Below are 87,187 nucleotides of genomic sequence, written 5' to 3' on the forward strand. Positions count from 1 at the left end.
GGCACTGGCGGAACGCTACGATTGCCGGCTCCACACCCATCTGGTCGAGACAAGAGCGGAAGCCGAATTCTGCCGCAGCAAATTCGCCTGCACACCCGTTGAATACCTAGATCGCTGCAACTGGCTGAACCCACGCACCTGGCTCGCCCACGGCATCCATTTCGACGATGCCGAGATCACCGAACTCGGCCGGCACGGCGTCGGCATCTGCCATTGCCCAACCTCCAACATGGTGCTTGCATCGGGCATGTGCCGCACGTGTGAGCTGGAAGCCGCAGGCGTGCCGGTCGGTCTCGGCGTTGACGGCTCCGCCTCCAACGACAATTCCAACCTGATGGAAAGCGTGCGCCATGCGCTGATGCTGAATCGGCTGACCTATGGCGCCGAAGCCGTCACTCATCTGGACGCGCTGCGCTGGGGAACCGCCGGCTCCGCGAGGCTGCTCGGCCGCGACGATATCGGTACGATCGCGCCAGGCCATCAGGCGGACCTTTCCTTCTACAAGCTTGATGAATTGCGTTTCTCCGGCGCCGGCGATCCGCTCGCCGCCCTGGTGCTCTGCGGCGCCACGACGGCCGATCGCGTCATGATCGCGGGCGAATGGCGCGTCACCGACGGCATGCCTGCGGCCGTCGATATCGAGGCGCTGATCGCCGATCACAACCGCGTCGCCCGCAATTTTCTTCTGTCGGTTTGAGGAGGCCCCATGGCGATCGATTTTGTGATCCGCAATGCCCGACTGCCGGGCATGATCGAACCGACGGACATCACCTTCGAGGCGGGCCGCATCGCGGCGATCGCGCCTCATTTCGTCTGCGACGCACCGCACTATGATGCGGGGGGGAAACTCGCCTGCGGCGGTCTCATCGAAACCCACATCCACCTCGATAAGGCTGGCATCATCAGCCGCTGCAATCTCTGCACCGGGACGCTCGCGGAGGCTGTCAGCGAAACCTCCCGGGCCAAGGCCGCCTTTAGCGAGGAAGACGTCTATGCCCGTGCTGCTGCAGTGGTCGAAAAGGCAGTCCTCAACGGCACGAACCGGCTGCGCACCTTTGTCGAAATCGACCCCCGCGCCGGCTTCCGTTCATTCGAGGCGATCAAGCATCTAAAGGCCGACCATACCAGCCTTATCGACATCGAAATCTGCGCCTTTGCCCAGGAGGGCCTAACAAACGATCCTGGAACGGAGGCGATGCTGGAACAGGCGCTGAGGACAGGTGCCGATCTGGTGGGGGGCTGCCCCTACACCGATCCGGAGCCCGCCGAACACATCCGCCGCATCTTCGACCTCGCCATGCGCCACGACGTCGCCGTCGATTTCCACCTCGATTTCGACCTCGACCCCTCAGGATCTAATCTTCCGACTGTCATCGCCGAGACTGTCGCGCGCCGCTACCAGGGACGCGTCTCGGTCGGCCATGTCACCAAGCTCTCGGCACTGCCACCGGAAGAGCTGGAGACGATCGGCCGCCGTCTTGCCGAGGCCGGTATCGCATTAACCGTCCTGCCGTCCACGGATCTCTTCCTGACCGGCCGTAATTCGACCCATCTCATCCCGCGCGGCGTGACGCCCGCCCACCGCCTGGCAGCGCTCGGCGTCGTTACAACCATCTCCACCAACAATGTCCTGAACCCATTCACGCCCTTCGGCGACGTCAGCTTGATGCGTATGGCCAATCTCTACGCCAACATCGCCCAGATCGGCACCGCCGATGGCCTCGACGGCGTCTTCGCTATGACCACGACGCAGGCTGCCACCCTCCTAGGAACCGAGGGCTACGGCGTTGCAATCGGCAACGCCGCAGATGTCGTCCTCTTCGACGCCTCGTCGGCTGCCGATGCCGTTGCGATCATAGCGCCCGCGGTCACGGGCTGGAAAAATGGCCGCCAGAGCTTCTTGCGGCCGCGCCCTCAGCTTTTCGTGCGCGAAGGTTAATTTGGTCAAGTCAACATCAACGCTGTGCCTGCCGCCCGCCAGCGGACGATCTCCAACTTTGCAGAAACAGGACACTTTATGCCAAGTGCAACATGGGCGTGTATAGGGGCAGGGAATCAGCCGTGCGTCACCCGCTGATCGTTGTCGAATAGCAGGGCAGGGAATATCCCTTCCACCGCACATCCAGGCGACTATCCGCATAAGCGTAGGTGTCGACATAGCGACCGGCCAAACCGCGCGTCACCTCGGTCTCCTCCAGCATGATCTCTTGCGTTCAAACGAAAACGTCAGGTGTTCGATAGCCGAGGCATTTGCGTGGCGTACGCGGCCGAGTTTGCCGAGAAGACGTTCAGCCAGCTTGAAGGATTCGGCAGCTATGGATTCCCGGAATCCCATGCGCGATCGCCGAGCAGCAGGAACCTGAGGTCGTCCTCCGTCAAATGACGGAAGGGCACAACGTGTCCAGGACTACAGTCATGTCGGGTTGACGCTACGCGAACACCCCGTCGCCTTCCTTCGGAAGACCCTGACGGAGCGCCGGATCGTCAATTGCGCGCAAGCTATGAACGCACGGGATGGTCGCTGGTTGATGACCGCTGGCCTCGTCCTCGTCCGGCAGAGACCCGGCAGCGCCAACACCGAGGGACATTTTCGTTCCGGACCTTGATATTGATCAGCTCAAGGTGAAGAGCCGGATCTTCCATTGAAGGAATGTACCACTTGCGGCCTACCGCTCCACCGAGCACGGCTTTTAAATGGCAACTTTGCGCCCCCCCAATTCAGCCGTTCAGACACTATGTTCAGTGTCCCAAAAGCTGCCATCGAGCTGAGCGCCATAAAACTCAAAGACGGCAGCAACGCCAACCATGCTGGCATGTCGATGGCGACAGGTGTCACCCGGCACTGCCGGGTGACAGATCGTCCGGCCGACGTTGGGTGAAGGCCGCGGTCCGGTCGATGTCGTCAAGACCTGATGAACGAGAGCAGGTCGGGGTTGAGGACATCTGCATGTGTGGTCAGCATGCCATGGGGGTAGCCCGGATAGGTCTTCAGCGACCCGTTCTTGAGCAGGTCGACCGCACGCGGCACAGAACTTGCGAACGGGACGACTTGATCGGCCTCGCCATGCATCACCAGCACCGGCACGATGATCTTCTTGAGGTCTTCGGTATAATCTTCCAGCCAAGAGTCGACAGTCGCGTAGTGAGCGAGGGCACCGCCGGCCATGCCTTGGCGCCACCAGTTCGCAATGATTGCCTCCGAAGGCTCGGCCCCGTCGAGGTTGTAACCGTAGAACGGGTTCTCAGGGACGAACCGGAAGAACTGCGACCGGTTGCCCAGCACGCCCGCGCGGATCGCTTCGAACCACTCCGGCGGCTGACCGGACGGGTTGTTCTCGCTCCGGTACATGTTCGGCGTCAGGGAAGCGACTAGTACCGCCTTCGCGACCCGCTCCGGGTGGCGGGCGACATAGCGAGCTACCTCACCGCCACCTGTCGAGTGCCCGATATGGATCGCGTCGCGCAGGTTGAGGTGTTCAGTCAGGGCCGCGAGGTCGGCAACCCAGTGGTCCATGTCGTTGCCGGTACTGGGCTGGTCGGACCGGCCGTGGCCGCGCCGGTCGTGGGCGATCACCCGATACCCGTGCTGAAGGAAGAACGTCATCTGGGCATCCCAGTCGTCCGCTGTCAGCGGCCAACCGTGGCTGAAAACGATCGGCTGGCCTGAGCCCCAGTCCTTGTAGAAGATGTTTACGCCGTCCGTGGTAGTGATTGTAGGCATTGAGTCGCTCCATCTGCCTCGTTAAACATTCATTTGAAGATCATAATCAATCAATTAGAGCCATTCTTCCACGCGCTACTACAATAGGCTTTTAGACATTTAGCGTTTCCTCTCCGATTGGACAGAGCTGGTTGCGAAATACTCCGATGAAGCGCGTTCGATTAGATCTCGAAATCGCGACGTTAATTAAAACCCCCTTTTATCAAGGACAAATACCTTGTACGTTCGAGCTATGCCTTAAAGGTATAGCGAGGGCCCGATGGAACTGAGGCATTTGCGCTATTTTGTTGCTGTTGCGGAGGAGGGAAGCTTACTGACCGCAGCAGAGCGGCGGCTTCACACCTCCCAGCCCTCACTCAGCAGGCAAATTCGCGATCTGGAAACCGAAGTCGGTGTAAAACTGTTGGAACGGCAGTCGCGCGGCGTGACGCTCACCGCCGCCGGTAAAGTGTTTCTTGATCACGCGCGGCTGGCGTTATTGCAAGTCGAGGCGGCTGCGGAAGGGGCCCGGCGGGCAGAACGGCCGGAAAAGCAGTCGTTCGTTATCGGTTTTCTCGCAGGGCAAGAGGTCGTGTGGCTACCCCATGCATTGCGCATCATTCGCGAGGAAGCGCCGGAGGTTGAAATCATATTGTCCAGTCAGTCTTCCCCGGACCTTGCTCTGGCACTGATGCGAGGCAAGCTGGACGTCGCTTTCCTTCGCCCCGAGACGCAAAGTGTTGGTGTGTCCTTCAAGTTTTTAGCCAAGGAGCCACTGATCGCCGTGCTGCCGGCGGACCATCGCTTGACGTCGCGCAAAAAGATCCGGCCGCAGGACCTTGCCCGCGAAACTTACGTCAGTTCGGCTAGAATTTCTCCCGTATTGCAATCCGTGATCCAAGATTACGCGTCGAACGTTGGGATCACACTCAAGGCAGAGTACGAAGGCGAAGGCCTACCATCAGCAATGTCGCTCGTCGTGTCTACAGGTGGAATAACGCTTATTCCGCTTTATGCGCAAAATATGCTGACGCCAAATGTCGTTGCTAGAGCACTTGAGGGTGTGCCTCCGACAATTGATCTCACCTTAGGATACAACGATTCAAATTCCTCACCTTTGCTCCGCCGATTTTTGTCTCGCTCTGATGAATTAGTCGCCAACGTACAAAATCAGAGCATCATCCGCTATGCTGAGGTTCCATAGTAGAGATCAAGCTCATGCGATTTCTGCTTGTTGGCGTGCTCCCGAATTTTGTTCAGCATTCTCGAATTTCGGGTATGGACCCACCACGAAGGTCGGGACGGCGCCGAGGATGCTCTGGCGAGGTTACGAGCGGTGTCGCCGTTGGTCTTCGTCGCGCGGGCTCTCAGAAATTTTTCGCAGAAAACTACGAAGCTTCGACAGAAACATCTCGGGCGGTTCAGCATAGTCGGCCTGACGCGCAACCACGTCCCTGCGGTTCAGTTCCTGCCCTCTGCGAGCCAACACTTCTAGGCTCTTGACCAGATCCGGGCGCGCCGCAATAGCGTCCCCTACGCCCTTTCTGTCGAGGCTGTAAGCGGTCACGGGCGTCAATGCAGTAGCCGTTGCTGCGTAGGGTGTACCTGTGATCATGCCGATTGCCCCAAGGCTGCCACCAGGACCCAGTCGGAAGATTACTTCGGTCGAACCGGGCAGACCATCGGTGATCTCGACGGTGCCCGATGCCACGATGAAGAGCACTTTCGGATCGTCACCGCGCTTCATAAGCTGGTCCCCAGCGGCGAACCACACTTCGACCAGTTGGTCCGCTAAGAGACTTCGATCAGCATCGGCGAGGACTCCGAACCAGTCTGACTCCTCGAGGAGGGTTACTGCGGTTGGAACTTGCAAGCGCCCTTGGATCGGGACGCCCGGAACGGCGAGCGCAATGCCTGCGTGGCGAAGATGGGATTGGATGTGGCCTAGCAGTTCGGTGCGGGCCTCGACGAACACTTCGATGCTGGGAATGGTAAAGCTGATGTCGTAGGCAACGCCGTCGCCCTGAAGCTCGCTGCGGGCGACGCTTGGAGGCGGCGTCGCCGATAGCAACACGCAGGTTTTGACTGCCGCGTTCAGGACCGCCATGCAACGATCGGGCCGTTCGTTTGCTGCGACCTTCACTGTGATCGACACGCGGCGAACTTTCGTCGGCAAACTGTGGTTTACCAGACGGGCCTTCGCCATCACGCTATTAGGGACGATCGCTACGTCCCCGTTCAGCGTGGCAATATGTGTGGAACGCCAGTTTACCTGCACGACGCGGCCTTCGATCCCGCCTTCCACCCAGACCAGATCGCCTGGACTATACGGGCGCTCTATCCCAACGGCGACCCCGGAGAATACGTCCGACAAGCTGCTCTGAAGTGCCAGGCCCAAGACGATCGCGATGACGCCGGAGGTGGCAAGAAGGCCACCTACCGGCACGGCAAAGACGAAATTGATAACGGCGAAGAGCGTCAGCAGATGGATGACACCAGCCATCAGATCGGAAACGATCCGAGTTTCTCGCGGCTTAGTCTCGAAGACCACCAACAACCGGACAATGCCGATCGCGCATTGGGCGGCAGCGAGCCACCATCCGATCTCAATGAGTTGCTGCCACACTCGGTCGCCAGGCTGGGCGGCATCAAATTGCGGCGCAAGCGGCGAGCCTGCCATTTGCAGCACCGTATATGTGAGAGCGATGAACACAGCCACCCGCCACGCGGCTCTCGCCCAGAGCGGCCATCTTCGCGTGATCCACGGCACGATCATGGCGGCAAACAACAGCAGGGTTGCACTAATCTGGGCGGCTTCTGTTGTCATATGAACCCCATCGATAAAAACCGCGGATACGGGCTTTCGTAGCCACGAGCCAGGGCTATGTTGACATCGCCCCCCCGCCGGAACAAGCGCTGGCGGTTTGCGAAAAACTCAGGCTTGGCTGCCGCCCTGACCATGGTGGCCAGAGCTCCGCTTCTTAGTGTTAGTGTGCCCCTGGCGGACGGTCGGCTGTCGTGAAGAGTTTCGGGCGCCGGCAGGCGTACGAATGTCCCCGAGGAAGGAACCCGCGGGCCACAGGGTTGGCATAGGCGCAAAAGCGGCCATCCTGATCCCGCAAATCCATATCCGTTCGTTCAGTAGGTGCCATCAGTATAGTATTGGGCGATCAAAGTCTCGGGGAGTGGAATTCTGATGGTTGGTGACAGTGATGCTGTTGTGGGTTGCCGGACCATTTTGATCAATTCCTTGTTGAAGCCGCTGCCGAGGGCTTCGACATCATGTCCGCGCTTCAAGACGAATGGCGCGACGGGGCCAATCGGTTCGAGCCTCCTGGCGAAATACTTGCGCTAGCCGCCATCCATGATGAAATTGCCGGAATCGTCGGCATCACGCAGGATTTCGTCGATAGCTTCGGAGGTCTACCACCACGACGTCGAAGAACCTGTTATACTAATTGCCTGCCCTGAAGGGGTTATTCGCAAACTTCTTTACGCCGCGCGTCCGGAACCGAAGGTGAGTCAATGAGTTTGCCCTCGGTAGGAGACCCACCCATGACCGAGGACAAGAAGATCGTCGAAGTGACCGCGACAAACGATGGCGGTAAACAGGTGCCCGTAGGCATTATGAACACAAAACAAGCGCTCTCGCTTCCGCAGGAGATGGACATTTCCGTATCACACCCGGATCGCGAGGCCGGCGCCGATGAATTCATCGGTCGGGACGAACTACGGCTTCTGACCGAGCCATGGACAGAACCGGTCGGCTTCCGCTTCCCGGCGCCGATCAGTGAAGACTCGGCGGATCGGTTGGTTGAAGCGAAGGCCGCGGCCCGAAACGTGTTGGAGGAAATTATCGCATCGGGGAACGAGGCTGGTTGGGCGACGCGGGAGATGGTTGTCGCGCTGATCGAAGCGGCAAATTCGCTGAACGATGCCGCCAGCGCCGATCCCGATCCCGCGGACGATCCCGATGTCAGCGACGCTGTGCAGGAGCAAATCGGCCACGAGGAGCAGTTCGATTGACGTATATCTCCATCCGAAAGCGTCGGATGGAGGTTGATTCGTCAGGCCCGGTCTTCCTGGAATTGCTCCGCTCTATCGGCTTTATCCAGCCTTCAAGGGGGCTTTCGGACTACGGTCGAATGGTTTTCCCGGAGCGTTCAACGCGGTAAGGCGTCTTCCGGCATCGCTGACTTCCATCGTCTTGTCGCTCGACGGCGGGTCATCGGGCATAGGGGATAGGGACACACCTTGAATCTACTCTGTCGAGATCTCATCTTCGGGAGAGCATTCCTAATCGCTTTCAAGCGAGGCACACTGCAATAGCCGGTACTGATTCCGTCCTGCGTGCGACCGATGCAAATCGCTTCTCGAACTCTACGAGGTAAGTGTTGACGCAGTTCTTCGAAACAACTCAGGGCATCATGCTAGTCGGAGCGATGATTGGGGCTGGCTGTTTCGCCGCCGGCACAATTATACCGAGCGCACTGCGGTGGACGAGTGCTGGACGCGCGCGGAACCCAAAAGCCAAAGCGCGCAGCGCGGCGATGCTGACAGCTCTGGCATTGGACGATTTTGTCGGCACGGCATACGCTGCCGTCCACGATACGCCTGAGTTCAACCCAGTCAACGAAGGCGAATTCGTCTTCCACACACCGGATCCGGTCCTTATCCTTCCACCGGCTGAAGATTTGAGCCTCCTCGGCGACGAGCTCTTCCACGAGGCTTTATGGTTATCGAACCGGGTGACGAATCTTGGAAACGCGTTGGATAACCTTGATCTCTCCGGTCCAGGCTTCGACAGCTTTTTCGAGCGACGCCAGGAGGGCTATGCGGTGGTCGCGGCGAAGGCGATGGACCTCATCGAGCGACTGCTTGCCGATTTTGATCTCAGTCTTCCGGAAAAACCCGACTACTACAGGCAGCGCGATGGATTTGCCTCGGTCGTACAAGCTGCTGGCGAACGCAGCACCGGCATTAAGAAGATGGCAGCGAGGGTTCAGACCCCTGGTTCCAATGTCACTCATCTCTTTCCGAAGACGGGTGAAGAGGGTGAGTAACGTCCGGGCGCGCAAGGCGCCCAGCGGACGACTGGACCGTTGACCGTCACGAAGTCCTGTCTCGCATCTCTCCCGCATAAGGACAACGTCTTCGAGGTGTAAAGGAATAGACGTCTCGGCGTCGGGCCTGATCCTCGATGCTTTTTTCCATCGAGAGGCTGGCCGAGGGTTTCCGATTTCCGTCGAAGCGCTAAGCAATGGAAGCGAAACGTCATGCGAGTTTGCTCGACTGAGAAACCCAAGAAGGAGGCGCTAGAATGCGCGACCCTGCAGAAGGTCGTCTACGACAAAAGAACACCGAAATTACTCGCAAGGCGATTTCGGAGGATCCGATCTTCAAGTTCTGTAGGAACGCATTCGGCGACTACCGGGAAGGCGTTGAAGGTTGCGTAAAAAAGCAGAAGGCTGCGAAGCGTCGCTTGGGACAGTGAGTTCAGAGCCGGAAGTGCGCTCGACGTATTAGCGAAGCAGGCCTTCGCTCCCGAACTCGTCCCAACCGCTCAATCCGGTCGCAGTGTCTTCAACTTTCGGATCAGCTTGTTTGACTTTGTCTTGTTTCTTCAGCGAACGGGTCAGCTTCGCCTGGTACGCGGCGCGCCTCCGGTTTTCTGCTTTGGCCGCCGCGTCTTCCTCGCGCCATTCATCCACGGCCCCGCGATCGAGCAGATCCTCTACAACCCGCGGATCGAATACGTGGAAGGTGATCCGCCGCGCTCGACCCTGAAGCCTGACTGTTCGAGTTCCAGCGCTTGGAAGACGCCCGTCCTCCAACCAACGCTTCCTTTCAGAAGCCGTTATCCCCAGGATGTCCTCAATCTCGCGCGGGATGATCGGAAGGTCTGCGACGCCCCGCAGCGATTCCGAGATAATCGACGAGGTCGCGCGAAACGCAGTCTTGGAATTTTCCGGCATGACGAGAGTAAGCTCGCCTGACTGCATATCCAGCGACTTCCTGACCGCGGGAGGAAGTCGAGATCGGATTTCCTGGAGGATTCCCTTCACTCTGACAGCCGATCCGAGCGTCGCCTCCAGGGGAAGCGACCACTCTCTGATCAGTTCGAGATCATCGCTCTTCGTTTTCGTCTTCTTGGGCATACTGGAGCACATTGCATCGGATGGGGCGACCGTCAACGGGCTGCCAGTCCTTGCCGTGGTGGACTCAGTGCCGGGTATCGAGCAGGGGCAGATCGTCGTCGAAATTCCCGTTGCTGGCGGCATCGTAGGTGTTCACGCTTCGACCACCGCCTCGGGTACCGAACGCTGTTAACTGCACCATCACGGCCTTCGCCTGTTCGAGGGCTTCATCAGCGCTGACTGCGTGCTCGTCGGCGACCCTCACAGAAACGGCGTCGCCGTCATCTCCGATGAAATCGATCTTCCAACCGCCAGCTTCGTGCTCGATCCTCGTATCCGCCAGATGCATGTCAACCCGCCTTCCTGTTCTTGAGGTCGGCCTCGAGGCTCTTGCGAAGCGCATCCATGATGTTGACCACGTTGGAAGCCGGAGCGGCCTGATCCTTCTTTCCCTTGGCCGCCTTCTTCGGCTTGAGAAGCTTCTTCTTCTCCTCGATGAGCTTCAGCAGGGCATCCTGTATCGGATCGCTGGCCATCTCCGGCGACCAGTGCGCCGACTTCTGCTTGATGAGCTTCTGGACGAGAGGAACGAGATCGGGGTCCGCCTCTTCGTTGATATCCTCGAAGTACGAATCCTCTGGCCGCACCTCGTCGCCAAACCGCAGGCTCCAAAGAATGATGCCTTCATCACGCGGTTCCAGGATGACGGCGCGTTCGCGGCGACCCATCACCAGCTTCGAGACGCCGAATACCTTATCCGCCTTCATGGCATCGCGGATGACGGCGAACGCCTCATTGCCAACCGGGTCGTCAGGCATGAGGTAATGCGGCTTCTCGAGATAGGTCCACTCGATTGAGTCGGCAGGCACAAACTTTTCGATGTCGATCGTCTTCACCGTGTCCAGTGCGACCCGGTCGAGATCGTCTTCCGTCAGGATAATATAGTCGCTCTCGCCGCGCGCGTAGCCCTTGGCCTCGTTCTCGTCCTTGACGGGCTTTCCGGTCACGGAGTCGACGTACTGCGAAACCACTCGGTTCCCAGTCGCCTTATTCAGCGTATGGAAGCGAACCTTCTCGGATTCCGAAGTCGCCGGGGTCATCGCCACGGGGCAGGTGACGAGTGACAGCTTAAGATAGCCCTTCCAGTAATAACTCGGAGCCATGACCGATCTCCCTAGCTGGCCTTGCGCCGCGGAGCAGCCCCGGAAGAGGCGGCTTTCGAGGCCACTCCGCGCGCGGCGCGCTCCCGACCGGCGCCTTTATTGGCGTTGGCGGCAGTGCGTTTCGGTTTGTTGTCGGAGACCGTGCCAGCCTTGAGAAGCCCGGCACTCTCGCGAAGGGCGGCCAGCAGATCGTTCGGCTTCGAAATCTCGACCTTCTTCGGCTTCGGAAGCGCCTTGCCTTCCAACTTCGCCTTCACGAGCTCAGCCAGGGCGGCTTCGTACCGGTCCTCAAACGTCGCCGGATCGAACTCGCCTCTCTTTGTTGAAATGATGTGCTTTGCGAGGTCGAGCATCTCGCCTTCGATCTTCAACTTCGGCATCTTTTCGAAAGCCTTTTTCGAGGAGCGAACTTCGTAGTCGTAGTTGAGCGTGGTGGCGATCAAGCCCTTGCCGTGCGGGCGAATGAGCACCGTCCGGACTCGCCGGAAGAGGACGGCACGCGCGATTGCCACGACATTCGAATTCTTCATGGCCTCGCGGAGGGCGACAAAGGCGTCGGCGTTCATCTTGTCAGGCGTGAGGTAATACGGCTTGTCGAAGAAAATGTCATCGATCTCGTTGCAGGGGATGAACGCCTGCACTTCGAGCGTTTTGTTGCTTTCCGGGATGGTTGCGGCCACTTCCTCGGGATCGATAATGATGTACTGCCCGTTGTCGATCTCGAAGCCCTTCGTCTGTGCCTCGCGCTCCACGCGCTCTTCGGTCTCGCTGTCGATGAACACGCGGTTGACCCGATTGCCTGTCTTCGCGTTGATCGTATTGAACGTGATGCGCTCGGATGTGCTGGCGGCTGTGTAGAGCGCCACGCCGCAGCTTACCTCGCCAAACCGTAAGAAGCCCTTCCACTGCGCGCGATGTCCCGATGCCATGGACGCATCCTCCGAATCACTAAGTCGCGACTCAAAGACGTGCGAAGGTGATTCGTTCCGACTCGAAACGAATCATTTTTCAATGATTTAGGAATTTTTCTTCCGAGTTCGATTCAATTTCATCTCGAGGTTGCGGCGGCAGGTTTCCGGTCCTGTTCTCCGGGAAATTTATGGTGTTATGTAGCAATTGCCACCAACTCCCGGTCCAACGAAGCCAGGGGCGTTCACGCAAACTATTGCTTCCCATGCACCATGAATTGAGCGCACAATCCAACTGGCTCACTAAGCCGAAGGACTACGCTGGGGGCGGTCCATGCCCACATAGCGGCTGGCGGTTGGACCTACCCACCCGCCTGTTGCAATGGCAACGATGTCGATGGTGACAGCCAATCGATTCCGAGTTCGGACGTCACGAAAGGGCCGTTCGGATTCTCAATTCACCTTCACCCGGGAGACCATCATCTTGTGACCAGAAATCAGCTATTGGTAATCCCCTACGGAAAGAAGCTTCCGTCTCACGACTATAACTATCACATCTGCCTTCAGCCAACAGACGACCGTTCTGAAGCTGCGGGAATGGGGAAGGAAGGGAAATACCGCGTTAACTGCTTCTTTGTGCCTCCCGACGGTGTTTGATTGGTAATCCTCTCGTCTTTCCGCGATGGCAGCAGGCACGAGGTGCGCAGTTCAGTCGTGGTCACTCCTGCCAGAAAGCTGCCAACACGTAACCTCCACCGGCCGCTCGAGGCCAAGGGCGCCAGCCCTAAAGAACTATCCGTCGGGCTTCAATCCCTGACGGGTTCGCCAAGAGTATGCATCAGGCGGTTCGCCCAGCCGAAGATCGCCGACGACAGGACAAGATCGAGGGATTCAAGCTCGGACAGACCGACATCGGCCAGATCCTGTGCGTCCGCCTGCGTCGTAGGCGACTCCGTTGCGGAGCCACCGGGCCTTCTCGCCCTTATGGCCGCTGCCCTTGTAGCCGCGGATCGTATCCGCAAGAATCCCGGTTCGGATCAGGTTTCCGGCGTTGTCGACGACTGTCATCTCGCGGCGTCGTTTGCCAGATCAAAACGTCGGAAAGCATGTATGGCTACTCTGAGGTTATCCCGCTCACCTCGGACACAGCAAAGGTTCTCGCAGGTGCTTGGTCAACCGCCGGAGCAGCGATCGCGGTGGGATTGGTAGCCTATTTCTATGGCACGAATTCTGGAGAGCAGTTCACCAGCAAGACGATCTCACTCGGCGGCGGACTGCAAGGCGAACTGAGCGGAAATATCGACAACGGGTATCTAACGCTGAGCATCCAATACCCGGATAAAACATCAGCTATCATAAAACTAGGTGTGACAGGAACATATGGCAAATTGGCCGTCGAGTCCGCCTATGGAGCCGATGGTTTCGCGCTGGAAAATCTTTGCATGCAGCTATACGGTAGTCCTGGGACCAATGAGGTGTTCCGATGAGCATTCATCGGAATCATATGAAAATACATGGCGTTGTTGATCCTTATGGATTTATGCACGCCAGGGATTTTGTCGAAACCTGCAATTCTTTTTGCGCAGGGTGTCTTCAGGATCTTCTGATAGAAAATCCTGAATTCTGGTTTATGTGGGAAGACTTAGAGAAATTGCTAGCGCTTCCCGGCCGTTTCGAGAACGTATTGGAAAATGGGTAACTGCACATGTTCTTGAGCAAATTGGTACCGGGGATAAACAAGAAGGTTGGCGCCCGACTTTATTATCCCGAAGATGTGCCGCCAGTGGACTGCCAACACGATGGCGTATGTTTCAATACGATCACTGTCACAACAACAGACGGTTTGTCGATTTCGGGACTGGCGACACAAGCGCCTCTCGACGCCAGATGCTGCGTCGTCTTTTTCCATGGAAATAGCGGGAGTGCAGCTCAATGCGCTCCCCTCGTTGCACCGCTTTACCAGCTTGGTGCCCAAATTATTGTTGCAGACTATCGCGGTTACGGTGGAAATGAGGGGCATCCCTCGGAAGAAGGACTGATGCACGATGCACGGGCCTTTTACGGACATGCGACAGCCGTCTCGAACTTGCCTGTTCTACTCGTAGGTCATTCGCTTGGCGGTAACATTGCTATCCAGCTTGCCGCCGAAGGAGATCGAAATATAGTCGGTCTGGTTACAGTCAATGCTGTCGCGTCCGTTGTGGCGTTTGTGCCCGCCTATATCCGCCGCTTCGTAGCAGATCGATTTGAAGCAGCCGCCAAAGCTCGGCTCATTACGATTCCGTGGACAATCGCGCACGATATCGGTGATCAAGTCGTGCCACTCACGCACGGATTGGCACTTTGCCATGATGCATTTCAGAACGTAAATATGCGGCTGGTAACCCTTAATAATCGGCGACACGACTTTGTCGTTCAGTCGATTGCTCCACTTATTTCCGAACATCTTTCGATCTTGGCTGGGGGGATGCGCCGCTGGGCGATGTGAGCCGTTAGATGTTTTCGGTCAATGACGGCCATCTGGCTGCGCTGACTTCCTTCCGGCAACGCCTCAAGCTCGAGCAGCTCAATCAGTTCGGCGGGCGACATTACCCGGTGCTCAGCGGAGCCATCTGGGCTTAGGAACATGGCTTGCCATTCGCCCTCCCTAAGCCGCAAATTGTGCGATGGCGGGGGCCTCCATTGCGACCTTCCCGTGGTTATGCCTGACTGTATTTTTCGGCCCGGATCAGGCCTACACGAATGATCACATCACCTACCAAAACGGGATGATGACGTGGTGGGGATTGCTGGAAGCCGTCGAATTACTTGCAGAGATAGCTATGTTCGGTATTGCTGCCGGGGGACTGTTCTGGTTGGTAGCCGCCTCAGGCGTCAAAGGAAGATCACCTGTGGCAGGTCATCCGTCGCGCGGATCGATGGGCGGCAACGACCGGCTGGACGCCTGCTGTTTCTGACGCCTAGAAGAGGGGTTCGCATTCACGACTGCAGCCCCGTGTGATCACCGTCCATGCAGCTTTACCAAGCCGTGCATCAACTTAGCCGCCGCCGCGGGCGGGATTTCAAGGGCGAGCGGCTAAAGTCTGCGATCATTGCGGGCACCTTTGGTCAAGACGTAAACCACTCCATCAGCGCATTCTGGGCGTGCAGCAGGAATGCTTTCGCCAGACGGCTTTGACAAGAGGGATGCAACATCGAGTCTCTAGCGCTGCCCGGGCCTCGGTTGTCAGGGACTGCGCCGAGTGCTGCCGATGGCTGCAAAGTCCTAGCGAGGATAAATACTTGGGCCGTTTGATTTTTGTTCTCGCTGTCGGGCTAGCGACAGGCACCGCGCATGCAGACCAGGTTCCATTTTTTCCCAATGCCAGTATCCCAGACTACAGTGCGAAGATGGTCGTGCGGGAGACGTATGGGGATGGGAAAGACAGCTTGCGGATCGTTAATCACCACGACGGCTGGACGCATGTCGAGGAATCAAAGGGCGACGAGACGCATATCTGGTACGGCCACTTCTCTCAGAACATTGTTTTGTCGACGAGCAAAAGGAGCGGGGAGGAGATAAATCACTTCACTATCCGTCAGGCTGATCCGTCGCGCGACTATTAGGCATCAAAGAAACGAAGGAAACGAATGAAGTTGAAACCGTGGGTGGCGAGGACTGCCGCTGGAGGCAAGTAGTTCGGAGGCCCTCGTCAGAAGGACCCGTTTGGCTGACCTGCTTGACCAGCGACGGAATCGAGGTTGCAACAAAAGTCCTTTTTTCCCAAGGTGAAGTGATGACCGAGGAGCGGCTGACAGAAATCAAGCGTGGTCCTGTCCCGGAAGCCGACGTGTTGCCATCGCGACAGCTATTTGATGCAACCACATGGCTCAAACCTCTGCGCAACTACCCGGATCGCCCGCAGAGTGCCATCGACTTCGAGGCGAAATTAGTTGCGACGGCGTCGGATAATCCCTCGGTAAACCGAACGTCCACGGTAAGGCTATTACGACATTATCCATGGTGGTTTCGTCAACGCGATGGCAAGGATGGGTCGGTCCGGGTCATGGTTTGGAACGAGCTTGAAAATCAAGGTATTTTGTATTCGTCATCAAAGTGGGAACGCAGGCTCGAAGCCGCTCGTTCTCCTGTGGACCCAAAGCGTCCCTGGGCTGGTTTCGACATTCCAACCGAAATGGAAAACCTGGGCAAACAGGACCAATTTCTTGGCGAGAACTGCACATGGTATGACTTAACGCCGAATATGGCCGATGCAGGTCAGAAACAGTGCATCACGTCGGATGGTATACCGCTGAAAGATGATTACTGGTCTGGGTGGAGCGCGGTGGAGAGCTTTGAAACGGTGGAGTTTAAACGTCGCACCGTAGATATTGGCGAAATGTTGCCGCCTCGCGAGTACCTCGATCCTACGGCATGGGGATTTGAGTTCCGATAGCCGGAGAGCCGGCAGGGATGCCATTTTCGCGCAGGTAAGCTGGCCGGTTCCGGTATCACCTCGTCGCCGGTGGGTGCCAATCGCGGATGTCGTTACTCGCGAACTTCGAGACTGTCTCCGTATTTCAGGGCGAGCCGCCTGCAATCTTCGCAATCAAGCTCAATGCCGTCCAGTGTGACTGTCGCAGCCGCCGTGCTGCAAACGGACTGATCCAACCTAGCGACACGAAGAATGGCGTTGCCAAGCAGCATATCACATGGAGCATGCTCTACTTCAGGGCCGCCCACGCTGTGGGTGACAATACCCCTCACCGTGGCAAGCCATTTGCGCTTTCGGATGATGTTTCTGTCCTCGACCACGAGCGTGTCTCTACCGGAAACCCGGTCAGCTCACGTCGAACTGACAGAGTCACTGCTAGGAAAACCCGTTTCAGAATTCCTTGTTCCCCGGGGAAAACCACTCTCGATGAGGGTCGTGACAACTCTTCGCAAGGGCAAGGCCTGAGCTTTGTGCCTTACGACTTCAGCTAGCATTCTTCTGTCGAGAAACCTTTAATAATGGTGGGAGCAGTGCTATCTTATTAAAGGTTGATGCGGTAAAATTTAATATATCTCGCCGTCAGTGGCTGTGTTAAAGGATAAGTGGGTGAACAGGAACGATCTTTCCGAAGCGGTGAGGCAAACCTTGCGGCGGTTTGCTGAACCATACAACGCCCACTATGGCGTCGTCCCTCCTGCGCCGACTGAAGATAGCGTGCCATTGCAAGGGGTGGCCGTCCCGGTCGGCGAAGCGCATGCAGCGCTCAGAGAAGCCGCCATCATAGCCGCGAACCTGCCGGACAATTACCTGCTGTCTCGTATACCAATGAGAAAAGAAGCACTGAGCAGTTCCTCCATCGAAGGAACCAACAGTACGTTGGACGAACTGCTGCTTGTAGAAGAAGACGGCCACGCCAGTGAGGCGGCGTCTCAAGTCCGAGACTACGCCATCGCCCTCGAAACGGTCGTGCCGTTGGCCAAGGAGAGGGGCACCAGCATCTTCGACCTTGGCTTGATCAGTGATTTGCACACATCGACAATGAAGTCAGACAGCGAGTATCGCGACCCCCTGGGAAGCTTCCGGAACCGAGTGGTCTGGATCGGCGGTGGTGGGGACATCAGTCGGTCGACCTACAATCCGCCTCCGCCAGCGTTTGTCCATTCCTGCATGGAGGATCATGTCCATTACCTTCATGGTGACGGAATGCAGACGATGAACCAGGACTTCATCACGCGCATGGCCATCGCCCACGCACATTTTGAAGGTGTTCACCCATTCCGCGATGGCAACGGTCGCGTTGGTCGTCTGCTTCTACCTGTGATGATGGCTGCCGAAGGATACGAACCGGTCTATCTTTCGCCTTTCATCGAAGACAACAAGCAGCGATATTACGACAGCCTGAAGGCGGCGCAACAGCGGATGGATTACTCGCCCCTGACAGTTTTCATGGCGAACGCTATTCGGGATTCGGTTCACGAGCTGAAACGTCTACGGGCAGACCTCGCAGAGCTTCGGAACGACTGGTTGACGCGCGATAATTTCCGTGAGGGGTCCGCTGCTCGGCGGGCGCTCGAGGTTTTGCACGAATACCCCGTCCTCACTGTCGGAAGACTGGCAGGGCTACTTGCGGTTTCGTTCCCTGCGGCGTCTGGCGCGATGGCCAAACTGGTGGAAAGTGGCATTCTCGAAGAGAAGACCGGATATGCCCGAAATCGCATCTTCTCTGCCCACGAAGCTGTAAAACTCCTGAACAGGCCGTTCGGCGAATACGAAGAAGTCATCCCATTGAATTTCAGAACGTAGTGACATGTTGCATTGCAATTCCCTGCGGGGAAGTCGTGGCGACGAAGTGACAGAGTATACGGACCAATCCTCCTGTAGGGGGGATCGTCTTCAAGACTGCAAGGAATATCTCGGAAGCGAATTTCACCTGATGACCTCAGCGTCGGCTGGTCTCTCGACGAAGTGGCCGTCGCCGTCAATGGCCTCGTCGCGGAGGAGATCGCAGTGCCGGAGCGGGCGATCACCCTGCATTGAAAGCCATGACTGACCGTTGAGCCTGTTGCTCTGATGGGTATCCGAAGGACAACGCGGACGAGTTACCGTGGCTGGCGCTTCCCGGAGAGCAGTTCCCAGGCGCGACGTATTTTCCCGAGCCTGGAGGAAATTCGCTCCTTTGCGGGAGGAGCCAACATGCCGTTGCGGAAATCAGCCAGGGCTTGGGCTTCCAGCCTGGTTCGTTCGCTTATCCCCTCACGGTCGGCGATCGGCTCGCCTGTCTGGCGATCCATTATCTTGTCAAAGCTGGCTAGAGGCGCGACATTGTCAGCCAGTTAGAAACGCGACACTGGCTCTGATGGTCAGCCCCCGATCCGGCCGGCTGGGCCGGGTTGAAAGGGCGGAGCGGGGGCGGGTGAGAGGCACCCCTTCGGCTTTAGCTTTCTCAGTAGCAATTGTTCCGTCGCCGGCTGATACTCCTTTACACCGCATGGGGCGGATAGGGATCAAAGCCGCACGATGCTTCCGGAAATAAAGCTGCAGGGTGACGTCGATGTCGCCGCGCTGTCACCTCTTCTTCGCGGCATGCTTCTGTCCGTTGCCTATGCTGACGGCGAGGGTGGCATAGGATTGACGGCGACCGGCGCCATGAACCGCAAGTTCGTGCATTGGGCCGCTGTGAACTTCCTCTGGCCCGACTTCACAGCCGAAGACCTCTACAGCGTGAACAAGGTGCTGAACGAAAGCGACATGCCGCCGCTCTGGGTCGTGCGGGACATGACCCGCCATCTGAAGCTTCTCCGCCGGAAAAAGGATGTGCTGCTGCCAACCAGACGTGGCCGCGAGTTCCTGATGAACCCGCAAGCCTTCTTCGATCTCGTCGCCACGGATTATCTCTATTCCTATGTCCACGCCACCGAGCGCCAAGAAGAGATACAAGCTCGGTTACGTTGGTGGCGCATGTTCCTCAATCTTCTCAATATCAAGGCGAGAGAGGGCTGCACGCCATTGGACGTTGTAAAGATTCTCTATCCAGACATGGCACCTCTGTCCGACACCGAAATGACCCTGGAAGCCTGGGAGCTGAAATCCGATCTCCAATATGGTGTCCTGCGGCGCCTGTGCTGGCTGGGCCTGCTTTATGAGGCACGAGAGGGGCTCACGCTTCTTCAAGACGGAGCCTTCCACAAGACGCCGCTTTGGTCCGCCTGCCTGCAGCTGGAATCAGATACGCAAAGCGACATTGGCGTGCATTGACGATCTTTATTCCGCCGCTGGCTGCCTCAATAGCGCTTTCTCTCGCCGCGCAATCACCTCAGGATCATTCATGAAATCCGTCCGCCGCCCCGGCTTGCGACCACGCTTCTGATAGCCGTTGGCTGTGCTACCGTCCCGAATGCCAAACATATGATCCTTCTGCCCGGTGCGGCGCGGACCGCTCTTGCTGCGCTGCTGTTCGCGGTCGGCCTGCATCTCGGCGACGATCGACAGCATGTCGTCCAGCCGCTTGTTGTCGACGACCTCCGCACGATGCACCGAGCGCAACGTGTCGAACGTTCGGTAGGGCAGGGTGAAGCTCTCGTGCATGATCTCGAGGCGTCCGTCTGGATAGTCGCAGACCACGACCTTCTGACCTGCCAATGGCCTGGAAATCTCGGTCGGATCGAGAATGAACAGCACCTTGTCGTAGCGTAGCGTCAGCGATTGCGACAGGGTGCGCACTTCCTTGCGGCACATGGCGCCATCGAGGTTCTCATGATCGGCCAGCGGTCGGTGCATGTCTTTCGGATTGCGTGGCGGCTTGCCAAAGCGCGCGTTGAAATCCGCCATGAACTCAGGCGCATAGGCATTGGCAGCCTCGATCGTATCGATGCCGCGAAGCCGCATCTCCTTGACCAGCCGATCCTGCAATGTCTGGTTGGCACGTTCCACCCGACCCTTGGCCTGAGGGGTGTTGGCGCAGATGATATCGATGTTGAGCTCATCGAGCGCCCGGCCGAACTGCGTCAGACCGCTTGTCCTGTCCTTCTTCGACGGATGCGTCGATCGAAAGACACCATGTTTGTCGCTGTAGAAAGCCAGCGGCTTGCCCCATTGCTGCAGATAAGCCTTCGTCGCATGCAGATAGTCGAACGTGTTCTCCGATCCGGCAAAGCGAAGATGCAAGAGCTTGCCGGTGGCGTCATCGATATAGACAAGCAGGGCGCATTTGGGGCCGCGGTTCTCGAACATGGAGTAATCGCGGCGCGGGCGCCCTGGCCGTATTTTGGCTGGCGAGGGTGGTTGCCCCCGATAAGATGGAAACATGGGCTCTCGATTGGAACCGGGCCCAAACATCGGATGGAGGCAACCGTGAACCAATATATTGGGCTTGATGTTTCGTTGAAAGATACCGCGATTTCGATTCGACAGGATGGAAAGCGGATCTGGCGGGGAAAGTGTCCTTCGGATCCAAAGCTCCTGGCTGAGGTGATCCGCAAACACGCCCCGCAGGTCAGGGGCGTCGTCTTTGAAACAGGGCCGTTGTCGACGTGGTTCTATCATGCCCTGACGGCCGAGGGGGTGCCGGCGATCTGCATTGAAGCGCGGCACGCGCAAAAGGTACTGAACGAGACGCTCAACAAGACCGACGCCAATGATGCGGATGGCTTAGCGCAACTCGCTGAAGCAGGCTTTTACAAAGCGGTTCGCGTCAAGTCGTTTGACGCTATGATGGCCCGCACATTGGTGGCTGCCCGCGAACAACTCCTGTACATCTCAACACAACTTGGCAATCAAATCCGCGGCCTGATGAAGACCTTCGGTCTGATCATCCCGAAAGGGAAGGGTTGGGTCTTTGATGGCGATGTGCGGAAGCTTTTAGATGGTAACAACGAGCTCGCGAAGATTATCTTGCCTCTTTTGGAGGCCTGGCACGATATCCGCAAGCGCGCAGCCGATCTTGGTCGCCAGTTGCTCATTGTGGCACGTCGGAGCGAAGCCACGAAGCTATTGATGACGATTCCGGGAATCGGCGCGGTCACGGCGGTGTCCTACGTTACGGCAATTGAAAATCCAGAAAACTTTCGAATCACGAAACGTATTGCGCTTGATCTCGCGGTAAATCGTCGAGCGGTGACGGCCAAGCTGACGGGCCATCTCGTTGACCGGAACTTTTGCCGCCACCAGTTGATGTAGGCGTCGCCGGTCGGCGAGGGTGATCTGCGTATAGCATCGAGACATGCCAAAATCTCCAAAGTGAAGCCATTGAAATTACTGGCATGTCGCACTTGGAAATAGAATGTACCCCGCTACACATCTTGATCGCATAAGATAGCTTATGGAACTGATCGTAGTCAAAATGCAGAATGCAGCCGGGTGGCGAAGGTCCGCGGTGACTTTTCCCCTCCGTGCATCGCGTCAGGCACCCCCGGGCCATCGCCACGGTCAGAGGGGTCAACGAGACAGCGTTCTGGATCCCGCGGATGTAAGAGCAGCTTGACGGAGCTCCCTGCTTCGATCCCTCCGAGATCGACGCCCGCGAGCCGCACAAACTTTTCTATGGAATCGCCACTCGCGAGATATGAGACGACAGCAGTCGGATAGATGTTTTCATCGCATGCAACATATCGAGTGGCTAGAACCCTGCCCTCGACGTGACGCCAGTTTTGGCGTCGGTAGTTCAACAAAGTTGCATCGACACAGCGAAGCAAAAGAAGGGCGGTGACGGCTACACCGATTAGCAGGATTTCCATTCTGCGACCTTCCTGATGTTTTCAGAAGCGCCAGAGCCGGCACCGACCCTGGCCTCTCTACGACCGTTTATCAGGCGTTGTTCTTCTTCCACTCTTCGTAGCGCGCCTTGTTTTCGGCGTTCGCAGGGTACAGGCCGGGCAGCGCTGCGCCATTGTTGACTTCTTGCATAATCCAGCCCTCCAGGCGCTCCTGCTCCGTGGCGGCTTCGAGAATGTCGTCAATCATGGCTGCCGGGATGACAACAGCACCGTCGTTGTCGACAACGATGACGTCGTTGGGGAATACGGCAACACCACCGCAGCCCACGGGCTGGTCCCAATCGACGAACGTCAAGCCGGCGACAGACGGAGGGGCGGCCGCGCCAGAGCACCATACCGGCAGGTTTGTGCCAACCACGCCGTCAAGATCGCGCACCACGCCATCCGTGACAAGCGCGGCGACGTCCCGTTTCGCCATACGCGCGCAGAGAATGTCGCCGAAAATTCCGGCATCCTTGATGCCCATCGCATCGACGACCGCGATGCAACCGTCGGGCATGGCTTCGATGGCCGCGCGCGTGGACTTGGGAGAGGACCAGGATTCCGGTGTCGCCAGGTCTTCGCGTGCAGGAACAAACCGGAGCGTGAAGGCACGACCGACGATGCGGCCCTGGCCGGGCTTGATCGGCATTGCTCCGCGCATCCACACATTGCGCAGGCCTTTCTTCAGGAGAATGGTCGTCAGCGTGGCTGTGGTGACGGTCGCGAGCGTGGATTTGATTTCTGCATCGGTTGCCATGGGACTTTATCTTCCTCGTTCTTTCCGTTGTTAAATACTTGCAATCATGCCGCCCTCGATACGGATAATGCTGCCCGTGATGAAGGACGCGCGGTCGCTCGCCAGAAAGGCGACGGTGTCACCATATTCCTTCGGCCTGCCGTAACGACCGACCGGGATGGTCGCTGTGCTTTCGGCAGCCACATCCTCCACGGTCCGTCCTTCCCTTTTCGCCTTCTGCTCGTCGAGGAAGGTAATCCGCGGGGTCGCGATGCGACCGGGCAGGACGATGTTGGCTGTGATGCCCGCGCCGCCGACCTCCTTGGCCAACGTCTTTGACCAGCCGACGAGAGTGCTGCGCAATGCGTTGGAAAGCCCGAGATTGGGAATCGGAGCCACGACTCCGGAAGAGGTAGACGTGATAACTCGACCCCATCCGGCAGCCTTCATGCCGGGAAGAACCCGGTCTGTCAGGGCGATTACGGAGAGGACCATGGACTGGAAGAATTTTGACCACTGTTCGGGTGCCTGACCGGAAACCGGTGTTGGCGGCGGGCCGCCCGTGTTGTTGATCAGGATCGCAACGTTGTCATAGCGGCTCTCAATAAGCGAGACGTTCCGTTCGATCACGGAGAGATCGCTGATATCCCACTTGATCGAGAAGGCTTCGCCACCCTTGGAGGTGATCGCCTTAGCCGTCTGTTCGGCGGCATCCAGGTCGATGTCCGCAACAACGACCTTTGCGCCCTCACCAGCCAACGCTTCGGCGATCGCGCCGCCCAGGCCTCCGCCAGCGCCCAGTACCAGTGCGCACTTACCTGCAATTCCCAAATCCATCGCTCAATCCTCGCTATTTACTTGAGCGACGCGCACGCGTCTGCGATCCTCTCGCAGGCATCACGAAGTCGATCCGTCGATGTCGCAAAGGAAATTCGAAAATACGGCCCCTGGCCAAAAGCCGAACCCGGCACGACGGCGACGCCGACGGACTCCAGGAGGTAGGTCGCGAAATCGACGTCGGTCACAAGAACCTTGCCAGTCGGCGCTTGTTTGCCGATGACGCCAGCGCACGATGGAAAGAGGTAGAAGGCACCATCAGGTTTTTTGCAGCTCAAACCATCGATGCCGCTGAAAGCGGCGAGGCAGAGATCGCGACGGTCTTGAAAGACGGCATTGCGTTCGGCCAAGAAGTCGAGCGGGCCTGTTAGTGCCGCCACAGCGGCGGCTTGTGACACCGAACTTGGGTTGGTCGTGCTTTGCGACTGGATGGTCGCCATGGCCCTGATCAAGTCAACCGGACCGCCTGCGTAGCCGATGCGCCATCCGGTCATCGCGTAAGCCTTGGACACGCCGTTACAGGTGAGCACCCGTTCGCGCAGCCGGGGCTCGACGGCGGCAATCGTATGGAATGCCCAACCATCATAACGGATATGCTCGTACATATCATCGGTGATCACCAAAACCCGGGGATGACGAAGCAGAACCTCGGCGATAGCCTTCAACTCCGCGGCGGAGTAACCTGCTCCGGTAGGGTTGCTGGGCGAATTGAGAACCAGCCACTTTGTTCTCGGCGTGATCGCGCCGTCGAGCGCCTCCGCCGTAAGCTTGAATCCGGAATTTTCGTCGCACGAGACCGCGACTGGAACGCCGCCAGTGAGCAACACCATATCGGGATACGATACCCAATACGGGGCCGGAATGATAACCTCGTCACCCTCGTCGAGTGTTGCCGAGAAAGCGTTGAAAATGACCTGCTTGCCTCCGGTGCCGACGGAAATGTTGGCCACCTCGTAATCAAGCCCGTTTTCGTTCTTGAACTTGTCGACGATGGCGCGCTTGAGTGCGGGTGTACCATCGACGTCGGTGTATTTCGTTTCGCCGCTGTCGATGGCGTTTTTGGCCGCGATCTTGATGTGGTCGGGCGTATCGAAGTCGGGCTCCCCCTGAGAAAGCGCGATGACATTCTTTCCGTTTCGACGCATCTCTGCGGCGAGCCTGGTGATCGCGATCGTTGGCGAAGGTTTTACCGTCTTCAGCCTTGCGGAAAGGCTTTCGCGGTTGAATTGGAGAGTCATCGTATTCCTCTAGGTCGGAAAATCGAGGAGAGATTGACATTAACTTCGACATTAGAAAATATGTGTTTTCGTGACTTTAAAACACAGGAATTCTTAATTTGGAGACCCGGTTCCTAAAGACTTTCCTCAATGTCGTCGAGCTGACGTCGGTTGCTGCCGCCGCTCGAATGGAGTCGTTGACCCCGTCGGCCGTAGTTCAGCGGATCAGGGCTTTGGAGGCCGATGTCGGGGCGGTGCTGCTTCGACGATCCGGACACTCGACGCGGCCGACCGAGGCGGGGGTAGCGATACTCGAAATGGCCCGCCAGCTGATCGAAGGAACGGAGAGCCTAAAGGCGATCGCCACTCGCAACGAGGAGGTGGGAACGATACGGGTCGGCGTCATTCATTCGATGATCACGGGGCTTCTGCCGGAAATACTGACTGCTATGAAGGAGGCACGCCCCGGAATCCTGGTCGACGTTCACCCTGGTCAGTCTGTTGATCTCTATCAGAAAGTGCTGGACGGAACGCTCGACGCGGCAATCCTGGTAGAACCCCCTTTCGCCGTATCTAAAGAGCACGTCTGGCGGGAACTTCGGCGCGACCGGTTGATCGTTCTCACGAGTTCGACGGAACAGGAGACGGATGTCCTAACCATCTTGCGGCAGGCTCCGTTCATTCGCTACGATCGCAAGCACTGGGGCGGACGCACCGTCGAAGCCTATCTCCGGCGGGAGAAACTTTCTCCCCTGGATCGCTACGAGCTCGATTCCCTGGAGGCGATTGTGGTCCTTGTGGGCCGCGGGCTCGGGGTATCGCTGATCCCCGATTGGCTGCCACCCTGGCCTGAGGGACTTCTATTGCGGAAGATCGCCGTCGACGGGGCCCCGACTCGAAATGTCGGGGTTATCTACAGGCAGCTTTCATCGAAGGACAGGCTGGTCGAAGCCTTTTCGCAGGAAGCCTGCAAGGCCGCAAAGGCGAAAGAGCTCACGTTGCGGCTTTGAGACGACGGGGTGGGTTCAGGCGACGAGTTTCGTTGCAGAGACAAGGTTCTCGTAGAGGCGTTCGCTTGTCGTGTTGATTTCGCTCATGGCGGAGTATGCTTGCCGGAGGAATTTCTCGTAGGAGCCCTTTCCTTTGTGGGCCTCGAAGATATCGATGTAGCCGGGGGTTTGCGTCCACGTCATTAGCGATTGCGCGCCGCACTCCGAATGAAACTGCGTCGACAATGCGTGTTCGCCGACGGCGAGGACCTGTATGGGCGAAACTTCCGAACTGCCGAGAATTTGTGCGCCGGGCGACGCGGCGGAGACTTCGGCCATATGCCATTGGACGACCTTGTGACGTTCGGACAGCCCCGCCACCAACGGGTTGGGATTGCGCGGGATATCGATATTGAAGACTCCGTGCTCGCCGACGTCTGAAAGGCCGACCTTCCCACCTAGCGAGTCTGCCAGGAGTTGGTGACCGAGGCAAACGCCGAAGTATGGTTTCGCCCGTTCTGCGACCCAATCCTTGATCGCCTGTTTTTCCATGTGCAGCCATGGATATTTATCCTCTTCCCACATATCCTGCGGCCCCCCAAGCACGAACATAAGATCATGGGACGCAAGGTGAGGCACCTCTTCGCCTGACCTCGTCGATCTTCTTGAGATCGTTGGTGAGTTCGGTGCCGTCGACGATGATCTGGCCCTTCTGATGTTCCTCCAGGCGGTCGATGCAGCGGATCATCGTCGATTTGCCCGAGCCCGATGGACCGGCGATGACGATGCGCTCTGCTTCCGTACCGTGCGAGATACCACAGCGTTTCAGAACCAGGATAACAGTACTATGCGAGAAATAATCCCGGCCAGCGCGCTCAAGATAGCGACTACTGCAACGCTTCGGAGTCTAGGCACCGAAGCGATGAGAATCGAAAGACCTGGAAGATCGAGTGGATTGAGCAGAAATGCCGAACTATGAATGATTTGCTCGTTTGGAATCGGGAGCTCTTTTTGGATATCGAATAGCAGCGCCACTGCTGCGCTCGATCCCGCCAGGAACTTTGTGAGGAAGAGTAGAACATCTTGTTGGGAAATACCGAGCAGTCGGAGCAATGGTCGAATAATGGAAGTGAACGCTGAAAGTGCTCCGGTATTTTGAATCAGCTTTATCAGCGCAAGTGAGATCACCAGCACCGGCAGGATCGCAGCAATGACCCGAATGGCATCGGTGCCACCGCGGTTGATTGCTGCTAACAGGTCGAGCCTTCCCGTGCCGTGACGGACCGCCTCGTCATCGGAACAGATGCTTTCAGGTGAAGAGGAACGACGGCCGACGATCCAACATGCTAGAGTCGAAGCAACGAGCGCACCGCAAATGCCGTTCGATATTATCCAAGCGGGATCGATCCCGATGGTGGCAAGCGGCAAGCTCGCGTTTGCCGGGGCCGCCGCAAGCACTGCCGCAAAGGCTGCCGCAAGCAATTTGTCTGGTATCTTTTTGTGTACCATAAGCGACAGGGCCGCGATCGGAGCGGCCGAGCTCACAAAGCTGAGCTGCACGACCGCCAAGACACCCAAGCCATCCAAACCGAAGACTCTGAAGATTGGATTGGCTTTGGCAGCGAGCAATCGTAACGTGCTCCTACTTTCGAGGTAGCGCGTCAGCGAGAATGTCACGATCATTAACGGCAGAAACGTGAATATCGCGATGTCGACGGCGCTTCGCCCGGCATCCAGGATGGCGGTGATCAGAATTGTCATGGGAATGAAAGTGAGATTGATGGCCGCGTCGAACTGCGCGGCCAGGTCTGATTGAAGAAGCGGGCTCGGATATGTAATCCCGAGCCCTGTTTTTCAGAACTTATTCCGGTTTGAATGATTCATCGAAGAAATCGGCAACCTCGCAATAGGCCTGCATGCGATTGCTCTCCAAAAGGGCGAGGTGCGTCGCCTGTCCGATTTCAACCCATCGCCGGTATGAGGCGCCGGTGAGCTGCTCGAAATAAGCCCGCGCCAGATCAAGCGGAACGTCGATGTCCCATTCCCCATGCAACAGCAGCACCGGAGCGCGGATATCGCCCGGGCGATAGTAGGGGTTATTGGCTCGCCAATAAGTGCGAATGTCCTGGATCGGCCCGTTGGTAGCCCGGAGTTTTCCCTGCTCCCGGTCGACATCCGAAGTCTCTTCCGCGAGTGTGAATTGTGCCCAGAGATCGAACCAGCCTTCCGGAATAAGATGGTCACGCGCGTATTCGGGTACGGTGCTCAGCCAACGGGCCAAGGCCGCATGGACCGGAACGAGCCGATAAGATCCCAAGGGGCCGCCCAGGTCGATGGGAATGGGAGCGTCGCTCAGCCATTGCGGGGCGAGAAGCGCAAGCTTGACGACCTTGTCGCCATTGGACGCAGCATATGCGCCGGCGACAGTACCACCCCACGACATGGCAAAGATGTTGACGGCCCTGAGATCGCGAAGGCGAAGGACGAAGTCGACAGCCGTTGCAAAGTCCGTGACGCCGGTGTCGGTGGCGACAAGTGGCGGATTGAGATCGGGCTTTACCTGCATCTCAGGTGGGCGGCTGGACTTTCCATAACCGCGAACGTCAACCGCAAAGACATCGAAGCCCTGATGTGCAAGGAAGTCGATAAAGGACATCCCACTGAAAGGGACGTCGTAAAGGCTTCCGGATGAGAAGGTCGCACCGTGCACCATCACGATCGTCTTTTCGGCGAGAAAGGCCTTATGGTCTTTCCGCCTCTTGTTGCGGACATGGAGCTTGATGCCGGCGGTATCGCTGTCGACATAGTGCTCTTCGAACACGATCTCGTTTGCGTCAAAACTGAAAGATGGGAGCGTGTTCTTAGGCATAGGACCACCTGAATTTTTCGCCGTCGCGGGTGACATATCCAGCAGATGAACCGGGGAAATGAGTTGAGAAGTACATCGCGCGATTGTCGGCTGCGAGTTCGAGCACGCGCCGTCTGGACAGGGTCGCTTGATCCAGAAACTCGCAGAAGACGGTGTTGAGGTCGGGCCGTTCCACCTGGATTGGATGGTGCATGACATCACCACCGAATATCGCCGCTTCATTGTCCGATTCCAGCAAAACGGACATGTGACCAATGCTGTGCCCTGGGGTCGGCAAGAAGGTAAATCGATCCAGAAAGGGGCCGCCCGTGCTGTCGATGAAATCGGCGTGTCCCGCCTCGATGATGGGCCACACACTGTCTTCATAGACGCCGAAGCTTGGAATATTGACATCGTTATGGCTGGCCGCCGACGAGTAGTATTCCTGCTCGGCGCGCGGAAAGATATAGCGCGCATTTTTGAAAGTGGGGACCCATTTTCCATCCCGGAGCACGGTATTCCAGCCGGAGTGATCGACGTGGAGATGGGTATTGATAACGAAGTCGACGTCTTCCGGCGCAACGCCGGCATCACGCAGCTTGTCCAGAAATGGAATTGCCTGATGATGGAAGCTGGGATTGCGAGGCCTTTCCTTGTCGTTGCCGGAGCCGGTGTCGATCAGGATGACATGGTCCGGTGTCCTGACAAGCCAAGTATGGATACTGACGACGAGAGTATCTCGGTCCTCGCCCATATCGACCGCTGCCAGCTTTGGCTCCAGCGCTTTGATCTCTCCGGATTTGGCATTTGGGTAGAGGAAGGAAGGAGGTACATTATGCAGATACTGCTCCTGCACCTTCCTCACCATCGCGCCGGCAAGATGATACTCTTTTCCAAGATCGCTCATGGAACGTCCTCTTTTGAATTGAACTGAAACCGCGGGCAGCGCTGTCCGATGGCTATGGACAATAGACGCCTTTCGTGTAACGATCAAATCGATGAACGAAATTGTCTCCATCGATCATTTCAATTTGTGGTCTTTCGACCTAAACCTGCTTGTGGCGTTCGATGCGCTCATGAAAGAGCGGAGCGTGACGAAGGCTGCCGTTCGTCTGAAGATCCAGCAGCCTGCCATGAGCCATAATCTCTCAACTCTCCGAACACTGCTCCGGGACGAGCTGTTTGTCCGCGTCGGCCAGGTGATGCAGCCGACCCATCGGGCCTTGCATTTCGCGGAAGCCGTAGAACAGATACTCAGCCGCACGCAGCAGGCCATCGTAAGTCCGACGACCTTCGAACCTGATCGCGCAGAGCAGATCTTCCGCATCGGCTTTTCCAGCGAGTTGGAGGTCCTGCTCGTGCCGCGTCTCGCCTCTATCTTGAACGAGACGGCTCCCGGTATCAGGGTGCTTGCCCGCTCAGCCGATCCGGAACTGGTTCACAAGCTGCTCGACGATAACGGCATTGATCTCGGCGTCGGCTGCTACGACGAGGGCAATAACAGGCATCGCCGGAGCCTGCTATTCGAGCAATCACTGATGTGTTGCTACAATCCGAAGCTTCTTGCCCTGCCCAAAACATTGGATCGCGACACCTTTATCGGTCTAAAGCACGCGCTGGTTTCGCAGAAAGATGCCATCGAAGGATGCATCGACGATGCATTGAAGCGGATCAATGTCCGGCTCGACGTGTCGGTGGCGGCGCCGGAATTTTTGACTGTGCTGACCGCTGTCCTGGAAGCGCCATTGATCGCGACCTTGCCGGCCAGAATCGTGAAGCGATATGCAGGCCTATTTGGTTTGGCAGTAGCTGAAGTTCCGCTCGATTTGGCTGTAAGCCCTATATCGATGGTATGGTCCGTCGCGAGCGAAAACGATCCTGCTAATCGATGGATGCGATCTCAGGTAATACGCCTGGTTTCTGCTTACAGCTGATCTGATTCCACTGGCTGCCCAGGTTCAGAGAGCGAACCTTCTAGGGTTCCGGAAGCGAACATCGTTGCTACGCACCGCCTGATAGAGAGGTCAGGTTTCCAGTTGCTGAATGAGCGGGGTCGCGCACGACCTGTGGCAAATTGAAGCCAAAAGGAGATTTTACGCTGTGGCATATTGTGTCCGGCATTGCGTCATACAGCTTAACAATGCTCCAAACCGGAATTCACATCCGTGCGCTTGCGTGTATCGAGGATGAAGTGAACATGCGCATATTGCTTGTTGAAGACGACAGCATTCTCGGCTCATCGCTGAAAAAGGCGCTCGAGAAGCACGCCTATGGCGTTGACTGGATGCGCGATGGCCAGTCGGGTCTGGAAGCGGCGGAGCATTCCGATTTTGCGGCCGTTATACTCGACATCAACCTTCCGATCCTGAGTGGCATCGACGTTTTGAAAGGAATGCGACGGGCCGGAAATTCCGTTCCGATCCTGCTGCTGACAGCCCTCGATGCGATAAGGCGCAAGGTTGAAGGCCTTGATGAGGGAGCGGACGATTATATGGTCAAGCCCTTCGACCTCGATGAACTGCTTGCCCGCCTGCGGGCGCTCATCCGGCGCCGCGACGGGCGCACGGAAAGCCTGCTGCGGTGCGGCGACGTCGAGGTGGATCCGTCGGCGATGGTCGCACGAAAAGCCAATATGCAGCTGCATATTACGGCCAAGGAATTTCACCTCCTCAAGGTGCTGATGGAGCGTAGCGGCCGATACGTGACGAAGAACGACATAGAATATGCGCTCTACGATGCCTACAGCACGGTCGAAAGCAATGCCATCGAGGTTACGATCTACAATCTGCGCAAGAAGCTCGGCACCGACTTCATCAAGTCCATCCGCGGCGTCGGGTACATGATCGACCGATGAGGAAATCCACCCTTACCCGCAAGCTCTTCCTCAGGATCGCGCCAGTCGTGGTGGTGGCGATCATGGTGATTGGCGCTTTCGCCTTCAACAGCGCCACGCGCGAGATCAACAATATCTACGACGCGCAGCTCATAAACGACGCGAACGTGTTGTGGAGATTGCTGCATTATCGGCTGAAGCATTCGTTGGATCGAACGCCCCAGCAGGTCGACGACATCGACTTCAGCATGGATAACCAGCTTGCCTTCAATGAAGACGCCGACGATTACGCCGATGCGCATATGTTCCGCGCCTGGGTGAACGACAAGATCATGTATTACAGCAGCACGGCCTTCCCGCCCGAAGTGCCCTACCAGAAGGTCGGCTTCACCGACCTGGCCTATAAGGGAGAGAATTGGCGCGTTTATTCGCTGCCGATCCCCGATTCCGGCATTATCATGGAAGTCGGCGAGAAGATTTCGCTGCGCCAGACGCTGGTCTCCAACATCCTCCTGAACCTCTTCTTTCCGCTGCTCATTCTGGTGCCGGTCATCGGTTTCCTGATCTGGCTTGGCATCCGCAGCGGCCTGCGCGGCATTTACGGGTTGGTCTATCAGATCCGCACGCGCTCGCCAGACGACCTTTCGGCCATCCTCGTCGAGGATCTGCCGCGGGATCTCCTGCCGCTTGGCCGTTCGATCAACCACCTGCTCGAAAAGCTCGGCCGCTCCCTGACGCTGGAGCGTCGGTTTTCGGATCTTGCCGCCCATCAACTGCGCACGCCCCAGGCAAGCGTCAAGCTGCTCCTGCAGATGCTGGACAAGAGCGACAGCGAACAGGAACGCAAGCCGATCATCGCGGATCTGGTGGCCAGCAACAACAGGGCAATGCACCTGATCGAACAGTTGCTGCGCCTGGCACGCGTGAGCCACCATCCGCTCAATCTGATGCCGGTTTCACTTTATGGGTTGGTCGCGTCGACGCTCGCGGATTTCGGCAAGATCATCTCCAGCCGAGGTCTCGACGTTTCCCTGGAGGGTGCGGAAGCGGCTCAGGTTCGGACAGACGAATCCTTGCTGCAGGTGATGATCAGCAACCTGCTGGATAACGCCATCAAATATACCCCCGTCGGCGGCAGGATCGAAGTCATGGTCTCCCCGGAGGCGGGTTACTGGCTGATCTCGATCAGCGACAGCGGACCTGGAATCCCCGAGGAGGAGCGTGAGGCCGTCTTCAAGCGGTTCTATCGCCTAGACACGCTGCATGCCGAGGGCGCCGGCCTTGGGCTTGCGATCGTCGCCGATACCGCCGAACGCCTTTCCGTGTCGGTTGCGCTTTCGACACCTCCCTGGGGTAACGGCCTGCGGGTCGAATTGCGCCTGCCCAGAGACTGAGGCGCTGCCGCCAGCGTCCGTTCATTTTTCATTTTCGCATCATTTTGCCCTCAGGCTTGCCTCATCGACCTTCGGTAAACACAGCCGCGGATCAAGTCGAAGGGCCACTGGATGCAAGTATTTTCCGATTTTGACGGTACGATTTCCATTCAGGATGTGACGGATATCGTCCTGTCCTGCTTTGCGGATTCGCAATGGGAAGACATCGAGCAGGAATGGAAGGACGGTCGGATCGGCTCGGCCGAGTGCATGCGCCGCCAGATCCCCCTCATCCGGGCAACCCGGCACGAGCTCGACGCACTCCTCGACACCGTGGCAATCGATCCCGGCTTCGTGGCCTTCCGTGATTACTGCAGCGAAAGCGGCCTGCCGGTCACCGTCGTCAGCGACGGCGTCGATTATTTCATTCGCCACGTCCTTGCGCTGAACGGCATCAGGGATCTGCCCGTCATCGCCAATATCCTGACCCATCGGGGGGTCGAGGGTCAGGACACCTATGCGCTTGCACCTTCGGCGGCGACAGCCGGCTGTTCAGCAGGCTCAGGCGTTTGCAAATGCAAGGTCATCGGCGGCATCGAGCGGCAGATCTACATCGGCGACGGACGGAGCGATTTCTGCGTCTCCGGCCGAGCCGGTCTCGTCTTCGCCAAGGGCAAGCTCGCCGAATACTGCCGCGACCAGGGCATTTCCTACATCGCCTTCGACGATTTCACCGACTTGATCCCCAAGATGCAAGCCGCCCTTCCCGGCATCGCGCGGGCCCCCCGCGCACTGCTCCAATCTTCAATCGCATAACCAGACCGAGAGGTTCATTATGAACATTGTCAACGCCGAAGCCTTCAAGGAAAACACCGCGCTCACCGAAAGATCGGAAGCCGAGCTGCGGTTTTTGGAGGAGACCTATTGCTCGCATGGCGATACGGTCCATTACGCGGCGGAACCGAAATTCTTCGAGGAATGCGAAGGCTCCTACGTCTATGACGCAAAGGGGACACCGTTTCTCGATCTGCAGATGTGGTATTCCGCCGTGAATTTCGGCTATCGCAACGAAAGGCTGAATGCCGCCGTCCATCGGCAGCTCGACCGGCTGCCGCAAGTCGCCTCGCAATATCTGCATCGTGAGAAGGTCGAGCTTGCGACGATGATCGCGCAGGATGCCGAGCGCAAGTTCGGCCGCAAGGGGCGCGTTCATTTCAATGTCGGCGGCTCGCAGGCGGTTGAAGATTCGCTGAAGCTGGTGCGCAATTATACAGGCGGCAAAAGCCTGATGTTCGCCTTCGAAGGCGGCTATCACGGCCGCACCCTCGGCGCCTCGGCCATCACCTCCAGCTACCGCTATCGCCGCCGCTTCGGCCATTTCGGCGAACGAGCGCAATTCATCGAGTTTCCCTATCACTTCCGCGGCCCGAAGGGCATGTCGAAGGAAGAATACGGAGAGCATTGCGTGCGCAAGTTCGCGCGCCTCTTTGAAAGCGAATATAACGGCGTCTGGGATCCCAAGGTCGGCAGCGCCGAATATGCGGCCTTTTATATCGAGCCGATCCAGGGCACCGGCGGCTATGTCATTCCGCCGATGAACTTCTTCACCGAACTCAAGAAGGTCCTGGATCAGCACGGCATCCTGCTTGTCGTCGACGAGATCCAGATGGGCGTCTACCGGACCGGAAAACTCTGGTCGATCGAGCATTTCGGCGTCTCGCCCGACGTTCTCGTCTTCGGCAAGGCGATCACCAATGGGCTTAACCCCCTCTCGGGTGTCTGGGCCAGGGAGGAAATGATCAATCCGACCGTCTTCCCGCCCGGCTCCACCCATTCCACCTTTGCCAGCAATCCGATGGGAACAGCCGTTGCGCTCGAAACCATGAAGATGCTGGAAGAGGAGGATTTCGGCGCGGCGATCATGGCCAAGGGCGCCTATTTCCTCGATGGCCTGAAGCAGCTTCAGAAGCGCCATGCGATCGTCGGCGACGTCGACGGGCTCGGATTGGCTCTGAGATGCGAAATCTGCAAGGAAGACGGCTTCACGCCCGACAAGGCGACGATGGACTGGCTTTGCGACGAGGGCATGAAGGGCGATCTCCAGGTCGGCAACAAGGTCTATGGCCTCGTTCTCGATGTCGGCGGCTACCACAAAAACGTCATCACCCTGGCGCCGAACCTGCTGATCTCACACGAAGAGATCGATCTGGCGCTGACGCTGCTCGACCAGCTCTTCACGCGCGCGGCCCGGAGGTAGCACGGTGCAGCTTCTCCTCCTTCATCTCGACGATGCTTTGGAGTTGCAGCCGGACTTCGTGCGCGCCTGCACGCTTGCAGGCGCGTGCCACCATGTCGACAAGCGGGGCGGCAGTGCAATCAGATTGTGGGGCAGGCAGAAGATGCTTTCCGACCTTGGCCGGGATATCTCCCGGTCACTGCCCTCTCGAGGCAGGGGTCCACAGCTTGCCTTCATGGGTTCTGGCGATTTCCACCATGTGACAGCTCTGCTTCTCGATACGGCCCTCGAACGGCGGCCGGTTTCGACCACTCTCGTTCATTTCGACAATCACCCGGACTGGGTGAATTTCGAGGGCGGCATGCATTGCGGCTCGTGGATCAACAGCGCCCTGTCGAACCCCAGGATAGAAAAGGTCGTCACGGTCGGCGTCTGCAGCAGCGATCTGCGCAACCCCGAACGCAAGGGCGCCAATCTGCGCTGGCTGAGGGAAGGCAAGCTGGAGCTTTACCCTTACGAGCATCCGCCAAGCCGCGTCTCTGCCGAATACGGCAGAGGCGCGAGCTACCGGCAGGATGGGCGTGCCCTCTACTGGAATTCCATCTCCGAGATCGGCGAAGAGAATTTCATCGATCTGATCCTCAGCCGCATCGGCACCGAGGCGGTCTATTTCACGATCGACAAGGATGTGCTTGCCGCCGATGACGCCGTGACCAACTGGGATCAGGGTCGCATGCGCCTGCCCTATCTGATGGCGCTGATCAGCGAGATCGGCAGCCGCCATCGCGTCGTCGGCGCCGACGTCATCGGCGATTATTCGGCGCCGAGCTACGCCGGCGGCCTCAAGACCCGGCTCCTGAAGCAGGCGGAAATCTTTATCGATCAGCCGCGGCTGCGGCAGGCGGCGGACGCCGTGCGCAACATCAACAGCGCCGCAAATCACGCGTTGCTGGAAGTCCTGGCGGAATCGATGGAATGACCGGCGGCCTCACCTTGCCGATGTTCGGCCTGATCTTGTTCTGCGTGGTCGCCGAAACCGCCCGCGAGGTCTGCTTCAAGCAGGCGGCCAGCGACAGCGCCGTTCTAGCAACCCTGGCCAAGCCGCTGACCTGGCTCGGCATCGCCTTCTGGGCGATCGAACTGCTTGCCTGGGCGGCCGTGCTCGCCCGCGTGCCACTGACCATCGCCTTTCCGCTGATGGCGCTGAGCTACGTCGGGACCGTCGTCGCCGGTGCCGCCGTCTTTAAAGAAAATATCAACCTTCGCCACGCGGCGGGCGTGTTTCTCATTACCGCCGGCGTGGCCTGCGTGGGAGCAACCGGACTATGAAAATCTTTGCTCATACCAGATGGGATGCCGCCCCCGTGCTTGCGGCCTTCGCGCATCTCGTCTTTGACGTCTACCTGATCGTCGGCTTCGAAAGCCGGCCGCTCTGGGTCTCCGCGATCCTGGGTTGCCTCTATGCCGTATCGATATCCTGGAACATCAACAGCATCTCGCACAATTTCATCCACACGCCCTATTTCAAGCCGCGCTGGATGAATTACGGCTTCAGCCTGCTGGAGTCGGTGGCGATCGGTTTTTCTCAGACCTATTACCACTGGGTGCACCTGCGCCATCACTCCGGCAACAGCGACCGGCCGGACGAAAACGGCGGCACGATTGATCTCCTGTCGATCTACCGCTACGGCCGGAACGGCGAGCCGGAGAATGTCTGGTCCTACACGCTGAAGAGCTTCTTCCGCGACAGTCTCGGCGATATTCATAAGGCCATCGCCAAGAACCGTCCTTTCGACGCCGCATGGGGCCGTTTCGAACTGCTTGCCTTCCTCGGCCTGGCGGCGATCGCGCTGATCTACGATTGGAAGGCCGTGCTGTTCTTCGTTCCGTTCTATTACGCCGGCAACTGCCTGTCGTCGCTCAACGGCTATTACGAACACCTGCATGGCGATCCGGACGAACCGATTGCCTGGGGCGTCAGCAGCCACAAGCCGTTCTACAACTGGCTTTGGTTCGGCAATGGTTACCATGCCGAACATCATTATCGGCCGCGCACCCACTGGACGAAGCTTGCGGCACTGCACGAACAGATCAGGGAAGACCAGGAAAAAGCCGGCACGCATGTGATCAGCACCTGCCATGCCCTGGGCTTCATGGCTCCGGAAAACCGCGAGCTGGAGCTTCGGCATGAGGTCTGAGCAGTTGAGCTTCTTCCTGCCGGGAACGAACGGCAAAGGTGTGCTGCTGATCCACGGCTTGACGGGCGCGCCGGCCGAAATGAAGCTCGTGGCGCGCCAGCTCAACCGGCGCGGTTACAGCGTTCACGCGCCGTTGCTGGCCGGTCATGGCGAAGACATCAGGACGCTGCGCCGCACGCACTGGGAAGACTGGCTGGCAAGTGTCGTGCGCGGATCTGAATTCCTGGCAGAGCGCACGCAAGCGGTTTTTGCCGCCGGCATCTGCGTCGGCGGCAAGCTGTCTTTGCTGGCTGCCAAGCGCCGGCCGGACCTGATCAAGGCAGTGGCGATCTACTCGCCCTGCTTCCACTATGACGGCTGGGACGTTCCGCGACATTATACGATGCTGTCGCCGCATATCGGCTGGCTATCGCGGGTGCCGTTTCTCGACCGGCTCAATTTCAGGGAAAACCAATCGCTCGGCATCAAGGATGATCGCATGCGCCGCCTGGTCGAGGACATGGCGGGCGAAGGCATGCTCGACAAATTCCCGGGCCGCGGCATCGTCGAGATGTATCGATTGGGTAAGGCGCTTCGCGGAACCCTGCCTGAGATCCAGACGCCAACCCTGATCCTCCACGCCGAAGAGGACGATCTCAGCAACCCTCGGCATGCGCTTTACATATCCGACCATATCGGCGGGCCGCATGAACTCAAGTGGATCAAGGACAGCTACCACATGATCCATCTCGACCGCCAGCATCGACAGGTCGCGGAATTCACGGCCAATTTCTTTGAGGCAGGCCATGCTGAAGCTCGCATATAGACAATTTCCCGCCGAAGACGGCGAGCCGGTCGCACAGGTCTACGACACGATCCGCGCCATCGGGCGCGAAGCGTGGAATGCCTGCTACCGCAGCCAGGTCGAAGATTATGATTGCCTGCTTGCAATCGAAGACGCCTGCATCGGCGAATTCGATTGGCGCTACATTACGATCGTCGAGAACGGAAGGATCAGCGCCGCCATGCCGGCGTTTCTGTGCCCCTATCCGCTGGACACGACATTGGAAGAGGGTTTGCCGCGCCGCTTGATCCGCCGCGTGCGACAACACGTTTCAGGTTTCCTGGTGCTGCGGCTTGCCTGCCTCGGTTCGCCGTGCACCGAAAACGGCGTCATAGGATTTCATGCCGAGGTGCCGGAGGAACGTCGTAAGACACTGCTCGGCGCACTGCTCGTCGCCTTCGAAAGTCTTGCGGCTCAGGAAGGCTGCGCGCTGATGGGGATCAAGGATATTCCCGCGCCGGTCGCCCTGGAATTCGGCACCCTGTTTTCGGAACGGCGCTATGCCGCAATCGGCGGCCTGCCATCCGCCTGGCTCGATATCGATTTTCGGACGATCGACGAATACATGGCCCGGCTGTCTGCGGGCACGCGCAAGGACATGCGGCGCAAGATGAAGTCCTTCGACGCCGTCCGGGTCGAAATCAGAACGGATGTGGGTGACGTGCTGCCGCGGATCATGGCGCTCTACCACGATACGCGCAATCGCAGCGAATGGCAGTTCGAAGAGCTGACGCCCGCCTATTTCGAGGGGATCCTGACCCATATGCGCGGCCGTTCGTTCTGCGTCCTCTATTTTGCCGAGGACGAGCTGCTGGCTGCCAATCTCATCGTTCATGATGATCGCGTCGCGATCGACAAGTTCTTCTGCATGGATGGCGAACAGGGACGGCCGTACAATCTCTATTTCCTGAGCTGGTTCACCAATCTGCGTTATTGCCTCGATCACGGTCTCAGCCGTTACCAGAGCGGCCAGGCATATTATGAAAACAAGGTGCGGCTCGGCAGCCAGCTGACGGCCAACACCATGTTTTTCCGTCACCGAAATCCCGTGCTGCAGGCACTGTTGCGGCTGGTCTCCCCGCTTTTTTCCGCAGAGCAGGCCAAGTGATGACGTCGATGCGCCTGACATGGCTTGCGGTGCCTGTTCTCAATACGCTGTTTCAGATTTTTATGAAGCTCGGCGCGACGCAGTTGAACGGTACCGAGGCGGCGACCTTGCTGCACGATGCGCTCGCCTCGCACTGGATCCTGGCGGCCCTCGTCGTCGAGATCGTCTGCTTCTTCGTCTGGATGACCATTCTGGCCGAACTCGACCTCAGCCGGGCCTTCCCGCTCTCGGGTATCAGCTATGTCCTGATCATTGCGAGCGGCTGGTTGATGTTCGGCGAGCCGGTCGTCGCACTCCAGATGGTCGGCAGCGGCCTGATCCTTGCCGGCGTTTGGCTGATCGCCGGCGCATCGGAGGCGACGCGCGCGGTCAGTGACCCCCGTAGCGGGCACGCCCTCCCCCGCCCCCATCTTGGCAAGGATCGGTGATGGCACAGACACAAGGCTTCCTCTTCGAGAGGATCGGCGCGGCGGCTGCGGCCTTCACCAACTGGATCATGGCGCGGGCGCTTTCTCGCATCGTCACCCACGGCTCCCTCGACATTACCACGTCCAATGGCCGCCTGCTCTCCTTCGGTGACGCATCCGGTGAGCGGGTGCATGTGCGCTTCGCCGATCTTGCTGCGCAATGGGCCTTCCTGATCGATGCCGATATGCGGCTCGGCGAACTCTACATGGACCGCCGCTTTCTCGTCGAGCATGGTTCACTTTACGACTTCCTGGCAATGATGTTGCGTGAAGCGCAAAACGCCAGGCATCCCCTCGTCGCCCGGCTTATCGATGGTGCCCGCACCCGGTTGCGCACCTTCCGCCATCGCAATCTGCCGACGCGCTCGAAAGCCAATGTCGCGCATCACTACGATCTCGACGGCCGGCTCTATGAGCTCTTCCTCGACACGGACCGGCAATATTCCTGCGCCTATTTTGAAAGCCCCGACCAGTCGCTCGATGGCGCGCAGCTTGCCAAAAAACGGCATCTCGCCGCCAAACTGCAGGTCGCCCCCGGCAACAGCGTGCTCGATATCGGCTGCGGCTGGGGCGGGCTGGCCCTGCATATGGCGGGTCATGCACGCGGTGGCCATGTGCTTGGTATCACGCTGTCGGAAGAGCAGCATGCATACGCGATGAAACGGACCGCCCAACGCGGGGAAAGCTCAGCGGCGGTCGAGTTTGCGCTGCAAGACTACCGCAGCCTGACGGGACGCTTCGACCGGATTGTCTCGGTCGGCATGTTCGAGCATGTCGGGCTGGCATCCTATCGCGCCTTCTTCGAAAAATGCGCGGAACTGCTGGAAGACGATGGCGTGATGGTCTTGCATACGATCGGCTGTTCGGCGACGCCCGGCTTCACCACGCCGTGGCTCGACAAATATATCTTTCCCGGCGGCTATATTCCCGCCTTGTCCGAAATCATCCCGGAAATCGAGGAGGCCGGGCTCTTCGTCACCGATATCGAGGTGCTGCGCCTCCATTATGCATGGACGCTGGCAGAGTGGCGAAGACGCTTCATGGCAAGATGGGACGAGGCTGCAGCGCTTTACGATGAGCGCTTCTGCCTGATGTGGGAATATTACCTTGCCAGCGCGGAAGCCGCATTCCGCTACGAGGACCTGGTGGTTTTCCAGATCCAGTTGACCAAGCGCAATGACACCCTTCCGGTGACACGCGACTATATCGGGGCACATGAGAAGGCGGCGGCGCGGCGCTTAGAAGCCGATCTGGAAGGAACGGTTGAGGGCAAAGCCGATCACGTTTTGATCGGCTGAGCCGATCTTCGAGGTGATCGGACTGTCGGCCGCATCGCCGACCAGGCGGCTGTATTTGTCATAGACCTGGACGCTCCAGGCCGGCGACAGCGTATAGGTCGCTGCGGCGGTGAAGCCGATCGATTTCACACCGCCACTGGCGCCGAACGCATCGACGCGCCCGTTGCTCGCGGCTTCGGTGGCCGAGACCCCGAAATTGTTGCGCATATAGGTGGAGTTCGCCAGAGACAGGCGCGGGCCGGCAGACAGAAGCCAGCGATCCCCAAGCGGCTGAAACCAGTCGAGATAGAGATCGGCAAGCAGACCGTCGCCACCCCAGAGCGCGTGACGCGTTTCGGCCCGCACGCGCAGGCGATCCTCTATCGGCCAATATTGCATGTAGACACCGGCATCGAAATTCCAATGTACTCGGCGCAGACCGTGCAAGTCGGAATCGTCGAGCGGCGACCGCCCGCCTCTCAGGCCAACAACCGGGCCGATCTCGACACCACCGATGTCAAACAGACCATAGTCGATATTGTCGTCGGGAGCGCTGTATTCCGCCGCATCTCCCAGGCGCCTGACATCAAAGGACGGCATGCCGCTGACGGAAAGATGCTTCGACCCTTCAGAGGACGGACCATATTCGGCGGAACCGCCGAGGGTGACGATCCATTGGCTCTTCGCCGACGTCGCATCCTGGCTCATTCCCGGGTGAGCATCGATCAATGTCAGTCCCAGGGAAACGGCTGCAATCGCAGGTGACGCCTTCCAAAAAGAGACCATATACGCTCAACTCCGCGGCACCCAGGCAGACGATTACGCAGCCGCAAAACTCTTCTACAGCCAAAGCCCTGGCTCGGCCATAGTCGGATCGTCCTGCGGTTCCCAAAAGATGGGTGCTCCGTCGGCCTAGGATATCGGCTTGGCAGACCGGCAGCGACTGGGCAGCTTGCCGCAGACCATGCAGGCGCGGAAATTTCCGGGGGCGTTACCTCAGTGACAGAATGCTCTCCGCGGCCTTCTCGGCATCATGATGACAGGCGAGTTGGTGTTACCCGAGATGATGGTCGGCATGATCGAGGCATCGACCACCCGCAGTCTCGTCAGCCCATGCACCCGCAATTGCGGATCGACAACCGCCATCGCGTCGCTGGCCATGTTTTCAAACCGTGCTTGGCAATTCGACCAAGACGTTGCGACTCCGCCTAACCCGGCGAGGCGTCCTGCCCGCCGGCGGCTCTTTGAATTAAGCGGGCAACCACCTCAGTCCGGTTCTGCGCCTGCAATTTGCGCATGATGTGTTGCAGATGCATCTTCACCGTATGCCCCGACAAATTGAGTTTTCCTGCAATGACCTTATTTGAGCAGCCGGATTGCAGTTCTGCGAGGATATCCGCTTCCCGGGGGGTGAAATCAGCAATCGCCAGGTATTGCGTCCTGTCATCCAAGCGTTTTTCGGCCTCATTTCTGGCCGGACGATGCCCGTTTGAGCCGGTTGTATCGGCGCCCAACAGCTGCGGGAAAAATGTTCCTCCTGCCAGAACAAGACGAAGACCGGCAAGGGCGATGTCAACGGCGAGCGACGTCGAGAATAGGCCGCGAATGCCCATCTTGAGCGCCTGACGGGCCACGACCACATCATCCGCACCTGAGAGCAACGTGATAGGTGCCTCAGGAAAACGTGCAGCAATGGCCGCGAGGTCATCACGCAGGCTGATGCTCTCGATACCTCTGCCGACCAAATCCAATACAATCAAACGCACCTCAGCTCCGAGAGCCCGGTCGAGACTCTCGGTCGAGATCAAATCGATCACATTCCACCCGGCGAGTTCACGCTCAAGAAGCTTCACCACGGTGGTGCGCGCGAGTGTAGAATGCTCGATAATGATCACAGTTGGTGCGTTGCGCCCCGTACGGCGCTTAGTTTTAGCACTGTCGGACACTTGCGTGCTCCCCAGAAGGTTTGCAACCCAACAGCCGCTGACATTATTCCTGTTCTCGCTTCATGTCATGATAAAAAACGCGTGTTTTCTCGATGAAAATAGTCTGATCTCTCATGATAATTCTTATAGTCTATAAGACATAGGCGAGATACAACTGAGCTCGCAGAGCATTTTGGAAAGCGTATCTATAAGGTTGTAATGGATCGACTTGCCGCTACGGAGTTTCCAGTCTTCGCCAAGTTCACGTATGGAAAGCGGCTCAACAAAACTTTCAAAGGCACTGAAAAGGCACCCGATCTGCTACAGATCCATTCAGAAAATATCTGTTGAATATTACGAGCTGCCGATCGATTGGGCTTTGTGTCCCTACCTCAATTCAAATCCGTCGCAGACCTCGACAGCAAGGCGACGAACACGAAAAGCGACAAAAAGTCTGAGATCGCCGGTAACTCATTATGATTACTGAATAACTCCGCCCTATCGACGCATTAATGCCGGCTGCCACCTCAATCCAAATTAATCGGTCCCGAGCTTAGCCGAAATAGACATGAATCAATACTTCCCGGTGGTTTTGGCAATGCGTTGTCGGACCGGACGGGTTTCAATCGTCCCTGGGTTAGCACGCCAAAGAGAGACGACCATGACCAACAGGATTACCCCACCATAACAGTCTTTGAACGGTCGCCCGATGGCGGCCGGGGACTGGCGCGTGACATGCCCGTTCGCTGGGCGCTCGAAGAAGTGGAACAGTCTTACGAGGTTCGCCTTGTTTCGTTCAAAGCGATGAAGGAGCCGGCGCACCGCGCGCTTCAGCCTTTCGGGCAAATCCCGACCTATGAGGAAGGCGATCTCGCCCTGTTCGAGTCAGGGGCGATCGTGTTCCATATCGCAGAGCACCATACAGGCCTCCTGCCACACGATGCGAATGCCCGAGCACGCGCGATCACCTGGATGTTCGCTGCGCTCAACACGATGGAGCCGCCGATCATCAACCGCGGCTCCGACGAGCCTTGGTACGAGCAGCGCCGGCCTCTCGTCGAGGTAAGGATCCGTGATCGACTGGGTGACCTTTCCAGTCGGCTTGGTGATTGCCGACTGGCTCGACGGTGCCTTCACCGCCGGCGACTTGATGATGGTGTCGGTGCTGCGCAGGTTGAAAAGATCGGGCATGCTGGATGAATATCCGAACCTCTTTGCCTATGTCGCCCGCGGCGAAGCGCGGCCAGCCTTCGAGCGTGCTTTCGATGCTCAGTTGGCGGTTTTCACCGCCGCATCGACCGGCTGAGATCCATCGGAGGCTCGCAGTCGTTTTGCGAGATTTGTTCGGTTGATGGGTGGTGATCCCTAGCTGTGCATGAAGCCCAGAATGTCGTCGACAAGAGCCGAATGGGCGTCGGTAAGGTTGCCCTCTCCGCTATGCCCCCCGATCCCGGCCAGCTGGAGTGCATGCTGGTCGTAGAGAACATGATCGATCTGTTGGGCATCTGCCGTCCCACCGGCGGGAACGGCAAGGTTGATGGGATGGAAATAGGCGAAATTGATGTCGACCATGCTGCCGGTCGACGATCCGACCCCGCCGCCTCCGCCCGCATGGTTGCCGGTAAAAATCGTGTCCGACGACAGGTTGAAGCCACCGCCATTGCCGCCGATGCCCGCGATCTGCACAGCGCCTTGATCGAAAATGACATTGTTTGTCTGATGGGCCTCCGCCGAGCCGCCCGCGGCGCCGACGGCGATGTTGATCGGTGAGAAGATGGCGATACTCACGTCGACCATAGCGCCGACGAAATACCCATCGCCGCCGTGGCCCGCGTAATAGTCACCGGTCAATGTCAGCGACGTTCCCTGGCTCATCGGCGTGCCATGACCCGCGACGTTATGGTCTCCGCCCGAGCCGCCCATGCCGCCCATCTGGGTTGCGCCCTGCAGGAACAGGGCGTTGTTCGATTGGTCGGCGTGAGCCTCCGAGCCAGGGCCTGCAGCCACGGCCGTATTGACGGGGGCAAACAGCGCGACTTCGGTGCTGACGAGCCCGCCATAGAAGAGGCCATTGCCGCCGGAGCCGGCATGGCTGCCGCCATCGCCGCTGCCGATGGCAACATTGCCGCTTCCACCATTCCCGCCTATCCCGGCCATTTCGGTGGGATGCTGATTGATGAGCGCATCGTTGCCCTGGAGTGCTTCGGCACTGGAATGAGGTCCTGCCATGGCGGCATTGGACGGCATGAAGACGGCCAACGCGTTGCTGCTGATCACGCCTTCGCTTATTCCATCGCCACCGCTGCCGGCGGAACTATAGTTTGGACCGGAAGCGACATCCAATGGAAGCCAGGTCGGCACCAATGCCAGATGCCCCGCAGCCAGGTTGGAGGCGAGGTGTTGATCGGTGCCTGCCTTGGGCAGGTCTTCCATTGAGGGACGAGTTTCCGCCATTACTGTCTCCATTTCGCGGTCAACCGAACGTCCACCGAGCGTGTGGCGCGATGCCTGAATTGCTCGGGCATTGTGCATCTGAACGCAGGAAAAGCAGAGCCTGCAATTCGTCTACATCTGGTCGGCTAGTGCTGTAGCCATTTGGCTGTCATGGCCGCAGCGACCGTCGTGCAAGTTTGCGAGCATGACATCCGTCTGCGGGTTAGAGGCCCTGCATCTTGCACCCTCGTTGTTCGCGGCGAGTGACGAAAGTTATCGGCCCCAGGCAGGGTCTCCCTCGCCAGGCACAGCCCGATCAGAATCCCGGAAAACGGCGCTGCTTCAACGAAGTAGCAGGCATGGTCATGCTATCCGGCGCCAAATCACTTCGTGCTAATCCAAAATAATTCTCTGTCACCTCCAAGTATACATCCGAAAGAGCGTCGCCGAATATCTAGATGGTTCATAGATTAAATCGCAGGCAATATTCCACTGCGGTTGTATTGGCTGGCGGTGACATCTGAATACCCACGCCGTAAGGGGACGCCGTAAAAAAGAACACGGACGAAACGAAGTAGAAGGAGCGACATCAATGCCTATTCCACAAATATCTGACACGATCTATCTCCATAACCCGGATGCAGGCGACGCGAATGCCGGCAACGGCGGCGATGGCATCAATCATGGTAACATTGACTACAACCCGGTTGCCTATGTGGACCCCGTGCAAACGGTCGACGGGGCATCTACCCATCTGCACAACGGCGATCACGTTTGGCAGACCGCAGATTGGGACGCCGGCGGTGGCGGAGCCGGTGGCTACAGCCAGGCACAGAATGGCTTCCTGGCATCGCTCACTAGCGGCGCCGGCGGCGCGGGCGGAAGCGCCCACTCCAACGGTGATCAAGAAAACACGAGCGGCGGCGACACGGCTACGGTGAATGCGGCTACAACAGGGACACAATATACGCAGCTCATGGCCGATCAGCATGCCACCATCCTCGCAGGCGTCGGCGGCAACGGCGGCAACGGCAACATGGCTCGGGGCGGAGATATCGCGTCAGCGTTGGTTCACACGGATCCCGAAACGACGACGGTGAACAATTCTCTCGATCATTTCATAAATGCCTTCGGCCATATCGACGTCAGCCATCTCGGCTGATGAACTCAGACCCTGAGGGTCGCCGGTTTCGGCTGGCGGCCCTCCTGAATTGCTGACCCAGCACGCAGTCTTTTCTCGTCAGTCTCAAATGCAGCGAGATCTGATAATGACAACGATTTCCATAAAGCCATTGCGCCCGCAGACACAGCTCGTTGTCGCGCTCCGAGCCTGTGCCGGAGCCTTCGGATTGGTCTTTCTCTATAGCTGCGGCTACAATCTCTTTCTTCTGGCGCCGTCCATCTATCTCCTGCAGATCTATGACAGGGTCCTGTCGAGCAGAAGCGCCGACACGCTCCTGATGCTGACGATGATCATCGCCGTCGCCGTGGTGGTCGGGTCCTTGCTGGATATCGTGCGCAGGGCAGCTCTTTCGCGCATCGGCAGTTGGCTGGACCACAGGCTGCGCCCTATGGTGCTCACCGCATCATTCGAATATGCCACGCGCGCCGATACGGGAGCCGCTACGGAGTGCTACAGGGACCTGGCTACATTACGCCAGTTTCTCGATTCACCGGCAAGCTCGCTTTTTTTTGACGTTCCCTGGGCGCCGGTCTTCCTGCTCCTGCTGTTTCTCGTTCATCCGCTGCTTGGGACCATCGGTCTTCTGAGCGCACTTGCACTTCTGCTGTTTGCGTTCCTGACGGAACTGGCGACGCGGGAACCGCTTGCCCATGCCAATCTTGCCCTTTCGATGAGCTATCTCAGGTTCGCGACCGCTCTCAAAAACATCGAGGTCATCCGGGCAATGGGCATGCAGGATGGCGCAGCGCAGATCGTCTATCGCGATGCGGAAATGGCAAGAAGGGCGCAGGACATTGCGATGCGTCGCACGGAGATCATTATTGGTTTCTCCAAATCGATCCGCACGCTTGCGCAGATCCTCATGATGGGATCGGCGACATGGTTGGTGCTCATAAACAGCGGCAGTCCCGGGATCATCTTCGTTGCGAGCCTGCTGCTCGGGCGCGGGCTTGCGCCCATCGAGGGCGCGATAGGTGCATGGCGCTCCTTTACCTTCGCGCGCAATGCCTTCCGTCGCTTGAACAGAATGCTGATCGCAGTTGCATCGGAACGCGACGGCCGAATGGTGCCGATACCGGAACCCAATGGCCTCGTTCTCGATAACGTCAGCTATGTCAGGCCATTCGCCAATCGACCGATATTGACAGGCATCAACTTGCGCCTCGCGCCAGGCGATTGCGTGGCGGTCATCGGCCCATCGGGATCGGGAAAATCGACGCTCGGTCGCGTCATCGCAGGCGTTGTGCAGGCAACGAGCGGATGCGCTCTTCTTGGCGGGGTGGATATCTCGGCTCTGCGCCTTTGCGGGGGGACTCGCCATGTCGGATACCTGCCGCAGGACATCGAACTCTTCGGCGGAGCAATCAAGGATGTGATCGGCCGGCTGGACGGAGGAGATCCCGGGAAAGCGATCGACGCCGCGAAGCTGGTGGGATTGCACGAAGCGATCATGCGGCTGCCCCAGGGCTATGAGACCGATATCGGTGAAGGTGGAAACCTGCTCCTTCGAGCACAGCGCCAACAGCTGGGACTGGCACGGGCGGCCTATGGAAATCCATCACTTGTCGTTCTCGACGATCCGAATTCGAGCCTGGATTATGACGGCGAACGCATGCTGTTCAGGGCGATCGAGCGCATGAAATCCAGGGGGATGACCGTCGTTATCATAACGCACCGGATGGGGATCCTGCCTGTTACCAACAAGATTGCCATCATGCGTGACGGGACGGTGGCCGCCTTCGGCGACAGCGAGCGGATTTATGAAACCTATCTCCAACCGCCGGCTCGAACAGGAACATAGGGAAGGACGTTGCCGTGACCGTTGTTCAATTGAACCCAACGCCGGCGAGAATTTCAGATTCGTCAGGGGGTCAGCGGTTGGCTCAACAACCGACGTCGACATCCAGGCGACAGACGGTATATTTACCGGTGATCGAGTCAAAACAGCGCGGCCCCGCCGCCCCTTCGCCCATGCCGGGGCTCAGAGGCGTTGTCTGGATGGGCAACCTGTTGATCCTGGTCTTCATCGTCGGATTGGGGATCTGGTCGGTTCTGGCGCCGCTGAAAAGCGCTGCGATCGCATCGGGCATCATTGAACCGGAAACCAGCCGCAAGACCATTCAGCATCTGGAAGGCGGGATCGTGCGACGGATCCTCGTCAAAAACGGCGATGCCGTCATGGCCGGGCAAATCGTCATCGAGCTCGACGATACGAAGTCTCGCTCAGAGCGCGACAGCATTCAAGGGCAACTTTGGGAGGCCGAAGGAAGCCGCGCTCGCCTGGCTGCGGAGCAGACGGGCGGCGACCATGTCGCCTATCCCGGCAATCTCAGGGCAGCCATGGCCAAATATCCCTTGGTCGGCGCGATTCTGATCGGGCAACAGAAAATCTTCGAAGCCCGTCGCCAGGTCATGCAGGCGGAAATTCAGATCGCCAATGAAAAAATCGCGCAGGTGCGGCAGGAAATCGTCGGACTTGGCGCGCAGAAGGCGGCGCTGGCCGACAGGGCCGCGATCTCGCGGCAGGAACTGGATCAGGTTACCGCCCTTACCGCCAAAGGACTGGAAACAAGAAGCAGGCTTCTCAACCTCCAGCGGGAAAAGGCAGACTTGGATGGCCAGCAGGGTGAAGTGGACGCGCAGATCTCCCGCGCCTACCAGGTGATCAGCGGGTCACAGGCCGATCTCGCAAAGCTTGAGAGCGACCGGTTGAGCGAAGTCGCCCAAGGCATGCGCGAGACGGAAAGCCGGATCATGCAACTGCGCGAGCGCTTGCGGGCGATCGACGACCAGCTTTCAAGGACCTATATCCGCGCTCCCGACGATGGAACGATCATGAACCTGCGCATCCACACGTCAGGTGGGGTGATCGGCGCGGGCGAACCGCTCGTCGATCTCTTGCCACGCACCGATCGCCTTATCGTGTCTGCCCACGTCAGGCCTGAGGACATCAATCTCGTCCGTGCGGGGCTCGAGGCGCAGGTTCACCTCCTTCCATACAATCAGCGGCGCGTTCCTCTCCTGAAGGGCCGGGTCGAGTATGTTTCGGCGGACCGTCTCATCGATCCGCAGAGCGGCCAACCCTATTTTGCCGCGACGATCCGTGTCACGGACGAGCGGCTGGCGAAAATGAAGGATGTCGAACTGGTTGCGGGCATGCCCGCGCAGACACTGATCGAAACGGGCCAAAGCAGCGTGGCGCTCTATGCCATCAGACCACTCCTCGACAGTTTCAACAGAGCATTTCGCGAGGACTGAGACGGTGATGGGCAAGAGAAAATTCGACGACGACCAGATTACGGGCATTCTGAAAGAGCACCAGGCCGGGGTGACGGTGGCGGACGTTTGCCACAGGTACGGCATCAGCGAGCCGACTTTCTATCGGTGGCAATCGCTGAAGTACGGAAATGTCGGCCTCTATGCCAGAAGGGTGAAAGCGCTGGAGGAAGAGAACCAGAAGCTCAAGAAGCTTTTGGCCGAAGCCATGCTCTCAGCGGCGACGCTGAGCGAGATGCTGGCGAAGACTTCCAAAGGGTGAAACCAGCCTTCCGGCTCTGTGTATCAGGAGCGCGGCTCGAAAAGTCGCACCGTGCCGGGGTCAGCCGAGCGCGTGTCCGGCCAATGCGTATATTTTCGGCGTGCCGGCGGTGTGGCGATCTCGGACTGCCAGCCACGGGCGGCCGCGCGACATGGTGGTGACGGTATCGAAAACGGAAAGGCCGCAACGGGAGAGGAAGTCGGAAAAGGCTCCGCTTTTTTCGCGCGTGTCGAGCCGCAGGAACTTGCCCGCGTGCTCGGCGACGTGCGGGCGGATGACGGCGATGGCGTCAGCGTCGCTGGCTGCCGCAACCGGGCCGATGACCTGCCCGCGGCCGAACCGTCGACAGAAGGAGAAGGCTTCGATTTTTCCGTTGCGGACTAACCCGAAGCCGCTGGACGAGGGAAGGATTCGGCTGAGAAGTGCGGTGCGATCGGCACCGAAGGCCTCTTTGTCCAAGGCGGCAATGGCCGCGAGATCGGAGATATCGAGCGCCCGAAGTTCGGCGCCGGGCGGTGTTTCCGCGGGAGGGGCAGAGATAGCCTCGCCCTGACATTGGGAGACGACGGCCTCGGTGGTGAAGTCGAGCGACCGATAAAGGCGCCGCGCTGCCCGCGTGGCATTGAGACCCAGATTGCACTGGGGAACCTGGGTAAGAACGTGGTCCATCAGCCATTGGCCGGCGCCCTGGGCCTGCAGGCGCGGTGAGGTGATGACGAGCCCGATTGTGGCGAAATCCTCGCCATAGGGAAACCACATGGCCGATCCCAAAACGCGCCCGACCTCGTCAAGCGCCACGACACCCTTGCCGAGTTCGCGCGCAAATTGCCAGTCGTCGGCGCGGTGCGGCCAGCCGACGCCGATCGACAGGGCATGCAACTGTTCGAGATCGACCGTATTGATGTCGGCGATGCGCATCTCGAAGCTGTCGACCAGTCTCGATTTCCCAGCGACCACGCGATTCCTCCAAAATTGATCCCCATGGCAACGCCGGCCAGGATAACATCCCGACGCCCCCTCCAACCAGATTAGGGGAAAGCGGTCAGCAGAAATCGCTGGTCAAACCCATTCCGGCGCAACAATCAACCAAATCGCCCTGGCTTTCGGCATCTAAAGCCTCGCGTCTTGGAAAAGATTCCAGTCGGCGGTGTCGCCATTCACTCAAGAGGTTGGGAATGTCTTCTCCCGTCAGCGTTGCACGCCGTTTCAGGACCGCGCCGGATGCTTCCGGTGTCGGTGGCCGTGTCGAGGTTACCGGGCCGGACATGCCAGGGGGATACACATGCACGTAGTCGAGATCCTCCGGAAGCTGGTCGGCTTTCCCTCCGTCGTCGGCACCTCCAATGACGCCATTGTCGGCTGGATCGATGCCCATCTCCGCGCCTTCGGCGTCGAAGCCCATATTCTTCCCGGTCCCGAGGGCGACCGGGCCAATCTCTTTGCCACCATCGGCCCCTCCGATAGGCCGGGCTACGTTCTCTCCGGCCATATGGATGTCGTTCCCGCCCATGAAGCGGGCTGGCGCACCGATCCCTTCGAGCTCAGAGCCGAAGATGAGCGGCTCTATGGCCGCGGCACCTCCGATATGAAAGGTTTCCTCGCCGCGGTCCTTGCCGCCGTTCCGGCGTTGACAGCGAGGCCGCTTGCCCGCCCGGTCCATCTCGCCTTTTCCTATGACGAGGAAGCCGGCTGCCGCGGTGTGCCCCACCTGCTTGCCCGGCTCCCCGATCTCTGCGCGCCGCCGCTCGGCGCGGTGATCGGCGAACCGAGCGGCATGCGGGCCATTCTCGCCCACAAAGGCAAGGCTGCTGCCCGCATCAACGTCAAGGGCCGCTCGGGCCATTCCTCCCGGCCCGATCTCGGGCTCAACGCCGTGCATGCCATGGCCGACGTGCTGAACGCGGCGATTGCAACGGCCGAGAATCTGGCTGAAGGCCCCTTCGACGACGCATTCGAACCGCCCTACTCATCTCTGCAGGCCGGAACCATCGTCGGCGGTCAGGCCGTCAACATCATTCCCGATCTCTGCACGCTGGAGGTCGAGGCGCGGGCGATATCCAGCATCGATCCCATCTCCCTGCTTGCCCGCTTGCGCGAGGCCGCGGAAGCACTGAGAGCGCGGGGTTTTGCCGTCGAATGGGAAATTCTCAGCGCCTATCCCGCTCTCTCGCTGCCGCCGACCGCAGCGCTCGCCGGCCTCCTGCGGGAGTTGACCGGCAAGGCGCCCCTTGCGGCCGTCAGCTACGGCACGGAGGCTGGCCTCTATCAGCGCGCGGGCGTGGATGCGATCATCTGCGGTCCGGGTGACATAGCGCGCGCCCACAAGCCCGACGAGTTCATTCTGGCGAGCGAGCTTGCCGCCTGCCAGGCGATGGTAGAGGCGCTCGCCGCCCGCTGCCGCGCCTGAGTTGCCGAGATCAAGGATTCCGGACGATGACCTTTCTCTTCAATTCCGACGCTCGCCGCGGCGCCGTCTTCCAGGAGATTTTCGCGCGCGAGCTGCCGGATCTGCCTTTCTCGATGGAGCCGGCGACCGTCGATCCCGATGCGGTGCGCTACCTGATCAGCTGGACGGTCCCTGCCGACCTCTCGCGGTACCGCAATCTCGAAGTGCTGTTTTCCATCGGCGCAGGCGTCGATCAGTTCCAGATTGCCGACGTGCCGGATCATGTGAAGGTGGTGCGCATGGTCGAGGAAGGCATCGTGCGCATGATGCAGGAATATGTGACGCTCGCGGTGCTGGCACTTCACCGCAACCTGCCCGCCTATCTCGGCCAGCAGCGCGAGCGGGTCTGGAAGGCTCTCCCCCAGCTTCAGGCTCCAGAGCGTCGCATCGGCGTTCTCGGCCTCGGCGTGCTTGGCCGTGCCGTGCTCGAGCGGTTGAAGCCTTTCGGGTTTCCGCTGTCGGGGTGGAGCCGCTCAATGCATGAGATCGAGGGAGTGATCTGCCATGCCGGAGATGCCGGGCTCGAAGCCATGCTTGCCGAGACCGACATTTTGGTCTGCCTTCTGCCGCTGACCGATGAAACCCGCGGCTTTCTCAACGCCGATCTGTTCGCCCGCCTGCCGCAGGGGGCGGCGATCGTTCATGCCGGCCGTGGGCCGCAGCTCGACCACGAGGCCCTGATTGCCGCTTTGGACGATGGGCATCTCTCCGGCGCGGTGATCGACGTCACCGATCCGGAACCGCTGCCGGCGGGCCACGCCTTCTGGAGCCACCCGCGCCTGTTTCTCACGCCCCACGTCGCAAGCGTCACCCAGCCTCATAGCGCTGCCCGCGCCGTCACCGAGAACATCAAGCGAATGCGCGCCGGCCTGGAGCCGATCGGATTGATCGACCGCCGTCGCGGTTACTGACCATTCAACCTCCAAAGGAAAAACCATGCCGCTTCTCAAGACCATCGACCCGAATCCTACCTCCGCGCCGCGCGAAAACCTGCCGCTGCCGGAGCGGCTGATCTCAGGCAATCCCGAGTTCAAGACCTGGGCGCAGGACGTTGCCCGCGGCGAGATGATCCATACCGGCATCTGGGAAGCCACTCCCGGCGTCACGCGCTCGATCAAGGGAGAGACCTTCGAATTCTGCCACATCCTGTCCGGTATCGTCGAAATCACGCCGGAGGGCGGCGATCCCGTCGTCTACAAGGCGGGCGACAGCTTCGTCATGAAGCCCGGTTTCATCGGTGTCTGGAAGACCATCGAGACGGTCCGCAAGATCTACGTCACCGTCATGGCCTGACGGCGCCAAACAATAAGCTGTCGGGCGGCGGCAGAACGGGTTTTTCCGCTGTCGCCCCCACTGCCATCGGATCAAGCTACTTCGACCGATCGGCTAGCCTTGCTCTCAGTGATGCGAGGTATTGCCATGACGCTGAGTTTCGATCCCGACAGCCTTTCCCTTCCCATCGGGCATCTCGTTGGAGATCGCCTCATGCCGGCGGAGGGCGTCATTCCCATGCATCGCCCGTCCGACGGCAATGCCTATGCCGATTGCCCTGTTGCTGGGGCAGATCTGGTCGACCAGGCCGTTCAATCGGCGAAATCAGCGCTCAAAGCCAGCAACTGGGGCGGCGTTCGCCCGCGGGAGCGCTTGAAGGTGCTGCACCGATGGGCCGACCTGATCGAGCAGGAGGCGCCTGATCTCGCAAGGCTGGAGGCGCTGTCGTCGACTCGTCCCGTCGGCCATCTGGTGGAAGGCGATATTGCGGTTTCGGCCGAGCAGATCCGCTTCTTCGCCGAGTTCGCCGACAAGGAAGGCAGCGATCTTGTGCCGACCGACGACGGCAATCTCGGCATGATCATGACGGAACCCTATGGCGTGGTCGGCGCAATCACGCCATGGAATTTTCCGGTATCGATGGCGGCATGGAAGCTCGGCCCGGCGCTCGCCGCCGGCAATGCCGTGGTTCTGAAGCCGTCCGAGATGACGCCCTTCTCGACCATACGCATGGCCGAACTCGCGCTTCGCGCAGGCCTGCCGGCCGGGCTGATCAATATCGTGCTGGGGGACGGCCCGGTCACTGGCACGGCAATAACCGGGCATCCCGACATCGCCAAGGTCAGCTTCACCGGCTCCACGCGGGCGGGATCGGCGATCATGGAAAACATCGCGCGGACCGGCATCAAGCCGATGACGCTGGAGCTTGGCGGCAAGAGCCCGCAGCTCGTCTTTGCCGATGCTGACATCGGCAAGGCGGCCGCCGCGATTGCCGCCGGCATCATGAGCAATGCCGGCCAGGCCTGTGTCGCCGGCTCCCGTCTCATCGTTGAGGAGGCCGCTGCCGGCCCGCTCGTCGAGGCGATCGTTGCCCGGATGAAGACCGCTATTGCCGCGCCCACCTGGGATGGGGCTGCGCAATACTCCCCGATCATTTCCGAAAGGCAGCAGCATCGCATCCATGCGATCGTTTCGGCGGCGGTCGAGGCCGGCGGCGAATGCCTGACCGGCGGCACGCCGATGGATGCTCGGGGGTTTTTCTACAGCCCAACCCTCATCGCCGGGATCGACAGGAATTCGCCTGCTATCACCGAAGAGATTTTCGGCCCCGTGCTTACGCTGCAGACATTCCGGGACGAGGAAGAGGCGCTCCTGCTGGCCGACCATCCGACCTACGGTCTGGCGGCGGGCCTCTTCACCCGAGACCTGTCGCGGGCGATCCGGCTCACCCGGCGCCTGCAGGCCGGAACGGTCTGGGTCAATCGCTACAACCGCTCGCGCGATCACATCCTTCCCACCGGCGGCTACAAGCAGTCGGGCATCGGCAAGGATCTCGGCCGCGAGGCCTATCATGCCAACCGCAAGAGCAAGAGCGTCTTGATCAGCCTTTGAGGAGGATATCGCCATGACAACCTACCGGATCGCTCTCATCCCCGGCGACGGCATCGGGCGCGATGTCACCGCCGCCGCCTGGTCGGTGCTGCAGAAGGCGGCCGATAAGGCCGGCTTTACGCTCGACGGCCAGGAGTTCCCCTGGTCCTGCGCCTTCTACAAGCAAACCGGCACGATGATGCCGGCCGACGGCATCGAGACGCTGCGCGGCTTCGACGCCATCCTGCTCGGCGCTGTGGGATGGCCGGCGGAGGTACCGGATTCGGTCTCGCTGCATGGCCTGCTGCTGCCGATCCGCAAGAGCTTCGTGCAATATGCCAATATCCGCCCCCATCGACTGCTTCCGGGCGTCAAGGGACCGCTGAGGTCCGAAGGCTTCGACATTCTCTGCATCCGCGAAAACACCGAGGGCGAATATTCCGGCGCCGGCGGCCGTGTCCATCAGGGCACGGCGGACGAGGTTGCTGTGGAGACGTCGATCTTCACCCGCACCGGCGTCGAGCGCATCCTGCGCTTCGCATTCGAACAGGCGCGCGCCCGCCGCGGCAAGCTCGCCTCGGTGACGAAATCGAACGCGCAGAAATTTTCGATGGTCTTCTGGGACGAGGTCACCCGCAAGCTTGCCGGCGAATATGCCGATGTCGAGGTGACGAGCTACCACATCGATGCCATGGCGGCCCGCATGGTGATGGCGCCGGAAAGCCTCGACGTGGTCGTCGCCTCCAATCTCTTCGGCGATATCCTCACCGATCTCGGCGCCGCCATTCAGGGCGGGCTGGGCTTTGCCGCCTCGGCCAACATCAATCCGGATCGCAGCACGCCGTCGATGTTCGAACCCGTGCACGGATCGGCCCCGGACATTGCCCATCAGGGCATTGCCAATCCCATCGCCGCCATCTGGTCCGGCGCCATGATGCTCGACCATCTCGGCGAGAAGGCCGCGGCTGCCGCCATCATGGCCGCGATCGAACGAACGACTGCCGATGACGTCGGAACGATCCAGGGCAAGGACAGGACCGAGGCGATAACCGCCGCCATTCTCGCTCAGCTTTGATTTTCTTCACCAGGGGATAGATAGATGCAGAACTTGAAGGAAGCCGGCCTCTTCCGGCAACAGGCACTTGTTGGCGGAAAGTGGATTCCGGCCTCTTCCGGCAACAGCGTCGACGTCATCGATCCGGCTACCCAAACGGTCATCGGGACGGTGCCCGACATGGGCGCGGCCGAAACGCGCGCCGCTATCGAGGCCGCGCAAGCAGCCTATGGCCCGTGGAAGAAGAGGACGCATGCCGAGCGCGCCGCGCTCCTGGAGGCCTGGCACGCCCTGATGATCGAACATATCGAGGATCTCTCGCTGATCCTGACCACCGAACAGGGCAAGCCGCTCGATGAAGCGCGCGGTGAAATCCGCTACGGCGCTTCCTTCGTGAAATGGTTTGCCGAGGAAGCCCGCCGCATCGGCGGCCACACCATCCCCTCGCCGACGCCTGATCGTCGCATCGTCGTCCTGAAGGAGCCGGTCGGCGTCTGCGGCATCATCACGCCCTGGAACTTCCCCAATGCGATGATTACCCGCAAGGTGGCGCCGGCTCTTGCCGCCGGCTGCACCGTCGTCATCAAGCCCTCCGAGTTCACGCCCTATTCGGCGCTCGCCATCGGCTGGCTTGCCGAAAAGGCCGGCATTCCGGCCGGTGTGATCAACATCGTCACCGGCTTGCCCGACGGGATCGGCGACGAAATCATGGCCAACGAGACGGTTCGCAAGATTTCCTTCACCGGCTCGACCCGCGTCGGCTCGCTGCTGATGCGCGGTGCGGCCGACAGCGTGAAGCGGCTTTCCCTGGAACTCGGCGGCAATGCTCCTTTCATCGTCTTCGACGATGCTGACATAGACGCCGCCGTCGAGGGCGCGATCGCCTCGAAATTCCGCAACGGCGGCCAGACCTGCGTCTGCGCCAACCGCATTCTCGTCCAAACAGGCGTCTATGACGCCTTCGCCGAAAAGCTCGCGGCCCGGGTCGACAGGATGAAGGTCGGCCCGGGCACGGAAGCAGGCGTTGCGATCGGGCCGATGATCAACGAAGCGGCGATCGCCAAGATCAATCGCCATGTCGAGGATGCGCTCGCCAAGGGTGCTGCGATCGTCACCAGAAGGGCGGAGCTGCCGCCCGGCCGGCAATATACCGCGCCCCTGGTGCTCACCGGCGCCACCACCGAAATGCAGCTCGCCAGCGAAGAGACGTTCGGCCCGGTCGCACCACTCTTCCGCTTCGAGCGCGAGGAAGAGGCGCTGGCGATCGCCAACGGCACGCCCTACGGCCTTGCCGCCTATTTCTATACCGAGAGCCTGAAGCGCGCATGGCGGGTCGGCGAAGCGCTTGAGTTCGGCATGATCGGCCTCAATACCGGGGCCATCTCGACCGAGGTCGCCCCTTTCGGCGGCGTCAAGCAGTCGGGGCTTGGCCGCGAAGGCGCACAGGCCGGCATCGAGGAATATCTGGAAATAAAGTCCTTCCATATCGGCGGGCTCGCCTGAACAGGAAAAGTCGAGGGGTTGCTTTTCGCAACCCCTCGATCCCCAGATGGAGAACGACGCAGCCGGCTTACCGGATCTTGTCGAGCATCTTGTAATAGAGCCCGACGAGCGGCAGGAACCAGGGCTTGCCGAAGTGGCCGGGAACCGCGGGCCATTCCAGTCCCTTGAGCGGATTATGGTCCGGGCGGCCGAGGATCGCGTCGGCGATCGTCATTCCGAGATGGGTGGAGAGCTGCGCCCCATGGCCGGAATAGCCCATCGCATACCAGGCGCCGTCCTGGTATCCGGCGCGGGGGTATCGGTCCTTGGTCATGTCGACCAGCCCGCCCCAGCAATAGTCGATCCCGACATCGGCAAGCTGCGGAAAGATCCGGCTGAGGCTGTCATGCAGGATCGCGCCGCTTTTGGCATCGGAGCGCTGATCCGAGGTGGCCGAGAAGCGCGCCCTCCCCCCGAAGATCAGCCGGTTATCAGGCGCCAGGCGCCAGTAGTTGCCGATGTTCATCGAGTTGACGCAGGTGCGGTTACCGGGCATCGTTGCCGCGATTTCCGTTTCCGTCAGCGGCCGCGTGGCGATGATGAAGCTGCCGACCGCGATGATGCGGCGGCGGAAATAACCGAAATTGGGTGTCGTATAGGCTCCCGTGGCGATCAGCACCTGATCCGCCGTCACGACGCCTTTTGCCGTCTTCAGTACATGTTTGCCGTCCACCTGGCGATGGTCGGTGACGCCAGCCTTTTCGACGATCGTTGCACCATGGCGCCTGGCGGCCTCCGCCAGTCCGACGACATAGCGCCCCATATGCATCATGGCGCTCTTTTTCGACAGCATCGCCCCATGAAAGGCCGCGCCGACCTCGCTTCTCAGGTCGCTCGCCGACAACAGGGCCGTCTCGGCATCCACCTCCGCGTGGACAGCCTCGAAATTGCGGGCGATCGCATCGTAGTGCTGCGGCTTGGATGCGAGCTTCAACTTTCCGGCGCGGCGGAAATTGCACTCGATCCCCTCCTCGGCGATGATCGCCTCGATGGTGTCGATCGAGGCATCGAACGCCTTGTAGAGCGCGATGGCGCGCTCCTTGCCGAGCTCGGCCTTGGCGGCAAGGAAACTGTGGGCAAGGCCGTTGTTGAGATGGCCGCCGTTGCGCCCCGAGGCTCCCCAGCCGACCGTTTCGGCTTCCAGCACGATGACGCGGACACCCGCCTTGGCGAGCTGGCGCGCCGCGGCAAGCCCGGTAAAGCCGGCGCCGACGACCGCAATGTCATAGTGACCTTCCAAAGGCCCTTGAGCCGCATTGGCAAAGGCCGGGGCCGTATCGTGCCAGTAGGATTGGAGCTTCATCGCCTGACTCCCTCAGAGCCCGACGACGCCGGGCAAGCCCGAAATATCGGCGATTTCGACATAGCCGTAATAGGGGTTGGCAGGCTCGTGGCCGCGATTGACCCACACCTTGTTCTTGATCCCGAGGTCATGGGCCGACATCAGGTCGTAGCGGAAGGACGACGAGCAATGCAGAATGTCCTCAGGGCCGCAGCCCAGCATGTCGAACATGTATTCGAAGGCTTGGAAGCGCGGTTTGTAGGCATTGGCCTGCTCAGCGGTATAGACCGCATGGAAGGGCGCCCCGAGCTTTTCGACGTTCGACATGATCTGCGCGTTCATGGCGTTGGAAAGGATCACCAGCGGGATTTCCTTGGCGACTTTTGCAAGGCCCGCGGGAACGTCGGCATGCGGTCCCCAGCTCGGCACGCGCTCATAGACCATCCGTGCGGCTTCCTCGCGGAATATTATGCCGTTGCGCTTGCAGGCCCGCTCGAGGGAATTGTGCACCACCTCGTTATAGGGCTTCCAGTCGCCCAGGATCTCGTCGAGACGATAGGCGGCGAAGTTCCTGATGAACTCCACCATATGAGGTTCGCTCAGCTGCTCGCCATAGAGATCGCGGGCGGCTTCGGCCATTTGGAAGTTCGTCAGCGTGCCGTAGCAGTCGAAGGTGATGTATTTCGGACGGAAGTGAGCCATGAGGGTGTCCTGAATGTTCCAGCTGTTGCGCCTGCCTTCATCATAGGCCGCGGTCCAGCGGTCCGCTCGACTGAAATCCGGACCGCCGAAGCAGAATGTTTCGTATCCTGAGCCGGCTTTGGCAGAAGGTTGCGTGCGGCCGATGCCGCCATGGCTCGTTTTGGCGGAGAGGTTTGTGAAGTCACAGCGCCTGCCAGCATAAGATGCGGCGGGCCATCCGGGCAACGCTATAAGATACTGCCGGGAGCGGCGCCTTCAGACGATCTGCCGGTCGATCCTGCACCACACTTGCCGGCAAGAGATGAAGGACATCGCAATGCAGACAAGTCAGATCGATCTCGTGGCATTCGGCTCCGAACACCTGGAGGCCGCAGTGCAGCTCTCCCGGCAGGCGGGCTGGCCGCACCGGCTGGAGGATTGGCAGATGGCCTTTATCCTGAGCAAAGGCGCCGTTGCGATCGAAGGAGGCCGCGTCGTCGGAACCGTTCTGACGACGAGCTACGGGGCCGACTGCGCCGCCATCAACATGGTGATCGTCGACGAATCCATGCGTGGGCGCGGCCTTGGCCGCAAGCTGATGGATGCCGCATTGGAGATCGCGGGCAGCCGCCCCCTCCGGCTGGTTGCGACCGAGCAAGGTTTGCCGCTCTATGAAAAACTCGGCTTCCAGAAGACGGGCGCCATCCGCCAGCACCAGGGCGTGGCGGGAGAGATTGCCGCTTCGCCGGGGACGGAAGCGGCGACCGAAGGCGACATGGATGCAATCATCGAACTGGACCGCAGCGCCTTCGGCGCCAATCGCGGGCGGTTGCTCTCCTACCTCGCGGCATCAGGCGAATTTGCGGTGATGCGCCGGAACGGCCGCGTTTGCGGCTTCGCCGCGCTTCGGGCTTTCGGCCGCGGCGAGGTCATCGGTCCCGTCGTCGCCGCCGGCCTCGACGATGCCAAAGCCCTTGTCGCCCACTTCATCGCCCGGCGCCCCGGGCAGTTTTTGCGGGTCGATACAACAGTCGATACCGGGCTTGCGCCCTGGCTTGCCGCACAGGGTCTTGCCCATGTCGGAGGCGGGATCGCCATGGCAAAGCCGCCAATCCCTCGCGGCGCCGATCCGGCGGCCACGACTTTCGCCCTCGTCAATCAGGCCCTCGGCTGAGGCAGGAGACATCAATGTACAGCAATTCTCTCATCGAGCTCGACCGCGCCCATCTCATTCATCCCGTTGCCTCCTATCGCGGTCATGAAGCGCAGGGCGTGCGGGTTCTCGCCTCGGCCAAGGGGGCGACGGTGACCGACGCTTATGGCCGCCAGCTGATCGACGGCTTCGCCGGCCTCTGGTGCGTCAATGCCGGCTATGGTCACGAATCGATCGTCGAGGCCGCAACGCGCCAGATGCGTGAGCTGCCTTATGCGACAGCCTATTTCGGCCTGGGTTCCGAACCCGCGATCCGCCTTGCCGCCGAGCTCGCCGAGCGCGCGCCCGGAGATCTGAACCATATCTATTTCACGCTCGGCGGTTCCGACGCCGTCGACAGCACGATCCGCTTCATCCGCTATTACTGGATCGCCCGCGGAAAGCCGCGGCGCGACCAGTTCATTTCGCTGGAGCAGGGCTATCACGGTTCCTCGACGGTCGGAGCGGGATTGACCGCGCTGCCGAACTTCCACGCCGGCTTCGGCATTCCTTTCGACTGGCAGCACAAGATTCCGTCGCCCTACCCTTATCGCAATCCCGCCGGCGACGATCCGAAATGGATCATCGCGGCATCGCTTGCCGCGCTCCGCGCCAAGGTCGAGGCGATCGGCGCCGACCGCGTCGCCGCCTTCTATGTCGAGCCGATCCAGGGGTCGGGCGGCGTCATCGTGCCGCCCAAGGGCTGGCTGAAGGCCATGCGCGACCTATGCCGCGAGCTCGACATTCTGTTCGTCGCCGACGAGGTGATCACCGGCTTCGGCCGTACCGGCCCGCTGTTTGCCTGCTCGGAGGAGGATATCGTTCCCGACTTCATGACGACAGCCAAGGGGTTGACCTCGGGCTATGTGCCGATGGGCGCAGTCTTCATGGCCGACCACGTCTACCAGACGATCGCCGAGGGCGCGGGCGCTTCTGCGGTCGGTCACGGCTATACCTATTCCGCCCATCCGGTCAGCGCCGCCGTCGCCCTCGAAGTGCTGAAGCTTTATGAGGGCGGCCTGCTGGAGAATGGCGTCAAGGCAGGCGCCCGATTGATGGCGGGCCTCGAGGCGATGCGAGATCACCCCCTGGTCGGCGACGTGCGCGGACGCGGCATGCTGGCCGCCATCGAACTCGTGACCGACAAGACGGCCCGCACGCCGCTTCCCGCCGAGGCGCAGCCTGCCCGGCGCATTTTCGATCGCGCCTGGGAGAACGGCCTGGTGATCCGCGCCTTCGCCAACGGCGTTCTCGGCTATGCCCCGCCGCTCTGCTGCACCGATGCCGACATCGACGCGATCCTCGAGAAAACCGCCAAGACGCTCGACCAGACATTGGAGGATCCCGACGTCAGGCGGGCGCTGAGGGATTGAACCGCAGCCGGCGAAATACCGCCGGATGCCGATATTCGGAATTTTGTGCCGCATCACGGCGTCTATTCGGCGCAAACGATGCGGAGAAGGTGCCAAACTCCAAGTGAAGAGAAGCCACGGACCCACAGAAATTGGGGGCTTCATCATAAGGACCCGGGCCAAGCCGGGCCGGGAACGACATAAATTTTGCGAAGCGCAGCAGTCCATGCCGCTTCGCCTGACACTGGGGACACGAAATGACGAAGTCTCTGCCTGAATTCAAATATATGAGTTTCGACGTCGTCGGAACGCTGATCGATTTCGAGAGCGGCCTCACGTCCTGCCTTCAGGAGATCGCGGCCGAAGCCGGCGTGACGATCGACGGCGAAGAAGCGCTGACGCTTTATCGCGCCGCCCGCTACAGCGAAGATGCCTCTCTCTTCCCTGACGATCTCGTGCGCGTCTATCTCGCAATCGCGCCCGATCTCGGCCTGCCGGTCGATAAGCGCTATGGCGAGCGCCTGCGCGATTCCGCCAGAACCTGGAAGGCATTTCCCGACAGCGCGGCGGCGATGGAGCGGCTTGCCCGCGACTACCGCTTGATTGCCATGACGAATGCCCGCCGCTGGGCGTTCGACTGTTTTTCCGCCGAACTCGGCAACCCGTTCCACGCCGCCTTTACGGCTGACGACACCGGCACGGAAAAGCCGGATCCGGCCTTCTTCGAGAGCGTCTTCGATTTCGTGGCCGGCGAAGGCGCGTCCAAAAGCGATATTCTGCATGTGGCCCAGAGCCAGTATCATGACATCGGCGTCTCACGCGCGCTCGGCATGACCAATTGCTGGATCGAGCGCCGCCATGCGCAGAAGGGATATGGCGGCACCATCGAACCCGCCGAATTCACCGAACCCGACTACCACTTTGCATCCATGGCCGGCCTTGCCGAGGCCGTGGCCGCAGCGCGGAGCTGATCCGCGGGAAGACCCGACCAGGGCCAAGCCCGCGTGGAGACGGGCAGCCCCCAACCAGACGACAAAAAGGGGAATGACATGACCGATAAAATCACCAACTGGACTGCGTCGGATGACGCAAAGATCGAAAACGCCATCCGCCGCGGAGCAACCCGGCGGGAGCTTCTGCAGATGATGCTGGCAGGCGGTGTCGCGATGTCGGCCGGCGGCCTGATCCTCGGCCGCGCCTCACAGGCGGTCGCGGCGACGCCGGTTGCCGGCGGCGCCCTCAAGGCGGCCGGCTGGTCGTCCTCGACGGCCGACACGCTCGACCCGGCGAAGGCCTCGCTCTCGACCGACTATGTGCGCTGCTGCTCCTTCTACAATCGCCTGACCTTCCTCGATAAGTCGGGCACGCCGCAGATGGAGCTTGCCGAGGCGATTGAATCCAAGGATGCCAAAGTCTGGACCGTCAAGCTGCGCAGCGGCGTGACCTTCCATGACGGAAAGCCCTTGACCGCTGATGACGTCGTCTTCTCGCTGAAGCGTCACCTCGATCCGGCTGTTGGTTCCAAGGTCGCCAAGATCGCAGCACAGATCACCGACGTAAAAGCGGTCGACAAACAGACCGCTGAGATCACGCTCGCCAATCCGAACGCCGACCTGCCGACGATCCTGTCGATGCACCACTTCATGATCGTCGCTGCCGGCACCACCGATTTTTCCAAGGCCAACGGCACCGGCGCCTTCGTCAGGGAAGTATTCGAGCCTGGCGTGCGCTCGGTCGGCATCAAGAACAAGAACTACTGGAAATCCGGCCCGAACGTCGATTCCTTCGAATATTTCGCGATCAGCGACGACAATGCCCGCGTCAACGCGCTGCTGTCGGGCGACATCCATCTTGCCGCCTCGATCAATCCGCGCTCGATGCGTCTGGTCGAGAGCCAGGGCGCCGGCTTCGTGCTGTCGAAGACGACATCAGGCAATTATACCAATCTCAACATCCGCCTCGACATGGAGCCGGGCAGCAAGCAGTCCTTCATCGAAGGCATGAAATATCTCGTCAATCGCGAGCAGATTGTAAAGTCGGCGCTGCGGGGCCTGGGTGAAGTCGGCAACGACCAGCCGGTTTCTCCGGTCAACTTCTATCGCGACGCCAATCTCAAGCCGAAATCCTTCGACCCCGACAAGGCGAAGTTCCTGTTCCAGAAGGCCGGCGTCCTCGGACAGTCGATCCCGATGATCGCGTCGGAAGCGGCCAACTCCTCGATCGACATGGCCATGATCATCCAGGCCTCGGGTGCGGAGATCGGCATGAAGCTCGACGTCCAGCGGGTTCCGTCGGACGGTTACTGGGACAATTACTGGCTCAAGGCGCCTGTTCATTTCGGCAACATCAATCCGCGCCCGACGCCCGACATTCTGTTCTCGCTGCTCTACGCCTCGGACGCGCCCTGGAACGAAAGCCAGTACAAGTCCGAGAAATTCGACAAGATGCTGCTGGAGGCGCGCGGCCTGCTCGACCAGGAGAAGCGCAAAGCCATCTATAACGAGATGCAGGGCATGATCGCCGACCAGGCCGGCACGATCATTCCGGCTTATCTCTCCAACGTCGACGCGACCTCCGCCAAGCTCAAAGGCCTGGAACCCAGCCCGCTCGGCGGCCAGATGGGTTACGCCTTCGCGGAATATGTCTGGCTCGAAGCCTGATAAAGAGAGCAGCCGGGGACGAAAATTGTCCCCGGCCCGCTTTCCCCCGCGTTATATTAGTCTCAATGCCAAAGGGAGCGCGCGCGTGAACAAAGAGGTGCTGTCTCTCATATCGAGCCGGTTGCTCATCGCCCTGATCACCCTGATGATCGTCTCCTTCGCCGTGTTTTTCGCCACGACGATGCTGCCGGGCGACACGGCGACGATCCTTCTCGGGCAGGCGGCAACACCCGAAGCCGTCGAAGGCCTGCGCAAGGCCATGCATCTGGACCAGCCGGCTTTCCTGCGGTTCCTCAGCTGGCTTTTCGGCCTGCTCTCGGGCGATCTCGGCACGTCCTATGCCAACGACATGCCGATCAGCCAGCTGATCGGCGGCCGCTTCGTCAACACGCTGAAACTCGCCGGCGTGACCGCGCTGTTCTCAGTGCCGATCGCGCTGACGCTCGGTATCACCGCCGCCATGCTGCGCGGCTCCGTTTACGACCGGATTGTGACCGTCGTGACCATCGGCGTGATATCAGTGCCCGAGTTTATGGTGGCGACCTCGGCGGTGCTGATTTTCGCCGTCTATCTCCGCTGGCTGCCGGCGCTGTCGCTTGCCAATGAAGTCCACTCCTTTGCCGATATGCTGCGCGTCTACGCCATGCCCGTCATTACGCTCACCTTCGTCGTTTCGGCGCAGATGATCCGCATGACGCGCGCCGCCGTCGTCGAGACCCTGAACACGCCCTATGTCGAGATGGCTCTTCTAAAAGGTGCGTCGCGAACCCGCATCGTTCTGCGGCACGCCCTTCCCAATGCCCTCGGTCCGATCGTCAACGCGATCGCCCTGTCGCTGTCCTATCTCCTCGGCGGGGTGATCATCGTCGAGACCATCTTCAACTATCCCGGCATCGCCAAACTAATGGTCGATGCGGTGGCTACACGCGACCTGCCGCTGATCCAGAGCTGCGCGATGATCTTCTGCCTCGGCTACCTGATCCTGATCACGCTTGCCGACATTGTCGCCATTCTTTCCAATCCGAGGCTGCGATGACATCCCATATCGAACAACGTCCCGCCGTGACACGCCGGCCCGGCTACCGCTTCAATCTCGTCGGGCTGCTCGGGCTTGCCGTCATTCTCGTCTGGGCCTTCATCGCGATTTTCGCGCCTTTGCTGATCCCCTACCCCGTCGGCGAGATCGTCGATACCGATTATTTCGGCCCGATGTCCCAGCAGTTCTGGATGGGGTCGGATTATCTCGGCCGCGATGTCTTCTCGCGCATCCTGATGGGCGCGCGCTATACGGTCGGCATCTCGCTGGCGGCGGTGACCATCGCCTGCTTCAGCGGCGTCGTGCTCGGAATGATCGCGGCCGTCGCCGGAGGCTGGCTCGATACGCTGCTCTCCCGCTTCCTCGATGCGCTGAATTCCATCCCGGGCAAGCTCTTCGGTCTCGTCGTGGTCGCTGCCGTCGGTTCGTCGATCCCGGTGCTGATTCTGACGCTTTCGGTGATCTACATACCGGGGTCCTACCGGTTCGCCCGGGCGCTTGCCGTCAACGTCAACTCCATGGACTTCATCACTGTCGCCCGCATCCGCGGCGAAAACACGCTGTATCTCATCCGCTCGGAAATCCTGCCCAACATCGTGGGTCCGGTGCTTGCCGATCTTGGGCTCCGCTTCGTCTTCATCGTCCTCCTGCTCTCCGGCCTTTCCTTCCTGGGGCTCGGCGTGCAGCCACCCTATGCGGACTGGGGGGCGCTCGTGCGTGAAAACATCGGCGGCCTGCCTTTCGGGGCTCCCGCCGTCATGTTCCCGTCGCTTGCGATCGCGAGCCTCACGATCAGCGTGAACCTCTTGATCGACAATCTGCCGCAGAAAATTCGAGATCGGAGCGAATGATGGCCAATCTCGTCGAAATCCGCGACCTCAGGGTCGAAGCCACCACCGATTCCGGCCGTCGCGTCGAAATCATCCGGGGCGTCAGCCTCGACATCGCCGAGGGCGAGATCGTCGCGCTGATCGGCGAAAGCGGCTCCGGCAAGACGACCATCGCGCTAAGCCTGATGGGACATTCCAGGCCGGGCTGTCGCATTTCCGGCGGTAGCGTTTCGCTTGCCGGCAAGGATATGGTCCGGCTCGGCGAAAAGCAGCGCGCCAGGTTGCGTGGCACCGAGGTCGCCTATGTGCCGCAATCGGCCGCCGCCGCCTTCAACCCCGCCATCACAATCATGGATCAGGTGATCGAGGTCACGCGCATCCACAGGCTGATGCCGGCCGAGGAGGCGAGAAGTCGGGCGGTCGAACTCTTCCGGACGCTTTCCCTGCCCGAACCGGAGATCATCGGCACACGCTACCCCCACCAGGTTTCCGGCGGCCAGCTGCAGCGCCTTTCGGCGGCCATGGCCCTGATCGGCGACCCGAAGCTGATGATCTTCGACGAGCCGACGACGGCGCTCGACGTGACGACGCAGATCGAAGTGCTGCGCGCCTTCAAATCGGCCATGAAGAAAGGCGGTATATCAGGCGTCTACGTCTCGCACGACCTTGCCGTCGTCGCCCAGATCGCCGACCGCATCGTCGTGCTGAAGGGCGGCGAGGTCCAGGAAACCGGCACGACGGAAGAAATCCTGACCGCGGCGAAACATCCCTATACCCGCGAACTGCTTGCCGCTTTCGAGCCGAAGGCCCGCAATCCCGAAGCCGATGGCAAGGCAGCGCCGGCGCCGCTCTTGACGATCGAAGACGTCATCGCCGGTTACGGCCGGCGCCAGGCCGATGGCCGGCCTCTGGTCTGCGCCGTCCAGCAGGTGAGCCTCAAGGTCGAGAAAGGGCGCAATCTCGGCATCATCGGCGAATCCGGCTGCGGCAAATCCACCCTTGCCCGCACCATCGCCGGCATCCTGCCCGCCGCCTTCGGCAAGATCGTCTTCGATGGCAAGGAACTCGGCCACAGCGCCCGCGAACGCTCGCGCGATCAGCTGCGCGAGATGCAGATCGTCTTTCAATATGCCGATACGGCGCTCAATCCGGCAAAATCGGTCGAGGACATACTCGACCGGCCGCTCGTCTTCTACCACGGCATGCCGGCCAAGGCGCGCAGCGCGCGCATCGACGAATTGATGGACATGGTCCGCCTGCCGCGCAGCCTTCGCCATCGCCGGCCGGCAGAGCTTTCAGGCGGACAGAAGCAGCGCGTGAATTTCGCCCGGGCACTTGCCGCCGATCCGAAACTGATCCTGTGCGACGAGATTACCTCGGCTCTCGACACCGTGGTCGCCGCCGCCGTGATCGATCTCCTCAAGGAATTGCAGCGGGAGCTCGGCCTCTCCTACATCTTCATCAGCCACGATCTTTCGGTGGTGGAGGCGATCTGCGACGAGATCGTCGTGATGTATGACGGCAGGAAGGTCGAGGAAATCACGCCCGCGAAGATCAGGGCGGCCCAGCACCCCTACTCCCAGCTGCTCTTCTCCTCGGTGCCGAAGCTCGATCCAGCCTGGCTCGACGGGTTGACGCAGGATCCGGAGCTGGTGCGCGCCTACAGCAGGGGGTAAGACACAGCCCCCAGCACTGTGAGCGCAGGACCATTCGTGTAGCGGAGTATTGTCCTAAAGCGGAAACAGGCTCGTCAGCGGCATATGCGCCCTGACGATCGGCGACTTCAGAACGACGAAGCTGAAATATTTGTCGATGCCGACATCCATGTCGGTGAGACGCTCCATGATCGTCTGGTACTCGCCGATCCCCGACGTAACGAATTTGACGAGGTAGTCGTAGCCGCCGGACACGAGATGGCACTCGATGACCTGCTCGACCTTCTCGATCGCCGCCAGGAAGCGGGCAAAATCGATCTGCCGGTGGTTCTTCAGGGTGATCTCGGTAAACACCGTCAGGGTCTGGCCGAGCTTGCCGACGTTGATCTGCGCCGAGTAGCCTTCGATGTAGCCCTCCGCCTGCAGCTTTTTCACCCGCATCAGGCAGGGGCTCGGGGACAGCGCCACGAGGTCTGCCAATTCCACATTCGTGATGCGCCCGTTCTTCTGCAGTTCGTGGAGGATCTTGACGTCGATTCGATCGAGTTTCACGAAGCACCTTTTCGGGTTACAGCAGGTGGAGGACGCGGCAGATTATGCTGTCGCCTTCCCTTGATTGAGGGTAACACATTGCGCCTCCCTGTCTATTTTGTTTTGCTGGCCGGCGCGAAGCACAACTGTCTGCGTGCTTCCGGCAAGACGGCATGTTGTGCTGCCGGCCGGTCGAACTCCAGCAACGCGACATCGGCAAACCCCGCTAGATTATGTCGCAACCGGAGACCGCCTCATGCCCGCACCGCTGAAACTCGTTGAGTCACCCCTTACACTTCCCGCGGCTGCCGATGCCGTGGTGATCGGCGGCGGCATCATCGGCGTCTTCACGGCCTATTACCTGGCGCTGCGGGGCCAGAAGGTCGTTCTCGTCGAGAAGGGCCGGATCGGCGCGGAACAGTCGAGCCGGAACTGGGGCTGGTGCCGCCAGCAGAACCGCGATGCGCGGGAGCTGCCGATGGCGACGAAGAGCCTCGACCTGTGGGAACGCTTCGCAGCCGAATCCGGTGAGGATACGGGCTTTCGCCGCTGTGGACTCTTCTATCTGAGCAACAGCGACGAAGAGCTCGCCGGCTGGGCGCGCTGGCGCGACTTTGCCCGCACCGCGGGCGTCACCACCCATATGCTCGACGGCACCCAGGCGAGTGAGCGCGGCCGCGCGACCGGCAAAACGTGGAAGGGCGGCGTTTTTTCCCCCACCGACGGGACGGCCGACCCGGCGAACGCTGCTCCGGCCGTTGCGCGCGCGATCCTGAAGCTCGGAGGCACGGTGCGCCAATCCTGTGCCGCCCGCGGCATCGAAACCGAGGGCGGGCGGCTTTCCGCCGTCGTCACCGAACACGGCACCATTCGCACCAGGACTGCGGTTCTTGCCGGCGGCGCCTGGGCCTCGGCCTTCTGCCACCAGCTCGGCATCCGCTTTCCCCAGGCTTCGATCCGCTCGTCGATCCTGTCGGTTTCACCGCCCGCCGCAGCCTTGCCGGATGCGCTGCACACCTCCGCCGTCTCAGCCACGCGCCGCGGCGACGGCGGTTATACGCTTGCCATCAGCGGCGGCGGCCGCGTCGACCTGACGCCGCAGCAATTCCGCTACGCGCCGCAGTTTCTGCCGATGTTCATCCGGCGTTGGCGAAGCCTGGCGCCCGGCGGATGGGAGGGGATGAGATCCGGCCACGAAACCTTGAGGCGATGGCGTCTGGACGCACCCACCCCGATGGAGCGGATGCGCATTCTCGATCCAAAGGTCGATCAGGCGACGATCGAGCGGACCCACGCACGCGCGCTTGAGCTTCTGCCCGACCTCAGAACCACTGAAATTACCGCCGCCTGGGCGGGGTATGTCGACAGCACGCCGGATGGAGTGCCCGGGATCGGCGAGATCACTGATATACCCGGCTTCATTCTGGCCGCCGGCTTCAGCGGTCATGGCTTCGGCATCGGTCCGGGCGCCGGCCATCTCATCGCCGATATCGTCAGCGGCGACACGCCGATCGTCGATCCCAGGCCCTATCATCCGAAGCGGTTCAAGACATCGGCCTGGGGCCAGGTCGCTGATTTTTAGACGAGCTAGGCATCATGGGATATGAGGTGCGCTGACCGACCTGACGTTCCAATCCCGCAGGGCATCGCAGACTTCCGCCCGGCTCGGAGCGCCGATGCGGCCCCCGAATACCTGGCATTTGAGCGCTGCCGCCATGGACGACAAGCGCATCGTCTCTTCGATCGGCATGCCTTCGGCGATCGCGAGCGCGAAAGCGCCGTGGAAGATATCGCCGGCCGCCAGCGTATCGACGGCGTTCACCTCAGGCGCAGTGAGATGACGGATTTCGCTCGTGGTGTCATCGAACCAATACGAGCCGTTTTCGCCTGACGTGACGCTGACGAAGGCCTGGTCGTATTTTCGTTTCAGACGGCCGACGATCTCCCTGAGATCGGTCGCTCCGGCAAGGCGCTCGGCCGCCGGCTGGGAGAAGACGATGTGGCTTGCCGCCGGCGCCAGCATCTCGATCACGCCGTCGCCGGCAACGTCGCCGTCGAGGATGGCGGGCTTGCCCGCCTCCCTTGCCGCGAGCAGCGTCGCCAGCGCAAGCTTCGGCCACCGCACGTCGACCAGCACCGCATCGAAGGACGAGACATCCCGTGCCGCGACCGGCCTGACCGTGTCGTGCAGCCGTGCATCGTAGAAAGGTACGATCAGGCGCTCGCCCCGATCATCGATCAGGATCGTCGAGACGGCCGAGCGCGCGCCTTCCGCCCGCAGCATGCCGTCCGTGTCGATGCCGCTCTTGCCGAGGTCGGTTAGGATGCGGTCGCCGGTGGCGTCGTCGCCGACCGCGCCCCAGAGGCTGGCATGGCCGCCGAGGCGGGCGACCGCGAATGCCGCGCTCGAGGCCATGCCCTCGGCGACCTGCAGCATCTCGTAGGGCAGGATCTTGCCCTGGCCGGTCGGCAGCGAGCGCACGCGAAACAGGGTGTCCAGAACCGCCGCGCCGACACAGAGGACGCGGCGCGGCGGGCCGGAAGGCGGATCGAAGGCGGAAGAAGCCATCAGAATCTCTGTCTCACCTGCTTACTTGACGGCTCCGGCCGTCAGGCCCGCCACGATCTGCCGTTGCGCAAACACCGTCAATATCAGCACCGGCAAGGTGACGATCAACGCCGCCGCGGCAAGCGGTCCCCAGCTCACCTGTTCGAAGGAAAGCATGTTGTAGACCGCGACCGGAAGCGTGCGCGTCTCCCGGCTGGCGAGCACGATGCCGAAGACGAAGTTGTTCCAGGAAAAGATGACCGACAGGATGAAGGCGACGACGATGCCGGGTTTTGCGATCGGCAGGGCGACCATGCGGAAGACCTGCCAGGGCGTCGCGCCGTCGATGCTTGCCGCCTCTTCCAACTCCATCGGCGTCGTCTCGAAATAGCCGATCATGATCCACACGACGATCGGCACGGTGACCACGAGATGGATGATGATCTGCGGCATGAGCGTGCCTAAGAGGTTCAGCCACTGGAACAGCAGGAAGAGCGGTATCAGGAAGGAAAGGCCTGGCGTCATGCGCGCGATCATGATGACCATCGCCGATTTCTCCGCCTTGAGGCGCGCAATGCCATATCCGGCGGGCACGCCTATCAAGAGTGCCAGAAGCGTGGCTGCACCCGTCACCAGCACCGAATTCCAGAGGTAGAGGAAGAAGTTGTTCTCCTCGAAGACCTTCACATAGTTCGACCAGGCGAAACGCTCCGGGATGAAGATCGGCGGATAGGCGCCGTTGTCGATTTCATATTTCAGCGACAGCGAGATCATCCAGAGGAAAAACAGGACGACCGGCGAGATCATCACCAGGGCGACGAACAGCAATCCGATGCGGTCGAGCGTCTTGCGCTTCATCAGCGTGCCTCCCCGTCGGACCAGTTGACGCGCTGCCGGACCATCATAAGGACGAAGGAGAGCAGGACGATGAGGAGGAAGAAGACGACCGCCATGGCCGAGCCGTAGCCGATGTCGTAATAGGCGAAGGCGGTGTTGTAGAGATAGATGTTGATCGTTTCCGATGCGGTGCCCGGGCCGCCCTGGGTCATGGCATAGATAATGTCGAAGCTCTTCACGGCATCGATGCTGCGGATGATGACCGCGATCATCAGGAACGGCGCGATCATCGGCAGTGTGAGGTAACGGAATTTCTGCCAGACATTGGCGCCGTCGATCTCGGCACTTTCATAGGGCTCGCGCGGGACGGCCGCCAGGCCGCCGAGCACGATCAGCATGACGAGCGGCGTCCACTGCCAGCTTTCGACCAGCACCAGCGAGGGAATGACGCTGCTCTGATTGTAGATCCACTCCTGCGGTCCGATGCCTGCGAAGGAGAGGAGATAGTTGAGGACGCCGAGCTGCGGATGGAACATCATCGTCCAGACGAGCGCGATAGCGACCGGGGTCGCCATCATCGGCATCACGAATATGCCGCGCAGAAGTCCGCGCAGCGGAAATTGGGCATCGAAGATCAGCGCCGCGAGCGTTCCCAGGAACAGAGGAACCACCACGGAGAGCGTCGTATAGAGCACCGTATGCCAGAGCGACTCCCAGAAGCGCATGTCGCCGGCGAGACGGATGTAATTGTCCAGCCCCGCAAAGGTCTGCGACTGCCCGAGCGTCCAACTGTTGACGCTCATCCACACCGTAAACACCCACGGAAAAACGATGACGGCTGATATGACGATCAGCGCCGGGATGACGAAGGGCCAGTAGTTGGGAGCAAACCGGCCCGGTTTGCTCCCCGTTTTCGAGGCCCTGGCCATGGCGGCCGTTTCGATGCCCGCCGAAGCCATTATCCCTCGCTTTTCGCCAGGACGGGTTCGAACTGGGCCGTTGCCGACTTCAGCTCGGCCGCAGGATCGGCGCCGCCGATCATGTTGGTGAGGCCGACGCCATAGATGTCGCGGAACTCGGTGACCGGAATGATTACCGGCAGCGCGAGCTGCGAGATCTTGCCGGAACCGACGACGGCATCCAGCCATGTGGCCGGCATCTTGACGCCCTCACGGACTTTCGCATCTTCGAGGATCGACTGGCGGAACGGAACGCCGGCGCCGGCCTGCAGCAGGCGTGCACCCATTTCATGCGAAATCGCCCATTGGCAGAAGAGGTAGGCGGCTTCCTTCTTCTGGCTGGCCGCGACGACGCCGAGCCCGTCGCCGAAGGTGCCGGCGGCCTGCGCCTTTGGACCCTTCGGCATGATGCCGTAGCCGACCTGGCCGACGACGCGCGATTTTTCCGGGTTCTCGATTGGCGGAGCAAAGCCGACGCCATCAAGCCACATGCCGATCTTGCCCTGCAGGAAGGCCGACTGCGCCTCGGCCCAGTTGAAACCGGAAACCCCGGGAGGGGCGGTCTTGGTCATCAGCTTCTGGTAAAGCTTGGCCGCATCCACCGCATCTTCCGATGTCGTGCGCAGCTTGCCGTCGGGTCCAAGCGGGCTCGAACCATAGCCGAGCAGCAGCGTCGTCCAGACCGGCGTATTGGCGTTCTTCAGGCCGCGGGCGACGAAGCCGTAGGTGTTGGTCGAGGCATCGGTGAGCGCCTCGGCAGCACTTGCCAGTTCCTCGAAGGTCGAGGGGTAGGCAAGCCCCTTCTTCTCGAACAGCGCCTTGTTCCAGTAGATGATCCAGTAATCGACCGAGAAAGGCAGAGAGCGCAGGACGCCGCCGGCGTCCTTGGCGAAGGCGAGGCCGGCTTCGGCGAAGTCGCTTTCCGCCAAAGACGGGTCGGTCAGGGAGGGGTCCTTGAGGAAGCCGCTGATATCGGCAAGCCAGCCACCCTTTTCGAACTGCCGTTTCTGGACATGGTAGCTCATGTGCACGACGTCGAAGCTCGGTTTTCCCGAACTCAGCTCGATGGTCGTCTTCTGGCGCTGCTGCTGTTCGGGTGTCGCTTCGGCATTGACCTTGATGCCGGTCAGCGCCTCGAATTCGGAGAGGTACTTCATAAGTATTTCGCTGCGCGGGCTCTTGACCAGGTTCACTTCGAGCGTGGTGCCGGTGAAGCGCTTCCAGTCGACGGCGGCGGATGCAGGGCGCATGCCGAGCATGCTGCCGGCCCCAAGCGCGGCCGTACCCGCCAGGAAGCCTCGCCTCGTCGGATTGAAGAATGATGGCATGTGACTCCTCCTCCTTTTGCCGGCGATCTCCTCACCTCCGGCTGCTTATTCCCGATTAAATTCCCAGCGCACGATCCCTTGCGTGATTGATATGTGTGACAAGGCTGTTGACGGCGTCCTCCACCGATCGCCGCTCGATCGCCTCGAGGACCTTCAGGTGCTCGCCCATGACAGGCCCGACGTGACCCTCGATGCGGAAACGATCCTGACTGATCAGGCGCATCTTGATCGAGTTCACGCGGTAGGCATTCGAAATGATGGTATTGCCAAGCGCATCGATGAAGGCGTCGTGCATGCCCCAGTCGACGGCTTGCGCGCGCAATTCCAGTTCGTGCGACCCGTCGCCGCTGCGAATGGCGTCGGCGATATCCCGATGCTGCTTCAGAAGCCCGGCGATCGTCTCGTCCGAGGCTGACCGGGTGAAAAGCGCCACGGCTTCCTTTTCTAGGAACACGCGCAGCTGGAAGGCCTCGCGAATGAGGTTGAGATCGATATGCGCAATCTGCAGCCCCCGCTGCGGCACGGTCTTGATCAGGCCCTCGGCTTCGAGCCTCGGAATGAGCTCGCGGATGGCGCCGAGCGGCAGTCCCGTCAGCTCCACGAGGCGGCGCTGGGAAACGAACTGCCCGGGACGCACGTCACGCGCGAGAAGGTGGCGCGTGAAGCTCGCATACGCCTTTTCCCGCAGTGTCGGTTGCTCCTCGGTTCCGTCCATCGCCTCCTCCAGAAACATCTCTGACCTACGCCGCTTTCGAGCGGAAAAGAGTATCGAAAGCAAGAGCGAGCTGCGCCTGTCCTTCGCCGGATATTGAAACGAGCGGCGGGCGAACCGTAAGCCAGATCTCCTCCGAGGTCACGCGCGCGACCATCGCCTTCACGGCCGCGATGACGGAATATTTCAGCAATTCGGGCACGAAATCCTCAACGCGGGGGTCGTCCTTGCCTTCCTCGGCCATCAGCCTGACTTCGCGGGGCAGGAAATTCGCCATGCCGGAGATCGCACCCTGGCCGCCGAGCCGAACGCCTCTGGCGAGGTGGCGTTCGTCGCCTATCAGAATGATGAGATCGCCATGCGCTTTGAGAAGCGCTTCCGTATAAGGCCAGTCGCCGGAGGAATCCTTGACGCCCGTGACGATCTTGGGAAAGGCAGCCCGCAGCCGGCCGATCAGCGATACGCTGAGCGGCACCATAGTGACCGAAGGAAGATTGTAGACGATGATGTCTCGCGCCTTTTCGCCCAGTATGGTGAAGACGGCCGAGAACCACTGGAAGACGCCGTCGTCGCTGACGTTCTTGAAATAGGACGGCGGGGCGAGAAGGATGTTGCGGGCTCCCTTGGAAAGAGCATGGGCGGCCTGGAGGGCCGCATCCTCGGCGGCATCGACCAGCACGCCGACGACGACGGTCTTTGCCGCGATGCCGGCATCGAGGAAGGCTGAAAGGACGCGCTCGCGTTCCAGCCTTCCGATGGAGGACCCCTCGCCCGTCGTCCCGAACAGCGTCACACTGGAGCATCCGGCGGCCAGGCATCGCCGCGCCTGCACGATCATCGCATCGATCGCAATCCCGCCATTCTCGTCGAACGGCGTGGCAAGAGCGACCGAAAGCCCGAATTTCTGTGTCACCGTCATTTTCTCCCAACTGATGAGTTAGGAGTAGCAGACTAACATGTTATTTGTAAAGACGTGATTGTTTACTGTGCAGTTATATCGACCTAGCCTCGCTCCTCGACTATGTTCTTTGCACCTCCGAAAGGGCCAAATCCGATGATTTCAGACACTGTCATCGTCTGGAGGCGCGGTGGTGGGTAATCTTATCCCCGGGGCGCTGTTGCCGCCCAGTGACGGGGGATCTCATTTGGCGATAATCAGGTTAGATACAGTGCTCGGCGGCAATGAAATGTCTTTGCCTCGTATATGTCAGGCATTTACTCAAATTTGGTGACAGGTCGGTGGTTCAGATCCCTTCAAGGCGGCTAAGCCGAATGTGTCCGACCCGGGTGATAATTTCGCGCCGGCTCGCCGAGCAGACTTTCGGTAAAACTCGATTTTCAAGTTTTTCCGCGAGTGAGGACTATCACCAGCGTCCGCGAAATTTCGCCATTCATTGACTTTTCGAGGAAAAGTCTGCTGCAAGCGACGCTGGAACTAACGGCCGTTGGTCATGTTATCCATTCGTGCTCCATCGCGACAAGGGCGCTCCATCAAGAACACTAGCTTGATGATGCTGCGAGCGATCACGCCTTGGAGGAGAGTGCGATGGACGATAATGAGAAAAAAGAAGGCACTGCGGGCGTTATGCCTACCCGGCTAGGCGTCGTCCCGCCAGATCGTGAGGGTCAGGCAACCTTAACAGCCCACCAAGAAGAGATCGTAAACGCCTACCGCGCCGGCCGAATGGACGAGATGCAGTTTCAGAGGTATTTGACCGACGATCCTATTATCGCCGCGTATGTTCGCCGCATCGCGCACCCGCGAGACGATCCCGCGGCCTGCGGATTGGGCACGCGACAAGCGTCGCGATGGATAGCGCAGGCAACAAAACCCGTATTCGACCGCCGCACCGGCGAGATAGCTGCCGGTCGGGCCTCATACTGGCTCGCCCGAACAGGAATGTAGTTTTTGGGGCTTATCCTGGAACAAATTGCGGACGCACCAAAGCTGATCGATTGGTCCTTCCCGGGGCCGTCTGCCCGACATGACTAAAGGCAGGGAAGTAAACTCATGACCTCCCGATACCGCGACATTGCTCGATGATGCCGCCGATCGGATCGCGGATATCTCCCGGCCGGATCTCCAGACCATCCTTCGCCGGGCCGCGCTGCGGCTGCGCAATGCCCGGGCCGTGTCGATGGAAGATGATGTCGAAGACGCCTTGCGCGACCTCGCCAGCGAGTTTGGCGTGACGCGCAACGACATGATCAGATATATCGTCCGGGAGTGGATGGAGAAGAACACCTATCTCCCGGTCCGTAATCTGGACAAAGACGGCAAGGTGGATATTTACAAAGCGCTGGCGGAGCGGTTTTGACGAGGTTTGGTCATGGAACTATCGCATCAGCAAATGCTTAGAATGCCGTCAAGCGATGATCCTGCGCAAAATCGGAATGAGCCTTCCATGACTGATCAATACCAACCAATCTACACATGGCGCCAGGCATGGCCAGGAGAAGGATATCAGGACTTCACCGGGTACGACGGTGAACAGTCTTTTGGCCGCATCCAGCTTGACCAAACGAACCACGGCAAGGCTGGCATGTGGAAATGGAACGCTACGCCCCTGCCGTGGGTCCGAGAGCACATAGCGCCTAACAGTGGATGGGAGGAAACCTCGCGGGAGGCATGCCGTATCCGAGAGGGCGTCAATTCCGACGCGTTGCTCGATGGAGACGACCGTTTCGACGATTGCCATATCGGGGGCACAAGTACGGGCGCAACTGGCCCTATCAAGAAGCGGCCCCGGTACCTCTACAATTTCCGTCTGACGCGCGGCATGGGCGAATGGAGGAGATCCGATAATGCGCTCGAACGCACGACTGAAAGACGCCTCCGAATCATATCAAACCCGCTGGGCCACGTCTGGAATCCTCACTGTGCCGTGCTTGATCCACTGCCTCGCTTACGTTCATCTGGCGGTACAGTAGGCTTACTCCAGATCAGCTCCGGCGAAGATCGATGCGGCTCGTGACCACTGCCTTGCCAGTCTTTGGATCGGTATCGACTGTCGTAAGACGCATGCCCGAGGCCCCGACCTTCTCGATCGTCATCTGTGCTTTGCGGTCGCCGTTAACTTCCTTCGCCCAGGTGATTCCGAGATTGATGGTGTCGCCAGCGCGTCGTCCCCCGAGGCCAGCGGTACCCGTGCCCGCGCCGACATAGGATCCAGAGTACCTGTTGCCGGTCGCCTTGAGGTCCGCGGTGATCACGCGGGAGAAGATGGCAAGGCTGGTGCACTTTCCGTCCAGCGACAGAGATGCGGCAGTCGTATCGGACTTAAAGCGACAGGTCACGTTAATGGTTGGCGCATTAACGCGCACCTTGACGGTGCCTTTTCCATTCCAGCTTCCAGCCAGTGATTTGAGGAAGGGGGCCTCGTCGGCGTGAGCAATGCTGCCCGAAAAGAGGGCGAGCGCAATCGATAGGGACTGCGCGATATACGGGTTCATGTTTTCGTCTTTCAGACCGCGCGCCGCCGTCTGGCGTGGCAGATCGATGAGGAAGGTATACTGGTGAACAACGGCGCTGCGGCTTTGTTCCATGCGCTGTGCAATCGTTCTGCAGCAAGGGCTGTGGCGCGTGCGTTAAAGCAAGGGGACTTTTGACGCCGCGTGTGCCACACCGCTAAAGTCTTCAGCTATCTCATTCGCATCCTGTGTGCCAAGCTGGACGAATCTCCTTGCGGTCGGTCCCGCCGGCAGCCCGGTCGCCGTATTGATGATCTGCCGGGGTCCGACCTGTTCTTAGGTCGAGACGAATGGATTCGGTCAGGACCAGGGCGTCCGGCGCCGCCGCAAGCGGGCCGATCGCCAGGTCGTTGTCGCGACGCCTCAGATCACTCATCACAGCCTCCCGGGTAGTCGGCTTGCGCCGGATGTCGAACCCGGGGGCGGAGATGCGCATCTCTGCCATCAAAGCCGGCATCAGTACCAGGTCCGTATAGTCCGAGCCCCCGATCGAAACGGTGCGAACCGCGTGGCCGGGATTGAAGGCGCCGGTCTCGACCAGTGCGGCGCGCACCGGCCGTCAGTGCGTGCGTGATTGGCGCGTTCAGCGCTTCGGCGCGCGGCGTCGGGCCTGACCCCGCCGGCATGCCTGATGAAAAGCGGGTCGCCCAACAACTGGCGCAGCCGGGACAGGGCGTGGCTCACCGCGGGCTGGGTCAGGCCGAGAGCTTCGCCGGAACGGCCGACGTGCCGTTCCCGCATGACGGTCTCAAACACGACAAGCAGGTTGAGGTCGACTCGACGAAAATCAATTTCATGCATGTACGATGATCACAACAATCGACTGGATTAATGAACAGAAATCCGCGACAAGGGTTATCAGCTAGGAACTTCGAACTTGCGGACCACGTTCGGAGGCGAAAATGCCTCGCTGGCGAATGGCCTTCAGACCGTCGCATTGAACCGCGAAATTCCGCAACGATGCGATCGATGATCGTTTTGGGCGCGTTGCGTCGATAGTTGCATCGAGATCATCGATGATGTCGGTCATCTTTGAGCCAGTCGCACCGTATCCCTTGACTTCAGTCGCGATGCAAGGCCGGTTCAGTCGCAGGTACAGCGACATCGCATTTTGCCGTCTCCGGTGAAGGTGCAGCGTGTTTCGTAGGTGCCTCCAAAAACTCGTTAACCATCGCCGCTGCGAAGTCCTCGAGGCTTTAGCGGGGCGCGTCCCTTTGCTTTCGTTCCGATGTAGAGGCGCGACGTGCCGTCGGAGACGAGTCGATGGGTCTCCGGTAAGGCGTCAACGGCTGGTGCCCAAGACCGCCTTCCATAGGAGGCGAATTTTCTCGAGGCGCGGCTTTATGCGCTCAGCAGTTGGCTTCGCCATACCGTTACGGAAATCTGCAAGTGCCTGCGCCTCCAGCCGGGTACGGAACGTCGGAGCCGCGCCGGAGGCGGGCAGTCGGGTCATTTGGTCCACGACCGTCCAACCGCCGTCATGCTCCTGAATTTCGTACCTGGTCATCAACGGTCTCTCGCTTTGCCACGTTCAGTTCAACGCATACCGGATCGTCGTTAATTTCTCCGCACGTCTCAGCCGTTCGCCGCACAAGAGTTTTAAAGACGATGAACGTCAAGTTAAATACACCACTTCCTGCTAGGGGAAGTGATTGCAGTCTCCCACGCGCCAGGCGAGAACGAGCAGGAAAAATGCATGGTGCGACTTGAGAATAGCGTCAGCACGGGATGGCCAGAAGGCTAGCAAATGGGAGTTAACCTCGCCCACCGCAAACAAATCCATAGTGAAACGACAGAGCAAGCAGCCACGGATCAACGGTAGGACATCAGAGAAACCTGCGGCGGCCGCGATATGCGTGTTGAACGCGAGAGTGGAAAACCGGTTCTGCTTCACGCCCTGCATTTAAGTGCCAGTCGATCGCGTCGCCGGGGAATGTCGGCACGCTGATTGTCCAGCGGAAACCTTGGAAGCGAGCGCATTACCAGGCGGCGGGGCATCGCTTTCGGAATAGGCCACGAGCGGCAACTTCCCGCCATTATGAGATGTAGACCGAGGTCTCAAGTGCGCCAATAGCAAAAATTGACAATCTTAAACGAGGGAGCAAGATGATCTCCATCCGGCGGCCGGCCACACGGTTAGCCATCGATCGCTATGCTAACCGCGCGAAGATCACGCCTCGTGTTTGCAGATGGAACGGCGTTAAGGGAACAGGCGGACTAATCATGGTGCCACCTAGCCGACTGATTGAACCAGCTCTGAGTATCGGTGCCCTTCTGTTACTGACTGTTGGTTGCGCACTTGTGCTTTGGCCCTTTCTGTCGGCAATCCTGTGGGCCGCAGTGATTTGTTTCTCGACTTGGCCAATCTACCGCCAATGCGAACGTGCTGTCGGGGGCTACCGAGCGCCGGCTGCCGCAGCTATGACGATATTGGTGGTCATTGCTGTGGTCGCACCGCTTGCTGTCCTCGTAACGGCGCTCGCCGACGACATAACCAAACTCGCCGGGGGAATAACGCGCGTCCTGGAGCAGGGTCCTTCCGCGCCACCAAACTGGGTGAGAGGCCTGCCGATTGTTGGCGAGAGCGTGGCTGTTTACTGGGAAAACCTCACTGACGACGCTCCTGCGTTTATCATCGAGCTCAAGAGGCTGACCGGTCCTGTCACCGATATTGCTGTCGCTGGCGGCGCAGCTTTCGGCACCGGCCTCCTCGAACTCGGGCTAAGCATATTCATCACCTTCTTTTTGTTCCTGCACGGCCGACGCATGATCAGTTTCATGCGTCAGATCAGTGAGCGCGTTGCAGGTCCTCGTGCCAAGAGGTTGCTCACGATAATCGGCATGACGGTGAAGGGTGTCGTCTACGGAATGATCGGAACGGCCCTTGCGCAAGGCCTACTGGCTGGCATCGGTTTCTGGATCGCCGGCGTACCTCAATCGCTGTTGTTGGGCTGCCTGACCTTTGCGCTGTCGTTTGTGCCCGCCGGACCACCGTTCTTGTGGGGACCGGTTGCCCTTTGGTTGCTCCTGCAAGGATCAGTAGGATGGGGCATCTTCATCGCGCTCTGGGGCTTGCTTCTCGTCAGCAGCATTGACAATTTCCTTCGACCGTATCTGCTTAACCAAAACAGTAACCTACCTGTGCTGCTCGGCCTGTTTGGGCTTATTGGCGGTGTCTTGGCGTTCGGCCTGATTGGGCTTTTTCTCGGGCCGGCCTTGTTGGCGGTTGCCTACAACCTTTTTCTCGAGTGGGCTGCAGCGCAAACGAAAGACCGCATACAATCTGCGTCCCCGATCCCTGCTTCTGACCAGCATTTGGAATCTAGTAGATGATGTCGCGAGGAATGGGTGCAGCATTCGGCGGAGGCCGGGTTTGTCGGCGAAAGCCGTAGAGAAGGGATATGTAGTTCCAGAGGTCGCTCTTGAGGTTCAGGGCGATCCGACGACCGCCCATTCGAACCGTCGCCGGTGAGCTATTTGGCCACGTGCCACACTCCTCCAACGCCATCGCCGTTGGCTTCACCGGCTTTCTTATCCTCGACATAGGTGTAAAGCGGCTTACCCTCATAGGCCCACATCTCTTTGCCATCCGCTGCTTTGACTAGAGACCATTCGCCTTCCGCCTTGGCCTTGGCTCCAGCGTGGAACGCCGGCCACTTCTTCAGGCAATCGCTATCGCAGTTGGATTTGCCTTTTGCATCTTTGTCGAATGTGTAAAGCACCATGCCTTTTTCAGTGGCCAGGACCTTGCCCATTTTCGTCTCGATCATCTTGGCCGGCTCGGCCGCAAAAGCAGACCCGGTTAAAGCAGACAGCGCACCTATCGCGATTAATATCGCTCTCATGATTTTTCTCCCATTCGGCAGTGCCGGCGGAATGCCAACAGTCCCCCGATCTAACTGACAAAAACGCCTAACTATGAAAGCAGTTCCATCCGCGGGGGACGAACACGACAGGCCGGCAATGGTTGCGAAAGGACCGCAAGGGTCGCCGGTTCATTTCCTTTCAAGGCGGCCAAGCCCAAGGTGTCCGACCCGGGTGACAATCTCGCGCCGGCTACCGAGCCGACGCTCGGTAAAAACTCGATTTTCACGCTTTCCCGCGAGTGGGGACTATCACCAGCGTCCACGAAATTTCGCTATTCATTGACTTTTCGAGGAAAAGTCTGCTGCAAGCGACGCTGGAACTAACGGCCGTTGGTCATGTTATCCATTCGTGCTCCATCGCGACAAGGGCGCTCCATCAAGAACACTAGCTTGATGATGCTGCGAGCGATCACGCCTTGGAGGAGAGTGCGATGGACGATAATGAGAAAAAAGAAGGCACTGCGGGCGCTATGCCTAACCGGCTAAGCGTCGTCCCGCCAGAGCGTGAGGGTCAGGCAACCTTAACCGCCCACCAAGAAGAGATCGTAAAGGCCTACCGCGCCGGCCGAATGGACGAGATGCAGTTTCAGAGGTATTTGACCGACGATCCTATTATCGCCGCGTATGTTCGCCGCATCGCGCACCCGCGAGACGATCCGCGACCTGCGGATTGGGCACGCGACAAGCGTCGCAATGGATAGCGCAGGCAACAAAACCCACCGCCATTCCGTTACTCAAGACGTATGGATTGGACGTCGGGGGGCTCTGCGAGCGCCACAATAACGCCGATCAGTGCTGATCGCTCCCCAGCACCGCTAGAGTCCAATAGTCCGGTTCCGCGCCGAAGACCGTCGATAGCTGGACGACGGTGAGACGACCGTTCTGGTAGTGGAAGGGAAGCGCTCATTCGCTTCGTCGCGGTCGACGTCCTCGAAGAGACGACGGCTACATGGTCTTTGAGGCGAGCTCCGAAGAAAGGGGTTCGACTGCGCCCGTTGCAGCACCACCTGCCGCTCCTGTTACCGTCGACGACTGCGCAAAGGCCGACGTCGATGCCAACAACGGCAATTCCTACTGCTTTGATATTCATATGTTTCCTCCGTTGATTCGGTTGGTTCCGCTGGGGCCAAACCGTCAAACAGAGGAACTGTTCGAGGACTTCATACCGAGGCTATCTACCTTAGTACCTTAGTCCCAGCCCGTCTAAATCCCGTCGGCTACTGCCGGGGAAACGGCTCAGCATCCGGTCCTGGACGTTCTCCTGACCGACGATCATCGCCGCAAGCGAGATGGCTTTCTCGCGGTCTGCGGTGTTTGTTATGTAGCCTTCGAGCAGGACGACAGGGCCGAGCATCCTGATCTGGATGGCACAGCCGTCGATGTTTGAATCGGCGGAAAGGGCTGCTTCGATTGTCGCGATGGTCGACGCCGAACTATGGCCTTGTGAACAGCACCCTTCATGGCCGTAGACTGTCAGAGCTGAACTTCATATCTTCCTCCCGTTCCGCCCCCTCAGCGGACCTATACGTGACCTCAATCTAATACATGAGTAGTGGCTTCTGAGGTTGTTAGCCCGACTTAAGTCCGACTTTCCCGCGGCATCATCTGACTTAAGTATCATTCTCGCCGATTAGCTGAGTGAAATTAAGAACGTTCAGTAAACAGCGAAAGGCGCGGGAGCGCCTTGGCCCAGGCCGCTGGAAACGGATTGTCGCCGGACATCGCTCGCCCCGGTGTGCTAGAGCGTAAGAAATCGATCCTCGGGAAACCAGAGTGAATGGACCTTTATATCGTCACTCTGACCATCCTCGGGGTTGTCGTCCTTCTTACGGCCTGGTTGCCGCTGATGATGAGAAGGCTCCCCTTGTCGCTTCCAATCGCCTGTCTGGCCATTGGCGCGCTTCTTGCGTGGTCGCCGTTCCCACTTCTGCCGCGGTTCAATCCTCTCGAGAACCGCGAATTCACCGAACGGATGACCGAGATCGTCGTCATCGTCGCTTTGATGGGTGCGGGTTTGAAACTCGACCGTCCGATCGGATGGAAGCGGTGGATGACGACATGGCGACTTCTCGGCATAGCCATGCCGCTGACCATCGTCGCACTCGCATTCCTCGGGTCATGGATACTGGGTCTCGGAGCGGCTTCTGCTCTTTTGCTCGGAGCCTGCCTTGCCCCGACCGATCCGGTGCTCGCCAGCGATGTGCAGGTCGGGCCACCGCAGACAGGAGAGGAGGACGAGGTCCGTTTTGCGCTCACCTCCGAAGCAGGGCTTAACGACGGCTTGAGCTTTCCGTTCGTCCACCTTGCCATCGCCCTGGCGCTTGCCGCAAAGGAGGGCGTCTCCCTGTTGCAACATTGGGCAATTCTGGGGAAGGCTTTCGGTTTTTGTCGTTCAGGATGATGGGAAGCAGCCTCGCAAAAACGAAGGACGGCTTCGTCGCTCTTGGAATGACCTTTACCACGTATGGGTTGACTCAACTAATCGGTGGCTACGGCTTCGTCGCCGTGTTCCTTGCGGCGATCGCGTTCAGAGCGAGTGAACGAGACCACGATTTTCACGAGCAGCTTCATGATTTCGCGGAGCAGATAGAACGCTTGCTGATGATGGTACTCCTTGTCTGCCTCGGGTCAATCGCGGCAAGCGGGCAGCTTCTGGCAGGTATCGATTGGCGGGTCTCGGCCTTCGTCGTTTTGGCGATCGCGTTCGTTCGTCCAATCATCGGCTGGCTGAGTTTACTCGGAGCCGGACATTCGCCCGGCGAAACTGTGATTATCGCCGTCTTCGGCATCAGAGGGCTTGGGTCGATCTATTATCTCGCATACGCCACGGGTCAAGCCGAGTTCGAGAACGTCCAGACCGTCTGGGCGACAGTGCTCCTGATCATCCTTGTTTCGATCGTGGTGCACGGTATCGCGGTTACTCCCACGATGAGATGGATCGATGGTCGGAGGTCCCGAGCCGCTCGGCGGCAACCGGCGCGTTCAGTTCACTAAAACGATGATCGAAACCTTATCCCATGCGGGACGATCAAGGTAGCCGCTCCGTTGATCGGTTCAGAGCCATCCGGGAGCGTCGCCACTGCGGCGAGCGTCCGTTCTCCTTGTAGGCGGAAGCGCAGATCAGCTCCATAATTGGATCGGTAGCACCTTCAAATACCTGCCGGCACCACGAGATGCCCTGCAAGCCACCGCGACTTTTCTCGTTCTAGGCGGGATAGCTAATCTTGGGAGGACAAGATGATACTGGTACGGTTCCACTACGCAGGACCTAATGATCCACTCGTCTTCATTAATCCTGAACACGTTGTCGCCGTCCGGCCTTTTCCCCAGCAGCACCCACATCTATGTCTCCGTGTTGCAGAAGGATGGCGGACCGAGCTATTATCCGGTCAAAGAGACGATTGATGAAGTCGTCAAGCTACTAACGGCTTAGCCGGCCGCCACCCGAGACCCGGGAGCGATTGGAGCATCAGTTAAATTCAACTGTGGGCCCAGCTTTTCACCAGACGCCCAAGAACGACACGGATCGCCCGAGCAGCGGCACTCTGCCGAGGGTGAAAATCGATCCGTCGCGGGCAAACCGCAATCGATGCCGAGTGCCCGGAACTTCTATGCTAACTCGATGTTGTAATCGGCATGAGCCAAACAGACCAAAAAGCCGCAAAAGGCATGATCAAATTGGTGCTGACTATCTTCGTTATCGCGATCATTCTTGCTGTGGCGTATCTCACTTTTTTCACCCCAGGAGAAGTCGAGCCACGACCGTCGGCGTCGCCGACAGTGAGGGAGGGCGGCCAGTGACCGCGCGAGCAACTGCTTTCGGGATCGGCGTAGGTGCCGGTCTTGGCGCGGCGTGCGGTTGGGCGGCTTCTAAGCGAAAGAAATAATCGGAAGCATCACTTCCATCGCGCGGAGTGCTGCTTATCCGCGTGGACTGGCCTCGATCGCGCACTGGACGATCTGCTTGCCACCCACGGGGCTGAGGTGTAACGGCTATGCCGATTGCCATTCCAATTGGGACGCTGTCGAGCATCGTTGCACCGAATGCCGCCCCCCGCCGGCACCGTAACGTTAACCGGCCATCGATCAAAATGTGGGATCTGGCGGCATGACCAGATTTGCCCGCGATCCTCTTTATCGTCGCCACCGATTTCCAGCGGAGGTGATTGTTCATGCCGTTTGGCTC

General features: G+C 59.7%; 82 protein-coding genes and 14 pseudogenes (1 of these 96 only partly in view). 56 read left to right on the top strand and 40 right to left on the bottom strand.

Features of this window, described 5'->3' with window-relative positions:
• Together EFD55_RS09020 and EFD55_RS09025 are read left to right on the top strand one after the other, a co-directional pair.
• Nucleotides 1-697 carry the 3' portion of an 8-oxoguanine deaminase gene (locus tag EFD55_RS09020; RefSeq protein ID WP_125844458.1) on the top strand. The gene continues 653 nt to the left of window position 1, outside the view, so only the last 697 of its 1,350 coding nucleotides appear in the window; its start codon lies beyond the left edge, outside the window; its stop codon occupies nt 695-697.
• 9 nt (nt 698-706) lie between these two features.
• Nucleotides 707-1,939 carry an amidohydrolase family protein gene (locus EFD55_RS09025; protein WP_125844460.1) on the top strand — a complete coding sequence of 411 codons (1,233 nt, stop codon included), beginning with the start codon at nt 707-709 and terminating at the stop codon, nt 1,937-1,939.
• 122 nt (nt 1,940-2,061) lie between these two features.
• Here the strand turns inward: EFD55_RS09025 and EFD55_RS09030 are convergent.
• Nucleotides 2,062-2,230 (bottom strand): annotated as a pseudogene (locus EFD55_RS09030) (ISNCY family transposase); the annotation flags it as partial.
• A gap of 107 nt (nt 2,231-2,337) precedes the next feature.
• On the opposite strand from EFD55_RS09030, the pseudogene EFD55_RS09035 reads away from it, so the two are divergent.
• Nucleotides 2,338-2,573, top strand: a pseudogene (locus tag EFD55_RS09035) (hypothetical protein); the annotation flags it as partial.
• Nucleotides 2,574-2,902: 329 nt separating this feature from the next.
• Here the strand turns inward: EFD55_RS09035 and EFD55_RS09040 are convergent.
• Nucleotides 2,903-3,721 (bottom strand): alpha/beta fold hydrolase, encoded by an 819-nt coding sequence (locus tag EFD55_RS09040; protein WP_125844462.1) that lies wholly within the window; start codon nt 3,719-3,721, stop codon nt 2,903-2,905.
• Between the two features lie 259 nt (nt 3,722-3,980).
• Here EFD55_RS09040 and EFD55_RS09045 point away from each other — a divergent pair, with 259 nt between their 5' ends.
• On the top strand, nt 3,981-4,904 hold the full coding sequence (locus EFD55_RS09045) for a LysR family transcriptional regulator (RefSeq protein ID WP_125844464.1): 924 nt from the start codon (nt 3,981-3,983) through the stop codon (nt 4,902-4,904).
• A gap of 123 nt (nt 4,905-5,027) precedes the next feature.
• On the opposite strand, the gene EFD55_RS09050 is transcribed toward EFD55_RS09045, so the two are convergent.
• The gene (locus EFD55_RS09050) at nt 5,028-6,527 is read right to left on the bottom strand and encodes a mechanosensitive ion channel family protein (RefSeq protein WP_125844466.1); all 1,500 of its coding nucleotides are present in this window, start codon (nt 6,525-6,527) and stop codon (nt 5,028-5,030) included.
• A 728-nt stretch (nt 6,528-7,255) separates the two neighbouring features.
• Here EFD55_RS09050 and EFD55_RS34290 point away from each other — a divergent pair.
• The 3 genes from EFD55_RS34290 (at nt 7,256) to EFD55_RS33090 (ending at nt 9,194) form a co-directional block, all read left to right on the top strand.
• Complete coding sequence (locus tag EFD55_RS34290) at nt 7,256-7,726, top strand: hypothetical protein (RefSeq protein ID WP_376774095.1); 471 nt, start codon at nt 7,256-7,258, stop codon at nt 7,724-7,726.
• Between the two features lie 368 nt (nt 7,727-8,094).
• Nucleotides 8,095-8,763 carry a hypothetical protein gene (locus EFD55_RS09070; protein ID WP_125844468.1) on the top strand — a complete coding sequence of 223 codons (669 nt, stop codon included), beginning with the start codon at nt 8,095-8,097 and terminating at the stop codon, nt 8,761-8,763.
• A gap of 257 nt (nt 8,764-9,020) precedes the next feature.
• Nucleotides 9,021-9,194 (top strand): hypothetical protein, encoded by a 174-nt coding sequence (locus tag EFD55_RS33090; protein WP_164737561.1) that lies wholly within the window; start codon nt 9,021-9,023, stop codon nt 9,192-9,194.
• 28 nt (nt 9,195-9,222) lie between these two features.
• Here the strand turns inward: EFD55_RS33090 and EFD55_RS09075 are convergent, their stop codons facing one another.
• The 5 genes and pseudogenes from EFD55_RS09075 to EFD55_RS09100 all read right to left on the bottom strand — a co-directional run.
• Nucleotides 9,223-9,858, bottom strand: a complete 636-nt coding sequence (locus EFD55_RS09075; protein ID WP_125844471.1) for a hypothetical protein — start codon at nt 9,856-9,858, stop codon at nt 9,223-9,225.
• A gap of 64 nt (nt 9,859-9,922) precedes the next feature.
• Complete coding sequence (locus tag EFD55_RS09080) at nt 9,923-10,186, bottom strand: hypothetical protein (protein WP_125844473.1); 264 nt, start codon at nt 10,184-10,186, stop codon at nt 9,923-9,925.
• A 1-nt stretch (nt 10,187) separates the two neighbouring features.
• Nucleotides 10,188-11,000, bottom strand: coding sequence for a non-homologous end joining protein Ku (gene ku / locus EFD55_RS09085; protein ID WP_125844475.1), 813 nt, complete (start codon nt 10,998-11,000; stop codon nt 10,188-10,190).
• A gap of 11 nt (nt 11,001-11,011) precedes the next feature.
• A complete protein-coding gene (gene ku / locus EFD55_RS09090; RefSeq protein WP_125844477.1) occupies nt 11,012-11,929 on the bottom strand; it encodes a non-homologous end joining protein Ku in 918 nt (305 codons plus the stop codon).
• 785 nt (nt 11,930-12,714) lie between these two features.
• A pseudogene (locus EFD55_RS09100) lies at nt 12,715-12,846 on the bottom strand (peroxidase-related enzyme); the annotation flags it as partial.
• A gap of 168 nt (nt 12,847-13,014) precedes the next feature.
• Between EFD55_RS09100 and EFD55_RS09105 the strand changes: the two are divergent.
• From EFD55_RS09105 to EFD55_RS33695, 6 genes are all read left to right on the top strand, one after another.
• Nucleotides 13,015-13,395, top strand: a complete 381-nt coding sequence (locus tag EFD55_RS09105) for a hypothetical protein (RefSeq protein ID WP_125844479.1) — start codon at nt 13,015-13,017, stop codon at nt 13,393-13,395.
• Between the two features lie 218 nt (nt 13,396-13,613).
• Complete coding sequence (locus tag EFD55_RS09110; protein ID WP_125844481.1) at nt 13,614-14,396, top strand: alpha/beta hydrolase; 783 nt, start codon at nt 13,614-13,616, stop codon at nt 14,394-14,396.
• Between the two features lie 8 nt (nt 14,397-14,404).
• Entirely contained in the window at nt 14,405-14,530 is a 126-nt protein-coding gene (locus EFD55_RS34100) for a hypothetical protein (protein ID WP_281039982.1), read from the top strand.
• A gap of 44 nt (nt 14,531-14,574) precedes the next feature.
• Nucleotides 14,575-14,865: a hypothetical protein gene (locus EFD55_RS09115; RefSeq protein ID WP_245438434.1), complete on the top strand. Its 291-nt coding sequence runs from the start codon at nt 14,575-14,577 to the stop codon at nt 14,863-14,865.
• Between the two features lie 325 nt (nt 14,866-15,190).
• Nucleotides 15,191-15,514: a hypothetical protein gene (locus EFD55_RS33690; protein ID WP_245438436.1), complete on the top strand. Its 324-nt coding sequence runs from the start codon at nt 15,191-15,193 to the stop codon at nt 15,512-15,514.
• 113 nt (nt 15,515-15,627) lie between these two features.
• Entirely contained in the window at nt 15,628-16,344 is a 717-nt protein-coding gene (locus EFD55_RS33695) for a hypothetical protein (RefSeq protein ID WP_245438437.1), read from the top strand.
• Between the two features lie 92 nt (nt 16,345-16,436).
• On the opposite strand, the gene EFD55_RS34295 is transcribed toward EFD55_RS33695, so the two are convergent.
• Nucleotides 16,437-16,703 carry a hypothetical protein gene (locus tag EFD55_RS34295; RefSeq protein WP_020397472.1) on the bottom strand — a complete coding sequence of 89 codons (267 nt, stop codon included), beginning with the start codon at nt 16,701-16,703 and terminating at the stop codon, nt 16,437-16,439.
• 286 nt (nt 16,704-16,989) lie between these two features.
• On the opposite strand from EFD55_RS34295, the gene EFD55_RS09135 reads away from it, so the two are divergent.
• The gene (locus tag EFD55_RS09135) at nt 16,990-18,186 is read left to right on the top strand and encodes a Fic family protein (RefSeq protein WP_125844482.1); all 1,197 of its coding nucleotides are present in this window, start codon (nt 16,990-16,992) and stop codon (nt 18,184-18,186) included.
• A 714-nt stretch (nt 18,187-18,900) separates the two neighbouring features.
• Complete coding sequence (locus EFD55_RS09145; RefSeq protein ID WP_125844485.1) at nt 18,901-19,638, top strand: hypothetical protein; 738 nt, start codon at nt 18,901-18,903, stop codon at nt 19,636-19,638.
• Between the two features lie 6 nt (nt 19,639-19,644).
• On the opposite strand, the pseudogene EFD55_RS09150 reads toward EFD55_RS09145, so the two are convergent.
• Nucleotides 19,645-20,610 (bottom strand): annotated as a pseudogene (locus tag EFD55_RS09150) (ISNCY family transposase); the annotation flags it as partial.
• A gap of 123 nt (nt 20,611-20,733) precedes the next feature.
• Between EFD55_RS09150 and EFD55_RS09155 the strand changes: the two are divergent.
• Nucleotides 20,734-21,468: pseudogene (locus EFD55_RS09155) on the top strand (IS110 family transposase); the annotation flags it as partial.
• Here the strand turns inward: EFD55_RS09155 and EFD55_RS09160 are convergent.
• The 4 genes and pseudogenes from EFD55_RS09160 to EFD55_RS09175 form a co-directional block, all read right to left on the bottom strand.
• A pseudogene (locus tag EFD55_RS09160) lies at nt 21,442-21,603 on the bottom strand (helix-turn-helix domain-containing protein); the annotation flags it as partial. The pseudogenes EFD55_RS09155 and EFD55_RS09160 sit on opposite strands and share 27 nt — an antisense overlap.
• A 582-nt stretch (nt 21,604-22,185) precedes the next feature.
• Nucleotides 22,186-22,893, bottom strand: coding sequence for a ribonuclease activity regulator RraA (locus EFD55_RS09165; protein WP_125844486.1), 708 nt, complete (start codon nt 22,891-22,893; stop codon nt 22,186-22,188).
• Nucleotides 22,894-22,923: 30 nt separating this feature from the next.
• Nucleotides 22,924-23,709: an SDR family oxidoreductase gene (locus tag EFD55_RS09170; protein ID WP_125844488.1), complete on the bottom strand. Its 786-nt coding sequence runs from the start codon at nt 23,707-23,709 to the stop codon at nt 22,924-22,926.
• Nucleotides 23,710-23,726: 17 nt separating this feature from the next.
• A complete protein-coding gene (locus EFD55_RS09175; RefSeq protein WP_125844490.1) occupies nt 23,727-24,947 on the bottom strand; it encodes a pyridoxal phosphate-dependent aminotransferase in 1,221 nt (406 codons plus the stop codon).
• A gap of 98 nt (nt 24,948-25,045) precedes the next feature.
• Here EFD55_RS09175 and EFD55_RS09180 point away from each other — a divergent pair, with 98 nt between their 5' ends.
• Entirely contained in the window at nt 25,046-25,936 is an 891-nt protein-coding gene (locus EFD55_RS09180) for a LysR substrate-binding domain-containing protein (protein WP_125844492.1), read from the top strand.
• A gap of 15 nt (nt 25,937-25,951) precedes the next feature.
• Here the strand turns inward: EFD55_RS09180 and EFD55_RS09185 are convergent, their stop codons facing one another.
• The 5 genes and pseudogenes from EFD55_RS09185 to EFD55_RS09205 all read right to left on the bottom strand — a co-directional run bounded on the left by EFD55_RS09185 (nt 25,952) and on the right by EFD55_RS09205 (nt 29,670).
• Nucleotides 25,952-26,527, bottom strand: a complete 576-nt coding sequence (locus EFD55_RS09185) for a type 1 glutamine amidotransferase (RefSeq protein WP_125844495.1) — start codon at nt 26,525-26,527, stop codon at nt 25,952-25,954.
• 31 nt (nt 26,528-26,558) lie between these two features.
• Nucleotides 26,559-26,708 (bottom strand): annotated as a pseudogene (locus tag EFD55_RS09190) (ATP-binding cassette domain-containing protein); the annotation flags it as partial.
• A gap of 32 nt (nt 26,709-26,740) precedes the next feature.
• Nucleotides 26,741-27,676, bottom strand: a complete 936-nt coding sequence (locus EFD55_RS09195) for a nucleoside recognition domain-containing protein (protein ID WP_125844497.1) — start codon at nt 27,674-27,676, stop codon at nt 26,741-26,743.
• A 100-nt stretch (nt 27,677-27,776) separates the two neighbouring features.
• Nucleotides 27,777-28,784, bottom strand: coding sequence for an alpha/beta hydrolase (locus tag EFD55_RS09200; protein ID WP_125844499.1), 1,008 nt, complete (start codon nt 28,782-28,784; stop codon nt 27,777-27,779).
• Entirely contained in the window at nt 28,777-29,670 is an 894-nt protein-coding gene (locus EFD55_RS09205; RefSeq protein ID WP_125844501.1) for an MBL fold metallo-hydrolase, read from the bottom strand. Before EFD55_RS09205 ends, EFD55_RS09200 begins: the two co-directional genes overlap by 8 nt.
• 91 nt (nt 29,671-29,761) lie before the next feature.
• On the opposite strand from EFD55_RS09205, the gene EFD55_RS09210 reads away from it, so the two are divergent.
• The 12 genes from EFD55_RS09210 to EFD55_RS09265 all read left to right on the top strand — a co-directional run bounded on the left by EFD55_RS09210 (nt 29,762) and on the right by EFD55_RS09265 (nt 41,099).
• Nucleotides 29,762-30,697, top strand: a complete 936-nt coding sequence (locus tag EFD55_RS09210; protein WP_125844503.1) for a LysR family transcriptional regulator — start codon at nt 29,762-29,764, stop codon at nt 30,695-30,697.
• A 263-nt stretch (nt 30,698-30,960) separates the two neighbouring features.
• Nucleotides 30,961-31,617: a response regulator gene (locus EFD55_RS09215; protein ID WP_125844505.1), complete on the top strand. Its 657-nt coding sequence runs from the start codon at nt 30,961-30,963 to the stop codon at nt 31,615-31,617.
• A complete protein-coding gene (locus EFD55_RS09220; protein ID WP_125844507.1) occupies nt 31,614-32,990 on the top strand; it encodes a sensor histidine kinase in 1,377 nt (458 codons plus the stop codon). The genes EFD55_RS09215 and EFD55_RS09220 overlap by 4 nt, the downstream gene beginning before the upstream one ends.
• Nucleotides 32,991-33,101: 111 nt before the next feature.
• Entirely contained in the window at nt 33,102-33,785 is a 684-nt protein-coding gene (locus EFD55_RS09225) for an MtnX-like HAD-IB family phosphatase (protein WP_125844509.1), read from the top strand.
• Nucleotides 33,786-33,804: 19 nt separating this feature from the next.
• Nucleotides 33,805-35,226, top strand: a complete 1,422-nt coding sequence (locus EFD55_RS09230) for an aspartate aminotransferase family protein (protein WP_125844511.1) — start codon at nt 33,805-33,807, stop codon at nt 35,224-35,226.
• 4 nt (nt 35,227-35,230) lie between these two features.
• Nucleotides 35,231-36,184 (top strand): arginase family protein, encoded by a 954-nt coding sequence (locus tag EFD55_RS09235; protein ID WP_125844513.1) that lies wholly within the window; start codon nt 35,231-35,233, stop codon nt 36,182-36,184.
• Complete coding sequence (locus EFD55_RS09240) at nt 36,181-36,534, top strand: DMT family transporter (protein ID WP_125844515.1); 354 nt, start codon at nt 36,181-36,183, stop codon at nt 36,532-36,534. The genes EFD55_RS09235 and EFD55_RS09240 overlap by 4 nt, the downstream gene beginning before the upstream one ends.
• Entirely contained in the window at nt 36,531-37,403 is an 873-nt protein-coding gene (locus EFD55_RS09245) for a fatty acid desaturase family protein (protein WP_125844517.1), read from the top strand. Before EFD55_RS09240 ends, EFD55_RS09245 begins: the two co-directional genes overlap by 4 nt.
• Nucleotides 37,393-38,208, top strand: coding sequence for an alpha/beta hydrolase (locus tag EFD55_RS09250; protein WP_125844519.1), 816 nt, complete (start codon nt 37,393-37,395; stop codon nt 38,206-38,208). The genes EFD55_RS09245 and EFD55_RS09250 overlap by 11 nt, the downstream gene beginning before the upstream one ends.
• A complete protein-coding gene (locus tag EFD55_RS09255) occupies nt 38,189-39,334 on the top strand; it encodes a peptidogalycan biosysnthesis protein (protein ID WP_125844521.1) in 1,146 nt (381 codons plus the stop codon). Before EFD55_RS09250 ends, EFD55_RS09255 begins: the two co-directional genes overlap by 20 nt.
• Nucleotides 39,334-39,762: a DMT family transporter gene (locus EFD55_RS09260; protein ID WP_125844523.1), complete on the top strand. Its 429-nt coding sequence runs from the start codon at nt 39,334-39,336 to the stop codon at nt 39,760-39,762. The genes EFD55_RS09255 and EFD55_RS09260 overlap by 1 nt, the downstream gene beginning before the upstream one ends.
• Complete coding sequence (locus EFD55_RS09265) at nt 39,762-41,099, top strand: SAM-dependent methyltransferase (protein WP_125844525.1); 1,338 nt, start codon at nt 39,762-39,764, stop codon at nt 41,097-41,099. Before EFD55_RS09260 ends, EFD55_RS09265 begins: the two co-directional genes overlap by 1 nt.
• Here EFD55_RS09265 and EFD55_RS09270 read toward each other — a convergent pair.
• The 3 genes and pseudogenes from EFD55_RS09270 to EFD55_RS09280 form a co-directional block, all read right to left on the bottom strand.
• A complete protein-coding gene (locus EFD55_RS09270; protein WP_125844527.1) occupies nt 41,040-41,864 on the bottom strand; it encodes a MipA/OmpV family protein in 825 nt (274 codons plus the stop codon). The genes EFD55_RS09265 and EFD55_RS09270 overlap by 60 nt on opposite strands.
• Before the next feature lie 205 nt (nt 41,865-42,069).
• A pseudogene (locus EFD55_RS09275) lies at nt 42,070-42,239 on the bottom strand (GMC oxidoreductase); the annotation flags it as partial.
• 47 nt (nt 42,240-42,286) lie between these two features.
• On the bottom strand, nt 42,287-43,024 hold the full coding sequence (locus EFD55_RS09280; protein WP_125844529.1) for a LuxR C-terminal-related transcriptional regulator: 738 nt from the start codon (nt 43,022-43,024) through the stop codon (nt 42,287-42,289).
• A 714-nt stretch (nt 43,025-43,738) separates the two neighbouring features.
• Between EFD55_RS09280 and EFD55_RS09290 the strand changes: the two are divergent.
• Nucleotides 43,739-44,309: pseudogene (locus tag EFD55_RS09290) on the top strand (glutathione S-transferase family protein).
• Between the two features lie 59 nt (nt 44,310-44,368).
• Here the strand turns inward: EFD55_RS09290 and EFD55_RS09295 are convergent.
• A complete protein-coding gene (locus EFD55_RS09295; RefSeq protein ID WP_125844532.1) occupies nt 44,369-45,457 on the bottom strand; it encodes a hypothetical protein in 1,089 nt (362 codons plus the stop codon).
• Nucleotides 45,458-46,028: 571 nt separating this feature from the next.
• On the opposite strand from EFD55_RS09295, the gene EFD55_RS09300 reads away from it, so the two are divergent.
• From EFD55_RS09300 to EFD55_RS09315, 4 genes and pseudogenes are all read left to right on the top strand, one after another.
• Entirely contained in the window at nt 46,029-46,598 is a 570-nt protein-coding gene (locus EFD55_RS09300; protein WP_125844534.1) for a PE-PGRS family protein, read from the top strand.
• Nucleotides 46,599-46,704: 106 nt separating this feature from the next.
• A complete protein-coding gene (locus EFD55_RS09305; RefSeq protein WP_125844536.1) occupies nt 46,705-48,420 on the top strand; it encodes a type I secretion system permease/ATPase in 1,716 nt (571 codons plus the stop codon).
• Between the two features lie 14 nt (nt 48,421-48,434).
• Nucleotides 48,435-49,877 (top strand): HlyD family type I secretion periplasmic adaptor subunit, encoded by a 1,443-nt coding sequence (locus EFD55_RS09310; protein ID WP_125844538.1) that lies wholly within the window; start codon nt 48,435-48,437, stop codon nt 49,875-49,877.
• Between the two features lie 7 nt (nt 49,878-49,884).
• Nucleotides 49,885-50,142 (top strand): annotated as a pseudogene (locus EFD55_RS09315) (transposase); the annotation flags it as partial.
• A 75-nt stretch (nt 50,143-50,217) separates the two neighbouring features.
• Here the strand turns inward: EFD55_RS09315 and EFD55_RS09320 are convergent.
• Nucleotides 50,218-51,075, bottom strand: coding sequence for a GNAT family N-acetyltransferase (locus tag EFD55_RS09320; RefSeq protein WP_210276224.1), 858 nt, complete (start codon nt 51,073-51,075; stop codon nt 50,218-50,220).
• 364 nt (nt 51,076-51,439) lie between these two features.
• On the opposite strand from EFD55_RS09320, the gene argE reads away from it, so the two are divergent.
• From argE to EFD55_RS09350, 6 genes are all read left to right on the top strand, one after another.
• Nucleotides 51,440-52,564 carry an acetylornithine deacetylase gene (argE, locus tag EFD55_RS09325; protein ID WP_125844543.1) on the top strand — a complete coding sequence of 375 codons (1,125 nt, stop codon included), beginning with the start codon at nt 51,440-51,442 and terminating at the stop codon, nt 52,562-52,564.
• Nucleotides 52,565-52,590: 26 nt separating this feature from the next.
• Nucleotides 52,591-53,514, top strand: a complete 924-nt coding sequence (locus EFD55_RS09330) for a 2-hydroxyacid dehydrogenase (RefSeq protein WP_125844545.1) — start codon at nt 52,591-52,593, stop codon at nt 53,512-53,514.
• 25 nt (nt 53,515-53,539) lie between these two features.
• Nucleotides 53,540-53,896, top strand: a complete 357-nt coding sequence (locus tag EFD55_RS09335) for a cupin domain-containing protein (protein ID WP_125844547.1) — start codon at nt 53,540-53,542, stop codon at nt 53,894-53,896.
• A 126-nt stretch (nt 53,897-54,022) separates the two neighbouring features.
• Nucleotides 54,023-55,486, top strand: a complete 1,464-nt coding sequence (locus tag EFD55_RS09340) for an aldehyde dehydrogenase family protein (RefSeq protein ID WP_125844549.1) — start codon at nt 54,023-54,025, stop codon at nt 55,484-55,486.
• Between the two features lie 13 nt (nt 55,487-55,499).
• On the top strand, nt 55,500-56,540 hold the full coding sequence (locus EFD55_RS09345) for a tartrate dehydrogenase (RefSeq protein WP_125844551.1): 1,041 nt from the start codon (nt 55,500-55,502) through the stop codon (nt 56,538-56,540).
• A 24-nt stretch (nt 56,541-56,564) separates the two neighbouring features.
• On the top strand, nt 56,565-58,022 hold the full coding sequence (locus EFD55_RS09350) for an NAD-dependent succinate-semialdehyde dehydrogenase (RefSeq protein WP_125844554.1): 1,458 nt from the start codon (nt 56,565-56,567) through the stop codon (nt 58,020-58,022).
• Between the two features lie 67 nt (nt 58,023-58,089).
• Here EFD55_RS09350 and EFD55_RS09355 read toward each other — a convergent pair whose 3' ends face one another.
• Both EFD55_RS09355 and EFD55_RS09360 read right to left on the bottom strand, forming a co-directional pair.
• Nucleotides 58,090-59,364 carry an NAD(P)/FAD-dependent oxidoreductase gene (locus tag EFD55_RS09355; protein ID WP_125844556.1) on the bottom strand — a complete coding sequence of 425 codons (1,275 nt, stop codon included), beginning with the start codon at nt 59,362-59,364 and terminating at the stop codon, nt 58,090-58,092.
• Between the two features lie 12 nt (nt 59,365-59,376).
• A complete protein-coding gene (locus tag EFD55_RS09360; protein ID WP_125844558.1) occupies nt 59,377-60,045 on the bottom strand; it encodes a haloacid dehalogenase type II in 669 nt (222 codons plus the stop codon).
• A 316-nt stretch (nt 60,046-60,361) separates the two neighbouring features.
• On the opposite strand from EFD55_RS09360, the gene EFD55_RS09365 reads away from it, so the two are divergent.
• The 7 genes from EFD55_RS09365 to EFD55_RS09395 all read left to right on the top strand — a co-directional run bounded on the left by EFD55_RS09365 (nt 60,362) and on the right by EFD55_RS09395 (nt 68,770).
• Nucleotides 60,362-61,198, top strand: coding sequence for a GNAT family N-acetyltransferase (locus tag EFD55_RS09365; RefSeq protein ID WP_125844560.1), 837 nt, complete (start codon nt 60,362-60,364; stop codon nt 61,196-61,198).
• 14 nt (nt 61,199-61,212) lie between these two features.
• Nucleotides 61,213-62,589, top strand: a complete 1,377-nt coding sequence (locus EFD55_RS09370; RefSeq protein ID WP_125844562.1) for an aspartate aminotransferase family protein — start codon at nt 61,213-61,215, stop codon at nt 62,587-62,589.
• Between the two features lie 236 nt (nt 62,590-62,825).
• On the top strand, nt 62,826-63,539 hold the full coding sequence (locus EFD55_RS09375; protein ID WP_125844564.1) for an HAD-IA family hydrolase: 714 nt from the start codon (nt 62,826-62,828) through the stop codon (nt 63,537-63,539).
• A gap of 78 nt (nt 63,540-63,617) precedes the next feature.
• Entirely contained in the window at nt 63,618-65,228 is a 1,611-nt protein-coding gene (locus EFD55_RS09380) for an ABC transporter substrate-binding protein (protein WP_125844566.1), read from the top strand.
• A gap of 85 nt (nt 65,229-65,313) precedes the next feature.
• Nucleotides 65,314-66,264: an ABC transporter permease gene (locus EFD55_RS09385; RefSeq protein ID WP_125844568.1), complete on the top strand. Its 951-nt coding sequence runs from the start codon at nt 65,314-65,316 to the stop codon at nt 66,262-66,264.
• Nucleotides 66,261-67,115, top strand: coding sequence for an ABC transporter permease (locus tag EFD55_RS09390; protein ID WP_125844570.1), 855 nt, complete (start codon nt 66,261-66,263; stop codon nt 67,113-67,115). Before EFD55_RS09385 ends, EFD55_RS09390 begins: the two co-directional genes overlap by 4 nt.
• Nucleotides 67,115-68,770, top strand: a complete 1,656-nt coding sequence (locus EFD55_RS09395; RefSeq protein WP_125844572.1) for an ABC transporter ATP-binding protein — start codon at nt 67,115-67,117, stop codon at nt 68,768-68,770. Before EFD55_RS09390 ends, EFD55_RS09395 begins: the two co-directional genes overlap by 1 nt.
• Before the next feature lie 54 nt (nt 68,771-68,824).
• Here the strand turns inward: EFD55_RS09395 and EFD55_RS09400 are convergent, their stop codons facing one another.
• On the bottom strand, nt 68,825-69,301 hold the full coding sequence (locus tag EFD55_RS09400) for an Lrp/AsnC family transcriptional regulator (RefSeq protein WP_008532606.1): 477 nt from the start codon (nt 69,299-69,301) through the stop codon (nt 68,825-68,827).
• Nucleotides 69,302-69,536: 235 nt separating this feature from the next.
• Between EFD55_RS09400 and EFD55_RS09405 the strand changes: the two genes are divergently transcribed.
• Entirely contained in the window at nt 69,537-70,862 is a 1,326-nt protein-coding gene (locus tag EFD55_RS09405) for an NAD(P)/FAD-dependent oxidoreductase (RefSeq protein WP_125844574.1), read from the top strand.
• A gap of 12 nt (nt 70,863-70,874) precedes the next feature.
• On the opposite strand, the gene EFD55_RS09410 is transcribed toward EFD55_RS09405, so the two are convergent.
• The 6 genes from EFD55_RS09410 to EFD55_RS09435 are packed head-to-tail and all read right to left on the bottom strand — an operon-like array spanning nt 70,875 to nt 76,577.
• On the bottom strand, nt 70,875-71,852 hold the full coding sequence (locus EFD55_RS09410) for a sugar kinase (RefSeq protein WP_125844576.1): 978 nt from the start codon (nt 71,850-71,852) through the stop codon (nt 70,875-70,877).
• 18 nt (nt 71,853-71,870) lie between these two features.
• Complete coding sequence (locus EFD55_RS09415) at nt 71,871-72,686, bottom strand: carbohydrate ABC transporter permease (RefSeq protein WP_125844577.1); 816 nt, start codon at nt 72,684-72,686, stop codon at nt 71,871-71,873.
• Nucleotides 72,686-73,624: a carbohydrate ABC transporter permease gene (locus EFD55_RS09420; protein ID WP_125844579.1), complete on the bottom strand. Its 939-nt coding sequence runs from the start codon at nt 73,622-73,624 to the stop codon at nt 72,686-72,688. The genes EFD55_RS09415 and EFD55_RS09420 overlap by 1 nt, the downstream gene beginning before the upstream one ends.
• The gene (locus tag EFD55_RS09425; RefSeq protein ID WP_125844581.1) at nt 73,624-74,952 is read right to left on the bottom strand and encodes an ABC transporter substrate-binding protein; all 1,329 of its coding nucleotides are present in this window, start codon (nt 74,950-74,952) and stop codon (nt 73,624-73,626) included. Before EFD55_RS09425 ends, EFD55_RS09420 begins: the two co-directional genes overlap by 1 nt.
• Nucleotides 74,953-75,007: 55 nt before the next feature.
• Nucleotides 75,008-75,685, bottom strand: a complete 678-nt coding sequence (locus tag EFD55_RS09430; protein WP_183604882.1) for a GntR family transcriptional regulator — start codon at nt 75,683-75,685, stop codon at nt 75,008-75,010.
• A 7-nt stretch (nt 75,686-75,692) separates the two neighbouring features.
• On the bottom strand, nt 75,693-76,577 hold the full coding sequence (locus EFD55_RS09435; protein ID WP_125844585.1) for a dihydrodipicolinate synthase family protein: 885 nt from the start codon (nt 76,575-76,577) through the stop codon (nt 75,693-75,695).
• Nucleotides 76,578-77,210: 633 nt separating this feature from the next.
• Here EFD55_RS09435 and EFD55_RS09440 point away from each other — a divergent pair.
• From EFD55_RS09440 to EFD55_RS33700, 3 genes and pseudogenes are all read left to right on the top strand, one after another.
• A complete protein-coding gene (locus tag EFD55_RS09440; RefSeq protein WP_125844587.1) occupies nt 77,211-77,570 on the top strand; it encodes a hypothetical protein in 360 nt (119 codons plus the stop codon).
• A gap of 127 nt (nt 77,571-77,697) precedes the next feature.
• On the top strand, nt 77,698-77,982 hold the full coding sequence (locus EFD55_RS09445; protein WP_125844589.1) for a CopG family transcriptional regulator: 285 nt from the start codon (nt 77,698-77,700) through the stop codon (nt 77,980-77,982).
• 87 nt (nt 77,983-78,069) lie between these two features.
• Nucleotides 78,070-78,300, top strand: a pseudogene (locus EFD55_RS33700) (hypothetical protein); the annotation flags it as partial.
• Nucleotides 78,301-78,607: 307 nt separating this feature from the next.
• Here the strand turns inward: EFD55_RS33700 and EFD55_RS09455 are convergent.
• The 4 genes from EFD55_RS09455 to EFD55_RS09475 form a co-directional block, all read right to left on the bottom strand.
• Nucleotides 78,608-79,117, bottom strand: coding sequence for a hypothetical protein (locus EFD55_RS09455; RefSeq protein WP_125844628.1), 510 nt, complete (start codon nt 79,115-79,117; stop codon nt 78,608-78,610).
• A 193-nt stretch (nt 79,118-79,310) separates the two neighbouring features.
• A complete protein-coding gene (locus tag EFD55_RS33095; RefSeq protein ID WP_165504888.1) occupies nt 79,311-79,688 on the bottom strand; it encodes a type 2 periplasmic-binding domain-containing protein in 378 nt (125 codons plus the stop codon).
• Nucleotides 79,592-79,936 (bottom strand): LysR family transcriptional regulator, encoded by a 345-nt coding sequence (locus EFD55_RS09465; protein ID WP_125844593.1) that lies wholly within the window; start codon nt 79,934-79,936, stop codon nt 79,592-79,594. Before EFD55_RS09465 ends, EFD55_RS33095 begins: the two co-directional genes overlap by 97 nt.
• A 481-nt stretch (nt 79,937-80,417) precedes the next feature.
• Nucleotides 80,418-80,642, bottom strand: coding sequence for a hypothetical protein (locus EFD55_RS09475; protein ID WP_125844595.1), 225 nt, complete (start codon nt 80,640-80,642; stop codon nt 80,418-80,420).
• Nucleotides 80,643-81,358: 716 nt separating this feature from the next.
• Between EFD55_RS09475 and EFD55_RS09480 the strand changes: the two genes are divergently transcribed.
• Nucleotides 81,359-82,468: an AI-2E family transporter gene (locus tag EFD55_RS09480; protein ID WP_125844630.1), complete on the top strand. Its 1,110-nt coding sequence runs from the start codon at nt 81,359-81,361 to the stop codon at nt 82,466-82,468.
• 140 nt (nt 82,469-82,608) lie between these two features.
• Here EFD55_RS09480 and EFD55_RS09485 read toward each other — a convergent pair whose 3' ends face one another.
• On the bottom strand, nt 82,609-82,980 hold the full coding sequence (locus tag EFD55_RS09485) for a COG4315 family predicted lipoprotein (RefSeq protein ID WP_125844598.1): 372 nt from the start codon (nt 82,978-82,980) through the stop codon (nt 82,609-82,611).
• Between the two features lie 452 nt (nt 82,981-83,432).
• On the opposite strand from EFD55_RS09485, the gene EFD55_RS09490 reads away from it, so the two are divergent.
• The gene (locus tag EFD55_RS09490) at nt 83,433-83,702 is read left to right on the top strand and encodes a hypothetical protein (protein WP_125844599.1); all 270 of its coding nucleotides are present in this window, start codon (nt 83,433-83,435) and stop codon (nt 83,700-83,702) included.
• Between the two features lie 283 nt (nt 83,703-83,985).
• On the opposite strand, the pseudogene EFD55_RS34300 reads toward EFD55_RS09490, so the two are convergent.
• Both EFD55_RS34300 and EFD55_RS33705 read right to left on the bottom strand, forming a co-directional pair.
• Nucleotides 83,986-84,091: pseudogene (locus EFD55_RS34300) on the bottom strand (DUF1236 domain-containing protein); the annotation flags it as partial.
• A 90-nt stretch (nt 84,092-84,181) separates the two neighbouring features.
• A pseudogene (locus tag EFD55_RS33705) lies at nt 84,182-84,491 on the bottom strand (BON domain-containing protein).
• Between the two features lie 287 nt (nt 84,492-84,778).
• Here EFD55_RS33705 and EFD55_RS34170 point away from each other — a divergent pair.
• The 3 genes and pseudogenes from EFD55_RS34170 to EFD55_RS33710 form a co-directional block, all read left to right on the top strand.
• Nucleotides 84,779-85,402: a cation:proton antiporter domain-containing protein gene (locus EFD55_RS34170; protein WP_312860830.1), complete on the top strand. Its 624-nt coding sequence runs from the start codon at nt 84,779-84,781 to the stop codon at nt 85,400-85,402.
• A complete protein-coding gene (locus EFD55_RS34175) occupies nt 85,402-85,995 on the top strand; it encodes a cation:proton antiporter domain-containing protein (RefSeq protein ID WP_312860829.1) in 594 nt (197 codons plus the stop codon). The genes EFD55_RS34170 and EFD55_RS34175 overlap by 1 nt, the downstream gene beginning before the upstream one ends.
• A 1,114-nt stretch (nt 85,996-87,109) precedes the next feature.
• Nucleotides 87,110-87,187 (top strand): annotated as a pseudogene (locus tag EFD55_RS33710) (IS6 family transposase); the annotation flags it as partial.

This window comes from Rhizobium pisi (assembly GCF_003938655.1).
Lineage (GTDB): Bacteria > Pseudomonadota > Alphaproteobacteria > Rhizobiales > Rhizobiaceae > Rhizobium > Rhizobium pisi.

Coding starts and splice junctions, on each gene's coding strand:
- EFD55_RS09365 (WP_125844560.1), top strand. CDS start 60,362: ATGCAGACAAGTCAGATCGATCTCGTGGCATTCGGCTCCGAACACCTG.
- EFD55_RS34100 (WP_281039982.1), top strand. CDS start 14,405: ATGTTTTCGGTCAATGACGGCCATCTGGCTGCGCTGACTTCCTTCCGG.
- EFD55_RS09105 (WP_125844479.1), top strand. CDS start 13,015: ATGTATGGCTACTCTGAGGTTATCCCGCTCACCTCGGACACAGCAAAG.
- EFD55_RS09485 (WP_125844598.1), bottom strand. CDS start 82,980: ATGAGAGCGATATTAATCGCGATAGGTGCGCTGTCTGCTTTAACCGGG.
- EFD55_RS09260 (WP_125844523.1), top strand. CDS start 39,334: ATGACGTCGATGCGCCTGACATGGCTTGCGGTGCCTGTTCTCAATACG.
- EFD55_RS09270 (WP_125844527.1), bottom strand. CDS start 41,864: ATGGTCTCTTTTTGGAAGGCGTCACCTGCGATTGCAGCCGTTTCCCTG.
- EFD55_RS34170 (WP_312860830.1), top strand. CDS start 84,779: ATGGACCTTTATATCGTCACTCTGACCATCCTCGGGGTTGTCGTCCTT.
- EFD55_RS09295 (WP_125844532.1), bottom strand. CDS start 45,457: ATGGCGGAAACTCGTCCCTCAATGGAAGACCTGCCCAAGGCAGGCACC.
- EFD55_RS09335 (WP_125844547.1), top strand. CDS start 53,540: ATGCCGCTTCTCAAGACCATCGACCCGAATCCTACCTCCGCGCCGCGC.
- EFD55_RS09350 (WP_125844554.1), top strand. CDS start 56,565: ATGCAGAACTTGAAGGAAGCCGGCCTCTTCCGGCAACAGGCACTTGTT.
- EFD55_RS09025 (WP_125844460.1), top strand. CDS start 707: ATGGCGATCGATTTTGTGATCCGCAATGCCCGACTGCCGGGCATGATC.
- EFD55_RS09420 (WP_125844579.1), bottom strand. CDS start 73,624: ATGGCTTCGGCGGGCATCGAAACGGCCGCCATGGCCAGGGCCTCGAAA.
- EFD55_RS09380 (WP_125844566.1), top strand. CDS start 63,618: ATGACCGATAAAATCACCAACTGGACTGCGTCGGATGACGCAAAGATC.
- EFD55_RS09195 (WP_125844497.1), bottom strand. CDS start 27,676: ATGACAATTCTGATCACCGCCATCCTGGATGCCGGGCGAAGCGCCGTC.
- EFD55_RS09265 (WP_125844525.1), top strand. CDS start 39,762: ATGGCACAGACACAAGGCTTCCTCTTCGAGAGGATCGGCGCGGCGGCT.
- EFD55_RS09340 (WP_125844549.1), top strand. CDS start 54,023: ATGACGCTGAGTTTCGATCCCGACAGCCTTTCCCTTCCCATCGGGCAT.
- EFD55_RS09305 (WP_125844536.1), top strand. CDS start 46,705: ATGACAACGATTTCCATAAAGCCATTGCGCCCGCAGACACAGCTCGTT.
- EFD55_RS09455 (WP_125844628.1), bottom strand. CDS start 79,117: ATGAACCCGTATATCGCGCAGTCCCTATCGATTGCGCTCGCCCTCTTT.
- EFD55_RS09115 (WP_245438434.1), top strand. CDS start 14,575: ATGGCGGGGGCCTCCATTGCGACCTTCCCGTGGTTATGCCTGACTGTA.
- EFD55_RS33090 (WP_164737561.1), top strand. CDS start 9,021: ATGCGCGACCCTGCAGAAGGTCGTCTACGACAAAAGAACACCGAAATT.
- EFD55_RS09300 (WP_125844534.1), top strand. CDS start 46,029: ATGCCTATTCCACAAATATCTGACACGATCTATCTCCATAACCCGGAT.
- EFD55_RS09230 (WP_125844511.1), top strand. CDS start 33,805: ATGAACATTGTCAACGCCGAAGCCTTCAAGGAAAACACCGCGCTCACC.
- EFD55_RS09080 (WP_125844473.1), bottom strand. CDS start 10,186: ATGCATCTGGCGGATACGAGGATCGAGCACGAAGCTGGCGGTTGGAAG.
- ku (WP_125844477.1), bottom strand. CDS start 11,929: ATGGCATCGGGACATCGCGCGCAGTGGAAGGGCTTCTTACGGTTTGGC.
- EFD55_RS09045 (WP_125844464.1), top strand. CDS start 3,981: ATGGAACTGAGGCATTTGCGCTATTTTGTTGCTGTTGCGGAGGAGGGA.
- EFD55_RS09220 (WP_125844507.1), top strand. CDS start 31,614: ATGAGGAAATCCACCCTTACCCGCAAGCTCTTCCTCAGGATCGCGCCA.
- EFD55_RS09490 (WP_125844599.1), top strand. CDS start 83,433: ATGGACGATAATGAGAAAAAAGAAGGCACTGCGGGCGCTATGCCTAAC.
- EFD55_RS34290 (WP_376774095.1), top strand. CDS start 7,256: ATGACCGAGGACAAGAAGATCGTCGAAGTGACCGCGACAAACGATGGC.
- EFD55_RS09405 (WP_125844574.1), top strand. CDS start 69,537: ATGCCCGCACCGCTGAAACTCGTTGAGTCACCCCTTACACTTCCCGCG.
- EFD55_RS09360 (WP_125844558.1), bottom strand. CDS start 60,045: ATGGCTCACTTCCGTCCGAAATACATCACCTTCGACTGCTACGGCACG.
- EFD55_RS09395 (WP_125844572.1), top strand. CDS start 67,115: ATGGCCAATCTCGTCGAAATCCGCGACCTCAGGGTCGAAGCCACCACC.
- EFD55_RS09175 (WP_125844490.1), bottom strand. CDS start 24,947: ATGACTCTCCAATTCAACCGCGAAAGCCTTTCCGCAAGGCTGAAGACG.
- EFD55_RS09440 (WP_125844587.1), top strand. CDS start 77,211: ATGGACGATAATGAGAAAAAAGAAGGCACTGCGGGCGTTATGCCTACC.
- EFD55_RS34175 (WP_312860829.1), top strand. CDS start 85,402: ATGGGAAGCAGCCTCGCAAAAACGAAGGACGGCTTCGTCGCTCTTGGA.
- EFD55_RS09185 (WP_125844495.1), bottom strand. CDS start 26,527: ATGTTCGTGCTTGGGGGGCCGCAGGATATGTGGGAAGAGGATAAATAT.
- EFD55_RS09040 (WP_125844462.1), bottom strand. CDS start 3,721: ATGCCTACAATCACTACCACGGACGGCGTAAACATCTTCTACAAGGAC.
- EFD55_RS09050 (WP_125844466.1), bottom strand. CDS start 6,527: ATGACAACAGAAGCCGCCCAGATTAGTGCAACCCTGCTGTTGTTTGCC.
- EFD55_RS09390 (WP_125844570.1), top strand. CDS start 66,261: ATGACATCCCATATCGAACAACGTCCCGCCGTGACACGCCGGCCCGGC.
- EFD55_RS09110 (WP_125844481.1), top strand. CDS start 13,614: ATGTTCTTGAGCAAATTGGTACCGGGGATAAACAAGAAGGTTGGCGCC.
- ku (WP_125844475.1), bottom strand. CDS start 11,000: ATGGCTCCGAGTTATTACTGGAAGGGCTATCTTAAGCTGTCACTCGTC.
- argE (WP_125844543.1), top strand. CDS start 51,440: ATGCACGTAGTCGAGATCCTCCGGAAGCTGGTCGGCTTTCCCTCCGTC.
- EFD55_RS09370 (WP_125844562.1), top strand. CDS start 61,213: ATGTACAGCAATTCTCTCATCGAGCTCGACCGCGCCCATCTCATTCAT.
- EFD55_RS09415 (WP_125844577.1), bottom strand. CDS start 72,686: ATGAAGCGCAAGACGCTCGACCGCATCGGATTGCTGTTCGTCGCCCTG.
- EFD55_RS09255 (WP_125844521.1), top strand. CDS start 38,189: ATGCTGAAGCTCGCATATAGACAATTTCCCGCCGAAGACGGCGAGCCG.
- EFD55_RS09225 (WP_125844509.1), top strand. CDS start 33,102: ATGCAAGTATTTTCCGATTTTGACGGTACGATTTCCATTCAGGATGTG.
- EFD55_RS09245 (WP_125844517.1), top strand. CDS start 36,531: ATGAAAATCTTTGCTCATACCAGATGGGATGCCGCCCCCGTGCTTGCG.
- EFD55_RS09375 (WP_125844564.1), top strand. CDS start 62,826: ATGACGAAGTCTCTGCCTGAATTCAAATATATGAGTTTCGACGTCGTC.
- EFD55_RS09345 (WP_125844551.1), top strand. CDS start 55,500: ATGACAACCTACCGGATCGCTCTCATCCCCGGCGACGGCATCGGGCGC.
- EFD55_RS09165 (WP_125844486.1), bottom strand. CDS start 22,893: ATGGCAACCGATGCAGAAATCAAATCCACGCTCGCGACCGTCACCACA.
- EFD55_RS09240 (WP_125844515.1), top strand. CDS start 36,181: ATGACCGGCGGCCTCACCTTGCCGATGTTCGGCCTGATCTTGTTCTGC.
- EFD55_RS09250 (WP_125844519.1), top strand. CDS start 37,393: ATGAGGTCTGAGCAGTTGAGCTTCTTCCTGCCGGGAACGAACGGCAAA.
- EFD55_RS09215 (WP_125844505.1), top strand. CDS start 30,961: ATGCGCATATTGCTTGTTGAAGACGACAGCATTCTCGGCTCATCGCTG.
- EFD55_RS09465 (WP_125844593.1), bottom strand. CDS start 79,936: ATGCATGAAATTGATTTTCGTCGAGTCGACCTCAACCTGCTTGTCGTG.
- EFD55_RS09205 (WP_125844501.1), bottom strand. CDS start 29,670: ATGAGCGATCTTGGAAAAGAGTATCATCTTGCCGGCGCGATGGTGAGG.
- EFD55_RS09355 (WP_125844556.1), bottom strand. CDS start 59,364: ATGAAGCTCCAATCCTACTGGCACGATACGGCCCCGGCCTTTGCCAAT.
- EFD55_RS09330 (WP_125844545.1), top strand. CDS start 52,591: ATGACCTTTCTCTTCAATTCCGACGCTCGCCGCGGCGCCGTCTTCCAG.
- EFD55_RS09475 (WP_125844595.1), bottom strand. CDS start 80,642: ATGACCAGGTACGAAATTCAGGAGCATGACGGCGGTTGGACGGTCGTG.
- EFD55_RS09425 (WP_125844581.1), bottom strand. CDS start 74,952: ATGCCATCATTCTTCAATCCGACGAGGCGAGGCTTCCTGGCGGGTACG.
- EFD55_RS09480 (WP_125844630.1), top strand. CDS start 81,359: ATGGTGCCACCTAGCCGACTGATTGAACCAGCTCTGAGTATCGGTGCC.
- EFD55_RS09320 (WP_210276224.1), bottom strand. CDS start 51,075: ATGCGCATCGCCGACATCAATACGGTCGATCTCGAACAGTTGCATGCC.
- EFD55_RS09145 (WP_125844485.1), top strand. CDS start 18,901: ATGCTTCCGGAAATAAAGCTGCAGGGTGACGTCGATGTCGCCGCGCTG.
- EFD55_RS09170 (WP_125844488.1), bottom strand. CDS start 23,709: ATGGATTTGGGAATTGCAGGTAAGTGCGCACTGGTACTGGGCGCTGGC.
- EFD55_RS09210 (WP_125844503.1), top strand. CDS start 29,762: ATGAACGAAATTGTCTCCATCGATCATTTCAATTTGTGGTCTTTCGAC.
- EFD55_RS09200 (WP_125844499.1), bottom strand. CDS start 28,784: ATGCCTAAGAACACGCTCCCATCTTTCAGTTTTGACGCAAACGAGATC.
- EFD55_RS09075 (WP_125844471.1), bottom strand. CDS start 9,858: ATGCCCAAGAAGACGAAAACGAAGAGCGATGATCTCGAACTGATCAGA.
- EFD55_RS09430 (WP_183604882.1), bottom strand. CDS start 75,685: ATGTTTCTGGAGGAGGCGATGGACGGAACCGAGGAGCAACCGACACTG.